The 89625-nt window shown below is 73.8% G+C and carries 66 protein-coding genes and 1 CRISPR repeat array (1 of these 67 cut by a window edge); of the genes, 32 read left to right on the forward strand and 34 right to left on the reverse strand.

Going from position 1 to position 89625, the window contains the following annotated elements:
• From AB0G50_RS14745 to AB0G50_RS14765, 5 genes are all read right to left on the reverse strand, one after another.
• Positions 1–712: the 5' portion of an MFS transporter gene (locus AB0G50_RS14745; protein WP_360107423.1), read on the reverse strand. The gene continues 527 nt to the left of window position 1, outside the view; 712 of the gene's 1239 nt are visible here — the first part of the coding sequence; the start codon lies at positions 710–712; its stop codon lies beyond the left edge, outside the window.
• Positions 713–1307: 595 nt separating this feature from the next.
• Entirely contained in the window at positions 1308–8447 is a 7140-nt protein-coding gene (locus tag AB0G50_RS14750; protein ID WP_360107426.1) for an amino acid adenylation domain-containing protein, read from the reverse strand.
• Positions 8444–13297: an amino acid adenylation domain-containing protein gene (locus tag AB0G50_RS14755; RefSeq protein ID WP_360107429.1), complete on the reverse strand. Its 4854-nt coding sequence runs from the start codon at positions 13295–13297 to the stop codon at positions 8444–8446. The genes AB0G50_RS14750 and AB0G50_RS14755 overlap by 4 nt, the downstream gene beginning before the upstream one ends.
• Complete coding sequence (locus AB0G50_RS14760; RefSeq protein ID WP_360107432.1) at positions 13294–13509, reverse strand: MbtH family protein; 216 nt, start codon at positions 13507–13509, stop codon at positions 13294–13296. The genes AB0G50_RS14755 and AB0G50_RS14760 overlap by 4 nt, the downstream gene beginning before the upstream one ends.
• Entirely contained in the window at positions 13506–15182 is a 1677-nt protein-coding gene (locus AB0G50_RS14765; protein ID WP_360107610.1) for a condensation domain-containing protein, read from the reverse strand. Before AB0G50_RS14765 ends, AB0G50_RS14760 begins: the two co-directional genes overlap by 4 nt.
• A gap of 510 nt (positions 15183–15692) precedes the next feature.
• On the opposite strand from AB0G50_RS14765, the gene AB0G50_RS14770 reads away from it, so the two are divergent.
• From AB0G50_RS14770 to AB0G50_RS14795, 6 genes are read left to right on the forward strand one after another with little or no spacing between them, the layout of a single operon-like run.
• Complete coding sequence (locus tag AB0G50_RS14770) at positions 15693–16685, forward strand: TauD/TfdA family dioxygenase (protein WP_360107435.1); 993 nt, start codon at positions 15693–15695, stop codon at positions 16683–16685.
• A 19-nt stretch (positions 16686–16704) separates the two neighbouring features.
• Entirely contained in the window at positions 16705–19620 is a 2916-nt protein-coding gene (gene aroA, locus AB0G50_RS14775; RefSeq protein WP_360107438.1) for a 3-phosphoshikimate 1-carboxyvinyltransferase, read from the forward strand.
• A 6-nt stretch (positions 19621–19626) separates the two neighbouring features.
• The gene (locus tag AB0G50_RS14780) at positions 19627–20808 is read left to right on the forward strand and encodes an acyl-CoA dehydrogenase family protein (RefSeq protein WP_360107441.1); all 1182 of its coding nucleotides are present in this window, start codon (positions 19627–19629) and stop codon (positions 20806–20808) included.
• Entirely contained in the window at positions 20805–21617 is an 813-nt protein-coding gene (locus AB0G50_RS14785; protein ID WP_360107444.1) for an SDR family oxidoreductase, read from the forward strand. The genes AB0G50_RS14780 and AB0G50_RS14785 overlap by 4 nt, the downstream gene beginning before the upstream one ends.
• A 17-nt stretch (positions 21618–21634) precedes the next feature.
• Positions 21635–23596 (forward strand): FAD-dependent oxidoreductase, encoded by a 1962-nt coding sequence (locus AB0G50_RS14790; protein WP_360107447.1) that lies wholly within the window; start codon positions 21635–21637, stop codon positions 23594–23596.
• Positions 23593–24213 (forward strand): SMI1/KNR4 family protein, encoded by a 621-nt coding sequence (locus AB0G50_RS14795; protein WP_360107450.1) that lies wholly within the window; start codon positions 23593–23595, stop codon positions 24211–24213. The genes AB0G50_RS14790 and AB0G50_RS14795 overlap by 4 nt, the downstream gene beginning before the upstream one ends.
• A gap of 37 nt (positions 24214–24250) precedes the next feature.
• Here AB0G50_RS14795 and AB0G50_RS14800 read toward each other — a convergent pair whose 3' ends face one another.
• Positions 24251–24601: a hypothetical protein gene (locus AB0G50_RS14800; RefSeq protein WP_360107453.1), complete on the reverse strand. Its 351-nt coding sequence runs from the start codon at positions 24599–24601 to the stop codon at positions 24251–24253.
• A 193-nt stretch (positions 24602–24794) separates the two neighbouring features.
• On the opposite strand from AB0G50_RS14800, the gene AB0G50_RS14805 reads away from it, so the two are divergent.
• Complete coding sequence (locus AB0G50_RS14805) at positions 24795–25616, forward strand: ATP cone domain-containing protein (RefSeq protein WP_360107456.1); 822 nt, start codon at positions 24795–24797, stop codon at positions 25614–25616.
• Here AB0G50_RS14805 and AB0G50_RS14810 read toward each other — a convergent pair.
• Positions 25559–26395 (reverse strand): site-specific integrase, encoded by an 837-nt coding sequence (locus AB0G50_RS14810; protein WP_360107459.1) that lies wholly within the window; start codon positions 26393–26395, stop codon positions 25559–25561. The two genes, AB0G50_RS14805 and AB0G50_RS14810, sit on opposite strands and share 58 nt — an antisense overlap.
• A 209-nt stretch (positions 26396–26604) precedes the next feature.
• Here AB0G50_RS14810 and AB0G50_RS14815 point away from each other — a divergent pair, with 209 nt between their 5' ends.
• Positions 26605–27258 (forward strand): hypothetical protein, encoded by a 654-nt coding sequence (locus tag AB0G50_RS14815; RefSeq protein WP_360107462.1) that lies wholly within the window; start codon positions 26605–26607, stop codon positions 27256–27258.
• Between the two features lie 38 nt (positions 27259–27296).
• Here AB0G50_RS14815 and AB0G50_RS14820 read toward each other — a convergent pair whose 3' ends face one another.
• Entirely contained in the window at positions 27297–27566 is a 270-nt protein-coding gene (locus AB0G50_RS14820) for a hypothetical protein (protein ID WP_360107465.1), read from the reverse strand.
• Positions 27567–27923: 357 nt separating this feature from the next.
• Here AB0G50_RS14820 and AB0G50_RS14825 point away from each other — a divergent pair, with 357 nt between their 5' ends.
• Positions 27924–28322 (forward strand): hypothetical protein, encoded by a 399-nt coding sequence (locus tag AB0G50_RS14825; RefSeq protein WP_360107468.1) that lies wholly within the window; start codon positions 27924–27926, stop codon positions 28320–28322.
• Positions 28323–28412: 90 nt separating this feature from the next.
• Here the strand turns inward: AB0G50_RS14825 and AB0G50_RS14830 are convergent, their stop codons facing one another.
• Both AB0G50_RS14830 and AB0G50_RS14835 read right to left on the reverse strand, forming a co-directional pair.
• Positions 28413–29624: a beta-ketoacyl-[acyl-carrier-protein] synthase family protein gene (locus AB0G50_RS14830; RefSeq protein ID WP_360107471.1), complete on the reverse strand. Its 1212-nt coding sequence runs from the start codon at positions 29622–29624 to the stop codon at positions 28413–28415.
• 25 nt (positions 29625–29649) lie between these two features.
• Complete coding sequence (locus tag AB0G50_RS14835) at positions 29650–32364, reverse strand: LuxR C-terminal-related transcriptional regulator (protein WP_360107474.1); 2715 nt, start codon at positions 32362–32364, stop codon at positions 29650–29652.
• A 429-nt stretch (positions 32365–32793) separates the two neighbouring features.
• On the opposite strand from AB0G50_RS14835, the gene AB0G50_RS14840 reads away from it, so the two are divergent.
• Positions 32794–33789 carry a TauD/TfdA family dioxygenase gene (locus AB0G50_RS14840; RefSeq protein WP_360107477.1) on the forward strand — a complete coding sequence of 332 codons (996 nt, stop codon included), beginning with the start codon at positions 32794–32796 and terminating at the stop codon, positions 33787–33789.
• A 1106-nt stretch (positions 33790–34895) separates the two neighbouring features.
• Here the strand turns inward: AB0G50_RS14840 and AB0G50_RS14845 are convergent.
• The 8 genes from AB0G50_RS14845 to AB0G50_RS14880 form a co-directional block, all read right to left on the reverse strand.
• Complete coding sequence (locus AB0G50_RS14845; protein WP_360107480.1) at positions 34896–35663, reverse strand: thioesterase domain-containing protein; 768 nt, start codon at positions 35661–35663, stop codon at positions 34896–34898.
• Positions 35660–36307 carry a LuxR C-terminal-related transcriptional regulator gene (locus AB0G50_RS14850; protein ID WP_360107483.1) on the reverse strand — a complete coding sequence of 216 codons (648 nt, stop codon included), beginning with the start codon at positions 36305–36307 and terminating at the stop codon, positions 35660–35662. Before AB0G50_RS14850 ends, AB0G50_RS14845 begins: the two co-directional genes overlap by 4 nt.
• Before the next feature lie 465 nt (positions 36308–36772).
• On the reverse strand, positions 36773–39571 hold the full coding sequence (locus AB0G50_RS14855) for an AAA family ATPase (protein WP_360107486.1): 2799 nt from the start codon (positions 39569–39571) through the stop codon (positions 36773–36775).
• A gap of 130 nt (positions 39572–39701) precedes the next feature.
• On the reverse strand, positions 39702–42410 hold the full coding sequence (locus AB0G50_RS14860) for an AAA family ATPase (RefSeq protein WP_360107489.1): 2709 nt from the start codon (positions 42408–42410) through the stop codon (positions 39702–39704).
• Between the two features lie 99 nt (positions 42411–42509).
• Positions 42510–45365: an AAA family ATPase gene (locus AB0G50_RS14865; RefSeq protein ID WP_360107492.1), complete on the reverse strand. Its 2856-nt coding sequence runs from the start codon at positions 45363–45365 to the stop codon at positions 42510–42512.
• 425 nt (positions 45366–45790) lie between these two features.
• A complete protein-coding gene (locus tag AB0G50_RS14870) occupies positions 45791–47704 on the reverse strand; it encodes an MFS transporter (RefSeq protein ID WP_360107495.1) in 1914 nt (637 codons plus the stop codon).
• 63 nt (positions 47705–47767) lie between these two features.
• Positions 47768–47981: a CRISPR direct-repeat array (repeat unit 28 nt; unit sequence GGACCACCCCCGCGTGCGCGGGGACCAC).
• A 69-nt stretch (positions 47982–48050) separates the two neighbouring features.
• The gene (locus AB0G50_RS14875; RefSeq protein ID WP_360107498.1) at positions 48051–48473 is read right to left on the reverse strand and encodes a hypothetical protein; all 423 of its coding nucleotides are present in this window, start codon (positions 48471–48473) and stop codon (positions 48051–48053) included.
• Positions 48474–48554: 81 nt separating this feature from the next.
• The gene (locus AB0G50_RS14880) at positions 48555–48983 is read right to left on the reverse strand and encodes a cupin domain-containing protein (protein ID WP_360107501.1); all 429 of its coding nucleotides are present in this window, start codon (positions 48981–48983) and stop codon (positions 48555–48557) included.
• A 109-nt stretch (positions 48984–49092) separates the two neighbouring features.
• On the opposite strand from AB0G50_RS14880, the gene AB0G50_RS14885 reads away from it, so the two are divergent.
• Both AB0G50_RS14885 and AB0G50_RS14890 read left to right on the forward strand, forming a co-directional pair.
• Positions 49093–50409 carry a M20/M25/M40 family metallo-hydrolase gene (locus AB0G50_RS14885; RefSeq protein ID WP_360107613.1) on the forward strand — a complete coding sequence of 439 codons (1317 nt, stop codon included), beginning with the start codon at positions 49093–49095 and terminating at the stop codon, positions 50407–50409.
• Positions 50410–50411: 2 nt separating this feature from the next.
• Positions 50412–53102, forward strand: a complete 2691-nt coding sequence (locus AB0G50_RS14890; RefSeq protein ID WP_360107504.1) for a hypothetical protein — start codon at positions 50412–50414, stop codon at positions 53100–53102.
• A 7-nt stretch (positions 53103–53109) separates the two neighbouring features.
• Here AB0G50_RS14890 and AB0G50_RS14895 read toward each other — a convergent pair whose 3' ends face one another.
• The 3 genes from AB0G50_RS14895 to AB0G50_RS14905 form a co-directional block, all read right to left on the reverse strand.
• The gene (locus AB0G50_RS14895) at positions 53110–54288 is read right to left on the reverse strand and encodes an NACHT domain-containing protein (protein WP_360107507.1); all 1179 of its coding nucleotides are present in this window, start codon (positions 54286–54288) and stop codon (positions 53110–53112) included.
• Between the two features lie 138 nt (positions 54289–54426).
• A complete protein-coding gene (locus tag AB0G50_RS14900) occupies positions 54427–55899 on the reverse strand; it encodes a substrate-binding domain-containing protein (RefSeq protein WP_360107510.1) in 1473 nt (490 codons plus the stop codon).
• A gap of 190 nt (positions 55900–56089) precedes the next feature.
• Positions 56090–57922: an ROK family protein gene (locus AB0G50_RS14905; protein ID WP_360107513.1), complete on the reverse strand. Its 1833-nt coding sequence runs from the start codon at positions 57920–57922 to the stop codon at positions 56090–56092.
• Between the two features lie 472 nt (positions 57923–58394).
• On the opposite strand from AB0G50_RS14905, the gene AB0G50_RS14910 reads away from it, so the two are divergent.
• The 4 genes from AB0G50_RS14910 to AB0G50_RS14925 all read left to right on the forward strand — a co-directional run bounded on the left by AB0G50_RS14910 (position 58395) and on the right by AB0G50_RS14925 (position 61867).
• Positions 58395–59576 (forward strand): MFS transporter, encoded by a 1182-nt coding sequence (locus AB0G50_RS14910; protein ID WP_360107516.1) that lies wholly within the window; start codon positions 58395–58397, stop codon positions 59574–59576.
• 178 nt (positions 59577–59754) lie between these two features.
• On the forward strand, positions 59755–60426 hold the full coding sequence (locus AB0G50_RS14915; protein ID WP_360107616.1) for a response regulator transcription factor: 672 nt from the start codon (positions 59755–59757) through the stop codon (positions 60424–60426).
• Positions 60427–60461: 35 nt separating this feature from the next.
• Entirely contained in the window at positions 60462–61004 is a 543-nt protein-coding gene (locus tag AB0G50_RS14920; RefSeq protein ID WP_360107519.1) for a hypothetical protein, read from the forward strand.
• Positions 61001–61867: a hypothetical protein gene (locus AB0G50_RS14925; RefSeq protein WP_360107522.1), complete on the forward strand. Its 867-nt coding sequence runs from the start codon at positions 61001–61003 to the stop codon at positions 61865–61867. Before AB0G50_RS14920 ends, AB0G50_RS14925 begins: the two co-directional genes overlap by 4 nt.
• Before the next feature lie 4 nt (positions 61868–61871).
• Here the strand turns inward: AB0G50_RS14925 and AB0G50_RS14930 are convergent, their stop codons facing one another.
• From AB0G50_RS14930 to AB0G50_RS14940, 3 genes are all read right to left on the reverse strand, one after another.
• Complete coding sequence (locus tag AB0G50_RS14930) at positions 61872–62906, reverse strand: hypothetical protein (RefSeq protein WP_360107524.1); 1035 nt, start codon at positions 62904–62906, stop codon at positions 61872–61874.
• Between the two features lie 72 nt (positions 62907–62978).
• Entirely contained in the window at positions 62979–63692 is a 714-nt protein-coding gene (locus tag AB0G50_RS14935) for a hypothetical protein (protein ID WP_360107527.1), read from the reverse strand.
• Positions 63693–63736: 44 nt separating this feature from the next.
• Positions 63737–64144 (reverse strand): hypothetical protein, encoded by a 408-nt coding sequence (locus tag AB0G50_RS14940; RefSeq protein WP_360107530.1) that lies wholly within the window; start codon positions 64142–64144, stop codon positions 63737–63739.
• A 251-nt stretch (positions 64145–64395) separates the two neighbouring features.
• Here AB0G50_RS14940 and AB0G50_RS14945 point away from each other — a divergent pair, with 251 nt between their 5' ends.
• Positions 64396–64755 carry a hypothetical protein gene (locus AB0G50_RS14945; protein WP_360107533.1) on the forward strand — a complete coding sequence of 120 codons (360 nt, stop codon included), beginning with the start codon at positions 64396–64398 and terminating at the stop codon, positions 64753–64755.
• A gap of 10 nt (positions 64756–64765) precedes the next feature.
• Here AB0G50_RS14945 and AB0G50_RS14950 read toward each other — a convergent pair whose 3' ends face one another.
• Positions 64766–66454, reverse strand: coding sequence for an aromatic amino acid ammonia-lyase (locus AB0G50_RS14950; protein WP_360107536.1), 1689 nt, complete (start codon positions 66452–66454; stop codon positions 64766–64768).
• Between the two features lie 102 nt (positions 66455–66556).
• Positions 66557–67501, reverse strand: a complete 945-nt coding sequence (locus AB0G50_RS14955; protein WP_360107539.1) for an RICIN domain-containing protein — start codon at positions 67499–67501, stop codon at positions 66557–66559.
• A 106-nt stretch (positions 67502–67607) separates the two neighbouring features.
• Here AB0G50_RS14955 and AB0G50_RS14960 point away from each other — a divergent pair, with 106 nt between their 5' ends.
• On the forward strand, positions 67608–68246 hold the full coding sequence (locus AB0G50_RS14960; protein ID WP_360107542.1) for a methyltransferase domain-containing protein: 639 nt from the start codon (positions 67608–67610) through the stop codon (positions 68244–68246).
• 72 nt (positions 68247–68318) lie between these two features.
• On the forward strand, positions 68319–69170 hold the full coding sequence (locus tag AB0G50_RS14965; protein ID WP_360107545.1) for an alpha/beta hydrolase: 852 nt from the start codon (positions 68319–68321) through the stop codon (positions 69168–69170).
• Here the strand turns inward: AB0G50_RS14965 and AB0G50_RS14970 are convergent.
• Positions 69167–69610: a DUF2690 domain-containing protein gene (locus AB0G50_RS14970; RefSeq protein ID WP_360107548.1), complete on the reverse strand. Its 444-nt coding sequence runs from the start codon at positions 69608–69610 to the stop codon at positions 69167–69169. The two genes, AB0G50_RS14965 and AB0G50_RS14970, sit on opposite strands and share 4 nt — an antisense overlap.
• Positions 69611–69955: 345 nt before the next feature.
• Here AB0G50_RS14970 and AB0G50_RS14975 point away from each other — a divergent pair, with 345 nt between their 5' ends.
• A complete protein-coding gene (locus tag AB0G50_RS14975; protein ID WP_360107551.1) occupies positions 69956–70504 on the forward strand; it encodes a TetR/AcrR family transcriptional regulator in 549 nt (182 codons plus the stop codon).
• On the opposite strand, the gene AB0G50_RS14980 is transcribed toward AB0G50_RS14975, so the two are convergent.
• Positions 70441–71331 carry a COX15/CtaA family protein gene (locus tag AB0G50_RS14980; protein ID WP_360107554.1) on the reverse strand — a complete coding sequence of 297 codons (891 nt, stop codon included), beginning with the start codon at positions 71329–71331 and terminating at the stop codon, positions 70441–70443. The two genes, AB0G50_RS14975 and AB0G50_RS14980, sit on opposite strands and share 64 nt — an antisense overlap.
• Before the next feature lie 99 nt (positions 71332–71430).
• On the opposite strand from AB0G50_RS14980, the gene AB0G50_RS14985 reads away from it, so the two are divergent.
• Positions 71431–72078, forward strand: a complete 648-nt coding sequence (locus AB0G50_RS14985; RefSeq protein ID WP_360107557.1) for a Crp/Fnr family transcriptional regulator — start codon at positions 71431–71433, stop codon at positions 72076–72078.
• 48 nt (positions 72079–72126) lie between these two features.
• The gene (locus tag AB0G50_RS14990) at positions 72127–72873 is read left to right on the forward strand and encodes a Crp/Fnr family transcriptional regulator (RefSeq protein ID WP_360107560.1); all 747 of its coding nucleotides are present in this window, start codon (positions 72127–72129) and stop codon (positions 72871–72873) included.
• A 4-nt stretch (positions 72874–72877) separates the two neighbouring features.
• Here AB0G50_RS14990 and AB0G50_RS14995 read toward each other — a convergent pair whose 3' ends face one another.
• A complete protein-coding gene (locus AB0G50_RS14995) occupies positions 72878–73309 on the reverse strand; it encodes a hypothetical protein (RefSeq protein ID WP_360107563.1) in 432 nt (143 codons plus the stop codon).
• Complete coding sequence (locus AB0G50_RS15000; RefSeq protein WP_360107566.1) at positions 73306–73755, reverse strand: hypothetical protein; 450 nt, start codon at positions 73753–73755, stop codon at positions 73306–73308. The genes AB0G50_RS14995 and AB0G50_RS15000 overlap by 4 nt, the downstream gene beginning before the upstream one ends.
• A 104-nt stretch (positions 73756–73859) precedes the next feature.
• Here AB0G50_RS15000 and ligD point away from each other — a divergent pair, with 104 nt between their 5' ends.
• Complete coding sequence (gene ligD / locus AB0G50_RS15005) at positions 73860–74801, forward strand: non-homologous end-joining DNA ligase (protein ID WP_360107569.1); 942 nt, start codon at positions 73860–73862, stop codon at positions 74799–74801.
• Positions 74802–74920: 119 nt separating this feature from the next.
• On the opposite strand, the gene AB0G50_RS15010 is transcribed toward ligD, so the two are convergent.
• Both AB0G50_RS15010 and AB0G50_RS15015 read right to left on the reverse strand, forming a co-directional pair.
• Positions 74921–75328: a hypothetical protein gene (locus tag AB0G50_RS15010; RefSeq protein ID WP_360107572.1), complete on the reverse strand. Its 408-nt coding sequence runs from the start codon at positions 75326–75328 to the stop codon at positions 74921–74923.
• Entirely contained in the window at positions 75321–75701 is a 381-nt protein-coding gene (locus AB0G50_RS15015) for a hypothetical protein (protein ID WP_360107575.1), read from the reverse strand. Before AB0G50_RS15015 ends, AB0G50_RS15010 begins: the two co-directional genes overlap by 8 nt.
• Before the next feature lie 147 nt (positions 75702–75848).
• On the opposite strand from AB0G50_RS15015, the gene AB0G50_RS15020 reads away from it, so the two are divergent.
• The 6 genes from AB0G50_RS15020 to AB0G50_RS15045 all read left to right on the forward strand — a co-directional run bounded on the left by AB0G50_RS15020 (position 75849) and on the right by AB0G50_RS15045 (position 82284).
• The gene (locus AB0G50_RS15020; protein ID WP_360107578.1) at positions 75849–76031 is read left to right on the forward strand and encodes a hypothetical protein; all 183 of its coding nucleotides are present in this window, start codon (positions 75849–75851) and stop codon (positions 76029–76031) included.
• Between the two features lie 240 nt (positions 76032–76271).
• Positions 76272–76808: a PadR family transcriptional regulator gene (locus tag AB0G50_RS15025; protein WP_360107581.1), complete on the forward strand. Its 537-nt coding sequence runs from the start codon at positions 76272–76274 to the stop codon at positions 76806–76808.
• Positions 76805–78814 (forward strand): NADPH-dependent 2,4-dienoyl-CoA reductase, encoded by a 2010-nt coding sequence (locus AB0G50_RS15030; RefSeq protein ID WP_360107584.1) that lies wholly within the window; start codon positions 76805–76807, stop codon positions 78812–78814. Before AB0G50_RS15025 ends, AB0G50_RS15030 begins: the two co-directional genes overlap by 4 nt.
• Before the next feature lie 444 nt (positions 78815–79258).
• Positions 79259–80851: a PH domain-containing protein gene (locus AB0G50_RS15035; RefSeq protein ID WP_360107586.1), complete on the forward strand. Its 1593-nt coding sequence runs from the start codon at positions 79259–79261 to the stop codon at positions 80849–80851.
• A 119-nt stretch (positions 80852–80970) separates the two neighbouring features.
• Positions 80971–81588, forward strand: coding sequence for a hypothetical protein (locus AB0G50_RS15040; RefSeq protein ID WP_360107589.1), 618 nt, complete (start codon positions 80971–80973; stop codon positions 81586–81588).
• Between the two features lie 60 nt (positions 81589–81648).
• On the forward strand, positions 81649–82284 hold the full coding sequence (locus tag AB0G50_RS15045) for an HD domain-containing protein (RefSeq protein ID WP_360107592.1): 636 nt from the start codon (positions 81649–81651) through the stop codon (positions 82282–82284).
• Here AB0G50_RS15045 and AB0G50_RS15050 read toward each other — a convergent pair.
• Positions 82269–85421, reverse strand: a complete 3153-nt coding sequence (locus AB0G50_RS15050; RefSeq protein ID WP_360107595.1) for a S8 family serine peptidase — start codon at positions 85419–85421, stop codon at positions 82269–82271. The genes AB0G50_RS15045 and AB0G50_RS15050 overlap by 16 nt on opposite strands.
• 170 nt (positions 85422–85591) lie before the next feature.
• Here AB0G50_RS15050 and AB0G50_RS15055 point away from each other — a divergent pair, with 170 nt between their 5' ends.
• Entirely contained in the window at positions 85592–86584 is a 993-nt protein-coding gene (locus AB0G50_RS15055; protein WP_360107598.1) for a hypothetical protein, read from the forward strand.
• Here AB0G50_RS15055 and AB0G50_RS15060 read toward each other — a convergent pair.
• The gene (locus AB0G50_RS15060) at positions 86571–87002 is read right to left on the reverse strand and encodes a nuclear transport factor 2 family protein (protein WP_360107601.1); all 432 of its coding nucleotides are present in this window, start codon (positions 87000–87002) and stop codon (positions 86571–86573) included. The genes AB0G50_RS15055 and AB0G50_RS15060 overlap by 14 nt on opposite strands.
• 196 nt (positions 87003–87198) lie before the next feature.
• Here AB0G50_RS15060 and AB0G50_RS15065 point away from each other — a divergent pair, with 196 nt between their 5' ends.
• Together AB0G50_RS15065 and AB0G50_RS15070 are read left to right on the forward strand one after the other, a co-directional pair.
• The gene (locus tag AB0G50_RS15065) at positions 87199–88323 is read left to right on the forward strand and encodes a hypothetical protein (RefSeq protein WP_360107604.1); all 1125 of its coding nucleotides are present in this window, start codon (positions 87199–87201) and stop codon (positions 88321–88323) included.
• A 49-nt stretch (positions 88324–88372) separates the two neighbouring features.
• On the forward strand, positions 88373–89491 hold the full coding sequence (locus AB0G50_RS15070; RefSeq protein ID WP_360107607.1) for a hypothetical protein: 1119 nt from the start codon (positions 88373–88375) through the stop codon (positions 89489–89491).
• The last annotated feature ends 134 nt before the right edge of the window (positions 89492–89625 follow it).

Here is an 89625-nt window from a genome sequence, read left to right on the forward strand (position 1 = left end):
TCGCCGCGATCAACCCGACCGCGGCCCGCGCGAAGTGCTGCCGCCACATCCACACGCCGGCCTCGGCGAGTTCCGCGAACACCCGTCGCGGTGCGACCACCCGTTCCTCCTGGAGCCGACCCTTGATCCGCAGCAGTGTGCCGAGGGCGGCGAGGTGGGACAGCGCGGTGAACACGAACGGCGACCAGGCGGAGAGCCACATCAGCGCGCCGGCCGCGGGCTGCCCGAGCAACCCGGCCGCCCGTTCCCGCGCCTCGTTGCGCGCGGTGGCGGGCAGCAGCAGTTCGGGTTCCACCAGGCTGGGCAGGGCGGTGCGCTCGGCGATCCGGTAGGCGACGGTGAACGCGCCCTCCACGAACCCGACCAGCGCCAGGTACCACGGCAGGATCCCGTAGAGCAGGAAGGACGCGGGCACGGTGCCGATCACCACGAGCCGCCCGACGTCGCACACCACCATCAACCGCCGCCGGTCGACCCGGTCGGCGAGGACGCCGGCGGGCAACTGCACGAGCAGGTAGGGCAACTGCGCGACCGACGCCACCAACCCGGCGACGACGGCGGACCCACCGGACCACAGCACGACGAGCGGGTAGGCGCAGGCACTGACCTGCGACCCCATGAACGACAACCCCGCGCCCAACCACAACCGCCGGAAGTCCTTGTTGCCGCGCAACGTCGGCACCCGGACCCCCTCCGGCCGCACGGCGGTCACCGCGCACCCCGCCCGGCCGGCCGCACGTCCCACTCACCGGACCACGCCGACGAGACCCCGGACCGCGCGCCGGGCGATGCCTGCGCGGCGCACGACCGCAGTGCGAACACCCGCCGCAACCCGCACGGCAGCACACCCGAACCAGCCGACCGGCGAACCCGACCACCGCGCCAGGCGGCCGCCGAAGCACCCGGCAGCACCAAGTCCCGCGCACTGTCCGGCTCATCGCCACGAGTGGTCGGGCACGCCCCAGCACCTGATGGTCGGCGCGGACTCGGCCACCAGCGCGATGCCGGTCGCCGGGTCGGCCGGGGTCGCGGCGCGGGGTCCGGCGCACTGGCATCGGCGGGCGATGCCCACGCATCGGCCGACTGCGCCGCGAACACCCGACGCAATGCCCGTTGCCGCTCACCCGAAGCCGACCAGCCGGGGCAGAACGCGGCTGCGGATTCTCCCGGCGATGCCGCGTGCGACACCCATGGCGATCCGGCACCCGCCAGCCGATCCTGCGTGCCCGACTCAGCGACCGATCGGGACGCGTCACTCGACCGCGGTGCGAACACCCGTCGCGTCGTGGTCGGCGGACGCCCCGCGATCATCGGTCACCCCGCGGCACGCCCAGGCCGTCCAGCAGGGCCACCGTGTCCGGCGCGGCCAGCACGCCGTGGTGGTCGCCCTCGACGCGGTGCACCGTCACGCCGCCCGCCGCCAGCTCGCGCCACCGCTCCAGGTACCGCTCGTACCCGAACCCGCGCCGCACCGGGTGGTCGACCGCGCACTCATCGCTGATCACCAGGTGCACCGGCGTCGTGCCCACCGGGTACCGGTACGCCGACATCGCCGCCGCCAGCTCGCGCATCCGGTCGATCTGGGTCACCAGCGCGTCCCGGTCGAGCACCACTTCACGCACACCCGCCTCCGCCAACAACTCCCGCAGCTCGGGGTCGTCCACCGACACCCCGGTCGCGAGCACCGCGGCGATGCGGTCCGACAGCACGTCCCGGGTCGCCACCTGCGGCGCGCCCGTCGGATCGCCCGTGGGGTCGATCAGCACCAGGCTCGACGCCGGCCGACCCGCGTCCTCCAGCTGCCGCGCCATCTCCCACGCCAGCGTCGCCCCGGACGACCAGCTCACCAGGTGCAGCGGCCCGGACCCGGTGATCTCCGCCAGGTACCGGGCGGCGAGCGCGGCCAGGTCCACCGGACCGCGCCCCACCTCGTCCGGCGCCTCGAACGCGCCCACGGGCCGGTCCGCGCCGATCGCGTCGGCCAGGCCGACGAACCAGTGCACCCCGCCACCCTGCGGGTGCGCGCAGTACACCGCGTCCCGACCACCACCGGGGTTCAGCCACACCAGCGACCGACCATCCACAGTGGACGTACCGGCGCCGGCGAGCCGGGCGATCGTCCGGTGCTCGAACACGTCCCGCACGGTGAACGGGAACCCGGCCACCCGCATCGCCGACACCAGCGTCAACGTCCGGATCGAGTCACCGCCGACCGCGAAGAAGTCGTCCTCGACACCCACGTCGTCCAGCTTCAGCACGGTCCGCCACACCTCGGCCAGCGCGACCTCCTCGGGCGTCCGCGCCGGCACCAGCACCCCACCGGCCAACGCCGCCCGACCGGGCGCGGGCAGCGCCTTGCGGTCCACCTTCCCGTTGGGCGTCAACGGAAGTTCGGCCAGCGGCACCAGCGCGGTCGGCACCAGGTGCTCGGGCAGCGCCACCGCCAACGCGGACCGCACCGCCTCCGGCCCGACCGAGCCGACCAGGTACCCGACGAGCCGATCGGCGTGGATCGCCGCGGCCGCGTCCCGCACACCGGGCACCGCCAGCAGCGCCGCCTCGACCTCGCCCAGCTCGACCCGCCGACCGCGGATCTTGACCTGGTTGTCCCGCCGCCCCAGGAACTCCAACTGCCCGTCCGCCCGGTACCGCACGCGGTCGCCGGTGCGGTAGAGCAGGCCGGGTTCGAACGGGTCGTCCACGAACGCCCGCGCGGTCGTCGCCGGATCGTTGAGGTACCCGCGCCCGACACCGGCGCCGCCCACGTACAGCTCGCCCGGAATTCCGATCGGCACCGGGTGCCGACGGGGCCCGAGCACGTACAGCCGGGTGTTGCGGATCGGCCGGCCGATCGGGGTCAGCGGCCGGTCGAACGGCGTGTCCGCGGCGAGGAACGCGTGCGTCACGTCGTCGGAGCACTCGGTGGGCCCGTAGGCGTTCACCATCGGCACGCCGGGGAACCGGGCGAACCACCGCACGCACAAACTGGGCGGCAACGCCTCGCCGGTCACCACGAGCCGGCGCAACCCGGTCAGGTCCGGCAGCGGCGCGCCCGCGTCCCAGTCGTCCAGCGCCGCGCGCAGCAACGACGGCACGACCTCCAGGATCGCCACATCCTCCTTGTCCACCAAGGAGAACAGCGCGCTCGGATCGGCGGCGGTCACCCGCGTGACCGCGCGCACCCGACCGCCGACGATCAGCGGCGCGAGCATCTGCCACACCGACACGTCGAACGTCAGCGGCGCGTTCTGCACCACCGAGTCCGCGTCGGTCAGCTCCAGGTCCTCGACCTTGGCCAGCAGGTGGTTCGCCATGCCGCGCCGGTGCACCATCGCGCCCTTGGGCGCCCCGGTCGAACCGGACGTGTAGATCACGTACGCCAGGTCCTGCTCGTCACCCAGCGGCGGCACCCACTCGTTCTCGGCGTGCGCCGCGTCGTCCAGCACGATCGCGGTGACGGGCCGGTCGGCGGTCGCCGCGGTCAGCAGCCCGAGGTACTCGGGCGCGACGAGGACGACGGAAGCCCCGCTGTCGGCGAGCATCCCGCCGATCCGGGCCGCCGGCGCGTCGGTGTCCAACGGGATGTAGGCGCAACCCGCGCCCAGCACGCCCAACACGGCCGTGACGAAACCCGCGCCCGCGTCGGCCAGCACCGGGACCACCGACCCGACGGGCAGGTCCAGCCGCGCGGACACCGCGCTCGCCCGGCCGACCAGCTCGCGGTAGGTGAGCGCCTCCCGGTCGTCCACCACGGCGATCGCGTCGGGCGTGCGCCGGGCCACCGCGCGGACCTGCTCCACCACGCCGACCGACGGCAGCGGCGCGTCGGTGCGATTCCACCCGTGCAGCAGGAGTTCCCGCTCGGCGGGCGCCAGGAACGTGGCGTGCGCGTCGCCGTCGAGGTCGGCGACCATGGCCTCCAGCACGGCCCGGTACAACCCGAGCAGCCGCTCGCCGTTGGCCCGGCTCAGCACGCCGGTGTTGGTGTCCAACAACAACGCGTCGCGCATGTTGGTGATCGTCAGGTCGAACTCGTTGGGGCTGTCGTCCATCACCGTGTCGTGCTCGACCATGTCCGCGTCGACCACGTGGAAGTCCAGGTAGATGAAGAACGTGTCGACCAGCCGGGTCGTCGCGCCGACCTCGCGGTGCATCTCGTGCAGCGGGAACCGGCGGTGCGGCCACATCTCCACGTGCCCGGCGAACGTCCGCTTCACGAGCTCGCGCCACGTCGACGCCTCGCGGTCGAACGTGAACGGCACGGTGTTGAGGTACAGGCCCGCGACCCGGTCGGCGCCCAGCAGCTCGGGCCTGGTGTCGCAGACGATGCCCGCGGTGAACCGCTCCTCGTCGGTCAGCATCGCCAGCACGCTGAGGTACGCCGCGTGCGTCACGGCCTTGAGCGGCACGTCCGCGCGCCGCGCCACGTCGCGCAACGGGGTCATCAGGTCGGTGATCGACGCCGCGAGCCGGTACCGCTCGACGGGTTCGTCGGACGCCCACGTCGCCGGAAGCTCGAGCTTCGGCGTGCCGCGCACCAGGTCCCGCCAGTACTCGCGGTCCGAAGTGGACTCCAGCGCGGTCAGCTCGGCGGCCACCGCGTCGGCGAACCGGACGGTGGTGGGCGGCGGTGGCATCGACACCGGCTTGCCCGCCTGCAACTCGAAGTACGCGGTCAGCAGGCGCATCAGCAGGGTGTGGAAGCTCCACCCCTCCAGGATAGGGTGGCACTCGGTGATCGACACCCACCAGCCGTCGTCCACCACGTGCGCGAAGTAGCGCAGCAGCGAGGGCCGACCCAGGTCGAACGACCGCCGCCGCTCGTCCACGGTCCACTCGCGGATCGACGCCTCGGCCTCCGCCCGGCTCAACCCGCGCAGGTCACGGTGCCCGGTCTCCAGCACGGCGTGCTCGCGCACCAGCTGCATCGGCGTCGAGAAGCCCTCGAGGTGCAGCGAGGTGCGCAGGATCTCGTGGTTGCGCACCAGTTCCGCGGCCGCGCCGAACAGCGCGTCGGGGTCGAACCCGGCGGAGTCCTTGACCTTGAAGGAACTCACGTTGTGGTAGTGGTTGCCCGCCTTCTCGTACGACGTCGCGTCGTCGTTGCTGGCCAGCATCTCCACCAGCATCACGACCTGCAACCGGGTCATCGGGTAGGCGTCGACCACGTCGGCGGGCAGCGCAGCCCGGTCGTCCTCCGAGATCAGCGCGAACCGCTCCACCGGCGCGACGTCCGGCGTGTCGCCGACCAGCCCGTCCACGAACTCGGCGAGCCTCGCGACCGTGCGGTGCTCGAACACGTCCCGCACCGACACGTCGAACCCGCCGACCCGCAGCGACCCGACCAGCGACACCGCGCGGATCGAGTCGCCGCCCAGGTCGAAGAACCCGTCGTGCACGCCGACCGCGCCGACCTCCAGCACGTCGCGGAACACCGCCGCCAGCCTGGCCTCGGTGGGCGTGCGCGGTGCGACGACCTCGGCCTGGCCGCGCATCGCGGTCTCGTCCGGCGCGGGCAGCGCGCGCTCGTCCAGCTTCCCGTTGGGGGTCAACGGGATCGCGGCCACGCCGACGAACGCGGCGGGCACCATGTGTTCGGGCAGCGTCGCGCCCAGCGCCTCCCGCAGCGCGGCCGGGTCCGGGACCTGCTCCCCCACCAGGTAGGCGACCAGCCGCTTGTCGCCGGGCCGGTCCTCGCGCAGCACCACGACCGCCTCGCGCACGCCCGGCACCGCGGTCAGCGCCGCGGTGATCTCGCCCAGCTCGATGCGGAACCCGCGCAGCTTGACCTGCCGGTCCGACCGGCCGAGGAACTCCAGGCTCCCGTCGGGCAGCCGGCGCGCCAGGTCGCCGCTGCGGTAGACCACGGCGTCCGCCGGCCCGAACGGGTCGGGCACGAACCGCTGCGCGGTCAGCTCCGGCCGGTCCAGGTAGCCCGCGGTGACACCCGGTCCGCCCACGTGGATCTCGCCGGTGACGCCGAGCGGCACCAACCGGCCGGCGCGGTCCAGCAGCCGGATCGTGAGGTCGTCCAACGGGAAGCCGACCCGGTTGGGCGCGCCCGGCAGCAGGTCGTCGGCGGTGAGCCGGTGGAACGTCGAGTGCACGGTGGTTTCGGTGATGCCGTACATGTTGACCAGCTCGGGCCGGTCCAGGCCGAACCGCGCGACCCACGGCGCGAGGTCGACGGGTTCGAGCTTCTCGCCCGCGAACACCACGGCGCGCAGCGCGGAGTGGTCCCACCGCTCGTCGTTCGCCAGCGCCACCAGGCCGCGGAACGCCGACGGGGTCTGGGACAGCACCGTCACGCCGTTGTCCACCAGCAGCGCCAGGAAGTCCTCCGGCGAGCGGGACACCGCGAACGGCACCACGACCAGCGTGCCGCCGTGCAGCAGCGCGCCCCACAGCTCCCACACCGAGACGTCGAACGAGTAGGAGTGGAACAGCGACCAGGTGTCGTGCGGCCCGAACCCGAGGTGCCGGTCCGACGCGGTGAACAGCCGTGCCACGTTGGCGTGCGTGACGCGCACGCCCTTGGGCCGACCGGTCGACCCCGAGGTGTAGATGACGTACGCCAGGTCGCCCGGCTCCGACGCCACCTCCGGCACGGTCGCCGGGTGCGCGGTGAGCGCGTCGTCGTCCAGCAGCACGACCTGTCCACTGTGGACGGCCCGCACCGCCTCCAGGTGCCGCGAGGTGGTGACGACCACCCGCACCCGGGCGTCGGCGATCATGAAGCCGAGCCGGTCGGCCGGGTACGCCGGGTCCAGCGGCAGGTAGGCCGCGCCGGACTTGGTCACGCCCAGCAGCGCGGGCACCAGGTCGCCGTCGCGGTCCAGGCTCACGCCGACCAGGTCGCCGCGGTCGACGCCCAGCGAGCGCAGGTGGTGCGCGAGCCGGTTGGCCCGGCCGTCCAACTCCGCGTAGCTCAGCCGGTCCTCGCCCGCCACCACGGCGGTCGCGTCGGGCGTGCCGACGACGTGGTCGGCGAACAGCTCGTGCAGCGCCCGGTCCGGCGTCGGCACCGGGTGGTCCGAACGACCGAGCAGCAGGGAGCGTTCCTCGGCCGAGAGGAAGTCCAGCGCTCCCACCGAGGTTCCCGGGTCGGCCGCGATCGCGGTGAGGAACCGGGTGAAGTGGCCCGCCATCCGCTCGACCGTGGCCCGGTCGAACAGGACGGTCGCGTACTCGAACACGGTGCCGAGCGAGCCGTCCGCGAGGTCGGCGACCCGCAGCGCGAGGTCGACCTTGGCGACCTGCCAGGACTGCTCGACGTGCTCGATGCGCACCCCGGCGACCTCGGCCGGGCCGGGCGGCAGCTCGTGGGTGGTGAAGGCGGCCTGGAACAGCGGCGTGATCGACAGGTCGCGCTCGGGCTGGAGGTCGTCCACCAGCCGGGCGAACGGCACGTCCCGGTGGTCGAACGCGTCCAGCACGGTACCCCGGTTCGCCACCAGGAAGTCCACAAAGGACTGGTCGGCGTCGACGGAGGCCCGCAGCACCAGGTTGTCGATCAGGTAGCCGAGCGTGCCGGCCAGGCCGGGGTCGGTGCGGCCGGAGACCACGGTGCCGACGGTGATGTCGTCCTGACCGGTGATCCGGGCGAGGTAGCACTGGAACGCGGTCAGCAGCAGCATGAACGACGTCGCGTTGCGCGAGATCGCCAGGTCCCGCAACGCCTTCGCGGTCGCCGCGGGCACCACGGCCTCCACCGCCGCGCCGGCCCAGCCGCGCACGGCGGGTCGGGGCCGGTCGGTCGGCAGCTCGAGTCGCGGCGGGTTCGCGAGCTTCTCCCGCCAGTACCGCAGGTCCGGCTCGACCCGCTCGGGCGAGAACCAGTCCTGCTGCCACGCCGCGAAGTCCGCGTACTGCACGGCGGGCTCGGGCAGCGGCACGGGCAGGTCCAGCAGGTGCGCGTGGTAGCACGCGCCCAGCTCGCCCAGCAGGATCTGCTGGGACACCTGGTCGGACGCGACGTGGTGGAACACCGCGACCAGCAGGTGCTCCTCGTCGTGCACCCGGATCAGGGTGATCCGCAGCGGGTGGTCGTGCTCCAGGTCGAACGGCGTCCGCGACTCGGTGTCGGCCCGGTCCCGCGCGGCGGCCTCCCGGTCGTCGGCCGGCACGTCGGCCAGGTCCACGACCTCCCAGCTGGGCGCGCCCGCCGGGTCGACCACCTGCACCGGCTGGTCGCCGACCAGCTCGTGCCGGGTGCGCAGGATCTCGTGCCGGGCGACGATCGTGGTCCACGCGCGGCGCAGTGCCGCCACGTCGAGCGGACCGCGCAGCCGCAGCACCAGCGGCACCAGGTACTCCGCGCTGTCGGGCGCCAGCCGGTTGAGGAACCACAACTGGCGCTGGCCGAACGACAGCGGCAGCGGTCGGGTGCGGTCGGCGGGCGTGATCGCGCCCGGTTCGGCGGACGTTCCGGTGTGGTGCGTGGTCATGCCAGTCGCCCTTCGATCGGACCGGTGGTCGTGGTGGGTTCGCCCGGTGGTCGCTCGGCGTCCTCGATGAGGGCCGCCAAACCCGCGACGGTCGGTCGGTCGAACAGCGCGCGCACGCCGATGTCGTAGCCGAGTTCGCGGCGGATCAGCGAGGCCAGCTTGGCGGCGACGAGCGAGTGCCCGCCCAGCGCGAAGAAGTTGTCGTGCGGCCGGACCTGCTCGCCCAGCACCCGCGACCAGATCGCCAGCAGCTGCTCCTGGAGCGGCGTCACCGCGTCCTCGACCTGCGCCTCTGCCGGGGTTCCGGGGTCGGGCAGCGCCTTGCGGTCCACCTTCCCGTTGGCGGTCAACGGGAACGCGTCCAGCGGCACCAGCGCGTCGGGCACCTGGTGCGCGGGCATCCGGGCCGCGAGGAACGCCCTCAGCTGCGCCGGGTCCGGGTCGCCGACGTGGTAGCCGATCAGCCGGCCGGCCGCGGTGTCGTGCACCAGCACGGCTTCCCGCACCTCGGGGTGCGCGAGCAGCGCGGCCTCGACCTCGCCCAGCTCGACCCGGAAGCCCCGGATCTTGACCTGGTTGTCGGCGCGGCCGCGGAACTCGACGTCGCCGGTGGCCGTGACGCGGCCGAGGTCGCCGGTGCGGTAGAGCCGGGAACCCGGCGGCCCGAACGGGTCGGGCACGAACTTCTCCGCGGTCAGCACGGGGTTTCCGGTGTAGCCGCGCGCCACGCCGACGCCGCCCACGTGGATCTCGCCGACCACGCCGATCGGCGCGGGCCGCAGGAACTCGTCCAGCACGAGCATGGTGGTGTTCGGGATGGGCGTGCCGATGGACAGGTACTCGCCCTCCCAGGGGGTGTCCGCGTCGAACAGCGAGTTGCCCACGGTGATCTCGGTCGGCCCGTACTCGCCGGTGAACCGGGTGTCCGGCTGTCCCGTCGCGGTACGCCAGCGCTGCGCCAACGACGCCGGCACCCAGTCGCCCGCCGCGCTCACCACGGCGGCCAGCGGGGTCGGCGGCTCGCCCTCCAGTTGATGCAGCACGAGTTCCAGCTGCGCGGGCGCGGCCTTGATGAACGAGAACGGCGCGGCCTCGACCAGCGCCCGGCCCAGCTTCGCCAGGTCCAGGTCGTGGTCGAGCAGGTGCACCGGCTGGCCGGTGAGCAGCGGGGTGAACAGGTTCGGCAGCGCGAGGTCGAACGCGAGCGAGGAGAACAGCGGCGCGCCGCCCGCGCCCCGGGACGCGTAGGCCTCGATCGTCCACAGCAGATAGTTGGCGAGCCCGAGGTGGTGCGCCGCCACGCCCTTCGGCCGACCGGTCGAGCCGGAGGTGTAGATCACGTAGGCCAACCGGTCGAGGTCGTCCTCGACGTCGGGCGGCAGGAACGAGGCGCGGGCGATCTCGGCGGCGTCACGGTCGACCACGAGCCGGCGGCCGGCGAACCCGCCGACCGAGCGCTCCAGCGTCGAGTCGGTGACCACGACGGCCGCCGCCGAGTCGGCCAGCACGAGTTCCACCCGGTCCGCCGGGAACGACGGGTCCAGCGGCACGTACGCGGCGCCCGCCTTCCACACGCCGAGCAGGCACGCCACCAGGTCGACACCGCGTTCCAGCAGCACGCCGACCACGGTCTCCGGTCCCGCGCCCGCCGCGAGCAGCACGTGCGCGAACTTGTTGGCCCGCACCTCCAGCTCCTCGAAGGTGGTCGGCATTCCGGCCGAGACGAGCGCGGTCGCGCCCGGCACCTCGGCCGCCCACTCGCTGATCATCCGGTGCACAGGCGCGGCGGGCAGGGCGTCGGCGGTGTCGTTCCACCGGCGCACCAACAGGTCCAGTTCGTCGGGCGCGACCAGCGCCACCGCGGCGACCGGCACGTCCGGTGCGGCCACCAGTGCCGCGGCCAAGGTCGCGAAGTTCGCGCCCAGCCTGCGGATCGTGCCCTCGTCGAACAGCGCGGTGGCGTACTCCAGGATGCCCTGGACGCCGCCGTCGGGGTGCCGGCGCGCGATCAGCGTCAGGTCGGTCTTGGCGGTGCGCCAGATCTCGCCCAGCAGCGCGTCGGACTCGGCGTTGGTCGCGGCCACGCCGCCCTCGTGCAGGTCGAAGATCACCTGGAACACCGGGGTGCGGGACAGGTCGCGGTCCGTGCCGAGCTCCTCCACCAGCCGCTCGAAGGCGATGTCGGCGTTGCCGAACGCCGCCGCGCACGCGGCCCTGGTGTCCGCCAACGCCTCGGTGAACGTCCGATGTGGACGGACGCGGTTGCGCAGCGGCAGCGAGTTGAGGAAGAAGCCGACCACGTCGTCGGCGTCCCGGTCGCGGCCGGACACCGGGGTGCCCACGGCGAAGTCCCAGGAACCGCTGTAGCGGGCCAGCAGCACGTCGAACACGGTCAGCAGGGTCATGAACGGGGTCGCGCCGTGCGCCCGGCCGAACGCCACCAGCGCCTCGGCCTCGGCGGGCGTGAGGGTGAAGTCGAGCGCCGCGCCGCGCGAATCCCGTTCGGTCGCGCGGGGTCGGTCGGTGGGCAGCTCCAGCGCGGGCACACCGGCCAGTTCTTCGCGCCAGTGCGCGGACTGCGCGTCGAGCACCTCGGTCCGGGCGCCGCGTTGGCGCAGCGCGTGGTCCGCGTACTGGCCGGACGGCGCGGGCAGCTCCTCCCCCGCGCACAGCCGGCGGAACTCGTCGGACAGCACGACCACCGACCGGCCGTCGCACGCGATGTGGTGCAACGTGATCAGCAGTCGACCGGCCTCGCCCGGGCGGCGGACCAGCAGCGCCCGCCACACCGGGCCGTGCTCCAGGTCGAACCCGCGCGCGATCTCGCCCGCGAACACCTCGACCGCGTGGTCCGGGTGTTGTTCCACGGCGCGGAATCCGACCGGCGCCGGCGCGTCGATCTCTTGGTACGGCTCGGAATCGTGCGACGGGTAGCGGGTGCGCAGCACCTCGTGCCGCTCGGCCAGCGCGTCCAGCGCCTTCCGCACGGTGTCGGTGTGCACGTCGGCGGGTACCGTGAGGAACACCGGCACCACGTACTCCTGGTCGCCCCGGCGCAGTTGTTCCAGGAACCACAGGCGTTGCTGGCCGTGGGACAGCGGCAGCCGGTCCGGTCGGGCCGCCGGCCGCTCGGGCGCGGAGGCCATCGGCGCCGCGGCGGCCACGAGCGCGGCCTGGGCGCGGACCGTGGTGGCGGAGAACAGGTCGCGCAGCCCGACGTCGCGCCCGGTGGCCGCGCGCAGCCGCTCGGCGAGCCGGGTGATCAGCAGGGAGTGGCCGCCGCGCTGGAAGAAGTCGTCCTCCGCGCCGACGTCGGCCACGTCGAGCAGGTCCGCCCACACTCGCGCGACGGTCCGCTCCTCGGGGGTCGCGGGCGCGAGCCAGCCGTGCGTCGCGGTGTGCTCGGAGAGGTCCAGCGCGCGCAGCGCCGACCGGTCCGGCTTTCCGCCCAGGGTGACCGGCAGGTCGTCCAGCGGCACGAACAGCGTCGGCACCAGGTAGTCGGGCAGCCGGTCCCGCAGGAACGACCTCAGCTCGCCGGGCGCGACCTCGGTGCGGGTGACGACGAACGCCACCAACCGCTTGTCCTCGCCCGACGGCACCGCGACCACCGCGCCCGCCTTGACCTCGGGGTGCCCGAGCAGCGCGGTCTCCACCTCGGCCGGTTCGATCCGGACGCCGTTGACCTTGATCTGCCCGTCCAGCCTGCCGAGCCACTCCAGCACGCCGTCGTCGCGCCAGCGCACCCGGTCGCCGGTGCGGTACATCCGCGAACCCGGCTCCCCGTAGGGGTTCGGCACGTACTTCTCGGCGGTCAGCGCGGAGTGGGCCCCGTAACCCCAGCCGACCTGGACGCCGCCGACGCACAGCTCACCCGGCACGCCCAGCGGTACCAGCTCGCCGAACTCGTCCACCACCAGGATGTGGCACCCGTCGAGCGGCCGGCCGATCGGCACCGGTCCCGTCGTCAGCGCCGGGTCGCACAGCAGCTGGGTCTGGTCGACGCAGCACTCCGTCGGGCCGTAGGTGTTCCAGAGCACGACGTCCGGGAGCAGGTCCCACACCCGGTGGCACAGCTCGGCGTGCAGCAGCTCGCCGCCGGTGGACATCCAGCGCAGCGTCGTGCACTCGCGCAGCAGCGGTTCGGCGACCAGCAGGCGCAGCACCGACGGCACGGTCTGCAACACCGTGGCCCGGTGCCGGATCACCGCCTCGAGCATGGTGCGGGCGTCGCGTTCCGCGCCGTCCGGCGCCATGATCAGCACGCCGCCGCTGACCGGTGGCGAGAAGAGTTCGGTGACGGAGGCGTCGAAGGGCAGCGCGCTCTTCTGGAGCCAGCGGTCCTCGGGACCGAGGTCGCGGTCGGCCACCGTGGTCAGAACGCGGTTGGTCACGTTGCCGTGGCTGAGCATCGCGCCCTTGGGACGGCCCGTGGAACCGGAGGTGTAGAGGACGTAGGCGAGGCTGTCGGCGACCACCGGTACCGCGGGCACCGGCTCGTGCCCGGCGACGAACCGGGCCACCAGCTCGGAGGTCAGCACCTCGACGCAGCCGGACTCGGCCTTGATCCGGGCGACGCGCTCCTCTGGGTGGTCCGGGTCCAGCGGCACGTACGCCGCGCCCGCCTTCCAGATGCCCCACAGCGCGACGGGCAGGTCGACGGCGCGGCGCATCCGCACGCCCACCACCGTGCCGGGGCCGTGGCCCGCGGCCAGCAACCCGGCCGCGACGCGCCCCGAGGCGACGTCGAGCTCTTGGTAGGTCAGGGATTTGTGGTCGTCGACGACCGCGACGGCGTCCGGGGTGCGGGCGACGACGTCGGCGAACAGGTCGGGCAGCAGGCGCGTCACGCGGACTCCCGGTCGAGCCGGCGGCGGACGCTCAGCGGCGTGATGTCCGTCCACATGAGACCGATCCAGGACAGGCAGTCCTGTTTGGACGCCGGTTCGCCGACCGGGTGCCACCCGGCGGGCACGTCCCGCTCGACCGGCCAGACGCTGTGCTGGCCCTCGTCGTTGACCACGACGCGGTACCGGGGCGCGCCGTCGATTTCGTCCGTCATGAGCGTTCTCCTCGGGCCGGCCCGCCGGTCGCGAAGGCGAGCAGCCGGGCGCGTTCGGTCTCGTCCATCAGGGGCACGGCGGCCACCGGCCGATCGGGGTCGGTCGCCGCCGCCCGGAGCAGGCGCACGTAGTGGTCGCCGAGGCGTTCGGCCGTGGTGCGGTCGAACAGGTCGGTGTCGTACTTGAGGGCGCAGTGCACGTCCGCGCGGCTGCGGATCACCTCCAGGGTCAGGTCGAACTGGCCGGCCTGCTGCGGCACGTCCACGCCGACCAGGCGCAGGCCCGCGTGGTCGACCTCGTGGCCGTCCTCGCGGGTGGCGAGGGCGAGCAGGGGGTCCGACGGGTCGACCGAGATCATGCTGACGGCGACCGTGGCCAGCGGGGTGGCGTCGGAGGGCGCGGACAGGCCCAGCGCGTGCCGCAGCAGGGCGAACGGGTAGTCGCCGTGGGCGGTCGCGGCGCTCAGCTGCTCGCCGACCGCGCGGGCCAGGTCGCGGAAGGTCACGCCGGGGACGCAGCGGGCGCGGAGCAGGAGGCGGTTGGTGAAGTAGCCGACGACGCCGCGGTGGGAGAGGGAGAGGGCGGACTGCGCGTCGCAGCCCAGCAGGAACTCGCGTTGCGCGGAGTGCCGGTGCAGCAACGCCTGGAACACCCCGATGAGGTGCCGCACCGGGGTGACCTTGAGGGCTCGCGCGGTGGGACCCAGGGTCGTGACGACGTCCGGCGGGAGTTGGAAGGCGTGCACGGCTCCCCGGAACCGCGGGCGGGCGGGGCGGGGTCGGTCGAACGGCAGCTCGAGGCTGGTGGGCGCTCCCACCAACGCCGTCCGCCAGTACTCGGCCGCGTCCCGTCCCCGGTCCGAGTCGAGGAACCCGCGCTCCGCCGCCACGAAGTCGGCGTAGGTGTGCCCGGACTCCTTCTCGGTCAGCTCGCCCCGGTAGGCGTCCAACACCTCGCGCACCACCCGGACGAGCGACCCGAAGTCCATCGCGATGTGGTGCACCACGAACACCAGGACGGCGTCGTCCACCCCCACCCGCACCAGCACCACCCGCACCGGCCCCTCGTGCTCCAGCCGGAACGGCACCGCCACCTCGGCCCGAGCCAGCGCCGAGGGATCGACCGCACCGCCCCCGACCGCCGACGGGCCGCCATCACGACACTCGCGCGACTGATCGTCAGATTGTTCAACGAGCGGATTGTCGAACAATCCTTCATTCCCACGATCACCCGCGCGAGGCACGGAGGGCTCACCTGCGGCAACACTGGATGAGGATTGTCCAATCAGAGGATTGTTGAACGATCCTTCGAGGTGAGACGGCGCGGCTGCCGGAGTCAAGGATTGGGTGGCCGCTGCCGTGGAGGGCCGAGTAACCGCCGGGATGGACGGCTGAGCGACCGCCGGGGCGGAGGATTGGGTGACCGCCGGGGCCTGGGGCCCAGGGGTGGCCGGCTGGGTGCTCGACCCGGCGGCGTCGCGGACCACGAGGCGTGGGGCGGCGGCGGCGTCCACCACTCGGCGCGGGGTGCCGTCGGACTCGGTGAAGCGGGAGCGGAGCAGGTCGTGGCGGGCGGCGACCTCGGTGATCGCGCGGGCGAGGGTGTTCGGGTCCAGTGGGCCCAGGACGCGCATCGACCACGCCATGTTGTAGGCCGCGCTCTCCGGCGCCATCCGGTGCAGCAGCCACAGAGCCTGCTGGCCGACGGACAATGCGCTTTCCACCGCGGTCGTCCTCCTCGATCGATCTCCGGCCCGCACCCCGTGGGGGTGCGACGCGCCGCGCCGACCCGACGGCGGCCCGATCACGATCGCGTCCCGGCCCGCGGACCCACATCACCCAAGTTGGCATCCACGGCCGGGAAGCCCTTAGCAACCACCGGCCGCCCGAGCCGGCAACCGCGAACCCGCCACCGCCCGCAACGCGAACCCGGAGAACCCGGAGAACCCGACCCGGCGGCACTCGGCGACAACCTCCCAACCGTCGCGGGCGACCACCGCGCACCGGCTCCGAAACCCGACCGCCGCGAGGGGCGAACCCCGGGCGACCTGCGGTCGGCCCACGACCACCGGACACCCGGCGTCTAGGTGATTTCCGGGTCGACCTGACCGCATGGGTGATGTGGCGCGTGGTTCGTCCTGGGGAGGCTGGCCGCAGACCCGGTCGTGAAAGGACGAAGCCACATGACGCCCCCGCCCGACATCCCGAGGTCGGTGATCGAGCCGACCACCGTGGTCCTCACCGAAGACGACCGGCACGTGGTGCGCGCGCTCGCCGAGGCGCTCTCGGGCGACCCGGGCGCGCTGATCGACACGCCGGAGTGGGTGGCCGCCGCGCGCGACCTGTCCTGCACCCTCCCCCTCCACCTCCGCGAGGCGATCCGGCGGTTCCAGCGCGATCCCGGCGAGGAGGGCGTGCTGGTGGTCAGCGGTCTCCCCGTCGACGCCGACCGGTTGCCGCCGACGCCGTCGGAGTCCGGCTCCGTGGAACGGCACCCCACGACGTCCACCGCCTCGATCGCGCTGACCGCCCTGCAACTGGGCGACATCACCGCGTTCCGCCAGGAGAAGGGCGGCGCGCTGGTGCAGAACATCGTGCCGGTGCCCGGCCGCGAGGACTTCCAGGGCAACGAGGGCTCCGCGCCGCTCAAGATGCACATCGAGAACGGCTTCCACCCGCACCGACCCGACTACGTCTCCCTGCTGTGCCTGCGCAACGACCACGAGGACGTGGCCGCCCTGCGCACCGCCAGCATCCGCCGGGCGCTGCCGCTGGTGTCCGACCGCAGCCGGGAGGTGTTGGCGCAGCAGCGCTTCATCACCCACCCGCCGCGCTCGTTCGGCGACTCGGCCGGACCGGCCGAGCCCGCGTCCGTCCTCTCCGGACACCCGGACGACCCCGACGTCCAGGTGGACTTCGCCTGCACCGAGCCGCTGGACGAGGAGGCGAAGCAGGCGCTGGCCGAGCTCGACCACGCGTTCGACCGGTCCGCGCGCACGTTCACCCTGCGCACGGGCGATCTCGCGATCGTCGACAACCGGATCACCCTGCACGGCCGGACCGCGTTCCGCGCGCGCTACGACGGGCGGGACCGCTGGCTGCACCGCGTGTCCGTGCACGTCGACTCCCGCCGCACCCGGCCCGTTCGCTCCCTGGACGGCGACGTCCTCGGCTGATCCCTGACGGGAGTCACCAATGCACCTGCACGTTCGGCGCGGCGCCGGGCCGTTGACCGGCCGGATCGCCGTACCGCCCTCGAAGTACCACGCCCACCGGGCACTCGTGCTCGCCTCGCTCGCCGAGGGAGAGAGCCGGATCCGCGGCGTCAGCGACGCCCGCCACGTCGGATACACCCGGGGCCTGCTGCACGGCCTCGGCACCGACCTGACCGAGGACGCCACCGGCTACACCGTGCGCGGCGGCCGGTACCGGCCCGTCCGCGACACCGTCACCGCCGGCAGTTCCGGCACCACGCTGTACTTCATGCTCGGCCTGGCCGCGCTCGCCGACCGACCCGTCACGATCACCGGCCAGAAGTACTTCCAGCGCAGGCCGATCGGCCCGCTGCTGACCGCGTTGCGCGACCTGGGCATCCGGGCCGACGGCGACCGGCTGCCGGTGCTCGTCTCCCCCGGCCGACCGCGCGGCGGAACGGTGACCGTGCCGGGAACCCTGTCCCAGTGGGTGTCCGGGCTGCTGCTGGCCGCGCCGTTCGCCACCGGTCCGACGGTGGTCGAGGTGTCGGGCGAGCTGAACGAGCGCCCGTACGTCGAGCTGACCGTGTCGATGATGCGCCGCTTCGGCCTGCGGGTCGCGGTGTCGCCGGACTGGCGGCGGTTCGAGGTCGAGCCGGACCAGACCGCGACGCCCGCCGAGCTGGTGCTGCCGCCCGACCTGGGCTCGGCCGCGTTCGCCGTGGTGGCCGCCGCGATCCGGCCGGCCGACGTGCTGCTGGACGGCATCACGCACCTGGAGGGCGACGCGTCCGACCACCCCGAGTGGGCGTTCCTGCGGATCGTGCGGGACATGGGCGTGCCGCTGGAGCAGGTCGACGGCGGCGTGCGCATCCGGCACGACGGCGCGCGGCTGAACGGGACCACTGTGGACTGTCGCGAGGTGCCGGACATGCTTCCGGTGCTGAGCACCCTGGCGTGCTTCGCCGAGGGCGACACGGTGTTCGAGCACGTGGATCACGTGCGGCTCAAGGAGTCCGACCGGGTCGCGGCGATGGTCCAGCTCAACCGGATGGGCGGTGACGTGCGGATCGACGGCGACCGGCTGGTGGTGCGCGGCGCGCGTCGGCTGAGCGGCGCGGCGCTGTCGTCCTTCAACGACCACCGGGTGCTGATGTCGTTGGCGGTGGCGGGTTCCGCGGCCACCGGCGACACCAGGTTGAGCTACCCCAACGCCTACCGGATCTCCTACCCCGGTTTCCTGCGCGACCTCACCGGGTTGGGCGTGCCGATCGCGGTCCGCGACGGCAGCCACCGGCCGCCGGCCGAGTCGCTGCCCGCCCGGGTGCGCCGCTGGGCCGTCGAACGCCCGGACGAGGTCGCGCTGGTCGACGTGGCGCCGGACCGGACCACCGAGGTCACCTGGCGCGAGCTGGACGAACGGGTGGACCGCACCGCGACCGCGATGCTGCGCCTGGGTGTGCGGCCCGGCGAGCCGGTCGCCTTCCAGCTGCCCAACCGCGCGGAGTTCGTGGAGCTGGCGCTCGCGGTGCTGCGGATCGGCGCGGTGTGCTGCCCGCTCATGCCGATCTTCCGCAACCGCGAGATCGAGTTCATGCTGCGCCGCGCCGGCGCGCGGGTTCTCGTGACGGTGGAGCGGTTCCGGGACCGGGCGCACGCCGCGGAGATCTCGGAGTGGTTGACCGAGCCGGAGTCGACCGGCGCCCTGGAGCACGTGGTGGTGATCGGCGGTCGGCCGCAGGTGCCCGCCGACGCGGGCGGAACCCGTTGGCACGACTGGGAAGTGCTGCGCGCGACCACCGTCGACCGGGCGGCGCTCGACGCACTGGACCCGGCGGCGGGCACGACCGCGCAGCTGCTGTTCACCTCGGGCACCACCGGTGAGCCCAAGGGCGTGCGGCACCGGCACGGCACGCTGGACCGCGCGGTCGCCGCGCAGGCGGCCAGGCTCGGGCTCACCGACGCCGACACGGTGTACGTGCCGTCACCGCTCGCCCACCAAACCGGTTTCCTGTACGGGATGTGGCTCGCGATCCGGCTCGGCGCGACGACGATCGTGCAGGCGGTGTGGGACCCGAAGGCGGGTCTGCGGGCGTTGCGCGACCACGGCGGCACGTTCGTCCAGGCCGCCACGCCGTTCCTGGCCGACCTGACCGCGGCGGTGGAGCACGGCGAGACCGCGCCGCCGACGCTGCGGGTGTTCGTGGCGACCGGCGCCGCCGTGCCGCGGGCGTTGGCGCAGCGGGCGACGCGGCGGCTGGAGGTCGCGGTGTGCGGCGCGTTCGGCACCACCGAGACGTGCCTGGGCTCGCTGTCCGGCCCGGACGACGGCGGCGACGCGGTGTGGGGTTCGGACGGCCGGGCCATGGACGGCACGCTGCTGCGCGTCACCGACGACGCGGGAACCGTGCTGCCGCACGGGGTCGAGGGCAACTTCGAGCTGAAGTCCGACACCTGCTTCGAGGGTTACCACGAGCGGCCGGACCTGACCGAGCAGGCCTACACCGCCGACGGCTGGTACCGGACCGGTGACCTCGCGGTCATCGACGAGGCCGGGTACGTGCGGATCACCGGCCGGGTGCGGGACGTGATCAACCGCGGCGGCGAGAAGGTGCCCGTCGCGGAGATCGAGGAGTTGCTGTACCGGCACCCGTCGGTGCTCGACGTCGCCCTGGTCGGGATGCCGGACGAACGCCTCGGCGAACGCGGGTGCGCGTTCGTGGTGCTCGCGCCGGACGCCCACTTCGACCTGGACGCCGCCCGCAAGCACCTCGACCAGCACGCCGTGTCGAAGTACTACTGGCCCGAACGCGTCGAGGTCGTGCCGCGCCTGCCGCGCAACCCCAGCGGCAAGGTGCAGAAGTTCGTTCTCCGGGAGCGGGCGAAGTCGCTGCGCCCGCCACTAGTCGAGGAGTGAAAACGCGTGACACTCACGTCCGCCGCGCCCGTGCGCGGGCTTGACCCGATCGAGTTCGACCGGTTGCGCGCCGAGGTCGCCGAGTTCGTCTCCGGTGAGGGCGAGCGCTGGGCGGACCGCATCGAGGCCACCGGCGAGGTGCCCGAACAGCTGTGGACCGAGTTGCGGGACCGGGGTTTCCTCGCGCTCGCCGCGCCGGTCTCCCACGGCGGCCGCGGCCTGTCGTTCCCGCAGTGGATGGACCTGATGGAGCTGTTCTCCCGGTCGCACGGCTCGCTGCGGATGATCGTGCACGTGGTCAACGGGACCTGGCGCGCCATGGACGCGTTCGCGACCGAGGAGCAGCGGCGGCGGTTCGTGCTGCCGTCGATCGCGGGCGCGCTGAAGGTCGCGTTCACGCTGACCGAGCCGGCCGCGGGCTCCGGCGCGGACATCAGGTCCACCGTGACCCGGGACGGCGACCACTACCTGCTGACCGGCACCAAGCACATGATCACGTTCGGCGTGCGGTGCGACTACTGGCTGGTGACGGCCCGGCTCGCGGGCAGCAGCGGCCACGAGGGCACGGTGGCGCTGATGGTGCCGCGCGACGCCGAGGGCGTCACGGTCGAGGACACCTCGGACACCCTCGGCGTCACCGGCACCGACCACGCGCGGCTCACGTTCGACCGCGCGCCGGTGCCGGTGGCCAACCGGCTCGGCGAGGAGGGGCAGGGCCTGGCCGTCGCGCTGGGCGGTTTCCTGACCCCGTCCCGGATTTCGGTCGCGATGAGCTGCGTGGGCCTGGCCGTGCGCGCCCAGGAGCTGGCGCTGGACTACGCGCGCGGCCGGACCACGTTCGGCAAGCCGCTGACCTCGCGGCAGGCCATCGGGTTCATGCTGGCCGAGAACGAGGCGGAGATCGAGGCGGCCCGGCAGCTGGTCAAGCACGCCGCGCGGCAGTGGGAGGACGGCGACCCCGCCGCGCCCAAGCTGTCCTCGATGGCCAAGCTGATCGCGGTCGACATGCTGGGTCGGGTCACCGATCGGGCGCTCCAGGTGCACGGCGGTTCGGGGTACTGGAAGTCCAGCCCGATCGAGCGGGTGTACCGGGACGCGCGGGCGCAGCGGTTCGAGGAGGGCACGAACGAGGCCCAGAAGTCGATCGTGCTGCGGGAGCTGCTGGGTCGCGCGGAGGGCGTCCGATGAGCGAGCGGGTCGTCCTGATCACCGGCGCGTCGCGCGGCATCGGCCGGGAGCTGGCGCTCACCCTCGCCGAGCCCGGCACCGCGATCGTGGTGAACTACAAGAAGAACGCGGACCTGGCCGAGAAGACCGTGGTGGAGGTCGAGGCACGCGGCGGGCGCGCGTTGGCGGTGCAGGCCGACGTGGAGTCCGAGGACGGCGTGGCCTCGCTGTTCGACGCGGTGCACGCGGAGTTCGGCCGGCTCGACCACTTCGTGTCCAACGCGGCGGCCAGCGCGTTCAAGAACATCATGGACCTGGAGAGGCACCACCTCGACCGGTCCTACGCGATGAACCTGCGGCCGTTCGTGCTGGGCGCGCAGCACGCGGTGCGGCTGATGGACTCCGGCGGCCGGATCGTCGCGCTGTCCAGCTACGGCAGCACCCGCGCGTACCCGACCTACGCGACGCTCGGCGCGATGAAGGCCGCGATCGAGGCGTGGGTCCGGTACATGGCGGTGGAGTTCGCGCCGTACGGGATCAACGTGAACGCGGTCAACGGCGGCCTGATCGCGTCGGACTCGCTGGAGTACTTCTACGCGGTGCCCGGCATGGCCGACATCGACACGGTGCTGGACCGGATCCCCAAGGCCCGGGCCGGCACTGCCGCCGAGGTGGCCCGGTGCGTGGCGTTCCTGCTGGCGCCGGACTCGGAGTACGTGACGGGGCAGACGCTGGTGGTCGACGGCGGGCTGAGCGTGGTCGCGCCGCCGTTCTTCGCCGACACGCACCCGCCGCTGCACCTGCCGCCGCGTCCGGTCCGCCGGGACTGATCACCTTGTGGGACAGCGTGTTCCGGCCTGGTTCCATCGGCTCCCTGGTGCTGCCCAACCGGATCGTCATGGGCGCGATGCACCTGAACCTGGAGTGCCGCGACGACGGCGCCGCCGCGGCCGCGTTCTACGCCGAGCGGGCCCGCGGCGAGGTCGGGTTGATCATCACCGGCGGCTGCGCGGTGAACTACCGCGGTGGCGCGGGCTTCCTGGCGCTGGACGACCCGCGCCGGCACCCCGCGCTCGCCGCGTGGGCGTCGGCGGTGCACGCGGCGGGCGGCCGGATCGCGCTGCAACTGTTCCACGCGGGCCGGTACACGAGTCGGCCCGTGGCGCCCTCGGCGGTGCCCAGCAGGTTGTACGGCGGCGAGGAACCCGAGGTGCTGACCGACGAGCAGGTCAAGGGCACGGTCGCGGACTTCGCGGCGGGCGCGGTGCTGGCGCGGGACCTGGGTTTCGACGCGGTCGAGGTGATGGGCTCGGAGGGGTACCTGGTCAACCAGTTCCGCTCGCCGGTGACCAACCTGCGCGCGGACCGGTGGGGCGAGCCGTCGAGGTTCCCGCTGGAGGTGGTGCGCGCGATCCGCGCCGCCGCGCCGGGTTTCCCGCTGCTGTTCCGGATGTCGGCGGCCGACCTGGTGCCGGGCTCGACGTCGGTGGCGGAGAACGTGGCGTTCGCGGTGGAGTTGGCGCGCGCGGGCGTGGACGCGATCGACCTCGGCGTGGGCTGGCACGAGTCCCGGGTGCCGACCGTGCAGGCGATCGTGCCGCACGGCGCGTGGGTCGGGCACGCGGCGGCGGTGAAGCGCGCGCTGGTCGCGGAAGGCCTTGGCACGCCGGTGATCGCGGCCAACCGGATCAACCGGATCGGGCAGGCGGCCGAGGTGTTGACCGCGGGCGCGGCCGACTTCGTGTCGATGGCCCGACCGCTGCTCGCCGACCCGCTGATCGTCGCGAAGGCCCGGACGTCCGCGCCGGTCAACGTGTGCGTGGCGTGCAACGAGGCGTGCGTCGACCGGTCGCTGGGCTCGGAACCGGTGTCCTGCATGGTGAACCCGCGCGCCGGCCGGGAGTGGGAGCTCCCGGTCGTGCGGACCCGGCGACCCGGCCGGTACGCGGTGGTCGGCGCCGGCCCGGCGGGGTTGGAGGCCGCCCGGGTGCTGGCCGAACTCGGTCACGAGGTCGAGGTGTTCGAGGCCGACGCCGAGCCGGGCGGCCAGTTCCGGTGGGCGAGACTCGTGCCGGGCAAGGAGGACTTCGGCGCGACCGTCGACTACCTGACCGCCGAACTGCGCCGGTTCGGCGTGCCGGTGCACTTGTCGTGCCCCGTCACCGAGGCCGGTCCGCTGGTCGGGTTCACCGGCGTGGTGCTGGCGACCGGGGTGCGGCCGCGGCGGGTCGACCTGCCCGGCGCTGACCTGCCGCACGTGGTCGACTACCGCGCCGCGTTCACCCGTCCCGACCTGCTGGGCGACGCGGTGGCGGTGATCGGCGGCGGTGGCATCGCGGTCGACCTGGCGCACCTGTTGAGCCACACGCCGGCCGACCCGGTGCCCGCGTTCCTGGCCGAGCACGGGTTGGCGCCCGGACCGCCGCCGCCACCCGCTCCCCGCCGGATCACGGTGCTGCGCCGGTCAGGCCGGATCGGCGCGGGCATGGGCCGCAGCACGAGGTGGGCCGTGGTGGACGCGCTGCGCCGCCGGGGCGTCGACCTGGTGACCGGGGTGGCGTACCGGTTCGTGGCGCGCGACGGCGTGCACGTCGTGGACGCGGACGGCGCGGACCGGGTGGTGCCGGCGGACTCCGTGGTGGTGGCCGCCGGGCAGGAACCCGAGGCGGCGCTGGTGCCGCTGCTGGTCGACGCCGGCGTGCCGCACGTGGTGATCGGCGGCGCGGCCGACGCGCGCGGGCTCAACGCGGTGCGCGCGTTCACCCAGGCCCTCGAGTCGGCCCGCGCTTTGGCAGACTCGAGGGGGTGAGCGCACCGGTCGAGGAGTCCTGGGACCGCATCGAGAAGTGGTTGCACGCCACAGCCCCGGCCGCCGCCGAGCGGCTGTCGCCACCCGCCTCCGCCGCGGCCGTCGGCGCCGCCGAGACCACCGTGGGCCTGCCGTTCCCGCCGGACCTGGTGGCGTCGCTGCGCCGGCACGACGGCGTGACGCCGTACGGCCGCGACCGGTTCCTCCTGCCGCCGCACTGGATCCTGGTGTCGCTGGAGTACTGCGTGGAGACGTGGCGGCGCTACACCGACGAGCTGAACCACCGGCAGGCGACCGAGATCGAGAGCATGGACGGCGAGGACGAGGACGCCTGGTCCGAGCCGGAGGAGGACGAGGACGCGTTCTGGGGCTGGTCACCCGGCTGGTTCCCGATCGCGGCCGACGGCACCGGCTGCCACCTGCTGGTGGAACTGCGCCCCGGGCCGCGGTACGGGGCGGTGGGCTCGCTGGTCCCGGACACCGGCCCGAGTTTCGAGGGCTTCGGCACCTGGTCGTCGGTCGCCGCCCTGCTCGCCGACACCGCCGCCGCCCTGGCCGGTGACAGTCCTCAGTGGACGGTGGAGTTCACCGAGCACGGACCGGGCTGGGCCTGGTGACGGCGCGGGGCCCCGGACCGGGACCCCGCGCTCCCGGTCAGCAGTGGGGCACGGAGGTCTGGTTCTCGACGAGGGACGAGTGGAGGTACCCGGTGCCGACCGGCGTGGCCGACCGGAACCAGCGGTTGGAGGCGTAGTCCGAGCTGGGCGGGTAGACCCACTGGTTGTCGATCCAGCACTGCATGGTCACGCCGGTGTTGTTCCCCAGGTAGCCGAGCGAGCCGCAGGTGGTGCTCGGGCAGGTCCGGACGTTGGCCCCGCCGGAGTTCGAGCCGATGTAGCTGCCCGCGGCGTTCGCGGGGGCGACCGCGGCGAGCAGCAGCCCGCCGGCCGCGGCGGAGGCGATCAGCAGTCGTCTGACGGTGGCGTGTCGCGTGGAACCGGTCATGGGCCGTCCTGTTCGTCGTGGGGTCGGGTGGCGGTTCGGCCGCCCTGTCACCCATCGTGATTGCTCTGAGTGGTTCTCCCCTTCCAAGATGTGGCCCCTTTGGCGGCGTGCGCGCTACGCCGGTCGGTTGGACTACCGGTGGGACGCCGCGCCGGGATGGTCGCCCCCGGTGGCCATATCTAGTGTCGGGACCATGGACTGCCCCTTCTGCGGCCACGACGCGACCAAGGTGCTCGACACCCGGCTGTGCCGGGGCGACCGCGTGCGCAAGCGGCGGTGCGCGGGGTGCGGTGGCCGCTTCTCCACCGCCGAGCGGATCACCGTCGAGTACCTGAAGGTGCGCAAGCGGGACGGCCGGGTCGAGCCGTTCTCCCGGGCCAAGCTGCGCGCCGGCGTGCGGCAGGCCGCGCTGGGCACCGGGTTGACGGTGGACGACGTGGACCGGGTCGTGGCCCGGGTGCTCGAGATCCTCCAGCCCGAGGCGCCGGACATCCCGGTGCCGGGCAAGGAGATCGGGGACCTGGTGCTCGACCAGCTGCGCGGTGGCGGCCCGGAGTCCGACGTGGCGCTGGCCCGGTACGCGATGGTGTTCCTCGGCGGCACGAAGTACTCGCGCGGGTTCCGCGGTCTGGAGGACCTGCTGGAGTGGCTGGAGCAGACCTACGGCCCGCCGCGCGTCGACGTGTCGGGCTCCACGCCCCGCGCGGTCGTCAAGCGCGACGGCCGGGTGGAACCGTTCCACGTCGGGAAGGTCACCGCCGGGGTCGTGCGCGCGGCGAAGGGCCGGGGCTCGGCGTCGGTGGTCGACAAGCTCGCGTGGGTCGCGACCAGGCGCGTGGTGGACGAGCTGCGCGGTCAGGCGCTGGTGACCAGCCAGCAGGTGGCGGCGGAGGTGCTCCGGGTGTTGCGGGACCAGGACGCGGTGGCCTACCTGCGGTACGCCGCGGCGGTGAAGCGCTACCGGTCCGTCGGCGACCTCTGGATGGACGCCCTGGCGTTGCGCGACGCGCGCTGAGGCAGGCGTGACGGCCCGACCGGGGATCGGATGCCCGCCTGACGCGCGACCCTGGCCAGCAACCGGTTGAGGTCGAACCGGTCGACCGCCCGCCCCTCCCGGTCGACCACCAGGGGCCCGGTCTCCCGGCCGGCCAGGTAGGCGCGCACGGCCGCCGCGGCCTCCTCCCCCACCTCCACCGTCTCGGGGATGCCGCGGTGGGTGGCCACCAGCACGGCGGGCGGTCCCGGGCGCAGGTCGCCGACCACCGCGCGGCAGACCTGGGCGACCGGGATCCCGGCGAACAGCAGCGCGAGCACGGCGCGGTCGCGGGCGTCCCGCGCCGAGTCGAGCATCCGACGCCGTTGCCGCGCGGTCAGCCTCGGGGTGACCGGCGGGCGTGCCCTCGGCCGCGGCCGACGCCGGTGGATCCCGTGCAGGGGCGAGGTTTCCGACTCGCCCAGCTCGACCAGGTGCGCGTAGAAGCGCCTGAGCGCGGTGACGCGGCGGGCGACCGTGTTCGGACTGTAGCCGGCCACCCGGAGCGCCTCCAGGTAGCGCTCGACGTCCGCGGTGGTCGGGGCGAGCACGTCGACCTCCTCGTGGAGGCACCACCACAGCAGGTCCTCCAGGTCGCCCCAGTAGGCCATGAGCGTCGCCGTGGCCGCGTCCGCCTCGGCCAGGTCGAACATCAACGACTCGCGCAGCCTCGCGAACCGCTCGTGGCGGACCTCGACCGCGCCCCGGAACGGCAGGCCGTGCTCCGGGAAGTGGTCACTGCCGCCCGTGGTCTCCGCCATGTGCGCGACGCTAGCACCCTGCGCGCTATCATGCTTATGCTTTCTTGCCTCCCACCTGCGCTTTTACTGTTCTCCTCGCGGCCGGAGACGGCCTGCGGACTCGACGGGACCGAGCCGGTCGGCCCGTCGCACCCACGGGGCGAGGTGTGATCGACATGGCCCGAAGTGGCCGGATCGACAGGGTCGGAGAGGCACCGGGGACCGCGGAGGTGCAGTACTTCCCGACGGTGCGCTACCTCGACGAGGCGGGTCTGCGGTACTGCCGGCGGCGGGGGTTGCCCGTGCCGCACGTCGACTACCACCGCGTCGTGGTCGACCCGGTGCGGGGGCTGCGGATCGCGGCGGCCTACCTGGAGGCGCCGTGGTACGACGAGGCGGCGCTCGGCGCCTACCGCGCGTTCCGCGAGGAAACCCTGCGGCAGTTCGACTTCCTGACCTCGTCGCCCCTCCTGGGCGGCTTGGCCGTCGCGGTCGAGCCGGTGCCGCTCGACCCGTACCCGGACGCCGCGGCGATGGCGCGGGACCTGCGGGACAACCGGCGGCTGCGGGTCTACGAGAGCGCGGCGTCGGACAACCCGCACCCGGTGCTCGACCACGACGAGAACACCATGTTCCGGGCCGTGCACGACGCGTTCGCGCACGCGTCGATCGGCCGCGGGTTCGACCACCACGGCGAGGAGGCGGCGTGGTTGAAGCACAGCTTCATGTACTCCGCGACCGCCCGGCGCGCGCTCACGACGGAAACCCGAGGCCAGAACAGCGCGATGGTGTTCGGCTACACCGGCCGGCGGTTCGCCGAGCAGAAGGCCGTGCTGCTGCCCGAGCCTTTCTCCGACCCCGCCGGGGTCACCCTGACCGCCTGACCCCCGGGTGGCCTATTTTGTCCATAATGGACGGTCCATTATGGATTGTCGAGGCGCACCCGCAGGGTGGTGAGGCGGCGGCCGAGGATGCCGCCCGGGCCGTGCCGCAGTTCCCCGACCGGGTCGAGCACTCGCCGGCACACGTCCAGGGCGTCCTCGAGGTGGTGCGGCGGCACGCCCAGCAGGTCGAGCGGCGCGGCCGGCGGGTAGCGGGCGGTGAAGTCGGCCGCGAGGTCGCCACCGCGTTCGGCGAGTCGTGCGAACAGGTCACGGGCGATCGCGCGCACCCGGCCCGCGCTCTCCCGCACCCGACCCGGGGCGGGCAGTCACGCGGCGCGGCACGGACGGGATCGGGTTCGGGATCGGCAAGCCCCCTGCTCGTCGGTGCGAACCACGATGACCGACCTGCCGCCCGCGCGAGTCTCCCACCGCGCCGACCCGCCGGACGCGTAATTCGGCGGGCCGGAACGCGCATTCCCGACGACCACCGGCCCCTTTCTGCGGCGACAATTGGAATACCTCGACCGTTCGAGTGAAGTCGACGGAACACCTCTGTCGCACCCCGACCGAAGCGCCGCATACTATTTCCGCCGAGGGGGTTGGTGGTACGAGGGGAATCGCGTCCGGCCCGTTCGGCGCAGACCGTCGATTCCAGGGGGAACACCATGGTCAAGCGCATCGCGTCCGTCCTGGGCGCACTCGCACTCGTCGCGTCGGCAGCGCTGCTCGCGACGCCCGCCGCACAGGCCGAGCCGTCGTCCGCGGCGCTCCCGGCCTGCTACGACCACGCGCACAACTACTCCAAGCCCTCCGGTGAGCAGTACTACCCGGCCACCGGCTACCTCACCACCACCTCCTACTGCGGTGACATCAACATCCGCCCGACCAGCACGCGCCACGTCGCGGTGTGCTTCAAGCCCAGCTCCGGCGCCGAGTACTGCAACTCGTACAAGTCGGCGTCGGGCGGGCAGTGGACGGTCGTGGCGAGCGACGTGAAGGACGGCACCAGGTTCTACTTCGCGTTCAGCGAATCGGTGGCGTCCGGCGGCAGCTGGGCCGCTTGATTCCGGGCCGGCCGGGAATGCGATTCGGCATTCCCGGCCGGCGCGCCCGAATTCGAATTCGGGGAAATGGGGAATCGACCGGTGCCGTGCTCAGTCCTCGTACTCGCGCAGCACCACGGCCGCGTTCGCGCCGCCGAAACCGAGCGCGTTGACCAGGACGGTGCGCGGCCGGGCCGGGCGGGCGGTGTTCGGGACGCAGTCGATCGGGCAGTCCGGGTCCAGCACGCCGTGGTTGACCGTCGGCGGCAGGAAGCCGTGCTCCATGGCCAGGATCGCCGCGACGCACGAGTGCGCGGCGGCCGCGCCCATGGTGTGGCCGATCATGGACTTGATGCCGGACACCGGCGGGATCGGGGTGTCGCCGAAGACCTCGGCGAACGCGGCGCACTCCATGGGGTCGTTCGCCTTCGTTCCGGTGCCGTGCGCGAACACCAGGTCCACTTCGGACGGTGCCACGCCCGCGTTCTCCAGGGCGCCGCGCAGGCACGCGGTCACCATGTCCCGCAACGGCCGGGTCGGGTGGAACGCGTCGCAGGTCAGGTTGTAGTCCAGCACCTCGGCCAGCACCCGCGCGCCGCGCGCCCGTGCCGACTCCAGCGATTCCAGCACCAGGACCGCCGCGCCCTCGCCGAACACCACGCCGCTGCGGTCGGCGTCGAACGGCCGGCACGCCTCGGGCGAGATCGCGCCCAGCCGGTACATGTTGGCGAACACCTTGCGGTTGGGCGTGTCACCGCCGCCGCACAGCGCCACCTCCACGTCGCCGGAGCGGATCGCGTCGACCGCGTTGCCGATGGCGTAGTTGCCCGCCGCGCACACGTCGGGCAGCGCGATCGGCTCCACGTCGGTCAACCCGAACTCCTTCGCGACCGCGACGGGCACCCGACCGAGCCGGAACCTGCTCGCGCGCACCACGTCCAGGTCGGCGAGTCCTTTGCGGACCTCGTCGGCGGTGAGCTCGTCCACGTCGCGCGCGTCGCCGTCGGTGGTGCCGATCGCGACCAGGGAACGCTTGGCGCGCAACGAACTCGGCGCGTAGCCGGAGTCCTCGACGGCCATCCGGGCCGCCGCCACGGTCATCTGGGTGGTCAGGCCGTGCTCGGTCCGGTCCTCGTCGTAGACGAAGTCGCGCACCTCGTGCATCCGCGCGTGGGCGAAACCCTCGGTGTCGAAGAACGTCACGTCGCCGACGCCGCACCGGCCCGCGCGCAACCCGGCGAGGTAGCCGTCCCGGCCGTTGCCGATGCTGGAGATCACCCCGATCCCGGTGACGACGACGCGGGTCCGGTCCGTTGCTGGCATTGGGTTTCCCCCTGGTTCGTGGCGGTCAGGCCAGTTGGTGGCGCAGGCCGGTCAGCTCGACCCGCGAGTTCACGCCGAGCTTGCGGAACACCCGGCCGAGGTGGGCGTGGACGGTGTGCGGCGACACGAACATCCGGGCCGCGACCTGCCGGTTGGTGAGCCCCTCGGTGACCAGGTGCGCGACCTCGCGCTCCGTCGTGGTCAGGCTGTCCCAGCCGGAGGCGGGCCGTTCGGCGTGGATCCAGTGCCGGCGCCGCACCCCGACCTCGCGCAGGCGCTTGCGCACCCTGGCCTGGTCGCCGGTCGCGCCCGCGTCCCGGTACTCCCGCATCGCGGTGTCCAGCGCGGCCACCACGTCCGCCGTGTCGACGCCGCGGGACTGGGACACCACCGCCAGGTCCTCGGCCGCGGACCCGCGCGACCACGGGTCGCCGTGCGCGGACACCGCGCGGCGCAACGGGATCGGGTCGCGGTCGAACAAGCCCCGGGCGTGCGCGGCGGCGGCGGCCAACGTCGGGAACTCCACGTTGGCGGCGGCCAACTCCTCCGCCGCGGCGACCGCGAAACCGGCCAACCCCCGGTCGCCGCCGTCGATCGCCACCCGGGCCAACCACGCCGCGGCGGCCGGGTCGAGCAGGAACAGCGAACGGGTGTCGAGCAGTCCGGCGTACCGGTTCTTCACCGTGGCGAGCGCGAGCGTCGGATCGGTGCGCTCGACCTCCACCCGCACGTCGACCCACGCGAGCCGGGCCGCGTCCTCGGGCGTGCGCGCGTTGGTCGAGGAGTCCAGCCGCTCGCGGACCCGGACCAGGTCGCCGCGCCGCAGCGCGTCGGTCGCGAGGACGTTGTGCGCCAAGGAGTCCATCCAGGAGACCCCGAGGTCGGCGGAGAGCCGCAGGCCCGCGTTCGCGTGGGCGATCGCGTCGGCCGTGTCGCCCGCGCGCAACCGGACCCAGGCCTTGACCACGTGCACCGGGACGTCGTGCACGAGCCCGCCGGTGCGGGCGATGTCGGCCTCGGCGGCGGCCAGCGCGGCGGTGGCCCGGTCGAGGTCGCCGATGTCGGCGAACCGGGCGGCGAACACCAGGGCCGGGTGCGGCGCGGGCAGGTCCGTCCACAGTGGAGTGATGTGGCCGAGCAGCTCGGGACCGGCGGCCAGGTCGCCGTCGTCCCACCGGTCCTGCGCCAGCACGAGCCCGGCGGTCGCCACCGCGACGTCCGAGCCCGGTGCGTCCGGACGTCGTCCCTCCAGCACGCCCTCGGCGAGCGCGCGGACGTCCTGCCCACCGGCGCGCAGCGCGACCAGCTTGGTGGCCCGGGCGACCCGGCGCGTCGCGGGCGCCACGTCGCCCGCCACCAGCACCTGCTCGGCCTGCGCGGCGGCGGCCGCGTGCCGTCCGCCGAGCACGTGCGTGACCGCCAGCACGGACCGCAGGCCGGCCTCGACCGCCGTGGGCAGGCCGGTGGCGAGCCGGTCGCCGACCAGGTCCGCGACCTCGCCCAGCCGGCCGAGGCGGAGCAACCCGGTGGCCAGCACCGCGGTGAGCGCGTGGTGCTCGGCGCCGCCCGGCACGGCCAACTCCTGGGCCTTGCGGGCGATGTCGACCGCGACACCGGGAGTCGGGTCGAGCGCGGCGGTCGCGGCGGACACCAGCGCGGTGACCGCCTCCGCGTCGCCCGGCAGCGCGCCGCGCAGCAGGTGGTCGGTGACGACGACGGCGGAAGTGTTGCGGCGCAACAGGAGCAAGCCCACCTGGCGGTGCAGCGCGGCCGCCGCCGACGGCGCCACCAGCACCCGCAACGCCTGCCACACCAGGGGGTGGCGGAAGGTCAGGGTGTCGCCGCGGTCGCCGTCGACGAGGCCCGCGCGCAGCGCGTGGCGCAGTGAGCGCAGCACGTCGGCGGGGCTGCGGCCGAGCACGTCGGCGACGTCGGCCACCCGGAACGAGGTGCCCAGCACGGCCGCCACCTCCAGCACCGCGACGGTGTCCTGGGTGCAGCCGTCCAGCCTGGCGCGCACGGTTTTGCGCAGTCGGTCCGGCAGCGCGTCGGTCGCCTGGACGACGTGACCGGCGCGCCGGGTGACCGCGTTCTCCTCGCGCAAACCGTGGAGCAGCGCGGAGAGCAGCGCGGGGTTGCCGTTCGCACCGGCCACGAGGGCGGTCAGCTCGTCGTCCGGCGGTGCGTCGAAGAAGTCTGTGACGTAGCGGGTCACGCGGTCGGATCCCCAGGCGCGCAAGCGGATCCGGGTCGCGCCCGAGTGCTCGAGGCGGTCGAACAGGCGGCCGACGGCGGTGGCCTCGCCGACGCCGTCGCAGCACGCGAGCAGCCACACCGCGGAACCGCTGCCCGCGAACGACTGGAGCGCGGCGAGGGTCATGGGGTCGGCCCACTGGAGGTCGTCCAGCGCGATGAGCAGCGGTCCGGCGGCGGCCAGGGCGGTGACGCGGTCGCGCAGGGTCGCGGCCAGCCGCATGGGGTTGCCGTCCCACACCGGTTCGCCCAGCGCCTCGGCCAGTGGCGCGAGCGCGGTCAGGTGGGTCAGCTCGTTCGCGCCCGCGGTGCGGGTGGCGATGCCGGCGTCGCGGGCGGACCGCACGGCGTCGGCGAGGAGTTCGGTGCGGCCGATGCCCGGCTCGCCCTCGACCAGCACGACCGCGCCCCGGCCGTCCCGGCGTGCCGCGGTGAGCACGGCGGCCAACCGCCGTTCGGCGTCGGTGTGGCTGTCGACGTTGTGCAAATCCGCCTCCCTGCCCGTTTTCGGAGTGTCTCCCGGAGGGGCACCTGTTGTGAAACATAGTCACGTCCACCGCGCGAAGGCGTTGTCCGGACGGGGAAGCGGGAAATTCTGGGTGATACACCAGAACCGGCCGGTAAGGTTCACGACCCGGCTGCCGGGTTGCCCGTCGAATCGCTTTCGGTTCGGGCGTCCCGACCGCCCGGGTCAGGTCCGATTGCCGTGCCGGAGCCGTTTTTCGGGCCGCTTCCGGTCGTTCTTCCCGGTGTTGTGCGCACATCGCCCACTTCGCCATCGGATGACGGGTTGCGCGGGTGTGCGCCGTTCCGGGGGATTTGCCGATTCGGGGTCGACCACATGGGTGATGTGGGCCGCCCGGCCGGGCACGACGCTGGCCCCCAATCGTCCCGACTCCGCCACGGAGGCGCACCAGTGACTTCACACGTCGACCTCACCCGGTCCCCGGCGCACGAGGACGCCGGCGTCCTGGCCCTGGACCCGACCGACCGGGAGGCGATCCGGTCGCTGGGGCTGGAACTGACCGCCGACCCGGACGCCCGGATCGACACCCCCGAGTGGATCGCGCTGGCCCGGTCGCTGTCGTGCCGGCTGCCCGCCCGGGTCCGCGAGTCCCTGCGCCGGTTCCGCCGCGACCCCGGGTCGGCGGGCGCGTTGCTGGTGCGCGGGTTGCCGGTGGACGACGTGCTGCCGGCCACCCCGTCCGACCCCGGCTCGGTCGAACGCCTGCCGTCGGCTTCGGCGGCGGCGCAGGTGCTGGTCAGCTTGCAGCTGGGCGAGGTGACGTCGTTCCGGCCGGAGAAAAGCGGCGCGCTGGTGCAGAACGTCGTGCCGGTGCCGGGGCAGGAGGACTTCCAGGGCAACGCGGGGTCGACGGCGCTGAAGATGCACGTGGAGAACGCGTTCCACGACCACCGGCCGGACTACGTGACGTTGCTGTGCCTGCGCAACGACCACGACGACCGGGCCGGCCTGCGCACCGCGAGCATCCGCCTGGCCCTGCCGCTGCTGCCGACGTCGGTGCGCGCGGTGTTGTTCGAGCCCCGGTTCGTGACCAACCCGCCGCCGTCGTTCGGCGCCACGACCTCGCCCGCCACCCCGACCCCGATCCTGACCGGCCACCCGGACGACCCGGACATCCGGGTCGACTTCCACGCCACCGACCCGCTGGACGTGACGGCCGCCGACGCGCTGACCGAACTGAGCCACGCCCTGGACGCCACCTCCACCACCCACGTCCTGCGCACCGGCGACCTGGCCCTGGTGGACAACCGCATCACCCTCCACGGCCGCACCGCCTTCCGCCCCCGCTACGACGGCAACGACCGCTGGCTGCGCCGCACTTTCGTCCACCTGGACCTCCGCCGCAGCCGCCCCACCCGCCCGGCCGACGGCCACGTCCTGAACTGACCCAACCCGACCCGCCCCGATCGTCCCCTTGTCCTCACCAAGAATCGTTCAACAATCCCCAGATTGAACCTCTCAACACCCGCCAAGCCCGGCACCAACCGCCGAACCCCGACCGGGCTTGGCACACCCATCCCGCGAATCGATGGCGCCCGCTGCGGGGAGAGTGAACGGTGGCCGCGAACAGGCCGAGACGGTGAGCGCTGTGCACCGGGCAAGCGGCACGGGCGCCTGGGATGACGGGCACCGAGTGCCGGGGTGACGCGCGCCGGGGAGCCGGGTGCTCGGGTGCCGGGGTGACGGTGCAGCGATGACGGGCGCCGGGATGCCGGGTGCCGGGGTACCGGTGCCGGGATGACGGGCGCCCGGGGCACTTGGGTGCCGGGCGTGGGGACGCTGGGAGTCGGGTGACCGTGTCGAGTGACCGGTGTCGGGAGTGACAGGCACCGGATGCGAGGCGCGGCGCGTCAGGCCTGGACTGCCGAGCCCGAGCTGCACGGGTGTGGGGCACCGCGTGCCGGACGCGAGGCGCGAGGCGCGCCGAGCCCCAGGCGCTGGAGCGGACTGCGGGGCACCGGGCACAGGGCCGAACCCCAGATGCAGGACACGCGGCGCCGGACACCGGTCGCGGGACACCGGGTTCCAGCCGCCGGGTGCCGGATGCGAAGTGTCGATCGGCGTGTGTGAGTGGTCGGGCACTGGATGCCGGGCGCGGAGGCGCGAGGTGCCCGGCACTGGATGCGGGCGGCGGGTACCGGGCGCGGAGTGTCAGACCTCGGGCGCCGGATTCGAGGCGCGAGGCGCCAGGCATGGGATGCGGGCCACCGGTCGCCAAGTCGCGGGTCGCCGGGCGCCGGAAGCCGGGTGCCTGATGCGGAGTGCTGGTCGGCGGGTGCGAGTGTCGGGCACTGGATGTGCGGCTGCGGGCGGGGCGCGGGGTGTGCCGCGGGAACCGCTGCGGGCAGGCGTTTTCGCAGCGTGCGTTGCCACAGTCACAGCGGCTGCGGTTGCGGCTGGGGCGACTCCGTGGCGCGATTCTTCTGCGGGCGTGGCTGGTGGTTGTGGTTGTTGAGGTGTGGGGTGAGGGGATTGTTGAACGATTCTGTGGTTCAACTTGGGGTGGATGGGTGGATGGAGTCGGCAGGCAGGTCGGCGGTCAGGGTTGAGTTGATCATGGTGGCGATCGCGGCGAGGTGGTCGGGGACGAAGAAGTGGCCGCCCTCGTAGGTGTGGTGGGTGAAGGGGGCGGTGGTGAGTTCCTGCCACGCCTCCACGTCGCTCGGCGTGGTCTTCGGGTCGGTGGTCCCGGTCAGGGCGGTGATCGGGCAGGTCAGGGGTGGGCCCGGGAGGTAGCGGTAGGTTTCCACCGCCTGGTAGTCCGCGCGCAGCGCCGGCAGGGCGGCACGCAGCAGGGGCAGCGCGGCCGGGGTGGTGGTTCGGGGGGCGCCCAGGGTCATCGCCTCCGCCAGCAGGTCGGCGTCGGTCGGCTCGTGGGACCACTCGCGGCGGTTGCGGGTTGGGGAGCGGCGGGCGGACGTGAACAGGTGGATCGGAGCCGACGCGCCCTCGCGGACCAGGGTGCGGGCGGTTTCGAAGGCGATCGTCGCGCCCATGCTGTGGCCGAAGAACGCGTACGGCGGGTGGGGCAACGCGTGAGCCACCCGCTCGGCCAGCGCCACCAGGTCGGGAACGGGAGGTTCGGCGCGGCGGTCGTGCCGGCCCGGGTACCGCACCGCCACCACCGACACCGCGGGCGCCAAGGCGGCCGACAGCGACCGGTACCAGTTGGCCGCGCCGCCCGCGTGCGGGAAGCACACCAGCACCGGGGCGTCGACCGCGGCGCGGTGGAACACCCTCAGCCACGCGGAGGCCGTCACTTCAGGAAGGCCTCGTCCACCCGCGGCGGCCACGCGTCGGCGTTCAGCACGCCGATGGCGTAGGCCCGCGACACCAGCGCGGCCCGGTTGCCCGCCTTCAACTTCCGCAACATCGTCGCCACGTGGTACTCCACGCCCTGCCTGCTCAGGTAGAGGATGCTCGCGATCTTGACCGTCGACATCCCCACCGCGACGTTCTCCAGGATCCGCGCGTCCAACTCGGTCAGCAGCGGCCGGCGTTCGCGGGAACCGTCGTCGCCGCCCCGGGTGTCCCAGTCGACGCTCACCACGATGGCCGACGCCACCGCGACCGGTCCCTGCACCGCCACCGCCGTCAACGTGCCCGAGGCGCCACCGCCGTCGGGCACCTCCCGCCCCACCTGCTCCACCAGCCGCTCCCGCCGCCCGTCGGCCAACTGGGCGAACCGGTGTCTCAGTCTGCTCCCGCCGTCGTGCCGCACCAGGTCCAGCAGGTTGCGCCCCACCACGTCGCGCGGCCCGTTCAACTCGCGGACGAACTGCCGGTTCGCCTCCTGGACGTCCAGCACCGTGTCGACGATGGCCATGCACGTGCCGGACCTCTCGAACAACGAGCGGAACGCGTCGGCGTGGGTGCCGACCCGCGGCCGCGCGGGGAACTCCACCCGGTGGGACGGTGCGGGAAGAATCGCTCGGGTCACTGCGTCATCAGTCCTCTCCGAAATCGACACCGAATCCGCTGCGCGCCGCCGGTCGAAGACCAGGCCGGGGCTCATCACGAGGGATTTTTCGAAGCGGTGACAGGACCGACGATATGAACCGACGGAGCCGAGGGTCAACCGAACACCGGAGGTGCGGGCTAATCCTGTGGTGCGGGGGGTTCGGTGGTTCGGGGTCCGCAGTGGTGGTGCGGTCGCGCCGTGCCGCTTCGTGACGCGGATTGCGAACAACGGGCGACGGTTCACCCGGTTGACGCGCGGGCACCCTGACGCAACGCCACCACGGGTCGGGGCCGCACCGTGGTTCACGCGGTGGTCCACACCACCACCGGGTACGGACCGAAGGACTCGACCGGGCCCGGGCACGCGACAGCCCCGGCACCCGGCCGGGGCTTCGCGATTCCCTTGGCGTCAGGCGGATTCCAGCGCGTCCCGCAGCTCGGCCCGCCCGGACAGCGCCAACTTCCGGTACACGCTGGTCAGGTGCTTCTCCACGGCCCGGCTGCTCACGTCGAGGTGCTCGGCGATGGCCTGGTTGGTCCGACCCTGCGCGGCGAGCCTCGCCACCCGCGACTCGGCGGGCGTCAGCTCGGGCACGCCACCGCCGGGCGTGCCGCGAGAGCGCGTCCACGAGGTGGGATCGGGCGACGGCGCCACCCCGCACGCCGCGGTCAGCGACCGCCCGCGCGCGGCGAGTTCGGCCGCCTCCTCCGGACGCGTCTCGCGCAACCGCTGCGCGAGTTCCACCGTGGCACGGGCCGATTCCCACCGGTTCTCCGACTGCGCCAGCACGTCCAGCGCGTCCCGGATCGACCGCACACCCTCGGGTCCGGGCGTCACCACGCCGATCGACCGCAGCGCCCGGCCGATCGCGACCGGTGACCCCCAGGCCTGCGCGGCCGTCAGCTCCACGTCCACCAGCGCCCGCGCCGCCTCGGCGTTGCCCAGCCGCAGCTGGAGTTCCGCCGCGAGCGACCGCCACGGCAGCACGGCCGGGTTGCTCCACCCGGCCCGCTCCAACTGCCGCCCGCAGTCCAGCACCCGTTCCAGCGCCACCGGGAGCTGCCCGGCCTCCGCGCCGCGCAACCCGCGCGACAACTGGGTCAGCGCCGAGGCCACCGGGTGGTCGACGTGCTTGGCGCACAAGGCGACCAGCCGTTCGCTCCACCCGAGGTCGGGCAACTGCGCCGCCGCGCACGCCAACCCGAGCCCGGTCGCGGTGACCGCCGGGTACCACCAGTCGCCGGCCGCCGCCACGCTCGTGGTCAGCACCGCCTCGGCCTGCCCGATCATCCCGCGCGCCAACAACACCAGCGCCGTGCCGGCCTCGACCACGCTGCGCGCCACCGGATCCCGCCGCCGGCGCGCCTCGTCCTCGGCCGCCCGCAACCAGGACGACAGCTCCTTGGTCCGGTCGGCCAGCACCAGCACGCCGATCACGATCGGCAGCGACGTGTGCAGGGTCGCCGACTCGGCGGACTCGGCGCGCAGCAACCGCAACGCGGGCGACACGAGTTCCCGCCGGTGCACCCGCCCGGTGAGCGCGCCCGCGTGCAGCAGCACGGCCAACAGCTCGCGGCCGCCCGACGTGCGCAGGTGGTCCCGGTGCTCGACCCGCCGCAGGTGCTCGACCGCGTCGGACAGGTCGCGCACGTCGCCGTCGGAGATGTAGCGCAACCGGGCCTGCACGCGCAGCCGCAGTTCGCGTTCCGCGCCGGTGACGGCCTCCGGCTCGCCCAGTTCCGCGGCGAGCGCCCGCACCACCGGCGCGACCTCGAACCGCCCGCCCGCGAGGCAGGTCGGCGACAGGCGGACCACGGCGGCGGCCCGGTCGGCCGCCGAGCGCAGCACCGTCAACGCCTCCAACAGGTGGCGGACGGCCGCGGACGGGTCGACCGCGCTCTCCACCGCGGCCAACTCGACCAGCAACCGACCGCGCTGGGTGCTCTCCGTCGGCACGTCCAGCAGCGCGCGCCGCAGGTAGCGGGCGGCCTCGGCGTGCACACCGCGGGCGAGCGCGGCCGAGGAGGCCTCGAACATCACGTCCGGCATCCAGCGCTCCTGCCGCGAGGGCACCGCGAGCACGTGCGCGGCGATCTCCTCGGCGGGTCGGCCGGCGTGGTGCAGCGCCACGGCGGCGGCCAGGTGCAGCCGTTCGGCCTCGTCCGCGGCGGTCGCGACCTCGACCGCGGCCCGTGCCGACGGATGCGCGAACCGGGTGCCGCCGGGCAGCAGGAACCCTTGGGCCACCAGGGATCGCGCGATCTCGGCGGCGTCGACGGGCGCCAGCCGGGCCAGTCGCGCGACCAGGTCGACGTCGGCGTCGCCCAGCACGTTCGCCGCGGCCAGGTAGGCGGCGGCGGCCGGCGTCTGGTCCCGCAACCGGGACAGGAACCAGGCCCGCAGGGACCGGGGCCGGGACGCGGCCACCGCGTGGGCGTTGTCGTCCACCGGTCGCACACCGGACTCCGCGAGGTCGGCCACCACCGACCGCACCAGTCTCGGGTTGCCGCCGGTGGCCGCGAGGCACGCGTCCAGGAACGCCCGACCGCCCTCCTCGCCGAACCCGGACCGCACCAGTGCCCGCACCGCTACGTCCGAGAGCGCTCCCATCCGCAGCACGCAACCCGCGCCGTCGGTCACGCCCCGGGCGATCGAGCGGTCCGCGTCCGGCACGCCGTCCCGGGTGGTGACGACGACCAGCGCGCGCAACCCGGCCAACCGGTGCACGAGATAACCCAGGCAGCGCAACGACTCGTCGTCGGCCCACTGGAGGTCGTCCACCAGCAGCACCACCGGCCGGTCCCGGCCCAGCACCGTCAGCAGGTGCCGGACGCTGTGCAGCAGCGCGTGCTTGACCGGCAGCAGCGACTCGGTGTCGAGCTCGCACCCGTTGAGCCCGAACACCGGGTGCAGGAAGTCCGCGATGCCCTCGAACACCGCCTGTCTGTCCTCTTCGGACAGTCCGGCGATGGCGGGCTCGCACAGCTGCCGCACCACCCCGAACGGGAACCGCCGCTCCAGCGGTGACGCGGCCGCGTGCAGCACGTGCGCGCCGCGGGTGGCCGCGATCCGGCGGAGCGACTGCACCAGCGCGGACTTGCCCGTGCCCAGCGGTCCGCCGATCACCACCAACGACCCGTCCAGCGCCTGCGCGGCGGTCAGCGCGTCGGACAACCGCACCAGCTCCGCGTCTCGACCGACCAGCATCACACGCCCTCCCCCGCACCCGATTCCCGCGCCACGACCGCGGAACGCGGCCCCGTCGCGCCCCGACCGACCGGCATCCGCGACCTCCACCGCGCCGGACGACGTCGCGCCCGACCGCCCCGACCCGCCATCACAACCCCTCACCCGCGCCGAGCAGCGCGACCAGCTCCGCGCGTCCCGCCACACCCAACTTCCGGTACGCCGTGGTCAGGTGCATCTCCACGGTCCGCCGCGCGACGCCCAGCGCCTGCGCGATCCGCGGGTTGCTCAACCCCTCGGCGACCAGCCGCACCGCCCTGGTCTGCGCGGGCGACAACCCGGCCAGCACGTCGTCGGACCGCGGGTGCCGGCGGCGGGCGGGCATCGCCTCGATCCGGCGGGCCAGCGGACGCGCGCCGCACTCCCGGGCGGTGCGCAACGCGGTGGCGCGCAACCACTCCCCCTCGCCCGAACCACCCGGCAGCGCGGCCGCCAGGTCAGCCTGCGCCTGCGCGTGCGCCAACCGCGCGGGCGACTCGCGCAGCTCCCGCTCGGCCCGGCGCAACGACCGCAGCCCCGACTCGGGGCCACCCGTGCGCGCCGAGAGCAACCACGCCGTGCCGACGCACGACCGCGTGCTCCACCCCGTCACCGCGCGGAACTCCTCGCCGAGCAACGTCGCCACCCCCTCGCGATCACCGATCATGGTCAGCGCCTCGACGGCCAGCGGCCGCCACGCGATCAGCGCCGGGTTGTGCCACCCGCGCCCGGCCAGCCGACGGCCGCACTCCTCCAGGTCCCGCAACGCCCGCTCCGGCTCGCCGGAGGCCACCAGCACCGCCGCGCGGGCGTGCAGCAGGCCGGTCCAGCCGAACCCGCCCTCGACCTCGGCGGGCAGGTCGCCCGCCACGGCGCGTTCGGCCGAGTCGTGGCAGCCGCGGGCCAGTTCCACCAAGGCGCGCAACGCCAGCGGGTAGCCGCGCATCCGGGGCGCCCACGACGGCAGCGGCAGCTCGGCGAGCGCCCGGTCCAGGTGCGCGGCGGACTGCTCCAGCGCGCCACACCGGTACGCGGTCGCGGCCAGGCCGAGCGCGGCGAACGCGGCGGTCACCCGGACACCGCGCCTGCTCGCGTCGTCCAGCACGTCCTCGAACACCGGCCGGGCGAGGTCCGGCTCGTCGGCCAGCACCAGCGCCGCCGCGCCGAGCAGTCGGTGCAGGGCCAGTTCCGGCGGTCCGCCCAGCGCGGTCAGCGCGGTGTCCCTGGTGCGCACCGGATCCGTGCCGACGACCGCCAGCCGCCACGCCTCGACGCCGCCCGCCACCGCGTCGTCGCCCGCGTGCGGGTCGGGCTCGTCCCACCGCGTGCCGTCCGCGCCGGACAGGCCCGCGAGCCGGCGCAACGCGCGCAGCGCCTGGTGCTCGGTCGGGTCCTCGGCGACCGCGTGCGCGACCACCCGGTGCACGGTGTCCAGCGCGCCCCTGGCCAGCAGCAGCTCGACGGCCTCGGCCCGGTGCGCGCCGCCGCGCAGCACGGCGGCGGCCAGGTTGCGGTCGGCGGCGTGCGGTCGGTCGCGCACCTGGGCGCAGGCCAGTTCCACGGTGAGCAGCGACCGGTCGTCGGGCCGCAGGGGCTCGGCGAGCGCCCGGTCCAGCAGCGCGACGCCGAACTCCTGCCGGCCCGCGCGCAACGCCCGCCGCGCCGCGCGGTGCAACGCGTCCGAGGCCCAGCGGGCACCCACCGGCGGCGCGCCCAACAGCACCCGGCCCACCACGTCGTCCGGGCACGCGAGCCGGTGCGCGGCCGTGGCGACGGCGACGTGCAGCGCGGACCGCTCGACCGGACCCATGGCCGCGAGCACCCGGTCGGCCACCTGCGCGGCGGGCCGCAGCCGGTCGTGACCGCCGACGAGTCCGGTGGCGCGCAGGCGTTCCGGGGTGTCCGGTCGCACGTCGGCCAACCCCGGCACACCGCGCGTGGACCGCGGGTCGAGGTCGTCGCCCGCGACCGCCAGCACCCGCAGCAGGGCCAGGCAGTCCGCGGGCAGTCCGTCGACCAGCTCGTCCACCTGCGCGACCCGCCGGCGGGCGAGGATCGCGGCGATCCGCTCGGCGGAGGCCCGGTCGGCGGTGTCGGCGGCGAACTCGGCCAGCGCCGGCACGATCAACCCGGGCAGCCCGTGCCCGTTCGCCACGACGGCGCGGGTCACCGGACCGTCCGAGCGGGTGCCCAACCGCTCGTGGCACAGCCGGGCCACCGCGACGTCGGACAGCCGGGGCGTGGTCAGCGGGGTAAGCAGGTCGGCGGGCGGCGTCGGCTCCTCGACCAGGGTCGGCCGGTCGCCGACGGCGGACAGCACGAACGCCAGCGGCGCCTGCCTGATCCGGCGCAGCAGCATCTCCAGCAGGGTGGCCGAGTCCGGGTCGAGCCAGTGCACGTCGTCCACCACGAGCAGCAGCGGCCGGTCCCGCGCGGCGGCGAGCACGCCCGCGCACAGGTCGACCAGCACGTGGTCGGCGCCGTCGAGCCGGTCCAGCCGCGACCACCCGGGTAGCCGCGCGGACAGCGCCTCGCGCAACTGGGCGGCCGCGCCCCACCGGATGTCCGCCTCCCACCGCCTGCCCCGCGCCACCGCGACCGCCACCCCGAGCCGGGCGGCCTCCTCGACCACGTGCGCCAGCAACGCGCTGCGCCCGGTGCCCGGCTCGCCGACGACCGTGACCACACCCGGCTGCCCGTCGGCCAACCGCCGTGCCACGGCGTGCAGCACCCCGCACTCGCGGTCCCGCTCCAGGAGCACGCCCGCCGTCACCTCCTCGCGCCACAACGGATGCGGGCCCGACCGACCGCCGCGCACCACGCCACACCCACCTCACGCACACCGGCGGCACGCGGTTCAACCGCGGCGATCCCTTGCGCCGCAACGGATCCAGTCCACCCCGGGCCGACTGGGCCCGACTCAACCACCGTCGTCGCCCAGCGCGGCGGCGAGTTCGGCGCGGCCGGTGATGCCCAGCTTGCGGTAGACGCTCGTGAGGTGGACCTCCACCGTGCGCGGCGTGACGAACAGCGTCTCGGCGATCTCCCGGTTCGTGGGGCCCTCCACCGCGAGCCGCGCCACCCGCCGTTCGCTGCCGGTCAGGATGTCCGCGCGCGCACCGGTGATCCGCCGCATCCGCCCACCGGCCTCGACCAGCAGGTCCCGCGCCCGGGTCGCGGCCGGTCGCGCGCCGGACCGGGTGGCCAGGTCGACGGCACGCCGCAGCTGGACCCGGGCGGCCCGGACGTCGCCGCGCCGCAGCAGTTCCCGGCCGAGCCGGTGCACGGCGCGCTGGAGGTCGTGGCGCGCGCCGGAGGACTCCAGCACCCGCACCGCCTCGCGCAGCAGGTCCACCGCCGTCCGACCGCCGACCGCGGCACGGGCCATCAGCGCCAGACCGCGCGCCCACGGCACCGGCCAGTCCCTGGTCAGCAGCTCGCCGTGGTGCACGTGCTCCACCGCCTCGGCGATCCGACCCCGGTCGGCCAGCAGCAGCGCGGCCTCCGCCCACCACGGCGTGAACAACGGGTTGCCGATGTCCGCGTCCGCCAGGCTCCGACCGCACCGCAGCAGCAGTTCCACCGCGCCGTCCGCGTCGCCCAGCTCGGCGCGCGCCTCGGCGCGGACCATCAGGTAGTGGTGGTTCTCCACCACGAAGTCGTCCAGCCGCGGCCGGACCACGCCGGCCAGCATCGTCTCCGCCCGCCGCGCGTCGCCCTGCCGCACCGCGACCAGCGCGGCCCACACGGTCGGCTGGAGGGTGTTGGCCTGCCACGACTCCTCGGCCGCCGTTTCCAGCGACAGGCTCGCGTCCGCGCCCGCCTCGGCGAACTCGCCCGCGTGGCACAGCACCCCGGCCCGCACGCCGTGCGCGAGGCAGTGCATCCACACCGCGCCGTCCGCCCGGCTGCGCGCGATCACCCGGTCGACGGCGCTGAGCGCGGCCGGGAAGTCGTCGGCCAGTTGCAGCACGAACGAGGACGCCAGCGCGGTCCAGCCGCCGAGCGCGCCCTCGTCCAGCAGCAGCGCCCGGTGCGCGCGCCGGGTGGCCACCTCGACCGGACCGCCCGCCATCGCGCCGGTGACCGCCATCATCGCCAGCAACTGGCGTTCCGCGGCCGTGTCGCCGACCGGCTCGACCAGGGTGCGCGCCCGGGCCCGCACCCTGGCGACCGTCGACTTCTCGTCCAGGCCGGAGATCAGCACGGTCGCCCGGACGTGGTGCAGCAGCTCGCGGTCGGCGTGGCAGCGGCCGTCGCCCACCGCCTCGACCAGGTCGTCCAGCGCGGGCTCGAGCAGTGCCACGGCCTCGGGCGAGCGCTGCACGGCGAGCGCGGTGGTGGCGAACCGCACGGTGATCGCGGCGCGCACGCGCGGTTCCTCGGCGTGCTCCAGCGCGACCCGCAGGTGCTCCAGCGCGGCGACCGGGTCGGTCTGCCCGAGCAGGCCCGCCAACCTGGTGCGCAGCGCGACGTCGGCGGGCCGGTGCTCGACCAGCGGGGTCAGGCACCGCACGGCGGACTCGGGCGCGCCCCGCCGCGCGGCGTCCTCGGCGGCGGCGGCCAGCACGGTCCGCATCCACGGCTCGGTGGGCGCGGGCAGTCGCAGCAGGTGCGCGGCGATCTCGCCCGCGGGTCGGCCGGCGTCGTTGAGCAACCGGGCCGCGTGCGCGCGCAACCGGACCAGCTCGGCGGGCGGCACGTCGTCCAGCAGCGCGGCGCGCAGCACCTCGTGGGCGAACTCGGGACCGCGCGGGCCGAGGATGTCCGCGCCGCGCAGCAGTTCCACGACCGAGTCGACGGTTTGGCCCGGCACGCCCGCGAGCGCGCCGACCAACTCGGGTTCGGCCGTGCCCAGCACCGCGACCGCCCGCGCCACCCTCGTCACGTGGTCCGGGTGCGCGGCGAGCCTGCCCAGCACCGACGCGGCCACGATGTCGCGACCCGACGGGCCGAACCCCGGCCGGCCGCCGGACTCGTCGGCCGCGCGCACCCTGGCCACCAGGCGGGCCAGCACGAGCGGGTTGCCGCCGGACATGTCCCGGAACTCGGCCAGCAGCGCGGCGTCCGGCTCCCGACCGAGCCGCGTGGCGACCACCCGGGCGATCGCCGGGGTGTCCAGCGGCTCCAGGTCGAGCACCGTGCCGCCGTCCGCGGCCAGTTCCTCGGCGAGGTCGGTGACCGCCGGCCGGTCGGCCGGGGTGCGCAGGGTCAGCGCCACGCACAGCGGCATGTCCTGGGACCGGCGCAGCAGGTAGCCGAGCCAGTGCAGCGACCGCTCGTCGGCCCACTGCACGTCGTCCACGGCCAGCACCAGCGGGCCCTCGGACATCAGGTTGACCGCGAGCCAGTACAGCCCGTGCATGAGGTTGTGCGTGCGCGCCGGGTCCGCGTCCGTGCCGCCGACGGCGGTGGGCGACAGGATCGGCAGCGCCCAGCGCGCGCCGGAGTGCAGTTGGGGCGCCTGCTCGAGGTGCGGCGAGGTGAGCCCGAGCGGCGCGACGAGTTCGCGGACCACGCCGTAGGGCGCGTCCTCGAAGATCTGGTGGCAGCGGGCCCGGAGCACGGTCGTGGTCGGCGGCAGCCCGGCCGAATCGAGTGTGGCGCGCAGCAGGCTGGTTTTGCCGATGCCCGCCTGACCGCGGATCACCAGCACCTGGCGCGACGTCGCGCCGGCGGCGAGCCTCGCCCTGGCGACCGCGGTTTCGCGATCCCGCCCGAATAACTCGGGAATGGGCACGGCGGCACCGCCCGCGCCGTCCGACCACCGCGACACAACCACACCTCCAACACCGTTCGAATGCCCGGTTCCGGCCCGGTGAGCCGGTTTCGGGCGCGAATCCCACAATCGACGGGCGCGACGCCGCCGGCACCGTTCAAAGGGTCTGCGCTGATGTAACCACGAGACTACACAGCGACGTCACACCACGGAGGGTGTCGATCTTCACCACCCTGCGATGTACTTGGCGTGCGCGCTGGTCCGGACGTCCCAGCGGCCGACCGGGGTCGAGCCCCTGAAAAGGCCAGCGGTGGTGCCGCCGAATGCCACACAGTGGACCCGAAAAGTATTCACTTATAGTCGGCGGAATGGCGTTTTCGAACCGACCGACGGGTAGCCCGGCGCGGAAAGTGAGCCGAATACCGATTATTTGCGGAGGCCCGCTCCGGCAGGTTGCCCGGCACCGGTAAATGTCGCCGAATTCACTCCCGGGCGGACAGGTCGAGGTCGACCGTGCGGCGCTGCGGGGTGATGACGACGTCCGTGGCGTGCGCGGTCTCGGCGCCCGGCGGCAGCACGGTGAGGATGTAGGTGCCGAGCGGCGGCAGCGCGAGTGCGTAGCGGCCCTCGTCGTCGGTCCGGGTGTGCGCCGAGGTCTCGCCCTCGGGACTGGTCAGCGTCACCAGCGCGGCCCGCACCGGCACGCCCGTCTCGGTGACCACGCCCGCGAGCCGCCGCCGGTCGCACAGGGTGATCCGCTCCCGCCGGGACGGGCTCAGCTCCAGCACCTGGGAGCGCGGCGACCAGCCGTCGGCCGAGCAGATCACCAGGTACCGGTCGGGGCCCGGCAGCACCGCCGACCAGGTGCCCGCGTGGTCGGTGCGCGCCCAGTCCGCCTGCTTGCCCTCCAGCGTCAGCACGGTCAGCACCGCGAGCCGCACCGGCGTGCCCTCGGGCGTCACGACCTCGCCCTGCACCACCACCTCCTCGGTGGTGTCCCGGGCCGGCGCGCTGACGGTCGTGACCTCGCGACCGGGCAGCAGCAGGGCCAGCCCACCCGCCACCACGGCCGCCGCCGCGGCGATCCACGACACCCGGGCGAACGCGGCCACCGTCGGCACGGGGAAGCCCGCGACCGTCGTGGAGCCGGCGGTGAGCACGGCCGCCACCACCGCGCTGGAGGTCGACGTGCCGATGGACCGGACCAGCGTGTTGAGCCCGTTGGCCGACGCGGTCTCGGTGATCGGCACGAAGCGCATCACCAGGATCGGCATGGCGGCGTAGGCGATGGCCGTGCCGACGGAGATCACCGTGGTGCCCGCGACGACGTGCCACAGCTCGCCGGTCAGCACGGCCCGCGCCGCGTACCCGAGCGCCATCACCGCGGACCCGGTGGTCAACGTGATCCGGGCGCCGAACCGCCGGGTCACCGCCGCCGACACCGGCGCGAGCACCACCATCGCCAACCCGCCGGACAGCATCGCCACCCCGGCCGCCGTCGGCGACAACCCGAAGCCGACGCCGGTCGCGGTCGGCAGTTGGAGTTCCTGGGTGCTGACGAGGAGGTTGGCGTACATGGCGAACCCGGCCAGCAGCGAGGCCACGTTGGTCAGCAGCACCGGGCGGCGCGCCGACGTGCGCAGGTCCACCAGCGGGTTGCCCACCCGCAGCTCCCACGGCCCGGCGAGCGCGAACGCGACCACCGACACCACCGCGCACACCACCGTGGCCCGGCTCGTCCACCCCCACGCCGCGCCCTTGGAGATCGCGAGCAGCACCGTCGCCAGCGCCACCGACAGCAGCACCGCGCCCACCAGGTCGAACCGGCCGGGCGCGCGGACCGCGGACTCCGGCACGACCCACAGCACCAGCAGCAGCATCACCGCGCCCATGCCGGCCGACACCCAGAACAGCGCGTGCCAGTCCCAGGCGCTCGCGATCCCACCGCCGAGCGGCAACCCGGCGGCCGCGCCGATGCCCAGCGTGGCGCTCATCAACGCCACCGCCGAACCCACGCGTTCCTTGGGCAGCTCGTCGCGCATGATGCTGATGCCGACCGGGATGAGGGCCGGCGCGAAACCCTGCAACGCCCGACCGGCCATCACACCGGGCAGCGACGTGCTGAGCGCGCACACCACCGACCCGACCACCAGCACGCCGAGCGCGATCACCATCACGAGCCGCTTGCCGAGCATGTCGGCGAGCTTGGACAGGATCGGCGTGGCGACCGCGCTGGTCAGCAACGTGATCGTGACCAGCCACGACGCGTTGTCCGCGCTGGTGTCCAGGAGCGCGGGCAACTCCGGCACCAGCGGGACGACGAGTGTCTGCATCAACGACACCACGGTTCCGCAGAGGCCGAGCACCGCGATGACGAGTCCGACGGGCCGGGTCACAGCTCGAACCTTAGCGTGGCGAAGTGATTATCCCACCACGTTCCGCAGGCGAGGAATCACACACCGCCACTACCCCCGCGTGCGCGGGGACCACGCCCGGTCGACCTGACGCCACACCCAGGCGGCGGGACCACCCCCGCGTGCGCGGGGACCACTCGCGCTCCAGCAGCGTCAGGTCGAACGGCGCGGGACCACCCCCGCGTGCGCGGGGACCACGCCAGCGGCAGCCACAGCCACCACTCGCCGGGAGGACCACCCCCGCGTGCGCGGGGACCACCCTTCGTGGCCTGCGGTGTAGCGGCCGGGTGCGTCGGAGTTCGTTCGGTGAGCGCGCGCCGCCCCCTCCCTACACCGGCTCGTGGGCCCGGAGATCGGTGAACCCCGGCAGGCTCGCCCGGGTCAGCGGTTTCGGTTGGCGGGTCAGCAGGGACACGGCGAAGCCGACCAGGGCCAGCGTGCCGCCCACGACCACGTCGTTCAGCCGCACGAGCGAGGTCGCGCCCTCCGCCAGCCACGGCCCCGCCACGATCCACCACCCGGTGATCGTGAACAGCGGCGCGGTCCAGCGGGCGTCCGGCGGGCTCATCATCGGCAGCAGCGACAGCACGACCGCGACCGTGCCGCCGGAGATCGCCGGCGGGATGGTGGTGGCCGGGCCGCCGAGGTCGTCGCCGAGGGCGATCGGGGTGCTGATCTGCCATAGGCCGAGCAGCAGGGCCGCCACGCCCAGCCACGAGATCAGCCGAAGGTGCGCTAATCGGGGGGTCATCGGGTAGTCCAGTGGGTGCAGGGGAACAGGGGTGTCACACAGGGTCGTCGTCGGGTACTACGGACGAGGAGGACCCGCGGTTCAGGATTCCGCGATCTCCACCGGCGACCACAGGCTGGGCAGGTTCACCACGACGCCCTCCTGGCTGCTCCGCGCGATCACCACCACCGCCGGCTCGTCGGTCGGGTTCTCCTCGCGGTGCGGCACGTACGGCGGCACGAAGACGTAGTCGCCCGGCCCGGTCTCGATCCGCACCTCCCGGTCGCCGTCGGCGAACACGAACACCGGGTGCCCGGACTTCACGTGGATCGCGGTCTCCGCCGAGCCGTGGTGGTGGTCGCCGGAGTTGGTGCGCGCCGCCACGTGCGTCTCGCCCATCCACAGCCGGGACGAGCCGACGGTGGCCGCCGAGATGCCCTCGTGCCGGGTCATGCCCGTGGTCTGCGAGGTGTCCGCGGAGGTCTCACCCGCCTTCACGTGCCGGATGGGGCGGTGCCAGGCGTCGGTCATGTCGAGCCTCCTCGAACGGTGTGCCCTCAAGGCCTACCAGAGCGACGTGTCCGGGAGTGCCGACGCGTCCAGCACGTGGACGCAGTGGTAGGAAGGCCGGGTGAGCAACGTGGAACAGGGCCTCCGGGTGGCGCAGGACGAGGTCGTCACCCTGGTCAGCGAACTGATCAGGATCGACACCACCAACACCGGCGACCCCGCGACGGTCGTCGGCGAGCGGGCCGCCGCCGAGTGGGTCGCGGAGAAGCTGGCCGAGGTCGGCTACGAGACGACCTACGTCGAGTCCGGCGCGAAGGGCCGCGGCAACGTCGTGGCGCGGCTCGCGGGCGCGGACCCGTCGCGCGGCGCGCTGCTGGTGCACGGCCACCTCGACGTGGTGCCCGCCGACGCCTCCGAGTGGTCGGTGCACCCGTTCTCCGGCGCCGTGCAGGACGGCTACGTGTGGGGACGCGGCGCGGTCGACATGAAGGACATGGTCGGCATGACGCTGGCCGTGGCGCGCAGGCTCAAGCGGGACGGGATCGTGCCGCCGCGCGACCTCGTGTTCGCCTTCCTCGCCGACGAGGAGGCGGGCGGCCTCCAGGGCGCGAAGTGGCTGGTCGACAACAAGCCCGAGCTGTTCGAGGGCGTCACCGAGGCGATCTCCGAGGTGGGCGGCTTCTCGATCACGCTCAAGGACGACGTCCGCGCCTACCTGGTGGAAACGGCCGAGAAGGGCATCCGCTGGCTCAAGTTGCGGGTCCGCGGCACGGCGGGCCATGGCTCGATGATCCACCACGACAACGCGGTCGCGAAGCTGGCCGCCGCCGTGACGAAGCTCGGGCAGCACCGGTTCCCGGTGATCCTGCACCCGTCGGTGCGCGACTTCCTCGCGGGCGTCTCGGAGATCACCGGCCTGGACTTCCCCGAGGACGACCTCGAGGGTTCGATCGGCAAGCTCGGCGCGCTGTCCCGGATGATCGGCGCGACGCTGCGCGACACCGCGAACCCGACCATGCTCTCCGCCGGCTACAAGGCGAACGTGATCCCCTCCACCGCCGAGGCGACCGTGGACTGCCGCATCCTGCCCGGCCGCGAGGAGGCGTTCGACCGCGAGCTGGCCGAGCTGCTGGGCCCGGACGTGGAACGCGAATGGGTCGGGCTGCCGCCGGTGGAGACGACGTTCGACGGCGCGCTGGTCGACGCCATGACCGCGTCGCTGATCGCCGAGGACCCGGGCGCGAAGGTGCTGCCGTACATGCTCTCCGGCGGCACGGACGCGAAGTCGTTCCAGGAGCTGGGCATCCGCAACTTCGGCTTCGCGCCGCTGCGGCTGCCCGCGGACCTGGACTTCTCGGCGCTGTTCCACGGCGTCGACGAGCGGGTGCCGGTGGACGCGCTGGAGTTCGGCGTCCGGGTGCTCGACAGGTTCCTGCGCAACTCCTGACGGTGGTCGAGCCGCTCCGCCGCTACGAGGTCCGGCACCTGGTCGCGCACCTGGAGGCGGCCGGGCGCGGCGCGGACGTGCACCGGGTGCTGGACGTCGGCGACGAGAGCCCGTTGTGGTTCGCGGCCAAGGACTCCGAGGGCGACCTCGAGGGTTTCCTCGCCGACGTCCGGCGCGGGCTGCGGCTCGCGGCCGGGCGGCCGGGGTTGCGCGCCCGGTACGCGCTGGTGCTCGCCTCGGCCGCCGACTACGCGGTGAACGTGCCGCGCGAACTGGTGGCGGCGTTGGTGGCCGGTGGTGTGTGGTCGCCGGACCTGGGCCTCGCGTCGGTCCGGCAGATCACCGACCCCGCGCACCGGGTGACCGCGCTGGCCGCCCTCGCGCCGCACCTGCCCGCCGCCCTCCTCCGGGACGCGGCGGAGGCCGAACTCCGCGCCCTCGCCGGGTCTCCGCACGACGTCGAGCGCGCCACCGCCGTCGGCGGCCTGTTCGCGGTGCTGCCGGACGACCTGGCCGACGAGGCGCTGGCGGTGGCCGAGCGGCTGGACGAGTGGGAGCGCACCTACGCCCTGGAGGGCCGACTGCCGGTGTCCGACCGCGTCCTGGCGCTGGCGGAGTCGATCGGGTCGGCCGAACTGCGCGCGCGGGCGCTGGCGGCGGTCGGCACCCGAGCCCCGGACGACCTGGTCTCCCGGATCGCCGGTGCGGCGCAAGGGATCGAGGACCCGGCGTTCCGACCGCTCGCGCTGTCCGGGGTCGCGGACCGGGTGCCGGTCGACACCGTGCGGGCGGTGCTGGAGCAGGCGGCCGGGCACGGCTGGGCGGTGTGGCAGGCGGTGCGGTCGCCGCGGTTCCCGGTGGAGCTGCACGACCGGGCGTTGGCCGCGGTCCACGACACCCGGCACTGGATCGACGTACTGGTGGCGCTCGCGCCCCGGATGACCGAGGCCACGGCTCGGCGCGCGCTGCGCGGGCTGAGGTCCCACGACAACGTCCACGGCGGGTGCGAGGCGCTCGTCGCCCTCACCCCATCACTGTCCACTGTGGACCTTACGGAAGCACTGGAACTGGCCGAGGGCTTGGAGTTCCCGTGGTCGCGGGTGCGGGCGGTGACCGCGGTGGCGGTCCGGCACCCCGATCGCGACCGGCTGGTCCGGGAGCTGTGGCGGCAGGCGCGGACGTTGCGCGTGTACCTGTACTCCGACGGCGACGCGGCGGCCGCGCTGATCGCGGTGCTGCCGGACGACCTGGTGGCCGACGCGCTCGCGTTCGCGTCGACCGCGGCGCACACCGGCATGACGGCCGTGGTGGCGGCGGTCCGGCGGTCGGGTGACGGGACCGCGGCCCTGGACGCGGTGCGGGCCACCGTGCGGATCAACGACGAGCACGCGGAACGCCGGCTCGCGTTGCGGGCGTTGGCGCCCGTGCTGACCCCGGACCAGCTGGCCGAGGCGGTCGTGGTCGCCCAGCAGCCCAGTGTCGGCTGGTACTACGGCGACGACTACCACGGTCGCGGCTCGGTGCGCGAGCGGTTGGCCGAGCTGGCGCCGTTCCTGGACCGCGACCGGTTGACCGCGGCGCTCGGCGCGGCGCGGCAGGTGCGCGACACGGAGGCCCGCTGCGTGCTGCTGGCCGCGTTCGCGTCGCACGTTCCGGTGGCGGAGCACGGTTTCGCGCTGGTCCGGGACACGCCGGACGTCACCCGGCGAGCCGTGATGCTGACCGCGCTCGCGCCGCACCTGACCGAGGCCGAGCGGCGGACCGCGCTGGACCTGGTCGCCGACTTCCCCTACGAGGAACCGCGGGTGCGGGCGCTGGCCGGGTTGTCCGCGCACGTGCCCGAGTCGGTGGACCGGGTGCTCGACCTGCTGGACCGGCCCTCCTACGGCTGGTGGACGGCGGAAGTCGTGCGCAACCTCGCGCGGTGGCGGCCGGAACTGTGGGAACGCGCGCTCGCCGAGGTCCTCCGGGTGGACCCGGAGGTGGTCGACGGGCAGGGGAAAGCGTTGCGGCCGTTGGCGGACGTGGTCCCGGTCGAGCTGCTGCCCCGGGTGGTCGACCTCGCGCGGCGGGTCGGCGTGGCGCACGGCGCCGCGACGTTGGGCGTCGTGGGGCGGCGGCTGGCCGACCGGGACCTGGTGCGCGAGGCGGTGGGGTTGGCGGCCCGGCTCCACCAGCCCGGCGATCGGGCCCGGCTGCTCGTGGCGATCGGCGAGCACCGGAAAGCCCGTGAGGACACCGAGGTGTGGACGCGGGCGATGATGTCCGGCGAGGTGGACGACGACTGGTTCACCGGCGTGTCGGTGTTCCTGGCGCTGCTGCCGACCGTGCGACCGTCCGAGGCGCGCCGGGTGCTGCGCGTGGCGGCGGGGCTGCGCGGTGCCGAGAGCCGGGCCCGGGTGGTCGAGTCCGTCGCGCCCTTGTTGGCGGACGGGCACTTCACCGCCGCCCTCGACGTGCTCGGCGACGACGGGCGGGCCGCGGCGCGGGCGCTGGTCGCGTTGGCCCGCCGGTTCCCGGAGCGGGCCGACGAGCTGTGGGGGCGGTCGGAGGTGTTGTGGGACAACGGGAGTCGTCGCGAGGTCGCGGAGGTGCTCGGCGAGCTGGCCGAGCTGATGGTGCTGGTCGGCGGACCGGAGGCGGCGCGCGAGGTGGTGGCGGCCGTGGTGCGGGTCGGGACCTGGTTCCCCTGATCCCCCGTCACGGCGGGAAGATCTTGGCCAGCGCGGTGTCGGCGATGGTGTCGTGGTGGGCCTCCAGGCCGATCTCCTCGCGCAGGAAGTCCTGGAAGCTCGCGTGGTACACCCGGTAGGCGTCGCCGTCGGCGTTGAGGAACTCGCGCCAGCCGCGCACCACCTCCACCACCACGCGGCGCTGGAAACCCGTGGTGTCCCAACCGGATCGGGCCCAGTAGCCGCGCGTCCAGCCGGCCACCTCGGCGACGGTGACCGGTTCCCGCGCGGTGGCCAGCAGGCAGATCACCGGTTCCTGGTAGGCGCGGAACAGGTCGGGGTCGCGGTCGCGCATGACCTCCCAGTGCTTGCGGTAGTACGCGCGCAGGCCCTGCGGCAGGCTCGTCGGGTCGAGCAGGCCTGCCCGCAGGTCGCGCAGCACGTGGACCACGTACATGAAGTTGCCCTCGCTGCGGCGCACCAGTTCGTCGGTCAGCGCGGGGTCGGTTCCCCGGCGGCGCACGTACTCCCGCACGTCGGCCAGGTTGCGCGGGTCGTCGTCGCGCAGGTGCACGTCCCGGCGGTGGTCGACGTAGAGCTGGTCGTCGTGCCGGTCGCGGGTGCTGACCACGACGTGCACCCCGGTCGGCAGGCTCGCGGGCAGGAACAGCCGGTTCGCGCCGGCCGCCGCGGGCTCGGCCTCGTCCAGCGCGTCCACGACGAGGAGCACCCGCCCGCTCTTGGCCACCGCCTCGGCGAGCAGCCGGACGAGGAACCCGCCGTCGGCGGTCGCGGACTCGGGCAGGTGGGTGTGGTCGAGGCCGTGGCGGACGACCAGTTGCGCGCACACGTTGGCCAGGAACGCCCGCGGGGAGCGGATGTTGGTCAGGGCGCTGGTGAAGTGGTGCGCGCACGCGGTGGTGGTGACGAGCCTCGCCAGCACCGACGTCTTGCCGATGCCGGGCTCGCCGCGCAGGACCACGTAGCCGGACGGGAAGGCGGGGTCGGCCAGCAGGGCGTCGATGGCGGTGAACACGAACTCGCGGCCGAGGAACGAGCGCGCGCGGTCGTCCACCGTGGCGCGGAACTCGGCGGTGCGCAGGTGGGCGGACAGGGGCGGCGGCGCGGCGCCGAACATGTTGAACACCGTGGCGTAGTCGCCGACGACGACGCCCCGCCCGTCGGCAACCTCCACCCGGCGATCCACCCGTCGAGTGTCCCCCACCCGCGCCCGCCACCCCGCCCGGAGGTCACGTCGTCCGCCGGCCGGGCGTCGCGATCATCGTTGAAAGCAAGGATTGTCGCATCGTTCAACATTCCAACGAAGACAGCCCGACTCGCGCGGTCAGGACCCGAACCCGTGGTCCGCGATGATCTGCTTGGCCTCCTCGGTGTCCAGGAACTCCAGGAACGAGTCGATCAGGCCGTCCTTGGGCGGGTTGCCCAGGGTGTAGACGAACTCCGGCACCCGGAAGCGGTAGTCCTTGCGCTTGTCCACGTCGGTCGGGTCGATCCCGTCCAGCGTCACCAGCACGACGTCGGGGTTGTCCTCGTGCGCCTTCCGCGCCGCCGACACGTCGGCGTACCCGATGGCCCCCGGCGTCCGATTCACCGTGGCCAGCACGTCCGAGCCGTCCCGCAGCTCGCACCGCGCCACCGACGTCGACGGCCCACCACCCGCCGTGGTGCACCCGGCCGTCGAGTCCTGCGTCTCCCGGCCGCCCAGCACCGCGCCCTCGAACGCGGCCCGCGTGCCGGACTGGCGGTCGCGGCTCACGATCGTGATCGGCGGGTGCTCGCCGGTCGCCCAGGTCAGCTGCTTGCCGGCGAAGATGTCCTTGATCTCCTCGCTGGTCAGCGCCGTCACCCCGGTTTTCCGGTTGACCACCACGGCGAACGTCGCCATGCCCACCTGGTGCGGCACGAGCCGGGTGTACTGGCGGGGGTCGGCCACGCCGTCGGACATCGCGATCCGCGCGTCACCGGTGCCGTTCCACGCACCCAGCCGGTCGAGGCCGGTGTAGGTGGACACGCCGGACGCCGTCACCCGCGCGCCGTCGCACTGGCGCTGGTAGGCCTCGCCGAGCTGCACGGCGACCGGCGCGAACGCGGTCGATCCCTCGGCCAGCAGCGTCCCCGACCCGCAACCGCTCGGCGGCTGCCCGATCACGCCGTTCACCACCAGCGCCGTGCCCACGCTCACCGCGACCATCCCGATCGCGGCCAGCGCCATCGTCCGCCTGCTCGGCCCGTTGCCGGTCGTGGTGTCGTGCACGACCCGTCCGCCGGACAGGAAGGCCTCGCACGACACCGACGGCTTGACCGCCGGGTCGCGCGGTCCGGACAGCAGCACCAGCAGCTTGATCCGGTGCTTGCGGTTGAGCGGGACCTTGGGCAGCACCAGCACGTTGTCGCCGACCGGCGGCCAGGACCGGTCGTCCTCGAGCATCCGCCGCAGCACCCGGTCGGCCTCGATCACCTCGACGTCCACGACCTTGCGCCCGGCGAAGTCCAATCGCAGCGGCGCCTCGAAATCGGCCGCGCGGATCGCCGCGTTGCCGGTGTTCATGATCCGCACGAGGGCGACGCTCGGCGCTTCGACGACGGACCCGCGGTTCTTCAACTCGACGTCGATCAGGCTGTTCCCCCGAACGGGCGCGATTCCGATCGGCGTGTCCAGGTGCACCCGGTAGCTGATCCGCTTGCGCTTGAACCACCACGCCGCCGCGGACAGCAGGATCGCCACCAGGATCGAGGCCACACCCACCAGCACCTGCGGGTCCTGCAACACCGATAACAGGCTGCGGTCACCACTCATCCCGAATCCCCTCCCCTTTTCGGGGGCAGGATAGGAGCGCGGCGTTCAGGCCGGCGGCGCGTTCACCTGCTCTTGGCCGGGCGTTTGCTTGAATACGCCCCCGGCCGAGTGACAACCGTAATAAGGGTGGTGGCCGGAACTCTCCGCGGAATTCCCGAGCACCGCTCACCCGACCGATTCCCCCTTGCGGTCAGCCCGTGACGGCCGGTCCGAACAGCTCGTCCCGCGCCGACTCGCACGCCGCCACCAACGCGCCGCGCAACACGGCCGTGCCGCCCAGCGCGCCGGCCCGCACCTCGGTCGGCATCGGCGAGGCGGCGGCCAGCCGTGCCTCGACCCGGGACGCCAACTCGACACCACCGGCGTGCCCGAGTTCACCGCCCAGGACGAGGCACCCGGGGTCGAGGACGGCGACCAGCGCGGCGGCCGCGACGGTGACCCGGTCGGCCAGGTCGTCCAGGAAGTGCACCGACCCGACCGCCACCGCCTCCCGCACCAGGGCGGCGCCCATCGGCTCGCCGGGCCGGGGCGACGCGGCGAGCCGATGATCACCGGCCAACACGGTGACCGCGTCGGAGGAGGCCAGGCCGTGGAACCCGCCGCCCAAACTCCGCGCGGTCGGCCGCGGCACGCCGGGCAACGGCAGGTACCCGAGTTCACCGGCCCCACCGGAACGACCCCGGTACGGCACCCCGCCCAACACCAACGCCGCCCCGGTGCCGGTCCCCAACCACAGCAGCACGAACGTGTCCCGATCCCGGGCCACACCGAGGCGATGCTCGGCCAACGCCGCGAGGGTGGTCTCGTTCTCCACGATGAGCCGGGGCAGGTGCACGAGCGCGCCGGCCGAACCAGCGGGGCCGGCGGTAGTCACGGCCACGCGGCCACGCGACACCTCGGCCGACCCCACGCTGGTTGCGGCGTCGGGGGGAGCGGAAGGCGTGGCGGACGCGCCGACCCGCAGGACATCTACCGACCCCACACCGCTTCCGGCATCGAAGAAAGCGTCAGCCGAACCCACGCCGCCGGCCACGCCACGGAAAGCCTCCGGCGGACGAGTGCGCGGCGGGCCGGCCAAGCCCCTGCTGTCAGGGGCGTCGGCGAAGTGCGCCGCCGCCGCGGACTCGCGGACTCGCGGCGTACCGGCCGAACCCACGCCGCCGGTCGTGCCGGCCAAAGCCGCAGGCGTGCGGACGGACTCCGCGTGGCCGGTGGTGTCAACGACAGACGCGGACGGGTCGACCGGCCCTGTGTGTCCGGCGGAGCCGACGACAGACGCGGAGAGGTCGACCGGCCCTGTGTGTCCGGCGGAGCCGACGACAGACGCGGAGAGGTCGACCGGCCCTGTGTGTCCGGCGGAGCCTGAGAAGGCCGCAGGCGCGGGGGCGGGCTGTGCGTCGGCCGGCCCCACGTCGCCGGACGCGCCGGCGAAAACCCCAGGGGGGCGGCCGGACTCCGCGTCGGCCGGACTCGCCGGGCCGGTGGGGCCGGCGGACGGTGTCGGTGTCGGTGTCGGTGTCGGGGACAGTCGGGCGCGTAGGGCGTCGACCAAGCCCACGTGCCAGCGCGGCATGCCCGGGGTGACGCGCAGCGCGCCGGTGCTCGGGTGCACCAAACCCGGCACGCCGAGCGCGATCGCGTGCAGGGTGTCCGCGCCGGCGTCGCGAGCGGTGGACGCGAGCAGGTCCGCGGTGCGCTCCACGGCCGTCTCGTCGGCGACGATCGGCGTGGACCCCCGCGCCAGCACCTCGCCCAGCAGGTCGCTGACGACCACCGTCACCCCGTCGGTCCGCACGTCCAACGCCGCCAGGTGCGCGCGGTTCCGGACGAGGCCGTACAGGACGGCGTTCGGGCCGCGACGACGTTCGTCCGCCAAACCCACCGCCGCGACCAGACCGGCCTCCTGCAAGCGCTTCACCAGGTCCGCCACGCTCGGCCGGGACAACCCCGTCGCCTCGGCGAGTTGGGCGGCGGTCAGCGGGCCCTCGCACAGCAGGAAGAGCGCCGTCCGGTCGTTGATCACGCGGGCGACGCTGGGAGATACGGCCATCGGCTGCTCTTTCTTTCAGGAAGGCTTCCTGATAATTTCGGCAGCATACCGGGTCGACGCGATTCGACGCGGGACGACAGGGGCGGCAGGGCGGCGAACGGAGGAGTCCGGCAGCGTGGCCTGGGCAGGGCAACGCGGCCTGCGCAGGGTCGGGCGGTTTCATCAGCCAGGGCGGACTGCGCGGAGAAGGCCGAGAGGGCTTGCCTCGGTGGGACGAGCGGTACAGGGGTGATCGTCGGGCGGAGCCGGGCAGCACGCGCCGGGTGAGTGCGGCTGGGAGCCCCGCTGTGTTCGGGCCGGCGGTCCGAGGACGACCGCGAGCCGTCCGGCACGAGCCGAACCGGTCGAGCCGAGCCGAGCCGGGCCGGGCCGGTCGAGGCGAGCCGGTCGAGGCGGCGCGGTGTCGGCGGCGGGCGCTAGGTGGGCGGTGGAGGGTGGTTCAGCGGTGAGTGATCGGGGACGGGGGGCGGGCGTGGCGAGCGCGATCGTGGGGCGTGAGGTGCGGGGCGCCAGGTACGCGATCGGTGCCGTGTTCGGTGTGCACGGCGCGGTGGTGGGGTCGTTCGCCACTCGGGTGCCGTGGATCCAGGAGCACGCCGGGGTCGGGGCGGGGCAGCTCGGGTTGGCGTTGGCGTTTCCGGCGATCGGGTCGGCGCTCGCGATGCCCGTCGCCGCCCGGTTGGGGCACCGGTTCGGGACTCGGGCGACGTTGCGGGTGTTGTTGGCGCTGTTCACCCTCGCGCTGGTGCTGCCGTCGCTCGCGATCAACCTGCCGACCCTGTGCGCGGCCCTGTTCGTGCTGGGCGCGACGGCCGGCACCGCGGACGTGACGATGAACGCGGTCGGCGTCGAGGTCGAGAAACGGCTCGGGCGGTCGATCATGTCGGGGCTGCACGGGATGTGGAGCGTCGGCACGCTGATCGGATCCGCGCTCGGCACCGTCGCCGCCCACCTGGACGTCAGCGCGCGGCTGCACCACGACGTCGCCGCCGTCGTGCTGACCGCGGCCGGGCTGGTGATCTGCGCCCGGGTCCTCGACCTGCGCCCGGAACCGGACGAGGAGCCGCCGCCGCGGTTCACGGTGCCGCCCAGGTCGGCGCTGCTGATCGGCGCGATCGGGTTCTGCGCGGTGTTCGCCGAGGGTGCGAGCCTGGACTGGTCGGCGGTGTACGTGCGCGACGTGCTGAACGGGTCCGCCGGGCTGGCCGCCGCCTCCACCACCGGCTTCACCTTCACCATGGTGCTGGCCCGCGTGCTGGGCGACGCCGTGGTCAACCGGTTCGGCGCGGTGCGGACGGTGCGGGTCGGCGGCGCGGTCGCGACGCTGGGCGGGGTGCTGGTGGCCCTCGCGCCGCACCCGGCGGTGGCGATCGGCGGGTTCGGGCTGCTCGGCCTGGGTGTCGCGGTGGTCGTGCCGCTGGCCTTCGCGGCGGCCGGGCACGCGGACGGCAACACCAGCCGGGCCATCGCGGGCGTCGCGACCGTCACCTACACCTCCGGCCTGGTCGCGCCGTCGCTGATCGGCGGCATCGCCCAGGCCACCAGCCTGACCGTCTCCTTCGCCGTGGTCGCGGTCCTGGCGTTCGCCCTGGTGCTCTTCGCGGGTGTCCTCCGACCCCGCCGCTGACCGCGTCCGCGCCCCGCGCCGACGGCGATCACCTCGAGCACCCGGGTAGCACCGGGGCCCCGGCGGACGATTCCACCGGTGAGGTACCACTCAGCACGACCGCGAGGTGGTCATGGGCAACGTCCGGTCCGGTCCCGTGCCACCCCACGACCAACCCTCCACAATGGACCATGCGGACCTGACCGCGGTGCTCGCCGACGACTCCGCGCCGATCCGCGACGCCCTGGCGGAGTTGTTGGCACACCGGGGTTTCCGCGTCGCGGCCCGGGTCGGTGACGCCGGCGCGCTGCTGGCCGCCGTCGCCGCGCACCGGCCGGACGTCGCGGTGGTGGACGTGCGGGTGCCGCCCGGCGCGCGGTCGGAGGGGTTGCGCGCGGCGGTGCGGATCCGACGGGAGCACCCGGGCACCGGGGTGCTCGTGCTGTCCCGCCACGTCGGCGCGCACTACCTCCCGGCGTTGCTCGACGGCGACCGGGGCGGTGTCGGCTACCTGCTGGAGCACCGGGTCGCGACGGCCGCGTTCGTGGACGCGGTGCGGGTGGTCGCGACCGGCGGGTGGGTGGTGGACCCCCGCGTGGTGACCTGGCTGGGTACCGCGCGACGCGAGGTCGAGGCGCTGGACTCGTTGACGGGCCGGGAAACCGAGATCCTCTCGCTGATGGCGCGCGGCCGGTCCAACCGGGCGATCGGCCGGGAGTTGGTGCTGGCCAAGAAAACCGTCGAGACGCACGTGCGCAACATCCTGTTCCGGCTCGACCTGCCGCCCGGTCCGGACGACGACCGGCGGGTGCTCGCGGTGCTGACGTACCTGAGGGTGGCCGACGGGCGCGGAGTTCAGGGCACGCCCTGATGCCCTTCGGAGCAACCCGGCTCACCCTGGTCACCATGGGGAGTAGGGGTTGGGCAGTCCTGGCGGTCGTGGCGCTCGCCGCGTGCGGCTCGCCCCAGGCAGGCTCGCCCAGGCCCGCACCCGCCGCCGCGCCGCTCACCACCTCGGCCGGTTCGCCGGGAACGACCACCACCGACACCACCACCACGACGACGCAGGCCGGGACGACCACGCAGCACACCCACCCGAACCCGGTCGTCACGCTGACCACGACGACCCCGCCACCGCCCCGGGTCACCACCCCGCCACCACCACCGCCGGTGCCGCCCAGCCGGTGGATCCTGCCCGCGCCGGACCGCAAGGGCATCGAGGAGCGGTTGGGCGTGCCGTTCGACCTGCCGTCGTTCCAGGACGCGTGGCGGCTGACGTGCCCGAAGCACGACGTGTGCGCGAACATCGTGTTCCAGTACGTCGAGGACGGCGGCGAGGACAACTGCGTCGCCTCGAAGATCCTGGTGCCGACCCCGTTCCACGAGGGCGACACGGTGACCGTGGTGGTGAACCGGCCGTGTGACGCGCCGCCCGTCACGACCTCATGACCGACTCCGCGCCGTCGCGCGCGGTGAAGGTGTTCGGCGCGATCCTGGCGCCGACGACCGTGCTGACCGCGCTGCTGTTCTACTTCGGCACCAAGCACGCCTACTGGTTCTGCCAGTGGTTCGGGGTGCCCTACACGACGCTCGGCCTGTCCGCGCAGGACTACCTGATCCGCAGCGCCGACGGCATGTTCGTGCCGCTGACCGCCGTCGCCGCCACGGGTTTGGTGCTGCTGTGGGCTTTCCGACTCCTGGAGTCGAGGCTGGCGCCGCAGTCCTGGGCCAGGCTGCGGCGAAGGCTCGTGCCGGTGGCGGTGGTGCTCGGGGTGCTGCTGGTGGGCGCGGGGTCGGCGGGCGTCGCCCACCCGCCGCTGATGTACCGGTGGCCGGGCGTGCCGGGGTTGTGCGTGGCGGTGGGATTCCTGTTGTTCCCGTTGGCCGAACGGCTGCACCCGGGCGAGCGCGGGCGGACCGGCGCGGTGCCGGTCGTGCAGTGGGTGCTGACGTTCGTGCTGGTGACGGTGGGGCTGTTCTGGGCCGTCACGGACTACTCGGCGGCGGTCGGCCAGGCGCGCGGCTACGAGTACGAGGTGGCGCTGCCGACGATGCCGGTCGTGGTCGTGTACAGCACCAAGGACCTGGAGGTGCGCGCGCCGGGCGTCACCGCGGTCCGCTGCGCCGACCCGGACACCGCGTACCTGTTCCGCTACAACGGTTTCGTGCTCGTGCTCCAGTCCGCGGGCCACTACTTCCTGCTGCCGCGCGGGTGGAACCGCCGGGACGGCGCGGCGCTGCTGCTCCCCCGCTCCTCCGACACCCGCCTGGAGTTCTACCCCGACGGCGCCACGCCACCCGACCGCTGCTGACCCGTCAGCGGCCCACGCCCAGCGCGGCGGCCACCGCCTCCAGGTCCGCGCGCAGCACGCCCTCGCCCTCCGCCGCGACGCACCCGGTGGACAGCTCGATCTCCAACCCGCTCCACCGCGGCAGGCTGAAGGCCACCCCCGAGCCGGGCGAGGCGTCCCACCGGACGTACCCGCTCCCGGCGAAACCGGAGTCCGCGGCGAACCGGCGCTCGACCTCGTCGGCCACCGCCTCCGGCACCGCGTCGGACCGGATCTCCAGGCGCAGCACCACGAAGTCCGGCGACGGACCGAGGAACGTGCTCTCCACCCGGTCGCACCGCTCGACCTCGATCCGCGGCGGAACCCCGGCCACCGCCGGGTAGTCGCGCAAGTGGCCGGCCAACGCCCGCAGCGTCACCGACGTGGTGTCGACCGGGTGCGCCCCGCCGTCGACGGACCGGTCGGCCAACGCCACCGTGACGACACCGGTGTAGAACAGCCACGCCGCGAGCCCGGCCACCAGGAAACCGCCGGGCGCGCGCATCCTCGGCGTGTAGTCGCGCGCGGCGCGGCTCGGGGTGTGCAGGTAGTCGGTCTCCACGTGGGGCGCGGCCGCGGTCACCGCGTCCACGAACTCGTCCCGCCGGCCGAAGTCCTTCCACCGCAACCGGATCGGGCCGCGCGGGGTGTCGATCTCGACCACCCGCCGGTCGTAGGTCGACGCGGGCACCGCCAGCGCGAACAGCCCCGCGACCAACGACACCGGAAACAACAGCGCCAGCCAGAACGGTTTGGCCGACTCGGGACCGGTGCGCACCGCGGTGATCTCCCGGTAGGGCAACCGATCCCGGCCCAGCACCACCCCGTCGGCGTCGAACAGCGCGTGCACCGGCCACCGGGTCGCGTGCCACGCCGCGACACCGCCCACCAGCAGGTCGAACGCCAGGGCGTAGCGGAAGAACGACCGCTCCGGCGTTTCGGTGATGCCCCAGACGTGCACCCCCGCGGCCACGACCGCCACCCCGACCAGCACCCACGCCCACGTCGACGCCGTGGACACCCTGATCCTCCGCGTAGTCACACCGAGTCGACGGTCGCCGCGCCCACCCGGTTCCGGCGCGCGGAGGAAACCTCAGTACCCCGGCAGGTCCTCGGTCCGCGTGCTGCGGGCCAGGTGCTGGCGCAGCCGCAGCACGGCCTCGCGCTCGGCCAGCGCGTAGAACCCGACGCGGGCCACGCCCAGCAGGTCCGATCGCACGCCGTCGAGCCGCAGCACGCCGGTCACCGCGCGGGTGCCGCGGTCGGTGACGTCGGTCGCGCCGCCGATCAGCGGAACCGCGCTGCACAGCCAGGTCACGAGCACCACGATCGAGGTGGTCAGCAGCGCGCCCTCGTCCTGGCCGTGCAACCCGGAGCCGACGAGCAGCGGGACCAGGTAGAGCCACAGCACCTTGAGCGAGTACCGGGTGCGCGCCCGGCTGCGCAGCAGACCGGCCCGGATCAGCCTCCGCTTCAACGCCACCACCGGCGCGCACTCGGCGAAGTCGACGGGTTCGGGTATCCGGCCGGTGGCGCGGACCCGGTCGACGATCACCGCCTGGAAGTCGTCGGACGCGGTCACGTCGTCCGGCACCGCGGCGGGTCCGCTCGCCTCGGCCTGGAGCTTGCGCTCCACCACCATCACCGACAGCGCGACGGCGAGCACCCGGGTCGAGCCGGTGTGCAGCATGGCGACCTCGTAGAGCCCCAACGAGTCCAGCGGCTCCACCACCGGCTGCACGCGCTGCCACACCGCGACGAGCCCGCACAGCGCCACGACTCCGCCCAGCACCAACCAGAACAGCACCGGCTCTCCCTTCCCCCGGCGGAAGGTAGGCCACTTCCCGCCGGTCAGGGGCCGATTTCCAGAGTTGTCGGCGATTCGGCACCCGGACAGCCGAACAGGTCGGTGATCGGGCCGGTCGCGGTGTGCGCGACGCGCGCGCCCCGGTACCGACCCGCGACCACCTCGCCGGTGCCGGCCGAGATCCGCTGCACGCCGACGACCGTCGTCGCGGTGGTGAGCCTGATCTCCGCGGTGCCACCGGTGGTCCACGTGAGCGTCAGCACGTCGCCGCAGCCCTCCCTGGTCAGCACCGCGTTGCGGGCCTTCGGGTTGTCGACCGAGACGCACGACGTGGCGCGCGCTCCGGGCGAGCAGACCAGGTCGACCGGTGTGGGCGTGGTGGGCAGCGCCGCGGTCGGCAGGGTCGCCGCGACGACCGCGATCAGGGAGGACAACTTCTCGGCCAACGGCACGTGCCCAGTAATCGACCACCGGGGCCGCGGAATCGATCCGCCGATTCGGTGCTTCCCGAAGTGACCTACGGTGACGTGCGGCGCACGCCGGAACCCCTCAGTCCACCCGACCCGGAAACCCGCTGCCCCCAAGGCTTTCCGGGCCGAACGTCCTCCGACGTGCGACCACCTGGCGGAAAGAGGCGTGCCGGACCGCGTTCCCCGCTAGGGTCACCACCGGAAGCCGAACCGGCGCTGAACGCGAGGTGGCCGTGGACGTCCTGGTGACGGTCGAGGGCGACGACACCGACGACCTGCGCTCGCTGTGGGAGCGGGTGCGCGAGGACCTGCCCGAGGCGGTGGCCCCGGTGGAGATGCCGCCACCGCCCGGCGCGCCGAGCCCGGTGCTGGAGGCCCTGTCGGTGGACCTGACCCCGGACACGACGTGCGCCGCCCTGGCGACCGCGCTGATCACCTGGGTCCGCGACCACCCGACACCCACCACCGTGACGATCACCGACATCGAGGGCCGCTCCCTGGAGGTCCGCTCGGAGCACCTGAAGGTCCTCCCCGACGACCGGCTGCGCACCGAGGTGACCACCCTCGCACTGGCCCTCGAGGAACGCCGCTGAGCCCGGGAGTTCAGGCCGCGCAGCGGTTCCGGGCCGGGTCGAGCACCGAGCGGACGTCGCGGGACAGGGTGCCGTCGCGCACCAACCCGACCGCCTTCTCCAGGTCCGGCGACTGGTAGCGGTCGTCCACGACCGGCGGCACGTGCTCGCGCACGGTGGCGTGCAACAACTCGGTGCCGACGCCCAGCGGCAGCCCGGCCATCCGGTCCCCGATCACGTCGACGCCCTGCGCCGCCATGAGGACCTGCACGCCCAGCACGATCTCCAGCCGGTCCAGGTTGTCGTGCAGGTCGCGGACCGCCGCCATCGCCATCGTGTTGTGGTCCTCCTGGCCGAACTTCGCCGGGCGGGACAGCGTGGTGGCCGGGTTCGCGCGGACCTGCATCTCCGGCACCAGCGCCACCGCGACCGTCTGCACCTGCACCAGCCCCGAGTTGAGGCCGACCTCGCCGCCCGCCAGGTTCGGCGGCAGGCCGTAGCTCCACTCCGCGGACAGCAGTCGACCCGACAACTCCTGCGACAGCACGCCGAGGTCCGCGACCTGCGCGTTGAGCGAGTCGATGCGGTGCCCGAGCAGCGCGCCGTCCCAGTTGCCGCCCATCACGAACTCGTAGCCGCCGTCCTGGGGGAACACCAGGGGGTTCGACGTCGACGCGTTCGCCTCGCGCTCCACGTCGCCGTGCGCGTCGGACAACGCCTGCCGCAGCGCGCCGACGATGTGCGGGTTCGCCCGCACCGCGACGGAGTCCTGGATGCGCGGCGCCTTCTCCCCCAACCGCGTGCGGCCCTCCTCGGTCATCCACCCCGTGCCGCAGACCAGCGCCCTGGTCACCCGGGCCGCCTCGACCTCGGCCGGGATCCGGCGTTCCTCGTGGGTGCGCGGGTCGAACGCGCCCTGCTCGGCCCTGGTCGCCTCCAGGAACAACGCGAACGCGCCGTCGTAGGCGTCGGTCAGCCGCTCCGCCCGCACCACCGCGTCCACGTACCGCGCGGTCAGCACGCTCCCGCCGCTGATCAACGGCAGCGCCTCGCCCTGCTCCAGGGTGAACTCGACCGGCAACCCGGCCTCCGCCAGCAGTTCCGGCGCGGGCGCCTCCCGACCCCGGTAGCGGGCGGGCGCGGACTGGCCGGTGAGCACCAGCCCGGCCGCCGCCATCGGTTGCAGGTCACCGGTGCCGAGCGAGCCGATCTCCGGCATCCGCGGCGTCACGCCGGCGTTGACCAGCGACAGGATCCGGTCCACGAACTCCGGCCGCACGCCCATCGCGCCGCGCGCCATCGCGTTGGCCCGCAGCACGAGCGCGAGCCGGGCGACCCGGTCGTCCAGCGCGGGACCGACGCCGGCGGCGTGCGAGCGCAGCACCCGGCGCTGGAACTCGACCCGGTCGCCCTCGGGCAGCGGAACCTCCTTGAGCGGCCCCAGGGCCTGGTTCCAGCCGTACACCCGCTGACCGGCGTCCAGCGCCGCGATCGCGCCCTCCCGGGCCTTGGCCATCGACTGCCGCGCGCCCATCCCGAGGCTCACCTCGACCTCGGCGCCGTCGAGCACGGCGGTCAACTGGTCCCACGTCAGGGAGTTGCCGTCCAGCTCCAGCCGCAGCGCCCCCGCGCGCGCCACACCGCTCGCCGGCGGCGACAGCAGGCTGCTCGAGAACACCACGGTCCACAACACGACCACCAGCACGGGAATCCGCTTCACCAGGATCACGGGAAGGGTTATGGACCACCTGGGCGGGCGCCGCCACGGCAACCCGCCCGGAATCACCCGGTCCCGATCAGCACGAACCCCCGTTCGGGTGAGTCACATCCGCCACTGCTGGTCGAGGCCGCCGGTGCAGTCCTGGACGCGCAGTCGCGCGCCCAACGAGTCCGGTTGCGCGCTGATCGTCACGCACCGGCCCGACTGGTCGCCGCGGATCCGGTACAGGGCCCGGTTCCAGCGGTCCCAGGACGTCCGCTCCACCAGCCAGCGCCGGCTGCGGCGGTTCAGGTCGCACGGGCGTTGCACGAGCGGAGCGCCGTAGTAGGTCGCGCCGCCGTCCACGTCCAGGCACTGCCGGGAGTGCAGGACCACCAGCTGCTGCGTGCCGTCGCCGACCGGCGAGGGCCACCAGTACTGGTTGCGGCCGCCCTCGAAGTTCCACAGCCACACCCACGCGTTCGCGCCCGTCGACACGCCCCACACGTCCATCACCCGACCCGTCGCCGGGTTGCTGATCGGGTGGTTGAGCGTCCACTCCTGGTTCTGCGCGTGCGCGCAGCGGGCCTGGCGCAACCGCGCGCCACCGGGCGGGGTGTCGGTCGGGATGTCCAGGCACAGGTTGCTGCGCACGTTGCGCAGCCGGTACACGGGCTGGTTCCCCGCGTCGTAGTGGTCGACGTCCGGGTACCAGGACTGGTTGTCGCTGCCCCGGCAGTCCCACTGCTGGACCCGGGCGAACTCCCGGGTGCTCTCGCCCTCCACGTCCAGGCAGCGGTTGCTGTGCACGGCCCTGATCTCCCACGCGTAGGGGTTGCGCGGCGTCGGGGTCAGCTCGAACTGCTGGTTGCGGTCGCCGTGGAAGCCGGCGGTGATGACGTCGACCCCGTTGCCGGTCTGGTAGCCGAACACGTCGACCACCAGCTTCGCGGTCGGGTTGGCCAGGTACGCGCGGTCGTTCCACAACTGCTGCTGGGCGTGCGCGGGCGGCGCGACCGCCGCGGTCAGGACGATCGCCGCGGCGACCACCCCTCGGAATCGGGACATGGCTCGTCTCCTGTCGTCGGTGCCCGGTCACCGCACCCGTGGCCGCCCGACCCGACTTCTCCCCGATTCCCACCAAGATCTTTTCCGCCGTGACTACGCTTTCCGGGTGACCGAACCCGCCTTCCTGACCGAGATCCGCGCGTTCTACGACACCGTCGCCGCGGCCTACAACGACAGCGTGCCGCCGCCGGAGGGGCTCGACCCCCTCTCCCGCGCCGTGCTGGCCGCGTTCGCCGAACTCGTGCCGGACGGCCCCGTCGCGGACCTCGGGTGCGGGCCGGGCAAGTTCACCGCGCACCTGGCGGGTCTCGGCAAGGACGCGTTCGGCGTCGACCTGTCGCCGAACATGGTCGAGCAGGCCCGCGCCACGTTCCCGGACCTGCGCTTCGAGGTCGGCTCGATGCTCGCGCTCGACCTGCCGGACGGCGGGCTCGCGGGCGTGCTGGCGTTCTACTCCACCCACCACACCCCGCCCGAGCACCTGCCGACCGTCTACGGCGAGTTCCACCGCGTGCTGCGCCCCGGCGGCCTGCTGTTCGTCGGCGGCCACGTGGGCGACCACGAGCACGTCCGGTCCGAGCAGGGCTACGGCGGCCCGACCGCGCGGCAGGAGTCGCACCTGGTGCCCGTCGAGACGATCGCCGACCTGCTGCGCGACGCCGGGCTCGTGGTCGAGGCCCGGGTGGTCAGGGAAACCGGCTCGCGGCGGCCCTACGCGTACTTCCTGGCGCGCAAACCCGAGTGACCCTTTGCGGAACCGTCACGTTCCGGCCGCACCGTCGTTGGACCTCCCGGGACGCGGCGGAAGGGACGTGACGTGGAGCGGTTGCGGTTGGAGGACGGCGCCGAACTGGCCGTGGCGCGACGGGGTCCCGTCGACGCGGCGCTGACCGTCGTGCTCGCGCACGGCTACGCCCTGGACCACCGCGGCTGGCACCGGGTGGTGGCCGCGCTGCCCGCCGACGTGCAGGTGATCGCCTACGACCACCGCGGCCACGGCGCGTCCTCGCCCGCCGACCGCGACACCGCCACCGTCGAGCAGCTCGGCGACGACCTGGGCGAACTGGTCGAGAAGCTGACCACCGGCGCCGTGGTGGTGGCCGGGCACTCCCTGGGCGGCATGGCCGCGATGGCGATGGCCGAACGCCGGCCGCGGCTGTACCGGCAGCGGGTGGTGGGCGTGCTGTTCGTGTCGACGGCCGTGACCGGGCTCGCCGAGACGTCGTTGGCGTGGCCCAAGGCCGTGGGCAAGCTGGTGCGCGAGCTGGAACGGGCGTTCGGGCCGCTGGTGCGCACCATCCGGGAGAAGATCGAACCCGCGAAGACCGCCGGGTTGCGGTGGTGGCTGTTCGGCGACGAGCCGCGCCCCGAGGACGTCGAGCTGACCGCGGACATGGTGTGGGCGCACTGGCCCGACACCATCGCCCTGTTCCGGCCCGCCGTCGACCGGTACGACCGACAGGCCGCCCTCACCGTGGCGGGAGAGCGGCCTGTCGTGGCGATCGTCGGCGACGAGGACCGACTGGTCTCCGAGTCCAACGCGCGTGCGCTGGCCTCGGCGGTCGGCGGACGTGCCGTCGTCGTGCCCGACGCCGGGCACATGCTTCCCCTGGAGCGCCCCGAAAGCGTGGCCGAACAGCTCCTCGCCCTCGGGGCGGCGCGCTCCTAGTACCAGCCGGTGCAGTAGACCTTGTGCTGGAAGAACTCCACGACCTCGGCGCACGCGCGCATGACCCGGTAGTTGTCGTTGTAGCCGGGCGTGTACACCTGGGTGCCGCTGGTCAGCTGGGTGATGCCCAGCTGGACCCAGTCACCCGAGTTGCCCTGCGAGACGCCGACCGCGCGGTCGACCCACACGTAGTCGCCGACCGCGCCGCTGGTCAACCGACCCCACGCGCAGGTGTTGGTGCTGTACCGCAGCTCGATGATGCTGCCGTAGGTGGTGGTGATCGTCTTCTTGGTGCTGGCGCCGGGGAACGAGGCCGGGCTGGAGCCGTCCAGGCAACCGACGGCGTCCTCGGTCGCGGAGGCGGCCGGAGCCGTCACGAGCGGTGCGAGCAGAGCGGCGACGGCAAGTGCGACGGCGGTGGCGGTACGGGTGAGATTCACGTTTTTCTTCCCCTCTACCGGGAACATGGGGGCATTCGACAGCAGCCGCGCCGAAATGGGCGCAGCACAATTGGACCGATCGTTTCGACAGTTCCGCCGAACACGAGCGGCAAGATGGTTTCTTCCGAAATCACTGCTGGTCGGAGCAGCAGTGGGCCAATGGCACTAACGCGCCTGGGCACCTTCGCAGAATGTCATCGAATCCCCCCGGACACCCCCGGGCCTGCCCCGGGAACAAGTTGACAGTAGCTGACGCTCGAGGTCCGACACAATATTCCAAGCCCGGCCGGCGCACACTTTTCCGGCACTCGTCGGCGAACAGAACGTTCCGTTATCGTGTGCGCCATGAGAACGTCCGCAGCCCGCGACCGCCTGCTCGCCACCGCGAGCCGGGTCTTCTACCACCGGGGCATCCACGCCGTCGCGGTGGACGAGGTGATCACCGCGGCCGAGGTCAGCCGGGCCACGTTCTACCGCTACTTCCCGGGCAAGGAGGACCTGGTCCGCGCCTACCTGGTGGCGCACGACCTGGACGTCCGCGCCCACGTCGCCGAGGCGGTCGACCGGGCCGCCGACCCGCGCGCCGCCCTCGTCGCCGTGGTGACCGGACTGGGCGAGGACCTGTGCGACGGCCGGTTCCGCGGCTGCCCGTTCATCAACGCCGCCGCCGAGTACCCCGACCCCGAGCACCCGGTGCGCAAGGTCGTGACCGCGCACCGCGCCTGGCTGCTCGACACCATCACCGCGCTGCTGGCCGAATCCGGCAGCACCGATCCCACCGCCGAGGCGCGCACCCTCGTGATGCTGCGCGACGGCGCCCTCGTCGGCGGCTACCTGGACGACCCGGTCTCCGCGCTCACCACGCTGTCCCGCGCCGTCGGCGCGTACACGTAGGCGCACCACACGTTCGCCAGCGCGACGACCACCAGCATCGCGCCCAGCACGTGCGCCACCACCAACACCGCCGGCACGCCGGTGAAGTACTGGGTGAACCCGACCGCGACCTGCGCCACCACCGCCGCGGCCAGCCGGCGGAACGGCGGCGACCAGCGGGCCCGGACTCCCTGCCACACCAACGCGGGCACGAACGCGAACAGGAAGAACGAGTGCACCCGCGCGAGCACCTCCACCGGCAGGTCGAGCCGAGGCGTGCCGGCGTCGCCCGCGTGCGGACCGGCCGCCGTCACCAGCGTGCCCGTCACCAGCGCACCCGCGAACAGCACCACCAGGTACCACCCCGACCGCACCGACCGCGCCCGCCGGGGTTCGGCGCCCACCGCGTGCACCAGCACGACCGCGAACCACGCCAGCACCGGCGACACGAGGAAGTGGAACGCCACCGTCCACCACAGCAGCCCGGCCTTCACCGTGATCCCGCCGATCACCGCCTGCGCCAGCACGCCGCCGAGCACGGTCGCCGACAGCACCACCACCACCGGTCGCCGCGGCCGCGCGTACCACGCCGCCACCAGGCACAACCCGCCGATCACGCCGACACCCGCGGCCAGCAACCGGTTCCCGTACTCGATCCACTGGTTGACCATCGCCAACCCGGGGTGCTCGACCGGAACCATGCTGCCCGGCAGGCAGTTCGGCCACTCCGGACACCCCAGCCCGGACCCCGTCACCCGCACCACCGCGCCGGTCACCGCGATGACGACGTTGGCCACCACCGCCGCGAGCGCGAGCCCGCGGTGTGACCGCACCACCCAGTTGATCACCGCACGAGCCTAGACCCGACGGGTGAACCACCGGATCCGGTGTATCCCCGGCACGCGCGTGCAACTCCTGTGGGCATGTGGTGGGGTACGAAGAGCCTGATGGCCACGCTTCCGGTGGCCGACGCGGCGGCACTGCTCGACGCGGGCGTGCCGCGCGAGTTCAACCCCGGCGACGTCCTGGTGCACGAAGGCGAGCACACCGACCACGTCCTGCTCGTGCTCTTCGGGTACGCCAAGGTGACCGCGGGCGACGTCGACGGCGGCGTGGCGCTGCTCGCGATCCGCGGCAGCGGCGACCTGATCGGCGAACTCGCCGCGCTCGACGGCGAACCCCGGTCGGCCACCGTCGTCGCGGTCAACCGGGTGCGCGCGGCGGTGATCAGCCGCGGCCGGTTCCACGACTTCCTGCTCCGGCACCCGGTCGCGGCCGAGGCCGTCACCCGCAGCGTCGCGGCCAAGCTGCGCTGGGCCAACCGCCGGCGCGTCGACTTCAGCGGCTGCACGGTCAAGGTGCGCATCGCCCGCGTGCTGCTCGACCTGGCCGCCAACTTCGGCCGACCGACCAGCGACGGCGTGCACATCGCCGTGCCGCTGACCCAACCCGAACTCGCCGCCCTCGTCGGCGCGGCCGAGCCCACCGTGCACAAGGTGCTCGCCGACCTCCGCAAGCGCGCCCTGGTCCGTACCGGCTACCGCGCCGTCACCGTCCTGGAGCACACCGCCCTGCGCGCGCTCGCCGGCCCCTAGAAAGCCGTACTTGCACGAGGTACGGGCCCGCCGCCGACGCCACCATGGGTGTCCGGGAACCCAGGGAGGCACCGCGATGCGACGGGGACGGCGCTGAACGCGGCCGACGGCACGTGGCCGGAGCACAGCCTGCTCTCCGGTCTGCGCCGACGCGACAGCGAGGCACTGCTCAACCTCGGCACCGAGGTGTCCTACCGGGCCCGGCAGGTGGTGATCAGACAGGGCGACGGCCACGGCCACGCGGTGCTCGTTGTCTCCGGGCACGTCAAGGTCGTCGTCACCTCCGAGTTCGGCCGCGACCTGCTCGTCGCCGTGCGCGGCCGGGGCGACCTGCTCGGCGAGATGGGCGTCCTCGAGGGCGAACCGCGGGTCGCCACCGTGGTCGCGGCGGGCAACACCACGGCCCGGGTGTTCAAGGCCGTCGAGCTGACCGAGTTCGTCACCCGGCACAACGACGCCGCGCTCGCCGTCGCCCGGTCCATCAGCGACCGGCTGCGCGAACTCCAGTCCCGCTGGGTCGACCTCATCGTGTGCCCCGCGCACACCCGCGTCGCCCGCGTGCTGACCGACCTCGTCGACCAGCACGGCGAACGCACGCCCGACGGGTGGACACCGGCGATCCCGCTCAACCAGTCCGAGCTCGCCGACCTCGCGGGCACCGCGCTCAGCACCACGGAGAAGGCGCTGCGCCAACTCCAGCGCGCCCACCTCCTGCGCCGCAGCGCGCGCCGCATCGTCGTCACCGACCTCGAGGGCCTGCGCCGCGAGGGCGACCGGGACGCGCGCCGACCGTGACCCGCTAGCCGAACCGCACCGCCCGCTCCCCCGACGCGTGCACCACCACGTCCTGCAACACACCCGACCGCACCGCCGACCCGTGCACCCGCACCCGACCCGCCACCGCGCCGTCCACGACCACCTCGAACACCCCGGCGCGCGGCACCCGGGCCGCCGCCACCGGATCACCCACCAGGCACCCCGCCACACCCGGCGACACCCACACCGACGTGCGCGCGTCCGCCGAGACCACCCGCGGCTCGCGCACCACCGCCCGGTCGAACGAGACCACCAGCGACAGCGCGCACAACCGCGCGCCCGGCTCGACCTCGAACCCGAACGACACCACCGCGCCCGCCGCGTGCGACCGCACCACCGGGGGCCGCACCACGACCAGCGCGAGCCGCCCGGTCAGGAAGGGCGACACGAGCGCCACCGAGCCGCCGGCCGTCACCGGTCGACCAGGAACGCGTACCCCGCCTCCCGGACCGCCGCGGCGCTCGCGAACGCCACGTCGGCCTCACCCGCCACCAGCTCGCACACCTCGTACCGGCGCACCCGGCGACCGCCCGGCGCCACCACGTCGTCCACCACCGTCCGCACGTGCGCGAACTCGGCCGGACCGGCGACCCGGCGCAGGCAGTCCTCCGCCGCCTCCCGGTACGCGCCGCTGCCGAACCATGTCAGGAACCGGCGCAGCGACCCGCCCGGCAGCACCCCGCTCAGCCCGCGGCCGCCGTCGCCGACGAACCCGAAACCGGCCAGCACCGACTCGGCGGGCGGGAAGTGCTCGATCACCCCGCCCGGCGGCGCGCACCCGCCGGGCGCCACCCCGATCCGGTCGCCCGCCCGCACCCGCAGCACCGCGCGGAAGGAGATCCGTACCGGGGTCCGGGACATGCTCGGTCGCCTCCAGCGAGTGCCGCTCCGTCACGACAACCGTGACAGAACGCCCAGCGGCCGTCCAGCTTGCCCCCGGGAGCACGAGCGGGAAGGGTGTCCGCATGGCCGAAGGTGAACGCGACGGGGTGCCGCTGAGCAGCCTGGACAAACCCCTCTTCGACGGGGTGGAGGGCACCAAGCGCGACCTGGTCGACTACCTCGACGGCGTCCGCGACCGGATGCTGCCCGTGCTGCGCGGCCGGCCGCTGTCGGTCGTGCGGGTGCGGCCCGGCCAGGAGCCGTTCATGCAGAAGAACCTGCCCAAGTACACGCCGGACTTCGTCGCGTCGACCACCGTGTGGGCCGAGGCGTCCCGGCGGGAGATCCGGTACGCGCTGTGCGAGGACCGGAAAACGCTGCTGTGGTTCGCGAACCAGCGCGCGGTCGAGTACCACGTGCCGCTCGCCACGCACGACGCGTGGGACCGGCCGACCCACCTCGTCCTCGACCTCGACCCGCCTGAGGGCGCCGGGTTCGACGCGGTGGTCGCGGCCGGCGCGCTGGTGCGCCGGGCACTGGCGGAGGTCGGGCTGGTGGGCGTGGTGAAAACCAGTGGCTCCAAGGGGATCCACGTGTTCGTGCCGATCGGGGCGTCGGCCGACGACGCGGCGGCGGCCACCCGGGCGCTGGCCGCGCGGGCCGAGCGGCTGGACCCGGCGGTGGCGACGACCGCGTTCATCCGGGAGGACCGGCACGGCAAGGTGTTCCTGGACTCGACGCGGGCGTACGGCGCGACCGTGGTGGCCGCGTACAGCCCGCGCGTGCGTCCGGGCGGGACGGTGTCCTTCCCGGTGGACTGGGACGAGTTGGACCGCGTGACGCCCGCCGACTTCACCCTGCACACGGCGCTCGGCCTGCTCGGCGACGCCGACCCGTGGGCCGAGCGGATGCCCGCGCCGCAACCGCTGCCGGCCGACCTGGTGGCCGAGGGCCACACCATCCCGGTGGCCCGGGTCCAGGCGATGCACGAGGGCAAGCGGCGGGCCCGGGAGAACCGCGCCTGACCCCCGGAGCCGCGTCCTGGCCCGGCGACGCGACCCGACGGTGACCTTCGGTCAGCACTGAAGTAATTCGGATAATCGAGACTTCGGGACCGCCGCCGATGCCACCGGTACCGATCGGTCTACTGTGGACGGACGGCGTTCCCGGTGTGCCGCAACCAGAGCAGGCCCAGCACCGGCAGCACCAGGGGCACGAACCCGTAGCCGGAGCCGAAACCGGACCACACCGTGGGTTCCGGGAACGCGGCGGGCGCGACCAGGCTCGCCGCGCCGACCGCGAGCACGCCGGCCAGCTCGACGCCGCAGGCGGCCCACGCGACCCGGCGGTCCACCACGCCCGCCAGCGCGGCCGTGGCGACCAGGTAGACCGCGGCGGCGAACGCGGACAGCAGGAACGCCAGCGGCGCGTGCCCGAACCGGGTCGCGATCTGGACCGCGGACCGGGCCGTGGCGGCGATCGCGAAGATCCCGTAGACCGCGATCAGCAGTCGACCCGGACCGGAGCGGGTGGTGTCGGCGAGGCTAGGCATGCGCGGTCCACAGCTGGCTCATCCGCAGCACCATCACCGGCACCGAGAGGCACGCGACGGCCAGCACGCCCGCGCCCCACCGGCTGCGCTCGGCCAGCGACCAGAACGCGCCCAGCGGCAGCACGACGACCACGCCGATCAGGTAGCCGACGAACGTCGCCGTCTCCAACTCCCGGTCGGTCGAGGCGACCTGGACGATCCCCGCGATCAGCTGCACCACCAACCCGGCCTCCAGCGTCAGCACCGCGACCGCGAGGCCCAGCGTGGGTTTGGTGCTCAACGTGATGGGGTGGTCGAGAATTGCCAACAACACCGACCACGCGGCGGCGACCAGCGCCAGAACCGTGAGCACGGTGGGCAGGACGGGGATCATCGCGGTGTTTCCCTAGGCAGGCGGTTCGTCCGGCGAACGTAGCAACCGGCCACCACGGCCCCACTACCGGGTGACGCCGGAAGTTTCCAGCTCAAGCCTTCCCCAAATGAGGCGACGTGTGACGCCGGTCTCCCTAGCATTTTCCACATGAGACTACTGCTGTGGATCGCGCTGCTCAGCGCGCTGGCCGTGGTCGGCGCGCTGACGTTACCCCTGCTCGCCGGGTTCGCCCTGGTGGTCTGCTCGGACTCGCACCGGAGTGCGCGCCGACGTGGACCGCGCACGACTCGACCGGCGCGCCGTTCGCCGGTCGAGCCGACGCCCGCCTGACCGTCCCACCGTCCGCCCGGACGCGGCCACCTCCGGGCGCGATCCCGGCCGGACACCGGAAATCCCGTCGAAAAGCGGTTTCCGGGCCGCCCTCCCCCTTCGATGGTCGACCGGTTCACCGCGACCCGGCACGCACCAGTGCGGCCCCGCGGCACCGGATTCACGACCCTCGAATTACGAGACTCGCTGGGTTATGCAACTAGTTGCACACTGGTGCGGGCGGCGCTAGCGTCTGCGGTCATGGCGCTGGAGCACGCGATCCTCGTCTCGCTGGACGAGCGGGACGGGTCGGGGTACGAGCTGGCGCGGCGGTTCGAGCGGTCCATCGGGTTCTTCTGGGCCGCCACCCACCAGCAGATCTACCGGACGCTCAAGCGGATGGTGGGCGAGGGTTGGGTGGTCGGGGTCGACGTGGCCCAGGACTCCCGACCGGACAAGCGGGTCTACTCGGTGACGAACACCGGGCGGGTCGAGTTGCGACGGTGGCTCGCGCAGCCGGGCGAACCGTCGTTCCTGCGCGACGAACTGGCGGTCAAGATCCGCGGCGCGGAGCGGGCCGACCTGCCGGCCCTGCTCGCCGAGGTCGAGCGGCACCGGGCGGCGCACGCGGAGCGGCTCGTGGTGTACCTCGCGATCGAGGAACGCGACTTCGCGGGCGAGGTGCGCGGGAGGGCCCGGCACCAGCACCTCGTGCTGCGCGGCGGGATCCGGGCCGAGCAGGCGCTGGTGGAGTGGTGCGACGAAGTGCTGACGGCGTTGCGAGAGGACCCGAAGTGACCTTCCCCCAGCTGTTGCGGCCGGTGGACCTGGGATTCACCACGTTGCCCAACCGGGTGCTGATGGGCTCGATGCACACCGGGAACGAGGACCGGGTCAAGCACTTCCCGAAGCTCGCGGCCTACTACGCCGAGCGGGCGCGGGGCGGGGTCGGGCTCATCGTCACCGGCGGGTTCTCGCCCAACCGGACCGGGTGGCTGTACCCGTTCGCGGGCAAGCTCTCCACCCGGCGCGAGGCGCGCGCCCACCGGGTGATCACCGCGGCCGTGCACGAGGCGGGCGGGCGGATCGCGGTGCAGCTGCTGCACGCCGGTCGGTACGGCTACCACCCGCTGGTGGTGTCCGCGTCGGCGGTGAAGTCGCCGATCAGCCGGTTCCGGCCGCGCGCGCTGTCCGACCGCGGGGTCCGCCGGCAGGTCGAGGCGTTCGCCCGGTCCGCCGCGCTGGCCAGGGAGGCCGGGTACGACGGGGTCGAGGTGATGGGCTCCGAGGGGTACCTGATCAACCAGTTCCTCGCGCCGCGCACCAACCGGCGGACCGACCGGTGGGGTGGTTCGCCGGAGAACCGGAGGCGGTTCGCGGTCGAGGTGGTGCGCCGGGTGCGCGCGGCGGTCGGGCCGGACTTCGTCGTGGTGTACCGGTTGTCGTTGATCGACCTGGTGGAGGACGGGCAGACCTGGGACGAGGTCGTGGCGCTGGCGCGGGAGGTCGAGGCGGCGGGCGCGACGATCCTCAACACCGGCGTGGGGTGGCACGAGGCGAAGGTGCCGACCGTCGTGACCTCGGTGCCGCGGGCGGCGTTCGCCGATCTCACCGGGCGGTTGCGGGCGGAGGTGACGATCCCCGTCGTGGCGTCGAACCGGATCAACATGCCCGAGGTGGCCGAGGAGGTGCTGGCGCGGGGCGACGCGGACCTGGTGTCGATGGCGCGGCCGTTCCTCGCCGATCCGGAGTGGGTGGTCAAGGCGGCGGGCGGGCGGTCCGACGAGATCAACACCTGCATCGCGTGCAACCAGGCTTGTCTCGACCACACGTTCGTGCTGAAGAAGGCGACGTGCATGCTGAACCCCCGTGCGGGCAACGAGACCACGCTGGTGCTCGCGCCCGCGCGTCGGGTGAAGAAGGTCGCGGTGGTGGGCGCGGGGCCGGCCGGGTTGGCGGCGGCGACGTCGTTGGCCGCGCGGGGGCACGTGGTGGACCTGTTCGAGGCGCAGGACGACATCGGCGGGCAGTTCGCGATCGCGCGGCGGATTCCGGGCAAGGAGGAGTTCGCCGAGACCATCCGGTACTTCCGGCGGCGGGTCGAGGTGACCGGGGTGCGGTTGCACCTGGGGGTCGCGGTGGGCGTGGACGACCTTCTCGGGTTCGACGAGGTGGTCGTGGCGACCGGGGTGACGCCCCGGGTTCCGGCGATCCCGGGCGTGGAGCACGCACTGTCCTATGTGGACGTCGTGCGGCACGGGCGGGAGGTCGGGGAGCGGGTGGCGGTGATCGGCGCGGGTGGCATCGGGGTGGACGTGTGCGAGTTCCTGACCCACGCCCACTCCCCCGCGCTGGACCTGGACGCGTGGCGGGCCGAGTGGGGTGTGGGCGACGGCGCGAGTCGGGGCGGGTTGGCCGTGCCGCGGCCCGCGGCGCCGGCTCGGCAGGTGTACCTGGTGCAGCGCAAGACTTCCCGGATCGGGAAGGGGTTGGGCAAGACGACGGGGTGGGTGCACCGGGCGTCGTTGCGGGCGAAGGGGGTCGAGCAAGTGACGGGTGTGAACTACGAGCGGATCGACGCCCGGGGCGTGCACCTGACCTTCGGTCCGAACCACGAGCGCCCGCGCCTGCTGGAGGTGGACACGGTGGTCCTGTGCGCCGGACAGGAGTCGGTCCGCGATCTGGCCGACACCCTGCCCGCCCGAGGCGTGCCCACCCACGTCATCGGCGGCGCCGACCTGGCCGCCGAACTCGACGCCCACCGCGCCATCGCCCAGGGCACCCACCTGGCCGCCACCCTCTGACCACCCCTCCACCTACCTTCCCCACGGTGAAAAGTAGGATCGTAGAACAATCACACGATTGAACATCCCTACATGAGAGCACGGCGAGGACGGTGGGCCTGGCGCGCGGTCGGCCGAGCGAACGAGCCGGGCGGCAGTGGCGTCCGCGAAGACGTCGGCCGGCGCGTTCGAGGCGAACTCCCGGCGCTGCCGACGGCAATTCGGGCTTCGCGGCGCCAGCGTCCCCGCGCGGGCCGACCGGTCGCTCCCCGCTGTCCGAGTCGCCCGGCGCCCACCTGCCCTCGCCGCGCATCCCGTGGCACCCGGTCACGTTCGCACCACCCGTCACACCACCCACACCACCCACAAGATCCACAACGGCCCGAAGACGAGGCGGGCTCGGGGTGGGTACCGGGGCGCCACCCCGGCGTTACCCCGTACGGCGGGTGCCGCAAGATCTTGCGCATGAGCACTCCCCCGGCTCCCGCGTTCACCGCCGAGCACCTGGGTCGTTGGCGGGCCGCCGCGGTCGGGTGGGCGTCGCGGGTGGTGTTGGTGGTGGGGTGGTTCGTCGCCTTCGGCTACACCGTCCTCACCGAGGCCACGTGCACGGTGGCGGAGCCGTGCCTGCCCGATCCGCTCGTCTCCGTGCTCGTGGCCGCCGGGCTCGCGACGCCGTGGTTGCTGTGGCGGGAGCCGGTGCTCGGGTGCGTGGCCGGGGTGGTGTTCGGGCTCGTCGTGGCGTTGTCCGACGACGGCGACGGGGTGCGGCTCGCGTTCGGGCTGCACGGGCTCGCGTGCCTGGTCGTCGGCTGGCGGCTGCTCGACGGTCGGCGGGCGCAGGCGGCCGTCTTCGCGGCCGTGGCCCGCCGGATCCGGGTGCACCGGGCCGCGACCACGAGGTGGACCTGGCGGTCGCCCGCCGCGGTCGTGCTGCTGGTGCTGGCCGCGCTCGCCGTCGTCCGCTACGGCCAGGCCACGGCCGCGCTGACCGCGCACCAGCGGTCCGCCACCACGATCGCCGCGCGGGTCGAGCAGGTGGACGACGTCGAGGTGGTGCTGGACCTCGGCGCCGTCGACCGGCACTTCCCGGTGCTCGACCCGGGCGACTACCAGCCGGGCGACCTGGTGCCGGTCCGGGTCGACGGTGACTGGGCCGAACTGGCCGCCGAACCCGAGGACGTCACCTACTGGCTCACGTTCGTCGCCGCGGCCACCGCGCTCGCCCTGCTGCTGCTGGCCCGTGACGGCACCGCGCGCCGCCGGGTGCGGCGGGTGCTGGCCGAGCCCGTGCCCGGTGTCGCGGTGCTGGTGCGACCGGACCGGTGGAACCGGGCGGTGCTGCACACGGTGGACGGACGGCCGTTCGCGGTGCTGCCGGTGACCGTGCTGGGCGACCTGGAGGACGAGTCGGTGGAGGCCGTCGCGGTCGGGGAGCTGAGCGTGGGCGGCTGGGTGGTGCTGGTCACCGAAGACGCCGTGCTGGTGCCGGGACGGCCGCTCAAGGAGTTCCGCGGCGAGCTGCCGGTGCCGGTCGAGCCGGTGGAACCCGAGGAGCTGCACCACGTCGCGCTCGAGGTGCCCCCGCTGCCGGTGCCGCTGGAGCCCGCCGACCGCGAGGTGCTCACCAGTCGCGTCACCTACGCGGCCGCGATCGGGCTGGTGGTGCTGGTGGCCGCGTTCCCGCCGTGGCGCGAGTCGGTTCCCCTGCTGTGCGCGGCGTTCGGCGCGGCGGTGCTCGGGTGGTTGCGCGGCCGGCCGTCGACGGTCTTCCACGCCGACCACGTGACGATCCGGTCGTGGGTGCGGACCTACCGGGTGCCGTGGTCGCTGGTGCGGTCGGTGCGCCGGGACGGCGAACAGCTGGTGCTGGAGGTCGAGCCGGACTCGTGGTTCCTGCTCGCGCCGTTCCGCCGGGACGTGGCCGAGGTCGGCGCGCTGGCGCGGAGGTTGCGCGAACTCGCGCCCGCCGGCGGTCGCGTCACGACCAGGCTCGGCGCCGCGTGGCTGGTCGCCGCGGCGGCGCTGCTGATCGCGGCCGGCTGGCTCTGGTTCTAGCCCGGAAGTTTCCGCTCCGCGCCGAATGCCCGCACCGGTGCGGTCCCGTCCGCCCCTCCGCGCGATAGGAAGGCGGAACGGAGGTGGGCGATGGCGCGAAATCCGATCAGCCGGCGGAGATGACCGGGTGGCGCGCGGTGTGGTGGCCGCTGTGGGCGCTGACGTGGGTGCCCCTGCTCGCCCTCGTGACCTACGGGATCGCGTCCGTGCTGATGTCGTGGGGGTGGACGGCGCTCGTGTACGTGATGCTGTCCCTGTCCTCGTTGGGACTCTGGGCGGTGGTCGGGTGGCCGACCCGGGTGATCGCGACCGAGGACAGTTGGGCCTACGTCTTCTGTTCCTGCTTCTCGATTCCTGTCGCCGTCCTGGTCCCGTGGGTGCTGCCCGCGCAGGTGTTCCGCGCGCACGGCGAGATCGAGGACTGCCGGGTCGCTCTCGGTCCGCTGCTGCCGGGGGTGACCCAGTACAGCGGGACCACCGGCCCGACCCGGCTCTACTACGCGATCTGCCCGAGCGGCCTGCGCCCGGACGTGGAGCCGTGGGGGGACTTCGAGTCCGGCGAGCCGATGCGGATCGCGTTCCTGCACACCGACTCCGTGTGGGCGATGCCGATCGACCTGATCGAACTCCGCGTGGTCGAGTGGATCACCCTGGTCTCCCTGGTCCTCTGCACCCTGTGCAGCGTCGCCGCCGTCGTCGGCCGCGTGCGGCCAGATCTCCGGGCGCGGATGCGCTGAGCCCCTCGACCAAGCGACCGCGGCCGGCGGCGTCCGGGCGCGGCCCGTAGCGTCGGTGGGGTGGACCCCTTCACCGCTCCCGACACCGCCGCCGCCCGCGCCGCGTTCGAGGTGTGCGCCCAGTACGCGCCGCCGTGGCTGCGCAACCACTCGCTGCGCTCCTACTCCTGGGCGCGGATCCACGCGGCCGAGCGGGCCGTCGAGCACGACGACGAGCTGCTGTACGTGGCCGCGCTGCTGCACGACCTGACGCTGGTCGAGCCGTTCGACAGCCACCGGACCGCGTTCGAGGAGGCGGGCGGGCACCTGGCGTGGGTGTTCGCGGCGGGCGCCGGGTGGACCGCGGCGCGGCGGGACCGGCTGGCAGAGGTGATCGTCGTGCACATGCGCGCGGACGTGCCGGCCGAGCAGGACCCGGAGGGGCACCTGCTCCAGATCGCGGTGAGCGCGGACGTGTCGGGCGGCAAACTCGGGCTGTTCCGCCGGGACACCGCCGCCGCGCTGCTGGAAACCTTTCCCCGGCACGGTTTCGCGCCCGCGTTCCTGGCCGCCTTCCGGGACCAGGCCGACCGCAAGCCGCACTGCGCCGCGGCCGACCTGATCGCCGGCGGGTGGGTCGAGCGGATGTCCGCCAACCCGCTGGACCTGCCCGACGCGGACGCCGGGCAGGCCGGGAACGACTACTTCAACCCGTAGGCGCGGATGATCGTCTGCTCGACGGTGTTGCCGTCCCGGTCGGACGCCTTCGCCTTGAGCGACACGGACTTCGCGCCCGCCGGGTGGCGCACGGACGCCACCCAGCGCTGTCCGACCTTGACCAGCGGCACGGCCTTCCAGGTCCGGCCCTCGTCGTAGGAGGCCCACACCGACGTCCGCACGCCGGTCACCGCCTCGGTCCCGTTGCGCTGCACGTACACCGGGAAGGTGAACGCCCGGCCGGCGGCGGCGCGGTTGTGCTCGTCCAGCACGGGCGCGAACCGCACCGCCAGCAGCGGCAACGGGGTCACCTCGGCGCGGTGCGCGGACCGGAACGTCCAGTCCGCGGTGACCGACGTGGACACGGCCGCCTCCCGGTTCGCCTCCACGTGCAGGGTGAACGCGGCGTCGCCCGGCGGCACGGTCCCGTAGGCCGAGCCGGACGACGGCGCGTCGGAGACCACCACCCCCTCGCGGCGCAGCACGGTGCGCGCCGACGTGGTCTCCGAGAAGCCGTACCGCGTCGGGCTCTGCTCGCTGAACGTCGGCACGCCCACCTGGATCTCGTCACCGGTCCGGCCCGCCCAGTAGTCGACCCGGCGGGCCGTCGGGAACGCCGGTCCGAACGGCGCGACGTTCCACCGCTCGGTCGCGCGCCGGGGGTAGGTCCGACCCAGCGCGTCGACCTGCAACGCCACCGGTTGCCGCACGGTCGGCGACGCGACCTCCAGCAGCAGCCCCGGCCACCGGCTGCCCGGCACCCGGAACTCGGTGATCGTGCCCGGCAGCGGGTTGACCGCGAAGTCGTCCCGGGCCCCGTAGGGCGCCGCGCCGCTGGCCGCCGTCGGCTCGGTGATCCGGGACAGGTCCCGGTCCCGGAAGGTCCACTCAGGACTCTTCGGGTAGCCGCCGGTGACCTCGCGGTCCAGCGTGTAGAGGTACGGCGTGCCGAGGAAACCCCCGGTGCCGTCGGGTTTCGCGTACTTGCCCAGCACCCGGAACACCGCCCGCGCGCCGCCCGACGTGGTGGAGGGCGCGAAGTCGAACCCGCTGAAGGTGAGCCCGCCGTAGCCGGTCTGGACCACACCCCAGTCGGTGGTCACGTCCAGGATCGCCTGCGCGACACCGGCCGCGGCCTCCGGGTGGTCGGTGTGGAACCGGATCTCCTTGCCGCGCCTGGCGTCCAGCACGTACGAGGTGTCGCCGGTGACGGTGAACGCGGGTTCGGCGAAGAACGTCGCGCCGGCGTCGGTGACGACCGTGCCGGACAGCAGGTACGTGCCGCGCGGCACGCGCAGGGTGACGACCTCGGAGAGCGCGTCCGGCCCGAAGTCCCGTTCCCGGGCCAGGTCGACGAGGTCGGGGCGGAAGCGCGCGGTCGGCGCGCCCGCCCGGTCGAGTCCGCGCAGCACCACGTCGTAGCTCTCGACCTCCTTGGTGACGGCGAAGGGCGTGCGCACCACCGCGTCGCCGCCGGTCGCGACCACCGCGCCGCTGTACCGGCCGTCGGGCAAGGCCGACGAGGTGGTCGCGGTGGCGGTGACCTCGCCGACGCCGCCGGGCGGGACGGTCAGGTGGTCCGGTGCGAAGGTGATCAGCCCCGGCGCGCCGCCGGCGGGTCCGCGCACGTCGGCGGTCAGCGCGAGGGACAGCGGCGCGGTGCCGTCGTTGCGGTAGCGCAGGGTGCGCGTGATCGGGGTGTCGTCGGCGTGCGGCCAGCGCGCGACGCCGAACGCCAGCGCGGCGGGCGCGCTCGACGCCGGGGTGCGGTCCGCGCGCGCCACGTCGAGCCGGCCCGCGCCTTGCTCGTCGGCGGTGTTCGCCGGGTTCGGCCGGGCGCTGCCCACGAGCGCGGCCTTGAGCTTCGCCGCGTCCCAGTCCGGGTGCCGCGCCGCCAGGATCGCCGCGGCGCCCGCGACGTGCGGCGTGGCCATCGACGTGCCGGACATCGACACGTGCGTGGCGTCGACCGGGTCGCCCAGGAAACCGCCTGCCGCCTTGGCCGCCGCGATCGCGACGCCCGGCGCGGTGATCTCCGGCTTGACCGCCTCGTCGCCGTGCCGAGGCCCGCGCGAGGAGAACTCGGCCAGCGCGTCGTTGCGGTCGACCGCGCCCACGGTGAGCGCCGCGTCGGCCGCCGCCGGACTGCCGATCGTGCCCGTCGTGGGGCCCGAGTTGCCCGCCGCGACCACGAACAGCGTGCCGGTCTCCGCGCTGAGCCGGTTCACCGCCGCGGACATCGGGTCGGTGCCGTCGGTCGGCCGGTCGGAGCCGAGGCTGAGGTTCACCACGTCCGCGTGCTCGGCCGCGGCCCATTCCATGCCGGCGATGACGTCGGACTCCCGACCGCCGCCGCCGTCGTTCAACACCTTGCCCACCAACAACTTCGCGTCCGGCGCGACGCCCTGGTAGCGCCCGGACCCGGTGATCGTGGCCGCGACGTGCGTGCCGTGCCCGATCCGGTCGTCGGTGTCGATCGACCCGCTGAAGTCCCTGCTCGCCACGATCGCGCCGGCCAGGTCCGGGTGCGTCGCGTCGACGCCGGTGTCCAGCACGGCGACCAGCGCGCCCTGCCCGGTGTGCCCGGCACGCCACGCCTCCGGCGCGCCGACCTGCGGCACGCTGCGGTCCAGCGCCGCGCGCACCGGTCCGTCCAGCCACACCTTCGCGGTCGCGCTCGCGGTCACGAAACCGGCCGACTTGGGCGCGGCCACCGCGTACCCGTCGACGCTGGGCAACGCTCGCCCCGCGCTCGCGCCCACCGCGCCACCGGTCACGATCAACGGCGTCACGTCGCTGCTGAGGTCGTCGTAGCGGGCCTCGATCAACCCGTCGACGTCGAACAGCCTCGGGTCCAGCCTGCCGTCGGCCACCGCGTCCAGGACGTCCAGCGGCACCACGTTCAGGTGCCCGCGCGCGTCCCGCCGCACGGAGAACCCGACACCTTCCCGGCCCTGCCCGCCGCGCACCTGCGGCGTGCCGCCGACCACGGTCACCCGGTCGCCGGTCACCAGCGTCACCACGCCGTCCCGACCACCCGGCGCCACCCGCGCGGGTCGTGCCTCCGCCGCCGTCGGCACGACCACCGACACCACCATCGCCGTCACCACGGCGACGGGTCTCCACCTGCGTTTCACGCCAACCTCCCGAATCGGGGTTTCCGGTCGCGGACATCACGGTCAGAACCGGGCGCACGAGCGGTAGGTTTTCGTCCGGTTTCACCGGAATGGCTGCGACACAAGGGGTTCGGCGGGTGAGGTCACTCCGCGCGACGGCGGTGACGCGCGTTCGGGGTAGCGTCGGGAGGATGATCGACCACCGCGTCACCGCGCACGCCCGGATCTCGACCGCCCTGTCGCTGCTCGGCGACCGCCGGCTGCGCGCGCTGGTGGACGAGGCCGAGGTGGTCTACCGGGGCGTCGGCGGCACGGCGGCGCGGATCGAGGTCGAGGGCACGCCGGTGTTCGTCAAACGGGTGCCGCTGACCGAACTCGAACGCCGAGCGGAGCACGTCCGGTCCACCGCCAACCTCTTCGACCTGCCGCCGCACTACCACTACGGGTTGCCGTCGACGGGCCCCGGCGTGTGGCGCGAGCTGGCCGCGCACGTGATGACCTCCGACTGGGTGCTCGCCGGGCGGGCCGCGTGCTTCCCGCTGCTGCACCACTGGCGCGTGCTGCCGCAGCGCCCGCCCGCCGTGGACCCGGCCGACCTCGAGGCGCAGGTGGAGTTCTGGGACTCCTCCCCCGCCGTGCGCCGCCGACTGGAGGCCATCGCCGCGTCGACGCACGGCGTGGTCCTGTTCCTGGAGCACTTCCCGGGCGACCTCACCGGGTGGCTCGCCGACCACGACGACACCACCCGGGTCACCGACCTGCTGGTCCGCGACCTCACCGCGATGAACGCCGCCGGCCTGCTGCACTTCGACGCGCACCCCGGCAACGTGCTGACCGACGGGGAACGCCTGTACTACACCGACTTCGGCCTGGCGGCCTCGACCCGGTTCGACCTGACCGACGCCGAACGCGCGTTCCTGACCGCGAACGCCGACCACGACCCGGGCTACGCGGTGGCGCAGGTGGTCAACCTGGTGGTCCGCACCCGGACCGACGCGACCGACCGCGCCCACCGCGACGCGCACATCCGGCGCTGCCTCGCGGGCGAGGACGTGCCGGCGCTGTCGCCGGACGCGCTGGAGGCCGTCCGGCGGCACGGCGCCACCACGCTGGCGATGAACGAGTTCTACGGCCGGCTCGTCCTGGACAGCCGCGAGACGCCCTTCCCGGTCAGGGCGTCATGATCGCCCGGTTGCCGGTGGCCCACGTCTTCGTCATCGTCATGGCGTCGATCCGCCACCCCGCGTCGGTGCGCACCAACCCGAACCGGTAGTGCCCGCCCAGGGTCCACGTCGGGTCGCCCACGGCGCCCGCGCGCACGTGCACGGCCTGGAACTGCGCGGTCGCCGCGGCCCGGTCGCCGTCGACCTCCACGAGGTGGTTGGTGACGAGGTGCTGCGTGGCGTCGAGGAAACCGAGTCCGGCCCGCCACCCCGCGATCAGGTCGGCCGCGGCGAGCGTCACCGGCTCGCCGCCGTTCAGACTGGTGTAGTCCACGGTCACCCGCTCGGCGAAGACGTCGGCCAGTTCGTCCCACCGCCGGTGGTCGGCGAGCCAGGCCAGGCGGACGGTGGTGTCGACGATCTCGCGGTGTTCGCTCACGTGATCATTGTGGCGCGCACCGGGTTCCGGGGTCGACAGGGCCGAACAGCCCGGTCCCGTTGGTCCGGTCGGCGCTACCGGACAAACCGGAAACTTCGTTAATCCACCGGGATTCCGCTGTCCGGCCCATCCGCCACGGCCCCACCTGCGGATACTGTTCGGCCTGGCCGCACGGAAAGACTTCGGAGAGCACCCTATGCGTTCTGCCCTCGTCCTCGCCGCCGCCGCGGCTCTCACCGCCACGGTCGTCGTGACGCCCGCCGCGTCCGCGTCGGTCCGGATCACCGAACTCCCACCCCTGACCGGGCACACCTCCGCGTCCGTCACCGGTGTCAACGACGCCGGGCAGGCCGTCGGCACCAGCCGTCCCAACCTCGGTGTCGGTCACGCCGTGCTGTGGAACGGCACGACGGGCACGGACCTCGGCACCGGCAGCGGCGTCGCGCTCAACCGCAACGGCCGGGTGCTGATCTCGGAGTCCACCTACGGCAACGGGCAGTACCTCCAGCACCCGCGCACCTGGGACAACGGCGTCGTCACCGACATCGCGCCGGGCCGCAACGCCTACATCATCGCCTCCGCGATCAGCGGTTCCGGCGTCGTGCCGATGACCTACTCGTCCTCGCCCTACGGCTACCACCAGGACTACGCGGGCGTGTGGCAGGACGGCGCGTTCAGCGGCACGAGCGTGCCGGTGGCCGGTCCGCACCTGACGCACTCGGTGGTGACCGACAGCGGGGTGACCGCGGGCTACAAGGTCCCGATGTTCGGCACCGACTCCTACGCGTTCCGCTGCTCGGGCGGCTCGTGCGTGCGCCTGGCGGGCATCCAGGGTTCCGGTCGCTACAACGTGAGCGCCGCCAACGAGTCCGGCGTCGTCGTGGGCAACCTCGTGGACGGCTCGAACTCGCAGCCGCTGCTGTGGGAGGACGACTCGGTCACCGTGCTGCCCGGCGGGCAGGGCGCGGTCGCGACCAACGCGCAGGCGATCAACGAGCGCGGCGACGTCGTGGGGTGGCGGGCCGGCACGGGTGGTCACGTGGCGACCCTGTGGCGCGACGGCGCGGTGGTCGACCTCGGCGCGTCCGGCACGAGCGAGGCCGTCGCGGTCAACGACCTGGGCGCGGTGATCGGGTGGCAGACCGTCGGCGGTCAGCAGCGCGCGTTCGTCTGGCGCGCCGGCGTGCTGACCGACCTCGGCACGCTGCCCGGTGACACGGCCTCGATCCCGGTGGCCATCAACAACTCCGGCACGGTCGTCGGTCACAGCATCCCGTCCGGGTACAACTACCGGCCGGTGAAGTGGACCGTGCGCGGCTGATCGCAGTTCCCCGAGGCCGCCCGGGTTCCCACCCTCTCGGAGGACGCAGATGATCCGTGCTCTCGCCGCGGTGACGGCGATCGCCGCCACCCTGGTCGTCACGCCGCAGGCACAGGCCTCGGTCCGCATCACCCGGTTGCCCGCGCTGTCGGGCGACTACCGCGCCTCCGCGCGCGTCGTCAACGACGACGGCGCGATCCTGGGCACGAACAGCCCGGTGAACACCGGTCAGCAGCACGCGGTGCTCTGGAAGGGCACCACGCCGGTCGACCTCGGCACCGGCTCCGGGGTGGACCTCAACCGCAACGGGAAGGCGTTGATCAGCGAGTACGTCGGCAGCGCCGGCCGGTACCTCAACCGGGTCCGGGTGTGGAGCCAGGGCTCGGTCACCGAGTTGACCCCGCCCGGCGGCACGTTCGTCACCGCGTCCGCGCTCAACGGCGGCGGCACGGTGCCGCTGGCGTACGCGACCGACCCGACCAACTACCAGCCGGACAAGGCCGGGGTGTGGCGGGACGGCGGGTTCGCCCCGTCGGGCGCGGTCGCGCAGGGGCCGGACGTGGTGCACTCCGTGGTCAACGACGGCGGGGTCACGGCCGGGTACCGGGTGCCGAAAACCGGTGACTCGTACGCGTTCCGCTGCGACGCGACGTGCGTGCGACTGCCGGGCGTGGCGGGACCGGGCACCTACACCGCGGTCGCCATCAACGAGTCCGGCGTCGTGGTGGGCACGCTCCAGAACGGCCTTCAGTCCCAGGCGTTGCGCTGGGACGGCAACACCCTGACGGTGCTGCCCGGTGGTCCGGCGGCCCTGCCGTACAACCGGCAGGCGGTCAACGAGCGCGGCGACGTGGTCGGGTACCGCCTGCTGCCGGACGGCACGCGCAAGGCGGCGCTGTGGCGCGACGGGCGGTTGGTCGACCTCGGCACGTCGGGCGAGAGCGTCGCGGAGGCGGTGAACGACCTGGGCGAGGTCGTCGGCTGGCAGACCAAGGCCGACGGCAACCAGGTCGCGTACCTGTGGCGCAACGGGACGCTGGTCGACCTCGGCTCGGTCGACGGCCGCTCGAGCGCGCCGACCGCGCTGAACAACACCGGCACGGTGATCGGCTGGAGCACCACGCCGGAGGAGTACTTCCAGGCCGTGAAGTGGACCGTGCGGGGCTGACGGCTCACAGGTCGTGGGGGGGGGGGGCCGCGGGGGGGGGGGCCGGCCCGCGCCCGCGCGCGGGAGTGTCGCCCAACCAACGAGGAAGGGGGGGGAGACCATATACAACCACCCGCGCACCCACACCCCCCCCC

Source organism: Actinosynnema sp. NPDC020468 (assembly GCF_040642015.1).
Taxonomy (GTDB): domain Bacteria; phylum Actinomycetota; class Actinomycetes; order Mycobacteriales; family Pseudonocardiaceae; genus Actinosynnema.

Coding starts and splice junctions, on each gene's coding strand:
- AB0G50_RS14750 (WP_360107426.1), bottom strand. CDS start 8,447: ATGACCACGCACCACACCGGAACGTCCGCCGAACCGGGCGCGATCACG.
- AB0G50_RS15070 (WP_360107607.1), top strand. CDS start 88,373: ATGATCCGTGCTCTCGCCGCGGTGACGGCGATCGCCGCCACCCTGGTC.
- AB0G50_RS14825 (WP_360107468.1), top strand. CDS start 27,924: ATGGTCAAGCGCATCGCGTCCGTCCTGGGCGCACTCGCACTCGTCGCG.
- AB0G50_RS14765 (WP_360107610.1), bottom strand. CDS start 15,182: ATGGCGCCGGAGAGCGCGGCCTACAACATGGCGTGGTCGATGCGCGTC.
- AB0G50_RS15010 (WP_360107572.1), bottom strand. CDS start 75,328: ATGCCTAGCCTCGCCGACACCACCCGCTCCGGTCCGGGTCGACTGCTG.
- AB0G50_RS15065 (WP_360107604.1), top strand. CDS start 87,199: ATGCGTTCTGCCCTCGTCCTCGCCGCCGCCGCGGCTCTCACCGCCACG.
- AB0G50_RS15015 (WP_360107575.1), bottom strand. CDS start 75,701: ATGATCCCCGTCCTGCCCACCGTGCTCACGGTTCTGGCGCTGGTCGCC.
- AB0G50_RS14955 (WP_360107539.1), bottom strand. CDS start 67,501: ATGTCCCGATTCCGAGGGGTGGTCGCCGCGGCGATCGTCCTGACCGCG.
- AB0G50_RS14770 (WP_360107435.1), top strand. CDS start 15,693: ATGACGCCCCCGCCCGACATCCCGAGGTCGGTGATCGAGCCGACCACC.
- AB0G50_RS15020 (WP_360107578.1), top strand. CDS start 75,849: ATGAGACTACTGCTGTGGATCGCGCTGCTCAGCGCGCTGGCCGTGGTC.
- AB0G50_RS14855 (WP_360107486.1), bottom strand. CDS start 39,571: ATGCTGGTCGGTCGAGACGCGGAGCTGGTGCGGTTGTCCGACGCGCTG.
- AB0G50_RS14800 (WP_360107453.1), bottom strand. CDS start 24,601: ATGACCGGTTCCACGCGACACGCCACCGTCAGACGACTGCTGATCGCC.
- AB0G50_RS15035 (WP_360107586.1), top strand. CDS start 79,259: ATGAGCACTCCCCCGGCTCCCGCGTTCACCGCCGAGCACCTGGGTCGT.
- aroA (WP_360107438.1), top strand. CDS start 16,705: ATGCACCTGCACGTTCGGCGCGGCGCCGGGCCGTTGACCGGCCGGATC.
- AB0G50_RS14985 (WP_360107557.1), top strand. CDS start 71,431: ATGGCCACGCTTCCGGTGGCCGACGCGGCGGCACTGCTCGACGCGGGC.
- AB0G50_RS14920 (WP_360107519.1), top strand. CDS start 60,462: ATGGGGAGTAGGGGTTGGGCAGTCCTGGCGGTCGTGGCGCTCGCCGCG.
- AB0G50_RS14830 (WP_360107471.1), bottom strand. CDS start 29,624: ATGCCAGCAACGGACCGGACCCGCGTCGTCGTCACCGGGATCGGGGTG.
- AB0G50_RS15040 (WP_360107589.1), top strand. CDS start 80,971: ATGACCGGGTGGCGCGCGGTGTGGTGGCCGCTGTGGGCGCTGACGTGG.
- AB0G50_RS14880 (WP_360107501.1), bottom strand. CDS start 48,983: ATGACCGACGCCTGGCACCGCCCCATCCGGCACGTGAAGGCGGGTGAG.
- AB0G50_RS14810 (WP_360107459.1), bottom strand. CDS start 26,395: ATGGCGGAGACCACGGGCGGCAGTGACCACTTCCCGGAGCACGGCCTG.
- AB0G50_RS14760 (WP_360107432.1), bottom strand. CDS start 13,509: ATGACGGACGAAATCGACGGCGCGCCCCGGTACCGCGTCGTGGTCAAC.
- AB0G50_RS14785 (WP_360107444.1), top strand. CDS start 20,805: ATGAGCGAGCGGGTCGTCCTGATCACCGGCGCGTCGCGCGGCATCGGC.
- AB0G50_RS14900 (WP_360107510.1), bottom strand. CDS start 55,899: ATGAGTGGTGACCGCAGCCTGTTATCGGTGTTGCAGGACCCGCAGGTG.
- AB0G50_RS15000 (WP_360107566.1), bottom strand. CDS start 73,755: ATGTCCCGGACCCCGGTACGGATCTCCTTCCGCGCGGTGCTGCGGGTG.
- ligD (WP_360107569.1), top strand. CDS start 73,860: ATGGCCGAAGGTGAACGCGACGGGGTGCCGCTGAGCAGCCTGGACAAA.
- AB0G50_RS14925 (WP_360107522.1), top strand. CDS start 61,001: ATGACCGACTCCGCGCCGTCGCGCGCGGTGAAGGTGTTCGGCGCGATC.
- AB0G50_RS14975 (WP_360107551.1), top strand. CDS start 69,956: ATGAGAACGTCCGCAGCCCGCGACCGCCTGCTCGCCACCGCGAGCCGG.
- AB0G50_RS14805 (WP_360107456.1), top strand. CDS start 24,795: ATGGACTGCCCCTTCTGCGGCCACGACGCGACCAAGGTGCTCGACACC.
- AB0G50_RS15025 (WP_360107581.1), top strand. CDS start 76,272: ATGGCGCTGGAGCACGCGATCCTCGTCTCGCTGGACGAGCGGGACGGG.
- AB0G50_RS15055 (WP_360107598.1), top strand. CDS start 85,592: ATGATCGACCACCGCGTCACCGCGCACGCCCGGATCTCGACCGCCCTG.
- AB0G50_RS14875 (WP_360107498.1), bottom strand. CDS start 48,473: ATGACCCCCCGATTAGCGCACCTTCGGCTGATCTCGTGGCTGGGCGTG.